The sequence below is a fragment of the Pseudoalteromonas sp. MTN2-4 genome, assembly GCF_042848605.1.
In the GTDB taxonomy this organism is placed as follows: Bacteria; Pseudomonadota; Gammaproteobacteria; order Enterobacterales; family Alteromonadaceae; genus Pseudoalteromonas.
Map to the genome: position 1 here is coordinate 403,699 of NZ_BTGK01000002.1, position 115,343 is coordinate 519,041.

Annotated in this window: 102 protein-coding genes and 4 pseudogenes (1 of these 106 running past the window's edge); 46 read left to right on the forward strand and 60 right to left on the reverse strand. The window is 41.0% G+C overall.

Features of this window, described 5'->3' with window-relative positions; genetic code table 11:
• The first annotated feature begins 197 nt into the window (after nucleotides 1-197).
• Nucleotides 198-515 (forward strand): DUF952 domain-containing protein, encoded by a 318-nt coding sequence (locus ACGHEH_RS06780; RefSeq protein ID WP_390443216.1) that lies wholly within the window; start codon nucleotides 198-200, stop codon nucleotides 513-515.
• A 57-nt stretch (nucleotides 516-572) separates the two neighbouring features.
• Here the strand turns inward: ACGHEH_RS06780 and ACGHEH_RS06785 are convergent, their stop codons facing one another.
• The 10 genes from ACGHEH_RS06785 to ACGHEH_RS06830 all read right to left on the reverse strand — a co-directional run bounded on the left by ACGHEH_RS06785 (nucleotide 573) and on the right by ACGHEH_RS06830 (nucleotide 12,247).
• Nucleotides 573-1,694, reverse strand: a complete 1,122-nt coding sequence (locus ACGHEH_RS06785) for an FAD-dependent monooxygenase (RefSeq protein WP_390443219.1) — start codon at nucleotides 1,692-1,694, stop codon at nucleotides 573-575.
• Nucleotides 1,695-1,786: 92 nt separating this feature from the next.
• A complete protein-coding gene (locus ACGHEH_RS06790; RefSeq protein ID WP_390443222.1) occupies nucleotides 1,787-2,881 on the reverse strand; it encodes a DUF5700 domain-containing putative Zn-dependent protease in 1,095 nt (364 codons plus the stop codon).
• 153 nt (nucleotides 2,882-3,034) lie between these two features.
• On the reverse strand, nucleotides 3,035-3,499 hold the full coding sequence (locus ACGHEH_RS06795; RefSeq protein ID WP_390443225.1) for a nuclear transport factor 2 family protein: 465 nt from the start codon (nucleotides 3,497-3,499) through the stop codon (nucleotides 3,035-3,037).
• A 368-nt stretch (nucleotides 3,500-3,867) separates the two neighbouring features.
• Nucleotides 3,868-4,461: a LysE family translocator gene (locus tag ACGHEH_RS06800; RefSeq protein WP_390443227.1), complete on the reverse strand. Its 594-nt coding sequence runs from the start codon at nucleotides 4,459-4,461 to the stop codon at nucleotides 3,868-3,870.
• 124 nt (nucleotides 4,462-4,585) lie between these two features.
• Nucleotides 4,586-5,758 (reverse strand): 2-methylaconitate cis-trans isomerase PrpF, encoded by a 1,173-nt coding sequence (gene prpF, locus ACGHEH_RS06805; RefSeq protein WP_390443229.1) that lies wholly within the window; start codon nucleotides 5,756-5,758, stop codon nucleotides 4,586-4,588.
• A 47-nt stretch (nucleotides 5,759-5,805) separates the two neighbouring features.
• A complete protein-coding gene (gene acnD / locus ACGHEH_RS06810; RefSeq protein ID WP_390443231.1) occupies nucleotides 5,806-8,397 on the reverse strand; it encodes a Fe/S-dependent 2-methylisocitrate dehydratase AcnD in 2,592 nt (863 codons plus the stop codon).
• Nucleotides 8,398-8,555: 158 nt separating this feature from the next.
• Entirely contained in the window at nucleotides 8,556-9,677 is a 1,122-nt protein-coding gene (gene prpC, locus ACGHEH_RS06815) for a 2-methylcitrate synthase (RefSeq protein ID WP_349287749.1), read from the reverse strand.
• A gap of 84 nt (nucleotides 9,678-9,761) precedes the next feature.
• Nucleotides 9,762-10,640 carry a methylisocitrate lyase gene (gene prpB, locus ACGHEH_RS06820; protein ID WP_058032543.1) on the reverse strand — a complete coding sequence of 293 codons (879 nt, stop codon included), beginning with the start codon at nucleotides 10,638-10,640 and terminating at the stop codon, nucleotides 9,762-9,764.
• 58 nt (nucleotides 10,641-10,698) lie between these two features.
• Entirely contained in the window at nucleotides 10,699-11,358 is a 660-nt protein-coding gene (locus ACGHEH_RS06825; RefSeq protein WP_349287750.1) for a GntR family transcriptional regulator, read from the reverse strand.
• Nucleotides 11,359-12,037: 679 nt separating this feature from the next.
• Nucleotides 12,038-12,247, reverse strand: a complete 210-nt coding sequence (locus tag ACGHEH_RS06830; protein ID WP_058031834.1) for a cold-shock protein — start codon at nucleotides 12,245-12,247, stop codon at nucleotides 12,038-12,040.
• A gap of 473 nt (nucleotides 12,248-12,720) precedes the next feature.
• On the opposite strand from ACGHEH_RS06830, the gene ACGHEH_RS06835 reads away from it, so the two are divergent.
• A complete protein-coding gene (locus ACGHEH_RS06835; RefSeq protein ID WP_390443236.1) occupies nucleotides 12,721-13,848 on the forward strand; it encodes a GNAT family N-acetyltransferase in 1,128 nt (375 codons plus the stop codon).
• Here ACGHEH_RS06835 and ACGHEH_RS06840 read toward each other — a convergent pair.
• The gene (locus ACGHEH_RS06840) at nucleotides 13,828-14,418 is read right to left on the reverse strand and encodes a DUF938 domain-containing protein (RefSeq protein ID WP_390443239.1); all 591 of its coding nucleotides are present in this window, start codon (nucleotides 14,416-14,418) and stop codon (nucleotides 13,828-13,830) included. The two genes, ACGHEH_RS06835 and ACGHEH_RS06840, sit on opposite strands and share 21 nt — an antisense overlap.
• 194 nt (nucleotides 14,419-14,612) lie before the next feature.
• Here ACGHEH_RS06840 and ACGHEH_RS06845 point away from each other — a divergent pair, with 194 nt between their 5' ends.
• On the forward strand, nucleotides 14,613-14,795 hold the full coding sequence (locus tag ACGHEH_RS06845; RefSeq protein WP_390443242.1) for a hypothetical protein: 183 nt from the start codon (nucleotides 14,613-14,615) through the stop codon (nucleotides 14,793-14,795).
• Between the two features lie 72 nt (nucleotides 14,796-14,867).
• Here the strand turns inward: ACGHEH_RS06845 and ACGHEH_RS06850 are convergent, their stop codons facing one another.
• From ACGHEH_RS06850 to ACGHEH_RS06860, 3 genes are read right to left on the reverse strand one after another with little or no spacing between them, the layout of a single operon-like run.
• The gene (locus ACGHEH_RS06850; protein WP_138479187.1) at nucleotides 14,868-15,998 is read right to left on the reverse strand and encodes a sodium ion-translocating decarboxylase subunit beta; all 1,131 of its coding nucleotides are present in this window, start codon (nucleotides 15,996-15,998) and stop codon (nucleotides 14,868-14,870) included.
• Between the two features lie 8 nt (nucleotides 15,999-16,006).
• A complete protein-coding gene (gene oadA, locus ACGHEH_RS06855; RefSeq protein ID WP_390443246.1) occupies nucleotides 16,007-17,788 on the reverse strand; it encodes a sodium-extruding oxaloacetate decarboxylase subunit alpha in 1,782 nt (593 codons plus the stop codon).
• 14 nt (nucleotides 17,789-17,802) lie between these two features.
• Nucleotides 17,803-18,039, reverse strand: a complete 237-nt coding sequence (locus ACGHEH_RS06860; protein WP_138479190.1) for an OadG family transporter subunit — start codon at nucleotides 18,037-18,039, stop codon at nucleotides 17,803-17,805.
• 441 nt (nucleotides 18,040-18,480) lie between these two features.
• On the opposite strand from ACGHEH_RS06860, the gene ACGHEH_RS06865 reads away from it, so the two are divergent.
• A complete protein-coding gene (locus ACGHEH_RS06865; protein WP_390443248.1) occupies nucleotides 18,481-18,954 on the forward strand; it encodes a YcxB family protein in 474 nt (157 codons plus the stop codon).
• A 30-nt stretch (nucleotides 18,955-18,984) separates the two neighbouring features.
• Here ACGHEH_RS06865 and csrA read toward each other — a convergent pair whose 3' ends face one another.
• The 7 genes from csrA to ACGHEH_RS06900 all read right to left on the reverse strand — a co-directional run bounded on the left by csrA (nucleotide 18,985) and on the right by ACGHEH_RS06900 (nucleotide 25,677).
• The gene (csrA, locus tag ACGHEH_RS06870) at nucleotides 18,985-19,176 is read right to left on the reverse strand and encodes a carbon storage regulator CsrA (protein ID WP_058031817.1); all 192 of its coding nucleotides are present in this window, start codon (nucleotides 19,174-19,176) and stop codon (nucleotides 18,985-18,987) included.
• Between the two features lie 91 nt (nucleotides 19,177-19,267).
• Nucleotides 19,268-20,488 (reverse strand): aspartate kinase, encoded by a 1,221-nt coding sequence (locus ACGHEH_RS06875; RefSeq protein WP_349287757.1) that lies wholly within the window; start codon nucleotides 20,486-20,488, stop codon nucleotides 19,268-19,270.
• 14 nt (nucleotides 20,489-20,502) lie between these two features.
• Nucleotides 20,503-23,106, reverse strand: a complete 2,604-nt coding sequence (alaS, locus tag ACGHEH_RS06880; RefSeq protein ID WP_390443251.1) for an alanine--tRNA ligase — start codon at nucleotides 23,104-23,106, stop codon at nucleotides 20,503-20,505.
• Nucleotides 23,107-23,110: 4 nt separating this feature from the next.
• A complete protein-coding gene (locus ACGHEH_RS06885; protein ID WP_058031811.1) occupies nucleotides 23,111-23,572 on the reverse strand; it encodes a regulatory protein RecX in 462 nt (153 codons plus the stop codon).
• Nucleotides 23,572-24,378 carry a BPSS1780 family membrane protein gene (locus tag ACGHEH_RS06890; protein ID WP_349287759.1) on the reverse strand — a complete coding sequence of 269 codons (807 nt, stop codon included), beginning with the start codon at nucleotides 24,376-24,378 and terminating at the stop codon, nucleotides 23,572-23,574. Before ACGHEH_RS06890 ends, ACGHEH_RS06885 begins: the two co-directional genes overlap by 1 nt.
• Nucleotides 24,379-24,483: 105 nt before the next feature.
• Entirely contained in the window at nucleotides 24,484-25,098 is a 615-nt protein-coding gene (gene ribA / locus ACGHEH_RS06895) for a GTP cyclohydrolase II (RefSeq protein ID WP_390443254.1), read from the reverse strand.
• A 72-nt stretch (nucleotides 25,099-25,170) separates the two neighbouring features.
• On the reverse strand, nucleotides 25,171-25,677 hold the full coding sequence (locus ACGHEH_RS06900) for a DUF3087 domain-containing protein (RefSeq protein WP_390443257.1): 507 nt from the start codon (nucleotides 25,675-25,677) through the stop codon (nucleotides 25,171-25,173).
• Between the two features lie 128 nt (nucleotides 25,678-25,805).
• On the opposite strand from ACGHEH_RS06900, the gene ACGHEH_RS06905 reads away from it, so the two are divergent.
• The 3 genes from ACGHEH_RS06905 to ACGHEH_RS06915 all read left to right on the forward strand — a co-directional run bounded on the left by ACGHEH_RS06905 (nucleotide 25,806) and on the right by ACGHEH_RS06915 (nucleotide 27,688).
• Nucleotides 25,806-26,441: an energy transducer TonB gene (locus ACGHEH_RS06905; protein ID WP_390443260.1), complete on the forward strand. Its 636-nt coding sequence runs from the start codon at nucleotides 25,806-25,808 to the stop codon at nucleotides 26,439-26,441.
• Between the two features lie 106 nt (nucleotides 26,442-26,547).
• On the forward strand, nucleotides 26,548-27,099 hold the full coding sequence (locus tag ACGHEH_RS06910; protein WP_390443263.1) for an RNA polymerase sigma factor: 552 nt from the start codon (nucleotides 26,548-26,550) through the stop codon (nucleotides 27,097-27,099).
• Nucleotides 27,089-27,688 carry a hypothetical protein gene (locus tag ACGHEH_RS06915; protein WP_390443266.1) on the forward strand — a complete coding sequence of 200 codons (600 nt, stop codon included), beginning with the start codon at nucleotides 27,089-27,091 and terminating at the stop codon, nucleotides 27,686-27,688. Before ACGHEH_RS06910 ends, ACGHEH_RS06915 begins: the two co-directional genes overlap by 11 nt.
• A 10-nt stretch (nucleotides 27,689-27,698) precedes the next feature.
• Here ACGHEH_RS06915 and ACGHEH_RS06920 read toward each other — a convergent pair whose 3' ends face one another.
• Entirely contained in the window at nucleotides 27,699-29,072 is a 1,374-nt protein-coding gene (locus ACGHEH_RS06920) for a Na+/H+ antiporter NhaC family protein (protein ID WP_390443268.1), read from the reverse strand.
• 252 nt (nucleotides 29,073-29,324) lie between these two features.
• Between ACGHEH_RS06920 and ACGHEH_RS06925 the strand changes: the two genes are divergently transcribed.
• Entirely contained in the window at nucleotides 29,325-30,179 is an 855-nt protein-coding gene (locus tag ACGHEH_RS06925) for a MurR/RpiR family transcriptional regulator (RefSeq protein WP_390443271.1), read from the forward strand.
• Here ACGHEH_RS06925 and ACGHEH_RS06930 read toward each other — a convergent pair.
• The gene (locus ACGHEH_RS06930; protein ID WP_390443274.1) at nucleotides 30,176-31,324 is read right to left on the reverse strand and encodes an exo-beta-N-acetylmuramidase NamZ domain-containing protein; all 1,149 of its coding nucleotides are present in this window, start codon (nucleotides 31,322-31,324) and stop codon (nucleotides 30,176-30,178) included. The two genes, ACGHEH_RS06925 and ACGHEH_RS06930, sit on opposite strands and share 4 nt — an antisense overlap.
• Nucleotides 31,325-31,379: 55 nt before the next feature.
• Here ACGHEH_RS06930 and ACGHEH_RS06935 point away from each other — a divergent pair, with 55 nt between their 5' ends.
• Nucleotides 31,380-31,655: a SelT/SelW/SelH family protein gene (locus tag ACGHEH_RS06935; protein ID WP_390443276.1), complete on the forward strand. Its 276-nt coding sequence runs from the start codon at nucleotides 31,380-31,382 to the stop codon at nucleotides 31,653-31,655.
• A 222-nt stretch (nucleotides 31,656-31,877) separates the two neighbouring features.
• Here ACGHEH_RS06935 and ACGHEH_RS06940 read toward each other — a convergent pair whose 3' ends face one another.
• Entirely contained in the window at nucleotides 31,878-34,781 is a 2,904-nt protein-coding gene (locus ACGHEH_RS06940) for an EAL domain-containing protein (RefSeq protein ID WP_390443278.1), read from the reverse strand.
• A gap of 124 nt (nucleotides 34,782-34,905) precedes the next feature.
• Between ACGHEH_RS06940 and ACGHEH_RS06945 the strand changes: the two genes are divergently transcribed.
• Nucleotides 34,906-35,523, forward strand: coding sequence for a chemotaxis protein (locus tag ACGHEH_RS06945; RefSeq protein ID WP_390443281.1), 618 nt, complete (start codon nucleotides 34,906-34,908; stop codon nucleotides 35,521-35,523).
• Nucleotides 35,520-36,251 (forward strand): MBL fold metallo-hydrolase, encoded by a 732-nt coding sequence (locus ACGHEH_RS06950; protein WP_390443284.1) that lies wholly within the window; start codon nucleotides 35,520-35,522, stop codon nucleotides 36,249-36,251. Before ACGHEH_RS06945 ends, ACGHEH_RS06950 begins: the two co-directional genes overlap by 4 nt.
• Nucleotides 36,252-36,347: 96 nt before the next feature.
• Here the strand turns inward: ACGHEH_RS06950 and ACGHEH_RS06955 are convergent, their stop codons facing one another.
• From ACGHEH_RS06955 to ACGHEH_RS06965, 3 genes are read right to left on the reverse strand one after another with little or no spacing between them, the layout of a single operon-like run.
• Nucleotides 36,348-36,698 (reverse strand): VOC family protein, encoded by a 351-nt coding sequence (locus ACGHEH_RS06955; protein ID WP_390443287.1) that lies wholly within the window; start codon nucleotides 36,696-36,698, stop codon nucleotides 36,348-36,350.
• 36 nt (nucleotides 36,699-36,734) lie between these two features.
• Entirely contained in the window at nucleotides 36,735-39,236 is a 2,502-nt protein-coding gene (locus ACGHEH_RS06960) for an ABC transporter permease (RefSeq protein WP_130255050.1), read from the reverse strand.
• On the reverse strand, nucleotides 39,226-39,939 hold the full coding sequence (locus ACGHEH_RS06965; protein WP_130255049.1) for an ABC transporter ATP-binding protein: 714 nt from the start codon (nucleotides 39,937-39,939) through the stop codon (nucleotides 39,226-39,228). Before ACGHEH_RS06965 ends, ACGHEH_RS06960 begins: the two co-directional genes overlap by 11 nt.
• On the opposite strand from ACGHEH_RS06965, the gene ACGHEH_RS06970 reads away from it, so the two are divergent.
• The 8 genes and pseudogenes from ACGHEH_RS06970 (at nucleotide 39,938) to ACGHEH_RS07005 (ending at nucleotide 45,018) form a co-directional block, all read left to right on the forward strand.
• A complete protein-coding gene (locus ACGHEH_RS06970; RefSeq protein WP_390443291.1) occupies nucleotides 39,938-40,558 on the forward strand; it encodes an arylesterase in 621 nt (206 codons plus the stop codon). The genes ACGHEH_RS06965 and ACGHEH_RS06970 overlap by 2 nt on opposite strands.
• A gap of 459 nt (nucleotides 40,559-41,017) precedes the next feature.
• Entirely contained in the window at nucleotides 41,018-41,506 is a 489-nt protein-coding gene (locus ACGHEH_RS06975) for a cytochrome-c peroxidase (RefSeq protein WP_390444163.1), read from the forward strand.
• 65 nt (nucleotides 41,507-41,571) lie between these two features.
• Nucleotides 41,572-41,814 (forward strand): hypothetical protein, encoded by a 243-nt coding sequence (locus ACGHEH_RS06980; protein WP_390443294.1) that lies wholly within the window; start codon nucleotides 41,572-41,574, stop codon nucleotides 41,812-41,814.
• A 141-nt stretch (nucleotides 41,815-41,955) separates the two neighbouring features.
• Nucleotides 41,956-42,213 (forward strand): DAHL domain-containing protein, encoded by a 258-nt coding sequence (locus ACGHEH_RS06985; RefSeq protein ID WP_390444166.1) that lies wholly within the window; start codon nucleotides 41,956-41,958, stop codon nucleotides 42,211-42,213.
• 26 nt (nucleotides 42,214-42,239) lie between these two features.
• Nucleotides 42,240-42,515: pseudogene (locus ACGHEH_RS06990) on the forward strand (DAHL domain-containing protein); the annotation flags it as partial.
• Nucleotides 42,516-42,887: 372 nt separating this feature from the next.
• On the forward strand, nucleotides 42,888-43,136 hold the full coding sequence (locus ACGHEH_RS06995) for a PAS domain S-box protein (protein ID WP_390444169.1): 249 nt from the start codon (nucleotides 42,888-42,890) through the stop codon (nucleotides 43,134-43,136).
• Between the two features lie 82 nt (nucleotides 43,137-43,218).
• A pseudogene (locus ACGHEH_RS07000) lies at nucleotides 43,219-43,605 on the forward strand (PAS domain S-box protein); the annotation flags it as partial.
• An 18-nt stretch (nucleotides 43,606-43,623) separates the two neighbouring features.
• Nucleotides 43,624-45,018 (forward strand): putative bifunctional diguanylate cyclase/phosphodiesterase, encoded by a 1,395-nt coding sequence (locus tag ACGHEH_RS07005; protein WP_390444172.1) that lies wholly within the window; start codon nucleotides 43,624-43,626, stop codon nucleotides 45,016-45,018.
• Nucleotides 45,019-45,040: 22 nt separating this feature from the next.
• Here the strand turns inward: ACGHEH_RS07005 and ACGHEH_RS07010 are convergent, their stop codons facing one another.
• Nucleotides 45,041-45,466: a DUF3293 domain-containing protein gene (locus ACGHEH_RS07010; RefSeq protein WP_390443297.1), complete on the reverse strand. Its 426-nt coding sequence runs from the start codon at nucleotides 45,464-45,466 to the stop codon at nucleotides 45,041-45,043.
• A gap of 209 nt (nucleotides 45,467-45,675) precedes the next feature.
• On the opposite strand from ACGHEH_RS07010, the gene ACGHEH_RS07015 reads away from it, so the two are divergent.
• Together ACGHEH_RS07015 and ACGHEH_RS07020 are read left to right on the forward strand one after the other, a co-directional pair.
• Nucleotides 45,676-46,386: a hypothetical protein gene (locus ACGHEH_RS07015; protein WP_390443300.1), complete on the forward strand. Its 711-nt coding sequence runs from the start codon at nucleotides 45,676-45,678 to the stop codon at nucleotides 46,384-46,386.
• Nucleotides 46,387-46,521: 135 nt separating this feature from the next.
• On the forward strand, nucleotides 46,522-46,848 hold the full coding sequence (locus tag ACGHEH_RS07020; protein WP_390443302.1) for a hypothetical protein: 327 nt from the start codon (nucleotides 46,522-46,524) through the stop codon (nucleotides 46,846-46,848).
• A 32-nt stretch (nucleotides 46,849-46,880) separates the two neighbouring features.
• Here the strand turns inward: ACGHEH_RS07020 and ACGHEH_RS07025 are convergent, their stop codons facing one another.
• The 5 genes from ACGHEH_RS07025 to ACGHEH_RS07045 all read right to left on the reverse strand — a co-directional run bounded on the left by ACGHEH_RS07025 (nucleotide 46,881) and on the right by ACGHEH_RS07045 (nucleotide 54,040).
• Nucleotides 46,881-48,329: a phosphomannomutase gene (locus ACGHEH_RS07025; RefSeq protein WP_390443305.1), complete on the reverse strand. Its 1,449-nt coding sequence runs from the start codon at nucleotides 48,327-48,329 to the stop codon at nucleotides 46,881-46,883.
• A gap of 45 nt (nucleotides 48,330-48,374) precedes the next feature.
• Nucleotides 48,375-49,793, reverse strand: a complete 1,419-nt coding sequence (locus tag ACGHEH_RS07030) for a mannose-1-phosphate guanylyltransferase/mannose-6-phosphate isomerase (RefSeq protein WP_390443307.1) — start codon at nucleotides 49,791-49,793, stop codon at nucleotides 48,375-48,377.
• Nucleotides 49,794-50,172: 379 nt separating this feature from the next.
• Entirely contained in the window at nucleotides 50,173-50,964 is a 792-nt protein-coding gene (locus tag ACGHEH_RS07035; protein WP_390443310.1) for a hypothetical protein, read from the reverse strand.
• 532 nt (nucleotides 50,965-51,496) lie between these two features.
• Nucleotides 51,497-52,360, reverse strand: a complete 864-nt coding sequence (locus ACGHEH_RS07040; RefSeq protein WP_390443312.1) for a GyrI-like domain-containing protein — start codon at nucleotides 52,358-52,360, stop codon at nucleotides 51,497-51,499.
• A gap of 258 nt (nucleotides 52,361-52,618) precedes the next feature.
• Nucleotides 52,619-54,040, reverse strand: a complete 1,422-nt coding sequence (locus tag ACGHEH_RS07045; protein ID WP_390443315.1) for a PQQ-dependent sugar dehydrogenase — start codon at nucleotides 54,038-54,040, stop codon at nucleotides 52,619-52,621.
• A gap of 250 nt (nucleotides 54,041-54,290) precedes the next feature.
• On the opposite strand from ACGHEH_RS07045, the gene ACGHEH_RS07050 reads away from it, so the two are divergent.
• Nucleotides 54,291-56,375 (forward strand): TonB-dependent receptor, encoded by a 2,085-nt coding sequence (locus ACGHEH_RS07050; protein WP_390443317.1) that lies wholly within the window; start codon nucleotides 54,291-54,293, stop codon nucleotides 56,373-56,375.
• Between the two features lie 385 nt (nucleotides 56,376-56,760).
• Nucleotides 56,761-59,328, forward strand: a complete 2,568-nt coding sequence (locus tag ACGHEH_RS07055; protein ID WP_390443319.1) for a serine hydrolase — start codon at nucleotides 56,761-56,763, stop codon at nucleotides 59,326-59,328.
• Nucleotides 59,329-59,401: 73 nt separating this feature from the next.
• Here the strand turns inward: ACGHEH_RS07055 and ACGHEH_RS07060 are convergent, their stop codons facing one another.
• Nucleotides 59,402-60,163, reverse strand: a complete 762-nt coding sequence (locus ACGHEH_RS07060; RefSeq protein ID WP_390443322.1) for a helix-turn-helix domain-containing protein — start codon at nucleotides 60,161-60,163, stop codon at nucleotides 59,402-59,404.
• Nucleotides 60,164-60,276: 113 nt separating this feature from the next.
• Between ACGHEH_RS07060 and ACGHEH_RS07065 the strand changes: the two genes are divergently transcribed.
• Nucleotides 60,277-61,296, forward strand: a complete 1,020-nt coding sequence (locus tag ACGHEH_RS07065) for a M23 family metallopeptidase (protein WP_390443325.1) — start codon at nucleotides 60,277-60,279, stop codon at nucleotides 61,294-61,296.
• Between the two features lie 649 nt (nucleotides 61,297-61,945).
• Here ACGHEH_RS07065 and ACGHEH_RS07070 read toward each other — a convergent pair.
• The 7 genes from ACGHEH_RS07070 to ACGHEH_RS07100 all read right to left on the reverse strand — a co-directional run bounded on the left by ACGHEH_RS07070 (nucleotide 61,946) and on the right by ACGHEH_RS07100 (nucleotide 66,768).
• The gene (locus tag ACGHEH_RS07070; RefSeq protein WP_390443328.1) at nucleotides 61,946-62,302 is read right to left on the reverse strand and encodes a hypothetical protein; all 357 of its coding nucleotides are present in this window, start codon (nucleotides 62,300-62,302) and stop codon (nucleotides 61,946-61,948) included.
• 118 nt (nucleotides 62,303-62,420) lie between these two features.
• Nucleotides 62,421-62,612 (reverse strand): hypothetical protein, encoded by a 192-nt coding sequence (locus tag ACGHEH_RS07075; RefSeq protein ID WP_390443331.1) that lies wholly within the window; start codon nucleotides 62,610-62,612, stop codon nucleotides 62,421-62,423.
• 364 nt (nucleotides 62,613-62,976) lie between these two features.
• Entirely contained in the window at nucleotides 62,977-63,435 is a 459-nt protein-coding gene (locus ACGHEH_RS07080; RefSeq protein ID WP_390443334.1) for a winged helix-turn-helix domain-containing protein, read from the reverse strand.
• A 189-nt stretch (nucleotides 63,436-63,624) separates the two neighbouring features.
• A complete protein-coding gene (locus tag ACGHEH_RS07085) occupies nucleotides 63,625-64,362 on the reverse strand; it encodes an ABC transporter permease (RefSeq protein WP_390443336.1) in 738 nt (245 codons plus the stop codon).
• A complete protein-coding gene (locus tag ACGHEH_RS07090; RefSeq protein ID WP_390443338.1) occupies nucleotides 64,359-65,309 on the reverse strand; it encodes an ABC transporter ATP-binding protein in 951 nt (316 codons plus the stop codon). The genes ACGHEH_RS07085 and ACGHEH_RS07090 overlap by 4 nt, the downstream gene beginning before the upstream one ends.
• Entirely contained in the window at nucleotides 65,302-65,433 is a 132-nt protein-coding gene (locus ACGHEH_RS07095; RefSeq protein WP_349287089.1) for a hypothetical protein, read from the reverse strand. Before ACGHEH_RS07095 ends, ACGHEH_RS07090 begins: the two co-directional genes overlap by 8 nt.
• A gap of 228 nt (nucleotides 65,434-65,661) precedes the next feature.
• Nucleotides 65,662-66,768 carry a serine hydrolase domain-containing protein gene (locus tag ACGHEH_RS07100; protein ID WP_390443341.1) on the reverse strand — a complete coding sequence of 369 codons (1,107 nt, stop codon included), beginning with the start codon at nucleotides 66,766-66,768 and terminating at the stop codon, nucleotides 65,662-65,664.
• 294 nt (nucleotides 66,769-67,062) lie between these two features.
• Here ACGHEH_RS07100 and ACGHEH_RS07105 point away from each other — a divergent pair, with 294 nt between their 5' ends.
• Both ACGHEH_RS07105 and ACGHEH_RS07110 read left to right on the forward strand, forming a co-directional pair.
• Nucleotides 67,063-68,859, forward strand: coding sequence for a glycoside hydrolase family 3 protein (locus ACGHEH_RS07105; RefSeq protein WP_390444175.1), 1,797 nt, complete (start codon nucleotides 67,063-67,065; stop codon nucleotides 68,857-68,859).
• A gap of 11 nt (nucleotides 68,860-68,870) precedes the next feature.
• Nucleotides 68,871-69,611, forward strand: a complete 741-nt coding sequence (locus tag ACGHEH_RS07110; RefSeq protein WP_390443344.1) for a 5-oxoprolinase subunit PxpA — start codon at nucleotides 68,871-68,873, stop codon at nucleotides 69,609-69,611.
• Between the two features lie 79 nt (nucleotides 69,612-69,690).
• Here the strand turns inward: ACGHEH_RS07110 and ACGHEH_RS07115 are convergent, their stop codons facing one another.
• The 7 genes from ACGHEH_RS07115 to ACGHEH_RS07145 form a co-directional block, all read right to left on the reverse strand.
• Entirely contained in the window at nucleotides 69,691-70,899 is a 1,209-nt protein-coding gene (locus tag ACGHEH_RS07115) for an ABC transporter permease (RefSeq protein WP_390443345.1), read from the reverse strand.
• A 9-nt stretch (nucleotides 70,900-70,908) separates the two neighbouring features.
• Complete coding sequence (locus tag ACGHEH_RS07120) at nucleotides 70,909-72,228, reverse strand: ABC transporter permease (RefSeq protein WP_390443348.1); 1,320 nt, start codon at nucleotides 72,226-72,228, stop codon at nucleotides 70,909-70,911.
• Between the two features lie 9 nt (nucleotides 72,229-72,237).
• The gene (locus ACGHEH_RS07125) at nucleotides 72,238-72,930 is read right to left on the reverse strand and encodes an ABC transporter ATP-binding protein (RefSeq protein ID WP_390443351.1); all 693 of its coding nucleotides are present in this window, start codon (nucleotides 72,928-72,930) and stop codon (nucleotides 72,238-72,240) included.
• Between the two features lie 78 nt (nucleotides 72,931-73,008).
• Nucleotides 73,009-74,289 (reverse strand): efflux RND transporter periplasmic adaptor subunit, encoded by a 1,281-nt coding sequence (locus ACGHEH_RS07130; RefSeq protein ID WP_390443353.1) that lies wholly within the window; start codon nucleotides 74,287-74,289, stop codon nucleotides 73,009-73,011.
• A 180-nt stretch (nucleotides 74,290-74,469) separates the two neighbouring features.
• Nucleotides 74,470-75,042, reverse strand: a complete 573-nt coding sequence (gene yeiP, locus ACGHEH_RS07135) for an elongation factor P-like protein YeiP (RefSeq protein WP_058031736.1) — start codon at nucleotides 75,040-75,042, stop codon at nucleotides 74,470-74,472.
• Nucleotides 75,043-75,204: 162 nt separating this feature from the next.
• Nucleotides 75,205-75,558 (reverse strand): hypothetical protein, encoded by a 354-nt coding sequence (locus tag ACGHEH_RS07140; RefSeq protein ID WP_390443356.1) that lies wholly within the window; start codon nucleotides 75,556-75,558, stop codon nucleotides 75,205-75,207.
• Nucleotides 75,559-75,664: 106 nt separating this feature from the next.
• Nucleotides 75,665-76,231 carry a uracil-DNA glycosylase family protein gene (locus tag ACGHEH_RS07145; protein ID WP_390443359.1) on the reverse strand — a complete coding sequence of 189 codons (567 nt, stop codon included), beginning with the start codon at nucleotides 76,229-76,231 and terminating at the stop codon, nucleotides 75,665-75,667.
• A gap of 771 nt (nucleotides 76,232-77,002) precedes the next feature.
• On the opposite strand from ACGHEH_RS07145, the gene ACGHEH_RS07150 reads away from it, so the two are divergent.
• Both ACGHEH_RS07150 and ACGHEH_RS07155 read left to right on the forward strand, forming a co-directional pair.
• Complete coding sequence (locus ACGHEH_RS07150) at nucleotides 77,003-77,455, forward strand: YaiI/YqxD family protein (protein WP_390443362.1); 453 nt, start codon at nucleotides 77,003-77,005, stop codon at nucleotides 77,453-77,455.
• On the forward strand, nucleotides 77,452-77,991 hold the full coding sequence (locus ACGHEH_RS07155) for a DUF6942 family protein (protein ID WP_390443364.1): 540 nt from the start codon (nucleotides 77,452-77,454) through the stop codon (nucleotides 77,989-77,991). The genes ACGHEH_RS07150 and ACGHEH_RS07155 overlap by 4 nt, the downstream gene beginning before the upstream one ends.
• Nucleotides 77,992-78,223: 232 nt before the next feature.
• On the opposite strand, the gene ACGHEH_RS07160 is transcribed toward ACGHEH_RS07155, so the two are convergent.
• The 4 genes from ACGHEH_RS07160 to ACGHEH_RS07175 are packed head-to-tail and all read right to left on the reverse strand — an operon-like array spanning nucleotide 78,224 to nucleotide 84,070.
• Complete coding sequence (locus ACGHEH_RS07160; RefSeq protein ID WP_390443367.1) at nucleotides 78,224-78,907, reverse strand: class I SAM-dependent methyltransferase; 684 nt, start codon at nucleotides 78,905-78,907, stop codon at nucleotides 78,224-78,226.
• 1 nt (nucleotide 78,908) lies between these two features.
• The gene (locus tag ACGHEH_RS07165; protein WP_390443370.1) at nucleotides 78,909-82,565 is read right to left on the reverse strand and encodes an AAA family ATPase; all 3,657 of its coding nucleotides are present in this window, start codon (nucleotides 82,563-82,565) and stop codon (nucleotides 78,909-78,911) included.
• A complete protein-coding gene (gene sbcD / locus ACGHEH_RS07170) occupies nucleotides 82,562-83,776 on the reverse strand; it encodes an exonuclease subunit SbcD (RefSeq protein WP_390443373.1) in 1,215 nt (404 codons plus the stop codon). The genes ACGHEH_RS07165 and sbcD overlap by 4 nt, the downstream gene beginning before the upstream one ends.
• Nucleotides 83,777-83,830: 54 nt before the next feature.
• Nucleotides 83,831-84,070 (reverse strand): hypothetical protein, encoded by a 240-nt coding sequence (locus ACGHEH_RS07175; RefSeq protein ID WP_058031728.1) that lies wholly within the window; start codon nucleotides 84,068-84,070, stop codon nucleotides 83,831-83,833.
• Nucleotides 84,071-84,530: 460 nt separating this feature from the next.
• On the opposite strand from ACGHEH_RS07175, the gene ACGHEH_RS07180 reads away from it, so the two are divergent.
• The 14 genes and pseudogenes from ACGHEH_RS07180 (at nucleotide 84,531) to ACGHEH_RS07245 (ending at nucleotide 104,911) form a co-directional block, all read left to right on the forward strand.
• Nucleotides 84,531-86,963 (forward strand): M1 family metallopeptidase, encoded by a 2,433-nt coding sequence (locus tag ACGHEH_RS07180; RefSeq protein ID WP_390443375.1) that lies wholly within the window; start codon nucleotides 84,531-84,533, stop codon nucleotides 86,961-86,963.
• A 3-nt stretch (nucleotides 86,964-86,966) separates the two neighbouring features.
• A complete protein-coding gene (locus tag ACGHEH_RS07185; RefSeq protein ID WP_390443378.1) occupies nucleotides 86,967-87,461 on the forward strand; it encodes a DUF6702 family protein in 495 nt (164 codons plus the stop codon).
• A gap of 294 nt (nucleotides 87,462-87,755) precedes the next feature.
• Nucleotides 87,756-88,352, forward strand: a complete 597-nt coding sequence (locus tag ACGHEH_RS07190) for an HAD family hydrolase (protein ID WP_390443380.1) — start codon at nucleotides 87,756-87,758, stop codon at nucleotides 88,350-88,352.
• Between the two features lie 107 nt (nucleotides 88,353-88,459).
• On the forward strand, nucleotides 88,460-89,185 hold the full coding sequence (locus ACGHEH_RS07195; RefSeq protein WP_390443383.1) for a YebC/PmpR family DNA-binding transcriptional regulator: 726 nt from the start codon (nucleotides 88,460-88,462) through the stop codon (nucleotides 89,183-89,185).
• A gap of 152 nt (nucleotides 89,186-89,337) precedes the next feature.
• Complete coding sequence (locus ACGHEH_RS07200; RefSeq protein ID WP_390443386.1) at nucleotides 89,338-90,573, forward strand: hypothetical protein; 1,236 nt, start codon at nucleotides 89,338-89,340, stop codon at nucleotides 90,571-90,573.
• A gap of 50 nt (nucleotides 90,574-90,623) precedes the next feature.
• Nucleotides 90,624-91,019 carry a hypothetical protein gene (locus tag ACGHEH_RS07205; RefSeq protein WP_390443389.1) on the forward strand — a complete coding sequence of 132 codons (396 nt, stop codon included), beginning with the start codon at nucleotides 90,624-90,626 and terminating at the stop codon, nucleotides 91,017-91,019.
• Nucleotides 91,012-92,607 (forward strand): diguanylate cyclase domain-containing protein, encoded by a 1,596-nt coding sequence (locus ACGHEH_RS07210; RefSeq protein WP_390443393.1) that lies wholly within the window; start codon nucleotides 91,012-91,014, stop codon nucleotides 92,605-92,607. Before ACGHEH_RS07205 ends, ACGHEH_RS07210 begins: the two co-directional genes overlap by 8 nt.
• A complete protein-coding gene (locus tag ACGHEH_RS07215; RefSeq protein WP_390443395.1) occupies nucleotides 92,600-94,507 on the forward strand; it encodes a putative bifunctional diguanylate cyclase/phosphodiesterase in 1,908 nt (635 codons plus the stop codon). The genes ACGHEH_RS07210 and ACGHEH_RS07215 overlap by 8 nt, the downstream gene beginning before the upstream one ends.
• 278 nt (nucleotides 94,508-94,785) lie before the next feature.
• Nucleotides 94,786-97,074: pseudogene (katG, locus tag ACGHEH_RS07220) on the forward strand (catalase/peroxidase HPI).
• 188 nt (nucleotides 97,075-97,262) lie between these two features.
• A complete protein-coding gene (locus ACGHEH_RS07225; RefSeq protein WP_390443398.1) occupies nucleotides 97,263-97,964 on the forward strand; it encodes a transporter substrate-binding domain-containing protein in 702 nt (233 codons plus the stop codon).
• 281 nt (nucleotides 97,965-98,245) lie between these two features.
• Complete coding sequence (locus ACGHEH_RS07230) at nucleotides 98,246-100,522, forward strand: aminotransferase class V-fold PLP-dependent enzyme (RefSeq protein WP_390443400.1); 2,277 nt, start codon at nucleotides 98,246-98,248, stop codon at nucleotides 100,520-100,522.
• 415 nt (nucleotides 100,523-100,937) lie between these two features.
• A complete protein-coding gene (locus ACGHEH_RS07235; protein ID WP_390443402.1) occupies nucleotides 100,938-103,085 on the forward strand; it encodes a prolyl oligopeptidase family protein in 2,148 nt (715 codons plus the stop codon).
• 200 nt (nucleotides 103,086-103,285) lie between these two features.
• Nucleotides 103,286-104,095: an alpha/beta hydrolase gene (locus tag ACGHEH_RS07240; RefSeq protein WP_390443404.1), complete on the forward strand. Its 810-nt coding sequence runs from the start codon at nucleotides 103,286-103,288 to the stop codon at nucleotides 104,093-104,095.
• A 9-nt stretch (nucleotides 104,096-104,104) separates the two neighbouring features.
• The gene (locus tag ACGHEH_RS07245; RefSeq protein WP_390443406.1) at nucleotides 104,105-104,911 is read left to right on the forward strand and encodes an alpha/beta hydrolase family protein; all 807 of its coding nucleotides are present in this window, start codon (nucleotides 104,105-104,107) and stop codon (nucleotides 104,909-104,911) included.
• Between the two features lie 56 nt (nucleotides 104,912-104,967).
• Here ACGHEH_RS07245 and ACGHEH_RS07250 read toward each other — a convergent pair whose 3' ends face one another.
• The 4 genes and pseudogenes from ACGHEH_RS07250 to nhaR form a co-directional block, all read right to left on the reverse strand.
• Nucleotides 104,968-105,336 carry a response regulator gene (locus tag ACGHEH_RS07250; protein WP_390443408.1) on the reverse strand — a complete coding sequence of 123 codons (369 nt, stop codon included), beginning with the start codon at nucleotides 105,334-105,336 and terminating at the stop codon, nucleotides 104,968-104,970.
• Nucleotides 105,337-105,460: 124 nt separating this feature from the next.
• Entirely contained in the window at nucleotides 105,461-105,925 is a 465-nt protein-coding gene (locus ACGHEH_RS07255) for a GNAT family N-acetyltransferase (protein WP_390443411.1), read from the reverse strand.
• Between the two features lie 462 nt (nucleotides 105,926-106,387).
• A pseudogene (locus ACGHEH_RS07260) lies at nucleotides 106,388-107,242 on the reverse strand (class I SAM-dependent methyltransferase); the annotation flags it as partial.
• 154 nt (nucleotides 107,243-107,396) lie between these two features.
• Nucleotides 107,397-108,290, reverse strand: coding sequence for a transcriptional activator NhaR (gene nhaR, locus ACGHEH_RS07265; RefSeq protein WP_390443414.1), 894 nt, complete (start codon nucleotides 108,288-108,290; stop codon nucleotides 107,397-107,399).
• 123 nt (nucleotides 108,291-108,413) lie between these two features.
• On the opposite strand from nhaR, the gene ACGHEH_RS07270 reads away from it, so the two are divergent.
• The 3 genes from ACGHEH_RS07270 to ACGHEH_RS07280 all read left to right on the forward strand — a co-directional run bounded on the left by ACGHEH_RS07270 (nucleotide 108,414) and on the right by ACGHEH_RS07280 (nucleotide 110,141).
• Complete coding sequence (locus ACGHEH_RS07270) at nucleotides 108,414-108,716, forward strand: hypothetical protein (RefSeq protein ID WP_390443416.1); 303 nt, start codon at nucleotides 108,414-108,416, stop codon at nucleotides 108,714-108,716.
• 138 nt (nucleotides 108,717-108,854) lie between these two features.
• Nucleotides 108,855-109,268 (forward strand): alternative ribosome rescue aminoacyl-tRNA hydrolase ArfB, encoded by a 414-nt coding sequence (arfB, locus tag ACGHEH_RS07275; protein ID WP_390443419.1) that lies wholly within the window; start codon nucleotides 108,855-108,857, stop codon nucleotides 109,266-109,268.
• Nucleotides 109,269-109,601: 333 nt separating this feature from the next.
• Nucleotides 109,602-110,141: a hypothetical protein gene (locus ACGHEH_RS07280; protein ID WP_390443422.1), complete on the forward strand. Its 540-nt coding sequence runs from the start codon at nucleotides 109,602-109,604 to the stop codon at nucleotides 110,139-110,141.
• A gap of 92 nt (nucleotides 110,142-110,233) precedes the next feature.
• Here the strand turns inward: ACGHEH_RS07280 and ACGHEH_RS07285 are convergent, their stop codons facing one another.
• From ACGHEH_RS07285 to ACGHEH_RS07300, 4 genes are read right to left on the reverse strand one after another with little or no spacing between them, the layout of a single operon-like run.
• Complete coding sequence (locus ACGHEH_RS07285; protein WP_390443423.1) at nucleotides 110,234-111,454, reverse strand: ATP-binding protein; 1,221 nt, start codon at nucleotides 111,452-111,454, stop codon at nucleotides 110,234-110,236.
• A gap of 6 nt (nucleotides 111,455-111,460) precedes the next feature.
• The gene (locus ACGHEH_RS07290; protein ID WP_390443425.1) at nucleotides 111,461-112,150 is read right to left on the reverse strand and encodes a response regulator; all 690 of its coding nucleotides are present in this window, start codon (nucleotides 112,148-112,150) and stop codon (nucleotides 111,461-111,463) included.
• Nucleotides 112,150-112,560, reverse strand: coding sequence for a DUF3019 domain-containing protein (locus tag ACGHEH_RS07295; protein ID WP_390443428.1), 411 nt, complete (start codon nucleotides 112,558-112,560; stop codon nucleotides 112,150-112,152). The genes ACGHEH_RS07290 and ACGHEH_RS07295 overlap by 1 nt, the downstream gene beginning before the upstream one ends.
• On the reverse strand, nucleotides 112,550-113,497 hold the full coding sequence (locus tag ACGHEH_RS07300; protein ID WP_390443431.1) for a MipA/OmpV family protein: 948 nt from the start codon (nucleotides 113,495-113,497) through the stop codon (nucleotides 112,550-112,552). Before ACGHEH_RS07300 ends, ACGHEH_RS07295 begins: the two co-directional genes overlap by 11 nt.
• Before the next feature lie 162 nt (nucleotides 113,498-113,659).
• On the opposite strand from ACGHEH_RS07300, the gene ACGHEH_RS07305 reads away from it, so the two are divergent.
• On the forward strand, nucleotides 113,660-115,343 hold the 5' portion of the coding sequence (locus ACGHEH_RS07305) for a beta-propeller domain-containing protein (protein WP_390443434.1). 362 nt of this gene lie beyond the right edge of the window; only the first 1,684 of its 2,046 coding nucleotides appear in the window; the start codon lies at nucleotides 113,660-113,662; the stop codon falls past the right edge of the window.

Genomic DNA, 115,343 nt, shown 5'->3' on the forward strand with positions numbered 1-115,343 from the left:
CAATCATCTTAATCGAGTTTTAATATCGAATTAGAACACTGTAAAACCCCTTTACAGTTCCCTTGCCCTTAAAGAAACATCTAAGCAAGTGAATACATAAAAGTACTCAATAAAAACTGCAATCTGTAAAAGTTTTTAATTAACGCTTTTGAAGCGCTTATTTATAATACTCAATACAAAGTTTGTTGGACTCTATTATGAAAAGTGCCATTTATTTAATTTTACCTCGAACACAAGTTGCTGATGTACTTGCTCAACCTTTTTATATCACCCCTTCAATTGAGTCTGAGGGATTTATTCACGCGTGTAGTGAATTACAAATAGACTATGTAGTTGCACGATTTTATAAGGATAAAGGGCCGCTTGCTCTTTTAAAAGTTGACCCTGATTTGATCACTGCTGAAGTGAAGTATGAAGGTGCCACGAACAACCCTGAATTGGGTCTATTTCCACATATTTATGGCCCGCTGAATACCAATGCTGTTGTTGAAGTCAGTGAGTTAAAATATCAGTAAAGCAAATAAAAAACGCGGTGTAACTTTAACCGCGTTTTTCAAAGTTAATCTATAGCTTTAATCAAGTTCATTTAACAGTTTTCGCCAACCCACAACATTTGCTGGGCCTTTCAATCGAATAATACTATTGCGAATAAATCGACCGATTGGTGAACGCCCTAACCCTGCTAGCTTAATGATTTTATTAGACTCAGATACCGTCCAAGCGACCCGTTCCGCTCTGGCTATTTTATAGGCCTCTAGGGCTTCATCTACAGCCTTATTACTTAAATTATCTACAAGACAGTTTATATCTTCTAAAGACATACCTGCACCTTGCTGCAAACTTGGTGGGCAGCCATGTAGCGCATCTCCAACTAAAACCACACGATCAAATACTGATTTTGTTTGCTCTACACTCTTAAGTTGCCCCAGCACTATATGCTGTTGTTCGGTTAAGTCTTTTACGCATTGCGCAACAGGCACATCATACTCTGAGAAGATATCTTGCAGTGCTTTATCACTCGGTAATGCAGCATACTGACCTTGCTCATCCATAATTTGACCATAACAATACACCTCACTGTCACTGATTGGGTAAATCATAAATGCAGAGTCATTACCCACATAGTAAGTCGGCTGTATATTGGCTTTAGGCTTTTTAGTGATAAAACGCCAGTTAGTGACTTGATGAGTCAGCAGTGATGCATTTGGTTGAACCATACCTCTTGTGGCTGAGTTAATTCCATCAGCCGCAACGACAAGGTCATACGTTTTACAAGCGCCAGTATTGAAAGTCACCGACACTTCTTTATTTTCTTGTCTGAGTGCTGTTGGCCAAGTGTTTAACTGCACATCAGTTGCCATACCGTCTCTTAAAACAGACATCAGCGCATCGCGCTTCAAAGCGACAAAAGGCGCTTTATTTAAAGGCGCTTCATGTAATGAAGCAGAGGCTAAGGTCTTGCCCGAAGAGAGTGCATATTCGATTTTATCAACTTGAAAAGCAAGCTGTTTAACCTGCTCGGCCAAATCTAGTTGCTCTAGCGCTAGCATGGCATTGGCAGGTAAACAAATCGCAGCGCCTTCAGAAGCCAACTCTGATGACTTTTCAATAATATCAATCTCATGACCGAGTGGCTCTAAGCGACGATACAAAGCACAACCCGCAATGCCCGCTCCAACAATTAATATGCGCATTAAATTATTCTCATAACATGTGAATTTAAGCGCAATATAACATTAGATTAGCCTGAAAAGTCATCTTATCAGCATGATTTTATGTTTACTTTTTAAAACGATGCACGTTGACGATACGCATCTACGACGGCCTGCGAAAACTGAGGTTGCTGCGTACCAAGTCGTTCGACAGCTTGATTGTAAAGATGCGGAAACGATCTTGGCGCCACCATAGATTCAACAAGTTGTTCCTTCATGCCTGCTTTAACTATGGTTTGTGTCATATACCAGCCGACAACGTGACCCCATAGAGGTAAACCTACTTTTTGAAAAGCCATAAAGTCAGCATTTTCATGATCACTTGCCGCTTCGCTCATGACTTTATTTAACGCGATTACATAATTGGGCGCTTTTTTTAATTCACTCGCAAAGTAATTTTTAATTTCATCAGAAAATGGTGATCGCGCTTCTAGAAAACGTGATTTGTCTATCAGGTTAGCGACCCCTTCGTGCTGTAGGTGGTCAATGGCTCTATCGAAGCCATTTTCTCTATCTAGTGGCTTTGCCAATTTGATTTTTGCACGTAGATTATGGTGCAACTCATGGGCGCCTAGTTCAAAAGGTGCATGTAAGTCTGACAAATACCCGAGGTAAGGGTCGAGTACTACACCCACAGCACTCGCATGGGCGTTTTGTCCAAAGAAACCAAATACATATTGTGTGGCTTGCTTTGATTGAAAAGCCTTTGGGATCCATTGATTGGCGAGTGCTAACGAGCGTTCAACGGCATCAGAGCCAGTCAGCATATTTTTGTATTCATTGATCCAATCTAAGTTATATAAAGCTGTCCTTAAATGTTTCACCTCTTGCTTTTCGAAAGCATTTAATGCGTCAAAGTGCACAGCTTTCATTGGCAGGAAAGCGATTTCGAAACGGTTTTTTAATTTTTCTTGAGTCAGATCCGAAATACTAAACACCAACTGATAGGCGTTATGAGAAAAAAGTTGCTGCCATGCTTGTTCAGATGGACTTATACCCATTTTGAGCTGATTCACGATGCGAATACCATCAGCTAATGACGAAAAATCGTATTGGCTATGTGAAGATATGTGCGTGTTTACAGTTGATGAAGCGTAAACTTTACTTGGTAAAGCTGCATTGGTTAATGCCACCGTAGATAATATGGCAGCCGAGATAAGTGATTTCATTTTTGTTCCCCAGACGTTGACGCTAGGTAACTTAAACAAGTTTAAAAATGAAACAAGTTTAGCACGCTAAAAAGCCCATGTTTTGAGATAAACTGCGAGTGGTCTTTATGACTACTCGCTCAACTAAGTCTATTATAAACAAGCTTTTTATTTTTAAGTTTTAGGTTTAGCCACAAACGTCTTATTCACGATACGCCAAGCGTCATTAAATTTATATAACACTAAGTAATCTATGTAATGGGTTTTTGATGTTTCGAAATTCAACTTAACCATGGCCATTTGCTCGTCAACAACATCTATCGAGAGGATATGGGCTTGCCAGTGATCTTTGGTTGGCTGCTTAAATATCTTGGCAAAGTCACCCAGCTTTTGACTGCGAATACTTTGTTTGCCAGTTTCTTTATCTGTCACGATAGACTTTATATGACCATTTTCTAGCTCAAAAGCTTGCGCTATTAAAGCTTCATCTGACTCTGCGATACCTTTAAAGTAACTGTTTACCGTTTTAACAATATCATTATGCTCAGCATTAAAGGTGGCTTTTGCACTGCTTGCGCCAGAGAAAGACACAACGGCTGCAAACGCAATGACTTGTAGACTAGATTTTAAATTCAACATAGGTGTTCCTTGACAGTTCTGCTCTTATACCAGTCCGCTTAACTAAGTAGCCTATTTTGAGGCAAGAAAACCTTGTTGGTAGCACCGCTCACGCGTCCTGCTATCGCTGAGGTACCTACATCCATGTAGGCAAGGCAAATATTTCGTTATTTAGTTGTTCTCGGCAATTGCTCCTGCATTGCCCTACCTTCTGCATCCATGCAGTCGTAAATGAGAAACCTTTAACGCAGCTATCATCAGGTTTAATCCCTCAAAATAATTAAGTGTTATTGCGGATTGGTATTAGCCTCTCTCACCCTGCTTACTATGTAAACGGCTAATAAGTAACAATTTGTGTGTTTCTTTCAACAAAAGCTTGGTGTGAAAACTTAAAGAAAATAAGACGCGCCAATGCTCGATAATAACAGCAATGCAAACGCAATCCTCAGCCATTTTGCTTGATCGGGTTTTGCAAAAAAGGGTCTGAGTTTACTGCCAATTGCCATCCATAATCCATCAACGATGACGGCTACAATAAAGCTTACCGTAGCAGTTAACATGGCACTGTAAACAGGAGAACTTGTTGGGATCATAAAGTTCGCGAAAATGGCTAGAAACGCGGCGTAAGCTTTTGGGTTGATTAAATTTAATATAAAGCCATCTTTAAAGCTTGGCGCTGCCCCTGCTCTTTGCTCTATACCACTGGTATTACTCGCGATCTTATACGCCACATAAATTAAGTAGGCGGTTGCGATACCTTGGCAAATGAGTTTAACCGTTGGGAATTGCTCAAACAAACTGCCTAACCCCAACGCTAACAAGCTTATTGCCACCAGCAAGCCAAGCAGAATACCAGCAAGAAACCCTAAACCTTGCTTAAAACCAAAACTGGCACCGACACCAGCGAGGGCAAGCGGTGCAGGGCCGGGCGAGCCTAATAAAAGTGCGGTAGTGAGTGCGAGGGTGATCATTGCTTCTATCATTTATTCCAATCCCTTTACTTTGAAAATATAAATACGGAGTGATTCAGCCATTAAAAAAGGCCCTCTCGGGCCTTGGGAGTATCACAACTCATGAACAATTTGCTTAACTTTTTCCTAGGTTAACCTAGTCTTGCGGAACGCGTACTGAGCCTTCCATTAATATTCGCGCGCTGCGGCTCATGACCGCTTTTTCAGCCAGCCATTTACCATCAACAAGTTTTGCAGCAGCACCCACTTTTAATGTGCCTGATGGGTGACCAAAGGTAACGCTTTCGCGCTCAGTGCCACCAGCAGCCAAGTTCACTATGGTGCCAGGAATTGCAGCAGCGGTTGCAATAGCAACAGCCGCTGTGCCCATCATGGCGTGGTGAAGCTTGCCCATCGAAAGTGCACGGACACACACATCGATGTCAGACTCGGCAATCGCTTTACCACTTGAGGCGGTGTAAGCCTGAGCAGGTGCAGCAAACGCAATTTTAGGCGTATGCTGGCGTACTTTTGCTTCTTCTATATCTTTGATCAAGCCCATTTTCACTGCACCATGGGCGCGAATGGTTTCAAAACGCTCAAGCACGGCTGCATCACTGTTAATAGCTTCTTGTAGCTCTGTGCCTGTGTACCCTAAATCTTCTGCATTAAAGAATAGGGTCGGAATACCTGCGTTGATCATGGTCACAGGGAAAGTGCCAATACCCGGCACTTCAAGACTATCAATCAAGTTACCTGATGGGAACATATCGCCTTCGCCGTCAGCTGGATCCATAAACTCAACCACCACTTCGGCAGCAGGGAAAGTCACGCCATCTAACTCAAATTCACCGGTTTCTTGCACTTCTCCATTAGTCATAGGGATATGCGCGATGATGGTTTTTTTGATGTTTGCTTGCCAAATGCGCACAACCGCAATGCCGTTTTCAGGCACACATTCAGCTTCAACTAGGCCACTACTGATCGCAAATGCGCCTACCGCAGCGGTTAAGTTTCCGCAGTTTCCGCTCCAATCGATAAAAGGTTTATCAATCGCAACCTGACCAAATAGGTAATCTACATCGTGATCAGGCACATCACTTTTTGCCAGAATCACGGTTTTACTGGTGCTTGACGTTGCACCGCCCATACCATCGGTGTGTTTTGCGTATGGATCAGGGCTGCCAATCACACGTAGCAATAGATTGTCACGTGCTTCGCCTGCAACTTGTGCTGCAGCGGGTAAATCAGCAAGGTTAAAAAAGACCCCCTTACTGGTGCCGCCACGCATATAAGTTGCTGGTACTTTAATTTGTGGTTTGAAAGCCATTTAAAAATCCTTCAAAAGCGAATGAGAAAGCCTCATTCGCTTATTTATTAATTATTAGCTTCTAAAAAGTCTTGTGCGAATCTTTGAAGAACACCGCCAGCCGCGTAGATTGATACTTCTTCTGCAGTATCAAGACGACATAGCATAGGCACTTCTACACGCTCGCCGTTTTGACGATTAATCAATAAGGTTAACGTTGCGCCCGGGCTTGGCTCACCAATAACGTCATAGGTTTCAGTACCATCAAGACCGAGTGTTTTACGGGTTGTACCGGCTTCAAATTGCAGAGGTAATACACCCATACCGATTAAGTTTGTGCGGTGAATACGCTCAAAACCTTCTGCCGCAATCACTTCAACACCCGCTAAACGCACACCTTTGGCCGCCCAGTCACGTGATGAACCCTGACCATAGTCCGCACCAGCCACAATAATCAACGGCTGCTTGCGTTCCATGTAGGTTTCGATGGCTTCCCACATGCGAGTTACTTTACCTTCTGGCTCAATACGCGCTAATGAACCCTGTTTTACCTCACCGTTTTCGTCTAACACCATTTCGTTAAACAATTTCGGGTTCGCAAAGGTTGCACGCTGCGCGGTTAAGTGGTCACCACGGTGGGTTGCATATGAGTTAAAGTCTTCTTCTGGCAGACCCATCTTCGCCAAATACTCACCGGCAGCACTGCTTGCTAAAATTGCATTTGATGGTGATAGGTGGTCGGTAGTGATATTGTCACCTAATACAGCAAGTGGACGCATGCCTTTCATGGTGCGCTCAGCTGCTAGTGCGCCTTCCCAATATGGTGGGCGGCGAATGTAGGTACTCATTTCTCGCCAGTCGTAAAGCGGATCGTTCTTCTCGCCATAATCGACGTTTAAGTCAAACATTGGCTCGTATACTTGGCGAAATTGCTCAGGCTTCACGCTTTTTGCGATAACTGCGTCGATCTCTTCATCCGTTGGCCACAAGTCTTTCAGGGTAACAGGGTTACCGTCTTGGTCATGTCCAAGGACATCTTTTTCGATGTCAAAACGAATAGTTCCTGCGATCGCGTATGCCACAACCAATGGTGGAGACGCTAAGAAAGCTTGCTTTGCATAAGGGTGAATACGGCCATCAAAGTTACGGTTACCCGACAGTACCGCTGTAGAATATAAATCGCGGTCGATGATCTCTTGTTGGATTTTCGGGTCTAACGCACCACTCATACCGTTACAAGTTGTACATGCAAATGCCACAACACCAAAACCTAATTGCTCTAACTCTGGTAATAACTCGGCATCTTCAAGATACATTTTTACCGTCTTAGAACCCGGTGCCAGAGATGACTTAACCCAAGGCTTACGAGTTAACCCTTTTGCGTTGGCATTACGTGCGAGTAGACCTGCTGCAATCACGTTGCGCGGGTTAGAAGTATTGGTGCAGCTGGTGATAGCAGCGATGATCACCGCGCCATCTGGCATTTTGCCTTCTTCGTTTTCAACTGTGCCAGCAATACCCGCTTGTGCAAGTTCTGAAGTAGATACTCGGCGGTGTGGATTTGAAGGACCTGCGATATTACGACCAACCGTTGATAAATCAAAAGTAAGAACGCGCTCGTATTCTGCAGTTTCTAGGCTGTCGGCCCAAAGGCCTGTTTCTTTTGCGTAGTTTTCAACAAGCTGCACTTGCTCGTCGTCACGACCTGTGATCTTTAAATAATCGATGGTGTGTTGGTCGATATAGAACATCGCAGCCGTTGCACCATACTCTGGTGTCATGTTTGAGATGGTTGCACGGTCACCAAGCGTTAAGCTTGCTGCACCTTCACCGTAAAACTCTAAGTAAGCGCCGACTACTTTTTCAGCTCTTAAGAATTCAGTGATTGCGAGTACGATATCAGTTGCGGTAATGCCCGGTTGTGCTTTGCCTGTCAGTTCAACACCAACAATATCTGGTAGGCGCATATAAGAAGCACGACCTAACATGACGCTTTCGGCTTCAAGGCCACCAACACCCACTGCAATGACACCCAGTGCGTCAACGTGTGGCGTGTGACTATCGGTACCAACCAATGTGTCCGGGAATGCTACACCGTCACGGGCATGGATAACTGGCGACATTTTCTCTAGGTTGATTTGGTGCATGATGCCGTTACCCGGTTGGATAACGTCAACGTTTTTAAATGCGGTTTTTGTCCAGTTAATAAAATGGAAGCGGTCGTCGTTGCGACGGTCTTCAATGGCACGGTTTTTCTCGAACGCATCTTTTTCAAAACCAGCGTGCTCAACCGCAAGCGAGTGATCAACAATAAGCTGAGTCGGAACAACTGGATTTACTTTAGACGGATCGCCGCCTTTTGCAGCAATCGCATCACGTAAGCCAGCCAGGTCAACAAGAGCGGTTTGGCCCAAAATATCGTGACACACAACACGTGCAGGGAACCAAGGAAAATCTAAGTCGCGTTTGCGGTCAATTAACTGCGATAAGCTAGCATCTAGCTTATCAGGCTCACAACGGCGAACTAGATTCTCTGCAAGTACACGCGATGTGTAAGGGAGTGTGGCATACGCGCCTGGTTTAATAGCATCAACGGCTTCACTGGTATCGTAATAAGCAAGTTGAGAGTTAGGTAAGATTTTACGGTATTTGGTATTCATAACTTTCTGACTTATTTATCCCATCGTCTTTCAAATTACATAGGTTTTAGCTGCCTACGTGAAATATGAAATCCATAGGGTAAAAACTTAAGCACTTGTCTTAAGTTGGAGTGACGGTAGTGAGTGACAAAGTCAACCTCTGTCACTCAAACTTCAAATTAACGCTCTGAAATTGGCGTTACAGGACGTAGCTCTTCACCTGTATATTCCGCTGAAGGGCGAATAATACGGTTGTCAGCACGTTGTTCCATCACGTGTGCAGCCCAGCCCGTTAGACGAGACATTACGAAGATAGGCGTGAATAGCTTAGTCGGAATACCCATGAAGTTATAAGCTGATGCATGGAAGAAGTCAGCGTTACAGAAAAGCTTCTTCTCGCGCCACATTACCTCTTCACAACGTACTGATACAGGGTAAAGTACGTCGTCACCCACATCTGCCGCTAGCTTTTCAGACCAGCCTTTGATGATTTCGTTACGAGGATCTGATTCTGAATAAATCGCGTGACCGAAGCCCATGATCTTCTCTTTACGCTCAAGTTTACCCATCATTTCAGCTTCAGCATGATCTGGTGAAGTAAAGCCTTCGATCAGTTCCATCGCTGCTTCGTTAGCACCACCGTGTAGTGGACCACGAAGTGAACCAATCGCCCCCGTTACACATGAGTGCATGTCAGAAAGCGTTGATGCACAAACACGCGCTGTGAAGGTAGACGCATTAAACTCATGCTCTGCATAAAGAATTAAAGACACATGCATAACTTGCTCGTGTAATTCTTTTGCTTTTTCGCCATGTAGCATTGTAAGGAAGTGACCACCAATTGAATCATCATCTGTTTCAACGTCAACACGCACACCATCATGACTAAAACGGTACCAGTAACAAATGATACTTGGGAAAACGGCTAGCATGCGGTCAGTTACTTGGTCTTGCTCATCAAATGTCGCTTCACCTTCAAGGTTACCTAACATTGAACAACCCGTACGTAATACATCCATTGGGTGTGCGTCTGCTGGAATACGCTCTAGTACATCTTTAAGGGCCTGAGGCAGACCGCGCATTGCACGTAATTTGTCTTTATAAGCATCTAGCTCTGCTTGCGTTGGTAGGTGACCTTTTAAAATTAGGTGCGCCACTTCTTCAAACTGACAGTTTGCTGCCAGATCTTTTACGTCGTAACCACGGTAAGTTAGGCCAGAACCCGATTTACCTACTGTTGATAATGCTGTTTTACCCGCTACTTGTCCGCGTAGGCCTGCACCGCTTAGTACTTTTGCCATGATGTTGTCTCCTGAATTATTTTTACCTGCTGGGTATTGATATGTGCTGAGTGCAGGTTCATTGCCTGCACTTCAAAATTACTATTACTTATTTTTGCCTTCGGCAAACAACGCATCAAGCTTCTGCTCGTAGTCGTGATAGCCAAGGTAATCATAAAGATCCATACGAGTTTGCATGGTATCTATGACAGCTTTTTGATCGCCGTTTTGTAAAATGCTTTGATAAACCAGTTCAGCGGCTTTGTTCATTGCACGGAATGCACTTAGTGGATAAAGCACCATATCTACGCCCCACTCACCAAGTTCTTCTTTGTTCCAAAGCTCTGTTTTACCAAATTCTGTGATGTTCGCTAAAATTGGCACATCTAGCGCTTCGCTAAATGCACGGTAGTGCTCTTCAGTTTGTACGGCTTCTGCAAAAATGCCATCAGCACCCGCAGCAACATAAGCTTTTGCACGCTCAATCGCCGCTTCTAGGCCTTCTTGTGCGAATGAATCTGTACGCGCCATGATGAAGAAATCAGGATCGGTACGCGCATCGACTGCCGCTTTAATACGATCAACCATTTCTTCGGTTGAAACGATCTCTTTGTTTGGGCGGTGACCACAGCGTTTTTGCGCAACTTGGTCTTCCATATGCACAGCTGCTGCACCGGCTTTTTCCATATCACGAACTGTTTTTGCGATATTGAAAGCACCGCCCCAACCTGTGTCAATATCAACCATCAAAGGTAGGTCGCATGCTGAAGTAATACGTTGTACATCAGCAATAACGTCGTTTAGAGAAGTCATGCCTAAATCAGGAAGACCATAAGAGGCATTTGCAACACCGCCACCTGATAAATAAATTGCTTGGTGGCCGATTTTCTTCGCCATCATTGCGCTGTAGGCATTAATTGTGCCCACGATCTGCAGAGGTTGATTGGCTTTTAATGCATCGCGGAATTTCTTACCCGCACTGATAGTTCCTGTTGTCATCTTGATGATCTCTCTAGTTATCCTGAAAATATGTATAAGAAGCTCACTGGTTTAGCTTGGCTTCGATATTATTTTTTGAATACATAATGTGTCTGCGCATCAACATTTCAGCCAACTCAGGGTCGCGATTACTGATGGCTTGTACTATATGTTTATGCTCGTCAAAAGCGGTACTCACACGAGGGCCCGCCATGCCTAACTGCACGCGATACATACGCACCAAGTGATATAGGCCATTGACCAACATATTAATTAAATGATTATTTTTGCTGCCGAGAATAATGCGGTAATGAAAATCTAAATCGCCCGCTTCTTGATAATAGCGCTCAGTGGTTTTGATATTTTCTGACTGGCTATTCAAGAGCATTTTCAGCTCTGTGACTTCGTCATCAGACATATTAGTTGCAGCAAGACGCGCCGCCATGCCTTCTAGTGACTCACGAACTTGGTAAAGTTCGATTAACCCCTCAGGGCTTAATGCCACCACACGTGCACCCACATTTGGCTTGCGTTCAACCAAGTTACAGCTTTCTAAACGGTTAATAGCTTCTCGGACTACTGCACGGCTTACTTCATACTTTGTCGACAACTCAGTTTCACTAAGTTTTGCTGATGCTGGGATTTCACCCTCTACAATCTCTTTTCTTAAACGAAAAAACGCTTTATCGGAGGCTGTTACAGCATTTTCATGAAAAATCGACATAGTAAATCTTAAAGCCGTGTTTAGTAAGTTGTAGACAATATAGTAGCGGTTTACGTGAACGTCAACCTAGAAATAACAAGATTGTCGACAATATTTAAATATAGTGTTTATAAGTTTGGTGAATATAGGGATGGTGAGAGTGAATAGATTAGGTTATAGGTAAAGAGGTTTTTGTTGGGGTTTAAGTTAAGAAGCTAAGTTCACTATTGAGAAATGAAATAAGTAAATTTTGTTTTGTATTACATCCATGTAGCTTCGCCCATCGGGTATCCATTCCCTCACCTCCTCGTGCTACGAAACTTTGTCTCGATCTTAATAAGAATTGAGTTGTAATACTTCCATGTAGCTTGGGTCCGGTTCGGCCATCCAAGGCCTCACACTCAACGCTAGTCTTGCTGCGCGCACTATAAACGAAAAATTTTGGATGCTGTGTTGTTTTACGTCCATGTAGCATTGCCCATCGGGTATCCATACCCTCACCTCCTCGCGCTGCGAAACTTCGTTTCGGTCACTCGTCGCCCTTGCGCAAAACTAATCTTGCTTCGATAGGATGTATGGTTCTAATGTGGTTAATCTTGCTCTTTTCACCTTGCGCAAACAGCGCGAACTGCGTTCACTAGTTTGCACCACATATAAAAAAAGCAAGCGAGTGCTTGCTTTCTTGTTAAGTGATTAACACTTAAAGTACAGTGATGTTCTCAGCTTGTGGACCTTTTTGACCTGTAGCTAATGTGAACTCTACTTTCTGACCTTCAACTAGAGTGCGGAAACCGTCACCTTTGATAGCGCTGAAGTGTGCGAAAACATCTGGACCATTTTCTTGTGCAATGAAACCAAAACCTTTTGACTCGTTAAACCACTTAACGGTACCAGTAACTGTATTAGACATAATATGCATATCCTGATCTTTAAAATTAACTATGCCCTTGTGGGCGCATAGAGCAAAAACTAGACGGTACTTAAAAACTTCAGGACGGTACTACAAGTATGACTCATACAATAACGTGGTGGAAATTTATAAACACTGACAAATTTTTGTCTGTCTTCATAGTAAAGCCCTCTCATGCTAAGTCAAACGATTTTAGGTCAAAAATTGATTAATTTTTAATTACAGGTAGATCTCTCACACACCATAAGGAATACAATCACAAGTTACATTATTGTATATAAATCAACATAGTTATGATCAACCAACTAAATCGGCGGATAAATTGGCTTATGTCACAGGAGTTTCAAAGCTGAATACTTATTAAGCATACAAAGTTCTAACCTTGCTTTTTTATTTAGTGAATAAGGGCAGTTTAAGGCAAAATTAAATCTGATATCATACCATTTAAATTAGCCTTAATTTCTGTACACCCCATGACCTATCAGCACGAGTTTATAGACTCTATTTCAAATATCTCGGAGCATACTTGGAACTCACTTACAAATGAGCACGTATTTTCCAGTTATACTTGGCTCGGCGCATTGGAAATCAGTGAATGTGTAAATAAACAAACTGGCTGGCAGCCTCAGCACCTTGTCATTAAGCAAAACGATCATATAGTGGCTATCTTGCCAGGCTATTTAAAAAACCACTCTTATGGTGAGTACGTCTTTGATTGGGCATTTGCTGAAGCCTATGAAAGATATGGGCTAGAGTATTACCCTAAATGGCTATGTGGTGTACCTTTTACCCCAGTGCAAGGTCCTCGCATTCTTTGCCAGCACATCACGCCTGAATTAATAAGTTATATAGAAGCGACTTTGTTTGAGTTAAGTGAGAAAGGCTTCAGTGGTATTCATCTTAACTTTTTATCTGAACACGCACATTTTGCCAACACCACATTAACCCCAAGACGCAATGTGCAATTTCACTGGCAAAATAAAGGCTATCAAAGCTTCAGTGACTTTCTATCAGCGCTTAATGCTCGAAAGCGAAAGATGATCAGTAAAGAGCGATTAAAAGTACAACAACAGAGTTTAACCATTCGCTGGTTTTCTGGTGATGAGATTAATGGCGCCTTACTTGATGCCTTTTATTTAAGTTACCGTCTGACTTATTTAAAGCGCTCGGGCCATAATGGCTATTTAAATCGCGAATTTTTCGCCCTGATAATAAAAAACTTACCTCATGCTGTTCGTTTATGCTGCGCGTTCAAAGATGATGCTATTGTTGCCACTAGCCTTTATTTTGTTTCAGGCGATACCCTATACGGCCGCTATTGGGGGGCTATTGAATCCCAATATGATTCGCTTCACTTTGAGCTATGTTATTACCAAGGTATTGAACTTGCGATAAAAGAAGGCATCACCACTTTTGATGCCGGCGCGCAAGGCGAGCATAAACTCGCCCGTGGCTTTGAACCCGTTTGGCGCCACTCTTACCACACCTTGTTTAGACCTGAGTTTAAAATCGCGCTACAAGACTATTGCGAAAGAGAAGCCCAAGCCTTACAGCAGTACTTTATTGAATGTGAAGCTAAATTACCGTTTAAACACCAATAGTCGGTTATTCGCTGGCATTTCATGGTCTTGAACTAACTCAAAGCCTTGTTTCTTCACCAAAGAAACAACCCACTCTTGATCCCGAATACCACTTTGTGGGTCTCTTGCCCTTAACATGGCATCGAAGCCTTGGTTACTTTCACTGGTAAACTGTCCATTGTAGTTAAACGGGCCATAAATGAATAAATGACTTTGCGAATGACTGTGTTTAGCGGCACCAATGATTAGCTTTTCAACCAAAGACTCAGACACAATATGAAGTGTGTTCGCGGTGTAAATTGCATTGTACTTTTCATTCACAGGCCAATCATGATTTAAATCTAGGGTAATAGGCGCAATTAAATTACCCAGCTTAGCTTCGTCTAACCAAGCGTTGATCCCTTCATGATGCATGGCTTGATCTGCCGTTTGCCAAGTTATATTCGGAAGATGCTTTGCAAAATGCACAGCATGCTGCCCGGTGCCGCTTCCTATTTCTAAAATTTTTTCTTTATCTGTTAGATATGTTTGTATCTTATTCAGAATTGGAGCTTTATTGTTTGCACACGCTTGAGAATATGGCTTTGTCATGGTCTTTTTGCACTAAATTGAGGAGTTACTGCCCGTTATTGATGCAATTAATTTAAGAAATAGCAAGCGAGATCAATAAATCTTTTCTATAACTACTTAAAGTGTCTACATAAGTTTTTCTTGGTACAACTTCTGCAAAACAAACTACACAGAGATACCAATACTTCAAAGCGTGCAACTCGAGGAGAGATAAGATGAAGATTTCAGAGATCACCCAAATGCCATCTGAATTAAAGAGCCAAGGCGTCATCAAAGAGAATAACGAAGAAGATTTAAAGAAAAGTAAGTCTTACAAACAAGAAGTCGCAAATCTTATGCAGCTCGAAGAACAAGAGAAAGAACATACAGAGCAAAGCTTTTTGTATGGTTATAACTAATACAATTACGCCAAATCAAAAAAAAGCGCAGCCAGCGGCTGCGCATTTAGGTTGGAAGAAATTTATTTCTAACTAGCCAACAAGTGCTAACAAAATACCTGCAGCAACGGCACTTCCGAGTACACCTGCTACGTTTGGTCCCATAGCATGCATTAACAAGAAGTTATGCGGGTTATTCTCTAGGCCCACTTTGTTCACTACGCGTGCCGCCATTGGTACCGCTGATACCCCTGCCGCGCCGACGAGTGGATTAATTGGGTGTTTCGAGAACTTATTCATAATTTTCGCCATAAATACGCCAGAAGCTGTACCAATTGAGAAAGCCAAAGCACCAAGCACTAAAATACCTAACGTCTCAACCGTTAAGAATTCAGTCGCTGATAACTTAGAGCCCACCGCTAAGCCTAAGAAAATAGTCACGATATTAATAAGCTCATTCTGTGCTGTGTTGCTTAATCTGTCGACAACACCACACTCACGCATTAAGTTACCTAAACAGAACATACCAACCAGCGGCGATGCTGACGGTAAGAACATAATCGCTAAGCCAAGTACCGCCAGAGGGAAAATAATTTTCTCACGCTTTGTCACATGGCGTAGTTGTGGCATTTCAATCTTTCTGTCCTCTTCAGATGTCAGTGCACGCATGATCGGCGGCTGGATGATTGGTACTAAGGCCATATAAGAATATGCTGCTACCGCAATCGCGCCCAAAAGTTCTGGTGCAAGCTTTGAGGCTAAGAAAATAGCTGTTGGGCCATCTGCACCACCAATGATGGCAATTGCTGAAGCATCCTGTAGGGTAAACTCAAAGCCCGGCACAAAGTTCAGCGCAATAGCCCCAAATAATGTCGCGAAAATACCAAACTGTGCTGCAGCACCCAGTAGTAACATACGCGGGTTTGCAATCAGTGCACTAAAGTCTGTCATCGCGCCCACGCCCATAAATATCAACAGCGGAAAAACACCACTATCAATACCGATATAGTAAACGTAGTACAACAAGCCGCCTGGCTCTGCTAAGCCAGCAACTGGAATATTCGTTAATATTGCACCAAAACCAATTGGTACAAGGAGTAAAGGTTCAAACCCTTTTGCTATAGCAAGGTAGAGTAAACCACAGCCCACCGCCATCATGACTAGAGCTGGCACGGTAAAGTTGGCAAGGCCCGTTGCTTGCCATAAATTTAACAACCCGTCCATGTGACCTCCTATGCAAGCTCAATCATGGCATCGCCTGTTGCGACAGAGTCACCTTCAGAGACTAAGACATTTGCAACCGTACCGCTGTGCGTCGCGCGCACTTCTGTTTCCATCTTCATGGCTTCCATGATCATGACTACATCGCCTTCAGCTACAGCGTCACCTGCACGCACCAATAACTTAAAGATGTTACCAGCAAGCGGAGCATTCAGTGTTTCGCTCGTACTGACCGATGCTGACTGCGGAATAAGCTCACTGTCTTTCACTTGCACTTCTTTAAGTTCACCACCTGGTGCCACAACAACGTCATATACTTTGCCATCAACTTGCACACTGTAACGCTCTGTTGATTGTGTTTGTGGAGAAGCCGGTTTTGCTGCAGGCGCAGGCTTTTCAGTGGTAACTAAAGTAGGTTTCGGCTCAAATGCATCTGGGTTATTACGATTCTTAAGGAACTTAAGACCGATCTGCGGGAATAACGCATAAGTTAACACGTCATCGACTTGTTCTTCAACCAACTCAATGTTGTCTTCTTTGGCTTTCGCAACTAGCTCAGCCTCAAGGCTATCAAGTTCTGCATCGATTAAATCTGCTGGGCGACACGTGATCGCTTCTGCACCATCTAATACGCGTTGTTGTAATTGTGAGTCAACTTCAGCTGGTGTTGAGCCATACTCACCTTTTAACACACCTGCAGTTTCTTTTGTGATGGTCTTATAACGCTCACCAGTTAGAACGTTTAGTACCGCCTGAGTACCAACAATTTGTGATGTTGGAGTCACCAGCGGAATAAAGCCAAGGTCTTTACGAACAGCCGGGATCTCTTTTAGAACATCATCTAGCTTATCGCCAGCACCTTGTTCTTTAAGCTGGTTTTCCATGTTAGTTAACATACCGCCAGGCACTTGAGCGAGTAAGATACGGCCATCAACGCCTTTTAAGCTACCTTCAAATGCCGCATATTTCTTTCGAACTTCGCGGAAGTAACTCGCAATCTCTTCAAGCTCACCAAGGTTTAAACCTGTATCACGTGCTGTGCCTTCGGTAATTGCCACCATAGTCTCTGTGGCACTATGACCATAAGTCATACTCATAGACGAAATAGCGGTATCAAGCATATCAATACCCGCATCGATTGCTTTTTGGTATGTCGCTGTACTTAAACCCGTTGTCGCGTGACACTGCATGGCAATTGGCACTGACACGGTATTTTTAAGTTCAGTGATCAGTTCTTCTGCATCATAAGGCTTTAATAAGCCAGCCATATCTTTAATACAGATTGAATGACAGCCCATGGCTTCTAGTTTTTTCGCCTGTTCTAGCCACATGTCTAAAGTGTGAACCGGACTCACAGTATAAGAAATGGTACCTTGCGCATGCGCTCCGACTTTAATCGCGGCTTTAATCGCTGTTTCGAGGTTTCGGACATCATTCATGGCATCGAAAATACGGAAAACATCAACGCCATTATGATGTGCACGTTCTACAAATTTTTCGACCACGTCATCGGCATAATGGCGATAACCTAGTAAGTTTTGACCACGTAAAAGCATCTGCTGCTTGGTATTTGGCATGGCTTCTTTTAAAGCGCGAATGCGATGCCAAGGATCTTCGCCCAAATAACGGATACAAGAATCAAAGGTTGCACCACCCCAAGATTCAACAGACCAATAACCGGCTTTATCTAGTTTCTCTGCGATTGGTAGCATATCTTCTAGGCGCATTCGCGTAGCAAGCAATGATTGGTGTGCGTCTCTTAAAACCAATTCAGTTAATTTTAACTTTGACATAGTGGACCCCTTTATTATTTTGATCTGTACTGAGCGATAGCTGCACTGATTGCAGCAATGTGCGCGTTAGATACGCCTGTTGATGCTGGGCGTTTAGTAGGTTGACGTTGTGGCTTTGCTGGTTCATCACCACCTGCGATAAGTGATAACTTGCTTACAGCAAAAATTAAGATAGATAAGAAGGCAAAAACCCCAACCATGCCGGTAAGCATTAAGCTGGCTGCCTCTAGCAACAATGCGCCTATATCCATGTTCTCCCCCTTTTTCACAACGCGCCTTGCGTCATTAATCATTTTTTATAAATATTTATTCAACATCATAACAAACGAGCTCAACTTGTAAACAATATTGTAAATTGGTAATACCAATATTAAAAGTTAAACAATAGCAACAACTTAACTGTAAAATACTGATTAAACGAATGAATTACTGAGATAAATATGAAAAATATTCAAAATAGCGCAGGTTTATTTAAATACTTTTAAATAAAAGTGATAAATAGGTTACATAGATAAGTTTTAAAAACGGAAACAAAAAATGGTAAGACCAAGAAGCCACTAAACAAAATACCGTTATGACTGAATAAAAAATGTATACTCATACTTAATGCAAGTCGCATTAAAAAATTTCAAATACGCATACACCATTCTTTTTTGATAAAATTGGCAGCAAATAAAGATTAATGAGTTGCTATGTATAAACACGAATTTACCCTTGATAAGCCTTACTATCAGGAGTGCTTTGATGAGTCCGAAAAATTTGGCAAAGCTAACAAACCTAAATATGCGTTAGTCGGTTTTCTAACCCTGCTCGGTTTAGTGTCTATTTATGGTTTAGAGAATGGCTACCTGGGGAATTTCTTAATCATTTTGGCAGTCATTGAATGCATTTCATATTACTATCGCCGTCCTTGGTGGGTTGCCAGACAGATGATCAGCAGAGCAAGTGGCTCCAATGTGATTGTTGAGATTGACGAAGAAAAAATTAAAGCAGCTAACCCATATAAATCGTTTGTATTTAATTGGCAAGACATCACCAAAGTTATAAAAACAGACAGAGGTCTACTGATCTATTCACTAAGAGGTGCACAATATTTATCTTTAAGTGCATTGGATGACGAGACGGTTGACTTTATCTTAGCGCAAAAAAAAGCCACTAATGAATAGTGGCTCCTTAAATTATTCGCTAAAAGCTGATCAGATGTTACCTGTTGCAGGACCAGACTTTTCAGCCTGAATTCGCATGTAAATCTCTTCACGGTGAACTGAAACATCTTTAGGTGCATTAACACCAATACGTACCTGGTTACCTTTAACACCTAGTACAGTTACAGTTACTTCATCACCAATCATTAGGGTTTCACCCACTCGACGAGTTAGTATTAGCATTCTATTGCTCCTGTTATTCCAAAAATTAGAAGATTCCGCGTCAATTTCATTTTAATGAAAAGTATTCATAAAAGTAAGCAAAAAAACCATTTTACTCAATACTTTCCAATAAAAATGTGCTGTGCAATGCTCTAACAGCCAATTCTAGGTACTTTTGCGGCAGCAAAGCCGAAATTTTCATTTCGGATGTTGTCACTAAGTCAGCTCGAATATTCTCGTGAGACATTGCCGTATAGAACTGTGCGATAACTTCTACATGAGACTTCAGGCCAATGCCTATTACAGACACTTTAGCCACTTCCTTATCACACGCCAATTCAACAAAACCGAGACTTTCTTGCTGGTGTGTCAAAAGCTCAATAACTTGATGATGATCATTACTGTGCACAGTAAAAGCATAGTCTATTTTATCAAGTTGGTGATTTAATTGGCTCAACATATCTACCGCAATGCCCGCATCAGCCAATACGGTGAGTAGACTTGCAAAGATCTGTGGCTGATTTGGTAACTGCTTAAGGGTAATTAACACCTCATCTTTACTGGCAGCCACACCTGAAACTGGGGCTTTGTTCATATCTGGCTCCTCGTAAGTAATTAATGTCCCCTTTGAGTGGCAAAAGCTCGATAACACTCTAAGTGGTAATCGATAGTGACCAGCAGCTTCAACCGAACGCAAGTGCAAGACTTTCGCTCCAAGGCTCGCCATCTCTAACATTTCATCAAAGGTAATTTGCTCAAGACGACGCGCATTCGGCTCAATACGAGGATCTGTGGTGTAAACCCCATCTACGTCTGTGAATATCTGACATTCAGCCGCTTTTAATGCACCCGCTAACTCAACCGCCGTAGTATCTGTGCCACCACGGCCTAGCGTTGTTATATTGCCTTCTCTATCTCGCCCCTGAAAACCCGCCACAATCACGATGCGATTATGTTCCATTTCTTGGTTTAAGCGGTCGGTACAGATTGACTCAATTCTCGCTTTACCAAACATGTTATCGGTTTGAATACCAATTTGATCAGCAAGTAAACTTATTGCAGGATGTCCACGGCGAATGATGGCCATAGCCAAAAGCGACGCAGTCACTTGTTCGCCAGTAGTCACCAAAACATCAAGTTCACGGCTGCTAGGACGGCTGTCAATTTCGTGTGCGAGAGAGATTAAACGATTGGTTTCACCAGACATTGCAGAGACAACAGCAACGACTTGATGACCCTGTTGTTGGGTTTTTATGATGATATCGGCGACAGCCTCGATACGCTCAATCGAGCCTACCGAGGTGCCACCAAATTTTTGAACAATTAATGCCACGAGTTACATCGCAATTATTGCGTCTTTTCGCTCACCCATGCATTAACGCTTTGCAGCGCAGCGTCAAGGTTTTCAGGCTGTGAACCACCCGCTTGAGCCATGTCTGGACGACCACCGCCTTTACCGCCAACTTGTGCAGCCATGTGATTTACTAGTTCGCCTGCTTTTACTTTGCCAACTAAATCTTTCGTCACACCTGCAATTAGACTTACTTTATCGCCATTCGCAACACCTAGCGCGATAACACCAGAACCCATCTTGTTCTTAAGGTCATCAACCATGCCGCGAAGCGCTTTCGATTCAGTACCAGCTACATTAGCAACTAATAATTTCACGCCATTTACGTCAACGGCAGATTCAATTAATGAGGCACCGGCTGCACTTGCAAGCTTGTCGTTAAGCTGAGTAACTTGCTTTTCAAGGCCTTTAGATTTCTCAATTAGGGCTGCCACTTTTTCAAGTACGTTACTTGCATCACCTTTCACAAGCGCTGCAATCTCGCTTAGCTGTGCTTCTTGCTCAGACACATAGTTAACCGCATCTTCACCGGTTACCGCTTCGATACGACGAACGCCTGCTGCGATACCACCTTCAGACACAATCTTGAATAGACCGATGTCACCAGCGCGCGATACGTGTGTACCACCACATAATTCGATAGAGTAATCACCGATTGACACAACGCGTACTTCATCATCATACTTCTCACCGAATAACGCCATCGCACCTTTTGCTTTCGCCTCGTCGATGTCCATTAATTCAGTTTGTAGTGCGAAGTTCTTACGGATCTCAGCGTTCACTAAGTCTTCCACTTCACGAAGCTGTGCTTTAGTCACGCCTTCAAAGTGTGAGAAGTCAAAACGTAAGCGATCTGGCATCACTAATGAGCCTTTCTGTGCTACATGCTCACCAACGACTTGGCGTAATGCTTCGTGTACTAAGTGAGTCGCCGTGTGGTTTTTCTTGATGTTTTCGCGACGCTCAGCATCAATGTGTGCATCGGCTTTATCGTTTACACCAATGCGACCAACTACTTTACCATGGTGTGCAAATGCATTGCCTAGTTTCGTCGTGTCAGTAACAACAAACTCGCCACCAGCTACTTTCAATGAACCGGTATCACCAACCTGACCACCAGACTCTGCGTAGAATGGAGTGCGGTCTAATACAACAATACCTTCTTGACCATCTTCTAATACATTAACAGCTTCACCTTGGCTGAATAGTTCAACCACAGTACCGCTATAATGAGTTGCATCGTACCCTTTAAAGTCAGTCGACTTTTCAGACTTAAGCTGCTCATTGTAATCAGCACCAAACTTACCGGCTTGCTGCGCTTTCTTACGCTGAACTTCCATACACTCTTGGAAGCCACGCTCGTCAATTGTCATGAAACGCTCACGCGCAACATCGGCAGTTAAGTCAGCTGGGAAACCGTATGTGTCGTAAAGTTTGAATACTACATCACCTGGGATCACATCACCTTTAAGGTCTGCTAGGTTTTCTTCAAGAATCGCCAAACCACGGTCTAGTGTTTTACCGAACTGCTCTTCTTCAATACGTAGCACTTTTTCGATGATCTCTTGTTGCTTAGCAAGCTCTGGATACGCTTCACCCATTTCTTGAACAAGTGCTGCAACAAGCTTAAAGAAGAATGCGCCTTCTGCGCCTAGCTTGTTACCGTGGCGAACCGCACGACGAATGATACGACGCAGAACATAACCACGACCTTCGTTTGATGGCATCACCCCATCGGCAACTAAGAACGCACAAGAACGAATGTGATCGGCAACCACGCGAAGTGACTTATCTTCTAAGTCTTGCGCATTAGTTACTGCCGCAGCGGCTTTGATTAGGTTTTGGAATAAGTCGATTTCATAGTTTGAGTGAACACCTTGCAAAATTGCAGCGATACGCTCAAGGCCCATACCTGTATCAACTGATTGCTTAGGTAATGGCTCCATCGTGCCGTCAGCATGACGGTTGTATTGCATAAATACGAGGTTCCAGATTTCGATGAAACGGTCACCGTCTTCTTCAGGAGAACCTGGAGGGCCACCCCAAATGTGTTCACCGTGATCATAGAAAATTTCAGAACATGGACCACAAGGACCTGTATCACCCATAGACCAGAAGTTATCAGACGTATCGATTTTGATGATACGGTCTTCAGGCACGCCCACTTCTTTTGCCCAAATGTCGAACGCTTCATCATCAGTGTGATAAACCGTTACCATTAACTTTTCTTTTGGTAACTGAACAACTTCAGTTAAGAACTGCCATGCAAACTTGATGGCATCTTGCTTAAAATAATCACCAAAGCTGAAGTTACCAAGCATTTCAAAGAAAGTATGGTGACGTGCAGTGTAACCTACATTTTCAAGGTCATTGTGCTTACCACCAGCACGAACACAACGCTGTGAGCTAGTCGCTCGCGTGTAAGGGCGCTTTTCGCCACCTAAAAATACGTCTTTAAATTGCACCATACCCGCGTTAGTGAAAAGTAACGTTGCGTCGTTACCCGGCACTAGTGAGCTTGAAGGTACAACTTGGTGTTGTTGTTTGGCAAAGTAATCTAAAAACGATTGCCTTAACTGTGCGGTAGTCATTTGCTGCATTTGATCAGTCACCTATTGTTGCTTGCATTGCAAAATTAATTTCTTCATAGCCAAATCCACGGTACATCATGTATCTCACCCGTTTGGCTTTTTCTTTATAATCGAGTTGTTTATCGCCTAAGCCATATTTTCTTTGGTAGGTCTCTAACGCTAATTCAAACCAATCTATTTCTTGTTCTTCGATTAGCGTCATCAGTTGGGCCCGATCAACCCCTTTATTTGTCGCTTCGGCCAAAACGCGTTTTTGACCTAAGCCTTTATTTATTTGTCTGCGTAAAAAGCTCTCGCAGTAGCGTTTTTCATCAATATACCCTAAGGACTCACACCAGCTTAACAGCTGTTCTATGTAGTCTTCACTCGCATCTTTCATTCTCAGTTTTTGTGCGAGTTCTTTTTTTGAGTATTCTTGACGACCTAATAGCCACAACACGTAGTTTTTAAGTTTTTGCTTTGTTTGCTCATCCATTAAGCGTCAAATCGACCTGTGTTGATTGCGCTTGATTGCGACGCTTGTTTTTCGCCCTGCCCGTTATTGTCACTGGTATCATCAGCAGGAAATATCGCCTGATATGAACAGAAAAAGCCAATATAAGCCACTGGCATGATAACCAGTAAAGGCACTAAACTTAGTGGCATTGCTGCCAGTATTAATACACCGATCACCAAGCTAAATACAATAAGCGGTGCCATATTCGCTTGAAACACTTTTAATGATTGGCCAAGCGCATTGAAAATACGGTTTTCACCTTTGAAAAAGACCAAAGGTAGCGCAAAGGCAAACGCCATTAAATTCACAGCATGGGCTAATAAAAATACGCCAAGGTTGCCAATCGACAAGGTACTCATCACTTCAGCCAGTAATTGCTCATGATTATGGTTTTCTGCTGCCTGCTGCATCAGCGCGAAAGTTTCAGAAAATAAACTGTCAGCTAATAATGTCAGTAAAATCACTGCGCCCATTTGATATAAGCCAAGCCTAAATAAGTTTAAGCGACGGCCTTTGATCGAAAACGGTTTAAGTATATCGGCAAGACTGATGGTTTTACCTTGCTGCTTGCTAATGACGGCCAAATAAAAGCCGATCGTTAGAAAAGGCGCCGTAAATGCTGCAACTAATTGCAATGGAGGAAGCACCAAGGGGATCAATGCAACAACAATCATAAAAATGTACATAAACATAAAAGTCATCGGCTGGGTTTTAAAGATATTCCAACCTTGCTTTAACCACTGCAAACCCGCAGAAGCACTAAAAACATTTATCTTTGAAGACATAAAGACCTAAAAATAATCAAAACACTGGAATTATACCTATCAAAACACAAAATGCGACCATAGTAGGTCGCATTGTGTTCTCGAATACAAAAGAGGATGAAAAAGCTACTTTTTCTCAGGTACTTTTTCCATATCTAACATGTGTGAACCATGCTTCACTTTCGCTTCTAAATAATGACGGTTACCGTCTTTTATGTGTGCGTGAGTGCCGACAACTTTATCAACTTCAATGCCTGCATTTTTTAGCGCATTAAGTTTACGTGGATTATTCGTCATCAGTTTAACGTGATTTAAGCCCATCGCCTGAAGCATCAAAACAGCGTCTGAGAAATCACGCAAGTCGTCATCAAAACCTAAGTGGTTATTCGCTTCGTAGGTATTCATACCTTGCGACTGTAGAACATACGCATCGATTTTGTTGTAAAGGCCTATGCCACGACCTTCTTGGCGCAAATATAAAATGATGCCACCTTGCTCATGCATGGTTTCGATACATTCATTTAACTGTTCACCACAGTCACAACGTGAAGAATGGAAGACATCTCCCGTTAAACACTCTGAGTGCATACGAATAAGAGGTACTTCATTCTTATCAGCTTCATTAAAGATTAGAGCAACGTGCTCTTCACCATCTTGTAAACCATTAAACGATACAATTTCTGCAGGAATATGACTGTGCTGTCCTACATTCAGCTTCACTCTCGCTCTTACTTCTGCCACGACTTTTGCGAACCTAATAATTTTAAAATGTTATACTATCACAAATTTGATAGCTTGAAATTTAGGAGCCCATTAAAACTTAGCTAAAATGCGCTCGTTGTATTTAGTAATATCCAATTCAACTTGATATTCACGCGCCAATGCATCTAATTCAGCTTGCCACATACTCAAATCTTCCATAGTGATGGTGTTGTCATCTAGCGTCCAAAGTTGTTTAGACCCAGAATAACTGAACTGCATAGCCAACATTGCATCAACATCGCCTTCTTTGGCGGCTTTTTTAATTGCCATCATCTTACGTGTGGCGCGATTAAGTGCTTGTTTTAGATCCCACACATACGCAACTTCATACATAAATGGGTGCGACTTAACCTTTTTTAAAGTCAAACCTATAACAATTGAAGTCACAACCACGCCAAGTAAATTCCAATGAAAGTGACTACCATCTGCATCAGGGAACAATAAAATCAGCAACTGTGCTATGCCTAAACTTCCCACTGTGAGCGCGGCAATACAGGCAAAAATCACTTTATTCAGATGTTTTCTGTAACGCGTTTTATCAATTTTTTGTAACTGCATATGACTTCCTCGGCAAACCTATACGTATTGTACTGTGGAACGGTTGATAAAAAAATTTAAAATTTTTTCACCCCTTTTTTCATGCTGTGTCGTTTTACGGATAAGCAAACAAAAAAGAGGCGCTTATTATGATGACTTACACCATGCCAACTCCGGCTCAAACCATGACTAAAGTATCTGCATCAATTGTAATCGGTGCCATAGTAACCCTGACTGCTTTTGCCTTTATGGATTATTTAATCAGCAGTGAAGAAAGAGCCCCAGTTGAAGTTAAAACCCCCTTTGAATTAGAGATCATGCAAGACAGACCTGACTCCGAGGTGCAAACTAAAACAAAGCCTTTACCACCACCGCCGCAACCTAAAGCACAACCGCCAAGACCACAAACATCGGTACCGTCTGAGGTAGCAGGGCCACAAATTGGTATAGGTGGCCCAGTGATAGAATTAGATAGAACGCCAATCAACACGCAAATATTTGCACCACAAGATGGCGATGCAACCCCGATTGTCAGGGTGGACCCTAAATATCCAGCAGCTGCCGCTCGTGATGGCAAAGAGGGCTGGGTTGAAATGGCATTTTCAATCGATAAAGCAGGCAATGTAATTGATGCACAAGTTATTAATGCTGAGCCGAAACGTATTTTTAATCGAGAAGCATTAAAAGCACTTAAAGGCTGGAAGTACCGTCCTAAGATAGAAAACGGTCAAGCGATAGTGCAAACCGGTTTACAAGTTGTGTTAGAGTTCAAATTACAGCAATAAGCTAAATACCACTCCTCTTAATTAGGGAAGTGGTATAAGTTAAGTTGATTGGCTTGTAAGCGAGAAAAGCCAATCAATAGGGAAAAGAACAATCGGGAAAGTGCCTATGCTAATAGCATTAAAAACATGGTTACATAAGGTTTCGCCCAGCAGAGATCCACTAGAGGCGTATAAACAGACTGGCGAAGATATTTATATAGAGATTTTAATAAATACCTATAGCCAAGACCTGTTTCATTTTTTGAGTGGACAAAGCGATCGTGAACTGGCAAAAGATATTTGCCAAAAAACGTGGCTCACCGTTGTAGAAAAAAGCCATCTATACCGTGATCTGCAAACACCAAAAGCATGGCTATTCTCAATCGCTCGAAATGCTCTACTAGACGAATTTAAGAAACAGAACCGTCTATCTTCACTCGATGAGCAACACCATGAAGCTGTGAGTAACGAAACTGAAGCAGATGAAAAAAACGCACTCTACGATGCACTTCTTACTCTGCCTTTTTTGCAAAGAGAAGCGCTCAGTCTGCAATTAGAAGGTTTCAGCTTACAAGAAATCGCAACGATCACACACAGCGAAGCAGAAACCATAAAAACCAGATTACGCTACGCCAAACAAGCTTTAAAACAGCGTTTAGGAGATTCCCATGGCGAATGATGATGATTTTGATAAGACCTTGAAACAAGCTTACCAACAGCGTAAGCAACAGCAGGGTTTAACCAAACAAGAGCTTGAGCTGATGAAAGCCAAATGTCGCCAGCCAAAACAAAACAAATTTTGGCAACAGGCACAATGGGCAATGGCTTGCGCTGGTTTGCTATTTTTAGGTGCGTTATGGATACAACCTGAAAATGAAACCACTCAGATGTACGTGCTTGACTTGACCCAGTATGAGCATATAGAGCACCACGGCAAAGAAGATGGTCAATATAAAGTTTATATTACTCGAAATCACACATTACAAAGTCCTGAAAGTATTCAAGCAAAACATTCAGAGTTACTCGCACAAGCGCGTTCATTCCATGGCCGTATCATTGATAACAACAGTGAGTTTTTACTAATTGCTGACTGTAAGGAAAACACTTTACTGGAGATTGAGAAATCATTGATCAAGGATTTATCAGATATCAACCTCGAGGGGCAGCTTCGTCAAGGTGAACTGTTAGCCCTTACTAGCAATAAAAAAGGGCTGTTAGTAAACCTAACAACCCCTAGTCAAAATCAGGGCATCTATAGTTGCCCTTAATCTATCTTGCTTAAATCATGATAAGACTTGCAACAAAGAAGCTTAACAATGCAAGTAACCCACCGACAAGCGCATAAGGTAATTGTGTTTTAACATGCGTCAATAAGTCACATCCTGATGCCAGTGCTGAAACCGCACTGGTGTCAGAAATAGGCGAGCAGTGATCACCAAAAATACCACCACTTAAAATCGCGCCCACCACCAGTGGTGCAGGCAAGCCTAATGCTTGAATTAACGGCACTCCAATTGGGATAAGAATGGCGAATGTGCCCCAAGAAGTCCCCGTAGTAAACGACATTACCGCACCAGTTAAAAATAGGACTGGCACAATTAAATAGATAGGTAAGTAGTCACCAACCAATGAGGCAACGAATTGTCCTGTACCCAGTTCTTTTAAACTCGCGCCTAAAGTCAAAGACAATAAAACAATGCTGACTAGCGGTAATAGCTCACCCATACCTTTGAAGCCAATATCAACAAGCTGGTGATGGGTAAACTGCTTGTGCGCAATTAACTGTAAATAGGCAACCATAGAGGCTAAAACCGTTGCATAAAGTACCGACTTAGAGCCACTTCCACTGGCAAGCTCGCCATTGCCGGTCCAAAACATAAAACCAATCATGCTAACAATTAGAGTCAGTAAAGGGATTAACATAAACCGTGCTTTACTCGCAGCAGGACCCGCATCAATTTCTAAGTTTTGCTTTTCAAGTTGTTGTTCGGCTTCTTTCATTGGGCCGTGCACTTTATCGAATACAATGGTGTAAAGCACAATTAATAAAGCAATAATGGCGTAAAAGTTAAAGGCCACAGAGCTCCAAAGAATACTCACTGCCGACTGCTCAAGCTCATAGTTACTTAATAGTCCGAGTACATAAGCCCCCCAGCCGTTAAGTAAAATCAAGATGCAAACGGGCGCACTGGTACTATCTATGATATAGGCCAAACGAGCTCGACTCATTTTAAATTTATCGAACAAACCTCGTGAAACAATACCTGACGTCAACACACTCATATTTGATTCGATAAATACCGACGTGCCAGTAAACATGGTAAGTAACCCAACTTGCCGTTTGCTTTTGGCAACCCCTAGATTCATCAATTTATTGACCGTCGCAGCGACTCCACCCGACTCTCGAATATAAGCAAGCAGCGCTCCAATCACGATACTGAATATCAGAATTCGACTATTTCCTGCTAACGTTGCCACTGAAATGACACGTTCAACACTGTTAACAAATGTCAGTAGTCCAGGCTGTCCTTGCGTATATAGCAACAAAAACTCAGAACTAATCACTGCTAATAGCAAAGCCATAATGACTTCTTTACGCCAAAAAACCACCAAAATGGCTATGAGCGGTGGTAAAATTGCATACCAAGACATAAATATCCTTAAGTGCAGTTATTATTTTCTACAAATTACTGTAATGAAGTGTAATTCGCTAAGCACGATTAAACACGTAAGCTTAATGAGTAATGTTTGAAAAACCAAGCTTTTGCGTTTTTAAGAAAAAACACGTATGTAACACTTTCACTAAAAATGGTACACTGTGTCGAAAATAACAATAATAAACGTACTACCTTTTTCAATATAAAACCCTATAATAGGTACAACGTTATCTAAGAAGTAAACATCATGTCATCATTTTCGAAAATTAAAGCCTTATTGCCTCAGCTTTCTACCAGCGAAGCAAAGCTAGCAAATTTTGTTCTAGACAACGCACAGCAGATCAGAACACTATCATCTATCGAGCTTGCTCAAGCTGCGGGCGTGAGTCAATCAAGTGTCATCAAGTTTTCGCAAAAACTAGGCTATAAGGGTTTTCCTGCTTTTAAACTGGCTATCGTCGATGACCTAAACTTACAAAGCTTAAAACAGCTTAATACGAATGAGCGACTACCTACAAACAGCGACGATCCTATTGCTGATTTAGCAGCTAAACTGATCCAACGTCAAACCACAGTGTTAGAAGAAACATTACAATTAAACCACAGCGAAGATCTTAATCAGGTTATTGCAAAAATCAAAAGTGCACGCAAAATTTTGATTTGTGGTATTGGTAGCAGCAATCTAGTTGCAAATGACTTTGCTCTAAAACTACAGCAAATTGGCTTACCGGCGCTATCACAAGTGGATGAGATCAGTGCATCGGCTTATTTAGCAACCATGCATAAAGACGACTTGTTTATTGCGATTAGCACATCTGGCGATAGTAAGAGTATAGTGACATTAGCAGTGCAAGCTGCAAAGAATGAATGCTGTGTAGTCTCAATCTCTAAATACGGAAACAATGCATTAACTGAGCAAGCTGAATTAAACCTGTTTACTGCTTTCGAAAAAGAATCTGTAGAACATGCCGGTATTCTCACTCGTACCGCAAGCACACTGATCACCGATGTGTTATTTTTGGGCTTAACCCAGTCTCACAGTCGTTGGCAAAAGCGCGCTAGCCTTGCCACAGACAATATGCGTGCGATTCGTCACAGCTAACGCTCATAAATCAAATAAGGTTGGCGGCGCAACTTAAAGTGTTTAAGTTTAGGCTGCCAGCTTTTTTCAATCTCAGTCAAAGACTGTCCTGACAACATCGCTCTTCTTAATTTATCGGTGCCAGCTAACTTATCCATAAACTTTGGATATTTAAAGAACACTTTATTTTCTGACCTAAATTTATTGTAAGCGCCCACAAACCAAGCTAAGTCAAACCCAGTGTCTTGATGAGCTCTTAGGTCTTTACCATAAGCGACTGTGTCTTTTAGTTTTGGATTTAGTGCAGCACCCAGCGTCGAGACGGGCGTAAATTGAAACTTGCCCAGCTTCACGTCATTGTGACCGAATACTTGAAATGGAAAATCGGTACCACGGCCAACTGACACGGGCGTCGCTTCAAAAAAGCACAACGAGGGATAAAGCGCTATAGATTGACTATTCGGCAAATTCGGACTTGGCTTGATGGGTAGCTCAAACGGCTTTGATAAGTCGTAATCAGATACTGCGACCACGGTTAATTCAGGTTGCTTTTCAGTGTTTAGCCATCCCTCTCCCACTATCATCTTTGCCAGCTCTCCTACTGTCATGCCGTGCAATACTGGGATTGGGTGCATACCAACAAATGATTGAAACTCAGGCTCTAAAACTGGCCCATCAATTAAGTTGATATTAGGGTTTGGTCTATCTAATACTATGACTTTTTTACCGGCTTCAGCGGCAGCTTCAAGTACATAATGCATGGTGCTGATATAAGTGTAAAAGCGAACGCCCACATCTTGAATATCAAAAATAATGATATCCACATCTGCTAAATCTGTTAACTTTGGTTTTTTCGATTTCCCGTATAAAGAAATAATCGGCAAACCCGTTTTACTGTCTACTTGGTCATTGATCTTTGCACCTGCATCCTTCTTTCCGCGAAAGCCATGCTCCGGAGAAAATACTTTTTTTACATCAATTCGCTTCTCTAATAACACATCAAGCAAGTGCTGTTCTTTTATCTGCGCTGATTGATTCACAACTAAGGCAACACGTTTGTCTTTAATTAATGGTAAATATGTTTGTACTTGCTCAGCACCGACTTCTAGTGCTTTTAATAAGGGAGTAAATAACAAAATGAAGATCAATAATAGCTTGGCTTTCACAACAAAACCCTTTCAGACATAATATGTGCATCATACCAATTTGCGCTAAAAAACAATGAAAAAACCGACCATTACCATTCATTACTGTGTTTTATGCCAGTGGCTTCTGCGAAGCGGGTGGCTTGCCCAAGAGCTACTCTCAACATTTACTGATGACTTACAACAGGTAGCACTAGCACCAGCTTCAAAAGGCGTGTTTGAAATTTACTACAATGACGAGTTAATTTGGTGTAGAAAACAAGATGGCGGTTTTCCTGAGGCAAAAGAGCTAAAACGCCGTGTACGAGACAAACTCGATCCAAGTAGAGACTTAGGACATATAGATAAATAGCATGGCTTAAACTCAGCCTAATTAACCTGAGCTTTGGTTAAGAGATTTACTAAAGTATTGATATTGAAATGATAAGAACTTTTTCAAGTCTGCAGCCGGAGACTTTTAGCGATAACAAGGCGAATTTACGCATCAATAGCCGGCCTATTGTAAGTAAATTCAACGCTGTTAGCGCTGAAAGTAGCCGCTGGAGATAGATTTATTATCCAAAGCTCAGGTTAATTAAGTCATCTTTCTGTGAATTTGGCTCATCACTGTGCCCAGCTCGACCATATTACTAATGGCATCTATGGGCATAGGCTTGGCAAAACAATACCCTTGGAGTTGGGAACAGCCCGCATCTGCTAATCGCTTTGCTTGACCGCAATACTCAACACCTTCAGCAACCGTGTTTACCCCTAAACTTTTCGCCATGTTGATGATCACCACAGCCAAATCATCATCTTCGCTTTCAAAATTAAGATCATCGACAAACTTTTTATCAATTTTAAGGGTGTTAAATTTCAAATGTTTAAGATAAGTAAGACTAGAATAACCTGTGCCAAAATCATCAATGGCGATACTAAATCCCTTGTCCTGAAGCACTTCTAGTGAATGCCTCATATCTTCTAAATTCGCTATCAGTGAAGTTTCAGTGATTTCTAATTCAATATTTTTAGGGGGTATTTGGTATTTATCTAGTAAAAACTCAAAGTCACGCAAAAAATCATTATCTAATAGCTGATCCGCCGTTAGATTAATACTGAGCTGTAAACTCACCGATGTTGTTATCCAGCGCACTAACGACGTCATGGCTTTTTCTAGTAATTGCAAAGTCACCTTATTCATCAAACCGGCTTCTTCGGCAATATTTATAAATTCATGTGGGCCTTTCAACTTCTCCTGTGTTTTCCAACGAGCGAGCATTTCGAGCTTCTCCAGAGCAAAACTCTTCGCATTGACGATGGCTTGAAAATAAGGTTCAAACTGTCGATGCTTTAAACCCTGAACCAACTCAGCTTCACGCTCTATGCGCTGCTCGACCTCTTTGTCTAGTTGGGAATTGTAAAACTGATAGTTACTTTTATTGATTTTTTTAGCTCTGTACATGGCTGTATCAGCATGCTTCATCAACATTTCAGAGTTAGTACCATCATCAGGGTAAACAGCAATCCCTGCACTCAAGGTCACATTCAGTTGAATACCTTTTAACTCGTACTCCCCGCTACAAGTTAGCAGTACTTTATCAATCACTGTATGGATATGCGCGTGCTCTTTAATACTGTCGACCAAAATAACAAACTCATCACCACCCATACGCGCCACGGTATCACAACTTCTTAAACCCCGGTTTAATCGGTGCGCGACTTCTTGTAAAAGCAAGTCGCCAGCATCATGACCTAAAGAGTCATTAATATTTTTGAATTTATCAAGATCAATAAAAATAACAGCAAAAGCATGTTGATTTCTATCTGCTCGCTTACAAGCTTGCGCGAGCCTATCTTGTAATAACAAGCGATTGGGTAAGCCTGTTAAAGCATCATGATGAGCCAGATGATTCATTTTTCGAGTCATCATTCGAGATTCAGTGACATCTTGAAACACCATGACAGAGCCGATGATTTCACCTGATTTACTATAAATTGGTGAGATCGAGTCTTGAATAGCAAACACCAAGCCCAGATGATTCTTGATACAAGTGAGCTCAGGCAGCCCTAAAGTCGCACGTTGCCTCATACAATGATCCGTCACTTGATCTATGGGCTCCAAGGTTTCTTCATTGAATAAAGGCATGACCTCAGAAAATGGCTTACCCTTCACTTCTTTAGTTAATCTAGCCAAAACCGCCTCTGCAACAGGGTTCATATAGGTAATGCGGCTGGCTTTGTCAGTACAGATAACACCATCACCAATGGAACTTAAGGTGACTTCTAAAAGCTCTTTTTCTTCAGACAGCGCTTGGGTTAGCATCAACTTGTCAGAGATATCCTGAAATGAAATGATGGTTTGCGTATGTTTGTCTTTGTCATCTATTACATCAGCAAATAGGCTCAATGACAGTTTTCTTTGAGAGAAAGTCGTTAGTTTCACTTCTGGTAAATAAAAATGAGACTGTCCTTGTGCCCCACATTTGAGTAAATCACTGGTATTTTCTTCGCTCAGATACTCGCTCAAATAACGCCCATGTAAGTCTTCAAAGTCACATTGCATGGCATCTAAAAACCCCTTGCTAGCATGAACAATTTGCCCTTGTTCATCAATGGTGACTAACATTACCTGACTGTACTCGAAACTATGCTGAAAACGCGCATGCTCCAATAAAACAGTTAACAAAAATAAAGATGTACAGACTGCAAAAAGCAACTCAACACTGCCATTTATACCTAAAGGCGAGATTTGCTGGGCGTGTTTCGATAGAACTATCATCGAAGAAAACAGCATCGCCAACACCACATTTAGCGAAGCAAACTGTTTGCCGTTTAACAGCAAACGACTAGCAATAAAGAGCAGCAAATTCACCAAGAAAAAACTACTTAAAGAAAATAAGGCTATCGGCATTGTCGCTAAACATACTGCACATGCTAGCAGCCAAGACCTAGAAAATACTTGGCCCTCTTGCTCTTCATCATGAGACAAAATGTATGAAGAAAATAGCAATATTGAGAAGGCTTGTAGTAAATGTTCTACCTCTGGTTCCGTACCGATAAAATAAGCGCTTCCCTTAGATAAAGCTAACGCTATACTGACAAACGACACCACACCTATAAGGTATGCAAGCGCAAGCCGCTTTAGTCCAACACTCTTTATTTTATAGTGGCGAATTTTTCCAGCTAGGAAATAAACTTGTCCCACGATCAAGAGATGAAATGCCACATTAATAATGAGTGACTGAGGCAAAGACAATAGCCACATACAAACGCTAAGCAAAGTCGCTAATGCTGGAAAAATGAAACGGTTTAAGCCTTGCCAAAAACGATGAGCAATTAACAAGCAAACAACATCTGCCAAGATGATTAAGCTTGGAGAGGTAGGATCAGCTAGAGCAAAGGTTTCACCCAATAAAGCTGAACTAAAATAAACAATAAACACAATAAGAACTGTTAAAACCATGTTGTTGCGATGCATCCATTCTTCCCAAATCAACATTGACCAACTTTAAGTGTTTATGATGAAGCTCAAATAATCAAGGTGACTTAGCAACTATAATAAAATCTAGCAACTTCTGAATTTATTATCTATGCTCAATAAAAATATTCATCAGAGCGAAATAATGCTTAAAGCTGCTCAATCAACTGATGCTGTTGGAAATTTTATCAGGGTTGCCAATATCATTGCCAACTTAGATATCATCTTGACCGAGGCAAAAAACCTATCACTCACCGCTAAGAATGCGCGCGTTGTTGCGCTACGTGCTGGCGACTCGGCCTTTGGCTTTAAGCCCATCACGAATTTTATTGATGAGTTTTCAGATCAAACCATCAAAACGACAGCCGAGATCTCTACCTTATCTAATCAGCTTTTTACCTTGGCACTTGCCGTGGTTCGATGCAGTAACTTCATAAACCATATTCAAAAAGCAGAGAACGCCTCTCGCGATAAAACCTTAGATTCACTGCTCTCGACAGGCTGCGATGATCTAATAGTGAAATCTAAAGCCTTAGAGCACGCAATTTTTAATCTAGAAAGCTACTTTGAAGACATACAAAAACAAATGCGAAGTGCCGAATACATTGCTGTTACGAGCCGTGTAGAAGCATCAAATGCAGGGGATTTCAGCGAAAGCCTGCAAGGGGTTTCTGACTTTATAGCCAGTGCTGCCAAAAGAATTAAAGCAGCTGTGACTGACAACCTCAGTGAAATTTCAAAATTAAGAGGAGTGATGCGTTGAAATCAACCGAACTACACTCAAGTGCGAGTCATACATGGATAGTCATGGGGCGAGATGAAAGCAAACCTGAAAAAATCATAGATACCAACCAATACCTAATAAAAAGCGCACAAGAAGCCATCATTCTTGATCCCGGCGGCGTAGAGCTTTTTTCTCCTATGCTGGCAAGCGTACTCAAGCATGTTGACCTTGAACACGTCACCACCTTGTTTGCCTCTCACCAAGATCCTGACATTATCTCGTCACTGGGGCTTTGGGATAAAACCGTTCCCAATGCCAAGCTTCATGCCCCTTGGTTATGGGAAGGCTTTATACGCCACTTTGGTATGGAAAACATTGAATACGTGCCAATTAAAGATGAAGGCGGCGAAGTCAGGGTTGGCTCTGCAACATTAAAATTTGTGCCCGCTCACTACTTGCATTCATCAGGTAACTTCAACGTTTATGACCCGCAAGCAAAAATACTGATGAGCGGTGATATTGGCGCCTCTTTAGAGCATGGTGAAATCCCTATGTTTGTCGAAGATTTTGCTGCACATGTAAAACATATGGAGTACTTCCATCGTCGTTGGATGCCATCGAATAGCGCCAAAAACAATTGGATTGCGCGAGTAAAAGAACTCGATATCGAAATGATGGCACCGCAGCATGGTCGCATTTTTAAAGGTGAAGCTGTACAAGAGTTTTTAGAGTGGTTTGCCAAACTAGATGTGGGTATCGCTTCTTAGACGACTCAGTCACTCAGCACTTTAAAAGACAAAAAACCCAAACATCACGTTTGGGTTTTTTAATTATAACGATTAATGGAATCGAGAGTGGTTTAGTTACTTATCAGACCAAATTGCCAACTCATTGCCACTGGGCTCTAAAAAATGAAAACGTCGGCCACCGGGAAAAGCAAAAATGTCTTGGCAAATTGTCCCACCCGCTTTTTGCACGTCCTCCAAGCTGCGCTCTAGGTCTTCACTGTATATCACCACCAGTGCACTACCAGAATTAACATTCGCCATCTTTTCAGCTTGATAGAAACCGCCCTCTAAACCTGAACCACTAAAAGCAATATATTCAGGACCATAAGGGGTAAAATCCCAACCAAACACACGATGAAAAAACGCCTCTGTACTACCTAAATCTTTCGCTGCAAATTCGACATAATTAATAGCATGATGTTTCATATTTAACTCCATTTAGTAATTCTGACTACAAGCCTACTAAGCCAATGAACGTAGCAGTTTTTGGGTATTCTGGCGCATGGTTTTTGCTACCATAAAATAACCAATGAATGCCACAAAGCTCGCACCTGCTAACGGCCCTAAAATCCAAATATAAGGGTGTAAACGGCCATCAACACCAAATAGCTGTTGCTGAATAACTAACAGAGCAATATCACTCACCAGTGCAGCAACCACGCCAGCTATCGCACCAAGCAATAAAAACTCATACAGTGTCGCAAGTTTAATTAAACTGCCTTTAGCCCCTAGAGTTCTTAATATCACCACTTCTTGCATACGCTCAGCAAGACTTGCTTGTACTTGAGAGATAAGCACAAGCGCACCACTAAACAATACAATCATAAGCACAAAGCCAATCGCTAATGACACTTGAGATATCATCGATTGTGCCTGTTGAATACGGTTTTTGATATCAATCATGCTGATTGTTGGGTACTGCTGTAACAGCTTGCTAATACCTTTGGTATGTTGCGCTTCAAGCTTCGCAGCACTGAAGTAAGTAACCGGTATTTTACCTGCAAAATTAGGACTTAAGATCATCACAAAGTTTGGCTTGAGCGTGCCCCAATCTACGGTTCTGAAACTGGTCACCGTTGCTGTGAATTTTTGTTCATTAATTAAAAACTCAATTTCATCACCCAGTTTTAAATCAAGGCGCTCTTTCCAGCCATCGAACACAGAGACCTCTAAACGCTCTGAGTCGCCAAACCACTCACCCTCTACGATTTCATTACCTTCAGGCACTTCGTCTAACCACGTTAAGTTAGGCTCACGATTTACCCCTTGACGGGCATTATCGTCTTGCTCTTCACCTTCTTGCTTAGATACACGACGGGCAAACTCTTCACCATTCACCGCGTTCACACGCGCATTAAATACCGGGAAAAATGCTTCATGCGTGATTTGGTTCTCGTCGAAGTATTGCTTAATCGGCGAGATTTCATCTTCAGCAATGTTGATTAAGAACATATTTGGCGCATCTTCTGGCACCTGCATTTGCCAATCTGAGATCATGTCGTTTTTCAGTACCACTAAAAACAGCATCAACTTGATAGCAAGTGCAAAGGTGATCAACTGCACCGCATTGGTGTTTGCTCGTTTTTGCAGTGTTGCAATTGCAAGCGACCAGCTTGAACCTGGGCGAAGACCGAGTTTACGACCTGCTGCGAAGATTAGGCGAGAAATAACAAACAGCACGCCAATCACCAGTAAGGTAGATGCAAACAGCACAAGTGTTGTGATGATTTGCCCGCTAAACAGCCACATTAAGACGAAAATCGTCAAAATCGACACACCGATATGCACTTTACTCAACGCAAGGCTATCGCCTAAATTACGGCGTAAAACACGCAGTGGCGGAATATCGAATAAGTCTAATAACGGCTTTAACGAGAACATCAGAGCACATACAAGACCTATAAATACCGCTAATAACCAAGGCTTAGCCCCTGCTTCTGGCAATGTGGTGTCCATAAAATTGGCCAGATAATCTGCAGCAACACTTTGCAGCACAGAGCCAATAATTAGACCTATCACAATTGAAAATAACGTCACCAAAGTTAAATGAGTAAGAAAGATTTTGCGTACTGTTGCGCGGCTACCACCTAAGGTTTTCATCATCGCTACCGGGTCGTATTGGCGCTCACAATAACGCTTGGCTGAAACCGCCATAGCCACTGCTGCTAGCATTATCCCAAATAAACCAGCCAATAATAAGAAACGCTCAGCACGGGCTAAATTCTCGCCAAGTGGCGATTGCCTATCTTTGATCCCCTGCCAACTTTGATTCGGTTTTAGTTGTGGTTTTAACCAGGCATAGTAATCAGTTAAAGCTTGCTCAGAGCCCGAAAATAATAAACGGTGGAATACACGGCTGCCCGGCTGTACAGCTTGCGTTCTTTCAATATCAACATAGTTCAGCAAGACTCGTTTGTTACCCGCCAGAGAAAACAAAGGTGCATCAGGTTCACTCATGAGCACTTTAGCCACGGTAAACACTCCCGCACCAAGCTCAACGGTATCACCCACTTTTAATCCCATGCTGTAAAACAGGCCTTCACTTAACCATAAAGTGCCTGGCTCTGGCGCGCCGCGAATTGGGTAGCTTTGCCCCTCGAGGTTATCTTTTAACTCAACTTGGCCTTTTAACGGATAGGCACTAGATACCGCTTTTACAGAGCCTAGCACCAGCTCATCGTTGGCAAACAACATGGAATCGAAAAACAACATCTGTGCTGTTTCTAAGCCAAATTCCTCTGCGGTTTTTTGTACGATTGGTTCAAACTCATGATTGCTTGAAAGACGGCGATCAGCGGCAATAAAATCTGCGGTTTTTTGCTCTATGTTTAACCCGATACGCTCCGTCACCGATGCCAAACTAAACACTGTCAGCACTGCAAGCGCAATCGCCGCAAAAATAATGCTCAGTTCACCGCGTCGAAATTCTCGAGAGAATAACTTAAACGCTAATTTAACCCACATTCGCAGTCACTCCCTCTCGAATTTGCTCCAACATACCGCCCTCGATATGAATGATACGATCACATTGATGAGCCAATTGCTCATCATGCGTGACAAGAATAAGCGTTGTGCCATTTTGTTTATTTAAATCGAACAAAAGATTTTCAATAATATGACCGTTCTTAGTATCTAAATTGGCCGATGGTTCATCTGCAAACAGAATTTTTGGCGTGCCAATGAAGGCTCTTGCTATGGCGACACGCTGTTGCTCACCACCGGACAACTGCGATGGATAATGGCCTAGCCGGTGCTCTAACCCTACTTTTTTAAGTAATTCAACGGCTTGATCTTTAGCACTATGATCGCCTGCAAGCTCAGCGGGTAACATAACATTCTCAAGCGCTGTTAGGCTCTGAACTAACATAAAAGATTGAAATACAAAGCCAACTTTTTCAGCCCGAATTCTCGCTCTTTGCTCTTCGTCTAGTTTACTCAACGCTTCTCCGTCTAGATGCACATCACCGCTACTGGCAACATCTAGACCGGCCAACAAACTGAGTAAAGTAGACTTACCTGAACCCGACGCGCCGACAATCGCAACTGACTCACCGGGCTTGACAGCAAAATTGATATCACTAAGGATAGTAAGCTCACCTTCAAGGGTGTTTACGCGTTTGCTAAGTCCCTCGACATTTATAATATTCAACTGAGAAAGTACCGACATGTTACGAGAATTCCTTAAGTTAGCTGTATTTCTTGCATTTTTACTTATTTCTTCTACGAGTTTTGCAAAAGGCAAGATCATGATCATTGGAGATAGCTTAAGCGCTGGCTACGGGCTTGAACAAGAGCAAGCATGGGTTTATTTGTTACAAAATAAATATAAACAAGAACAAAGCGATATCGAAATCATCAACACCGCCATTAGCGGCCAAACAACCGACAATGCGATTTTAAAAATTGATGCGTGGTTACAGGCCCACAAGCCGACCCATGTGTTAGTTGAACTAGGCGGGAACGATGGTATTCGCGGCTTTCCAGTGAAAATTCTTCGTAAAAACCTCACCACCCTCGTTGAAAAAAGCCAAGCGGCGGGTGCCAAAGTCGCGGTGATGGCCATTCAAATTCCGCCAAACCTTGGTCCAAGATATACCAAGATGTTTTCAGACACTTATAAAAAGGTCACTGACGCAACAGACAGCTATCTAATGCCGTATTTTATGGTTGAAATAGCAACAGATAAGTTATTGATGATGCAAGATAACCTTCACCCGAACGCCGAAGCACAGCCGATTATTCGTGATTTTATGTATCGTGAATTCAATACTTGGCTTGGTAAGTAGTCAAATATAACCAACCCTCTTAAGCGATCAATTTTAAGGGTTGGTATATTAGCTGTTGCACAATGAAATAGCATATATTTAGCCTCCTATTTCCTGCTCAGTGCAACAGCTTAAAAATTCACATTCAGAACCACTCACTATGAAAATACTTGAAATTAATACTAAACCATTAATTTAATCCAATTTCAGCGCTGTACCTCATCATTTTTCATTTTTATTAACCCACATCAAAAACCCGCTGCCCAACCAGTGCTAATTTTCACTTAGATTATTATGAGAAATAGCTCGTTATGACTTTAACTCGGTCGTTTGTAGTTTTAATGTCTGTTTTATTTTTTAACCTGTCATTTGCCAAAGAGCCAATTACACCCATTATGACGCCTTCCCATTTAAATAAAGAAAAAATAGCTTTGGATAAAGCCCTGTTTTTTTGACGAACGCCTCTCTAGAAATAATGAAATTAGCTGTGCAAGCTGCCACCAGCTTGCAACTAATGGCGCTGATAACAAGGCGTTGTCTGATGGCGTAGATGGCCAGAAAACCGCAGCTAAAACGCCTACTGTGTACAATGCAGTCTTTAATATTCGACAGACTTTAGGTGGCGCGCGAATTGATTTATTTGATCAAGTCGATGCACCAATTACGAATCCGAAGGAGCATGGCACCACTTGGGCTAAAGTCATCGCAAAGCTGTCGGCAGATAAAGCGATCGCGGCAAAGTTCAAGCGAATTTATCACTCCCCCATTAGTCAACAAAACATTCAACATGCCATTGCTGAGTTTGAACAATCTTTAGTGACGACTAATTCACCTTTTGATCGTTGGTTACAAGGCGATCAGAACGCCATTGATAGTAAAAAGAAGCAAGGTTATCAACTTTTTAAGCGCTATGGCTGCGTTAGCTGCCACCAAGATAGAAATGTCGGTGGCAACATGTTTCAAAAATAGGCCATTTTGGCGATTACTTTCAAGACCGTGGCGGAGAAATCACAGAAACCGATTTAGGTCGCTATATGGTGACAAAGAATCCTTATGATAAACATGTTTTTAAAGTGCCTAGCCTCAGATTAAACAGTTTACAAACACACTTTTTCCACGATGGCAGTCAAAATGATCTCAGTGATGCCATTCGAGTAATGGCTAAGTATCAATTGGGCCGTGCTATTCCTGGGCAAGATATTCAATCAATTCGTGCTTTTTTAACTAGCCTAGTCGGTCAGCATCCGGAATTAACGAGTCCTTATGAAGCAGAGTAATTTTTTAAGTAAGATAATTAACTCAGCCATATTTTTTATGCTGATTTGGGTCGCTTATGCACTAATCAGTAGTGCGTAGGATGACAATAAAGCGCATCAAAACAGGGTTCAGTTTTTATTCTCAAGTAATGCCGTTGATGCATAGCTCATCAGTTTGCGTTAAAAATCATTGCCGCAGATATGCCGGAATATAATGAACTTGTCACGCTGACACAAAAACTGGATAGCCTTCAGTCTCTTGTTAACTCTCAGCACTCGCCTTTTGCAGCGACAACATCAGACTTGCAGCAAAAAATATCTCATTACTTTGCACTCATTGATGACAAAATGCTGCAACTAGAGCGCATAAAAACGGCTGCCTCTTTGATGCGCAACACCTTACTTTACTTACCTCAGTAGAGTTACAACTCCAAGGCAGCAAAGACGCAGTAATTGCCCAGCAGTTATATAGCGACGTGTTGTCGTATAACTTTTATGCTGATGAAGTAAAGCTGGCCGAAATACAAGGCAAACTAGAAGTTATTGGCGATAGAGAGCAAAGCCCATTAATTAAAAACTTAAAACAACACTTACAGGTTCAGTTAGTACAACAACACAATTTAAAAAACCTGTACAACGCCTTTGTCGCAACCCCCAGTAAACCGGCTTTTAACACGCTCAATAGTAGCTACAATCAGTATCACTTAGAGAAACTTCAAAGCAGCAAAGAAAATCGTCAACTGACTTTAATACTCAGTGCTGCACTGTTGCTCGCTCTGATCATTATTTACAGGCGTTTAAACCATGCTCGATTTAGTGCCTTTCGATCTGGCAAGTTACTCAAAGAGGCGCTCACGTCCATTGAAGAAGGGTTTGCGCTGTTTGATAAAAATAACCAGTTGGTGCCTTCTAACACCAGTTGGTTTAATCATCATGAAATAGACCCAGATAATGCCCCAAAAACACTTGAGCAATGGCAAACATTACAAAGCAACCAACTGATCAATCAAATTGAATCGCATAATCAAACTCTACATTACAGATTAGCTGGCAAATGGATCAGAACCACATTAAACCAAGCGCATGATGGTGCGATGGCGTGTGTCAGTGTCGATGTCACCTCATTTAAACACGCTGAAGCGACCTTAAAAAAGTGGGGTCATGCCATAGAGCAAAGCCCAGTATCTATCGTTATTACCGATACCCGTGGCAAAATTGAATATGTGAACCCGAAATTTGAGCGCATTACGGGTTATCAATTAGAAGAGGTTCAAGGCAAAACCCCAAGGTTCTTAAGATCACAAGTAACCACCACTGACTACAGAGCGCTTTGGCTAGAATAAAAGAAAAAGGGCAATGGCGCGGTGAATTCCATAACCAGAAAAAAATGGTGAACACTATTGGGAGCAAGCACGGATCTCAGCGATAAGAGACCAACAAGGCGAAGTCAAACACTTTATTGCTGTGAAAGAAGACGTCACCGAGCAAAAGCGCGCCCATGCCAAATTAAAAACCGCAGCCGCTGTGTTTAATGCCACTCAAGAAGGGATAATGACCGCCAATAGCGAGCTAGAGATCACTGCCATTAACCCAGCTTTTACACGCATCACGGGTTACAGTGCAGCCGATGTATTAGGCAAAAAACCGTCAATACTCAGCTCAGGTAAACACGATAAAACTTTTTACGAGAAAATGTGGCAAACCCTCAACGAGCAAGATCAATGAGCCTCAGAGGTTTGGAATAGGCGAAAAGATGGGTCGTTGTATCCAGAGTGGCTTTCGATCAGCGCAGTGCGTGATGAATACGGTCATATTCAACAATACGTGGCGGTGATTTCTGATATTACTGAGCGCAAAACACAAGAAGAAAAAGTCCAGTACCAAGCCTACTACGATGCCTTAACAGCCCTGCCTAATCGTAGCTTACTGCTAGAGCGTATTTCACAGAGTTTGCTGTATAGCGAACGCTATAAACAACTGAGCGCGCTATTATTTATTGATTTAGACCGCTTCAAACGTATCAACGATACCATTGGCCATGAAGCAGGTGATGCACTATTAATTGAGGTGTCAGCACGATTAACTCAAATCGTACGTAAAAGCGATACAGTGTCACGATTTGGTGGCGACGAGTTTGTGATATTACTCAATAACATCGCATCGATAGAACACTGTACGGCCATTGCTCAGAAGATTATCAATGAGCTTTCTAAACCTTTTATGATCCATAGCTTTGAAATTTTCTCAGGAGCTAGCATAGGGATCACTTTGTTGCCTGAAGACGCTGACAATGCCAAAGAATTACTCAGACTGGCTGATTTAGCCATGTACAAAGCCAAAGAAAACGGCCGTAATCAGTTCCACTTTTTCGCTAAAAGCATACAACAGCAAGTTAATCGTCGTGTTGAATTAGAACACAAACTCCGTAATGCCATTAAGAATCAAGAGTTAAGCCTTTTTTTTCAACCAATTGTCGACACCCAAAGTGCATCTTTATATGGTGTTAAAGCGCTGATGCGCTGGCAACTCAGTGATGGTAGCTTTATTTCACCGGCAGAATTTATTCCCGTAGCTCAAGAAAGCGGGCTCATCAGTGAAATGGGCGAATGGCTCATAAAGCAAGCTTGCTCAGATATTCAATCACTGAATTTAAATTGCAACTGCCAGTCTATGCTGTCGGTTAATGTCTCTAGTCAACAATATCGCTTAGGGTTTAATGCAGAAATACTCTCAACGATTCTCAAAGATACGCAATTTAATGCCAACTCATTAAATTTAGAAATAACCGAAAGTATCTTACTGGATAACGACCAAGCTGTGATGAATTGGCTTCAGGATTTAAGAGCCACAGGGGCGCAGCTTGCTATTGACGACTTTGGTACAGGTTATTCATCGCTTAGCTATCTTCGCCGCTTCCCGATAAACACCATTAAAATCGACCGCAGTTTCATTTCAGATCTGACTGCCAGTGAAGACTCCGCAGTACTGGTTAAAGCGATTGTCTCAATGGCTGACAGTTTAAACCTTAAAGTCATTGCTGAAGGTGTCGAAAACAAGGTGCAATTGAAGAACCTTAACGACTTAGGCGGGCAATACGTAAAGGATTACTTTTACGCTAAGCCGCTGCCGATAGAAGCGCTACAAACTTGGGTAAATGAACATATTTGTCGTTTTTGCTGCAAGAAAAGTAAGTTGATAGATAGCCAATGTGATTTTATGATTTAGCCCTGCTTATATTTGAGTTAATTTATTTTGTAAGCCAGCGCTTTTTTAGGCGTTTGCTTACCAAGCACATAGGCTTAGTTTGCTTCGAGCAATGCAAACTTACTCGTCCTCGAGCACTGACATAATAAAATGCTAGTTGCTTAAAATGGGCTGATAAATGCTGTGCTTGCTGCAATGAGTAGGGTATAAATATGCTCAACTCACGATAGCTCATATCCTCATTACCGCCCCACAATCTTTTGTAAGCAATGCCTTGCGCTCGAAGATAACGCATCGCCGCTCTTTCGAGCCGTTTATTATGCGCCAAAGTTAAATTCTGCCCATGAGGGTTCCATACGCTGATAATCGCGCCAGCTCTATGACTTGTTACTGTCTGATAAGGCATAACTCGACAAGTACTTTGGAAGTAACTGTGCTGATAAATTTGCCAGAGTGTTTCTTCTATCATGCAGTCTCCTTAAATGAGTTAACTTGAGTCCTAGTTAACTATTCAGTTTAGCTAACTGACTAATATAGTGAGGAAAAAAGCTAACTTTTCGTTAAATTGAAAAACACGCTTTACACGAAAACTTACAATTCATTACAAATCAGACACTTGCAAATTGGTCACTTTATTGCTTTAACTATAATAACAAAAAAGCACATGTAGGAATCAAGATGCTAAAAACCCTTTTACCTTTAAGCGCAGCAATTTTATTAAGTGGTTGTATTATTCATGTTAAAAATGGCCCAGGCAGCGCACCTAAGTATTTTGATAATCAACAACTCACTCTAAGTGCCGTAGACCTAAAACTATTAGAAACAGAAGCAGGCGCTGGTAATTTATCAATTGTTGGTAGCGACAGCGCCACTGACATTACCGTAGATGCAGAGATTTTTGCTTACAGCGCTGATGACTTCACACTCACACTAGAAGACAAAGGCAGCAGAGCCGAGCTGGTTGCAAGAGCAAGTAATTCAAATAATTGGCAAGTAAATAGTCCTGGACCTAAAATCAACCTAACAATTACAGTTCCAAGTAACTTGGGTCTGATCATTGACGACGGCTCTGGCAGTATTGATATCAAACAAGTGAATGGTGACATTGAAATCGACGATGGTTCTGGCAGCATTGAAATCTCAGGTGGTAAACACATTGAGATTGAAGATGGCTCAGGCAGCATTACCGTAAACAACACTCAGGGTGACCTAAAAGTTGATGATGGCAGCGGCGATATTTATGCTAATGAAGTGTTAGGCACAGTCACCATTGACGACGGCTCAGGCAGTATCAGTGTAAATGGTGCTGGTGCTCTAGTCATTGAAGACTCAGGTTCAGGCGGTTTGCAAATCAAGAACATCAAGGGCAAAGTTGAGATTGACGAGTAATCTTAAAACTTAACACTAACCCTCTTAATTAAGTAAGCTGTTTTGAGGGGTGGTATGAATAGTCTAGCCATCAGTCACATTGACTGATGGCGTAATAACAAACAATTAAATATATTAGCGATACAAGGAGCAAGCATGGAAGTTATGATTGAAGTACGTCAAAAGTCAGTGTCAATAAAACAAATCATAATGGTGGTTGTATCTATTATTTGTATGGCATTAACCGCTTACATTACGTCATTGTTTATGGCTGACTTTGATAGATTTAACCTACAAGCAAATGAAAAGCTCGCATTTGTGATCGGCTGCACCCTTGCACTACCATTAGCAAGTTTAATTATCTCGCAATTATTAATTGAATATCGTGGCCTAAAAAATGCGATTAAAGCTGTATTTTATTCTTCGATACTGGTTTTAGCAGCTCAAACCCCAATTGTATTTCAACTTATCAGTAAGGTTTAGCACTTTTTATAGACAGTGTAGCAAAGTGAATGTCACTTCGTTGTTGCTGCCTGTTCAGTCAAATAGCTCAATTTGTTTTTTAAGCAATACAATAATGTTTCGGCTCTTTTTCCAGAGTCAGACTCAACATAACAGCGCATTTCAGGTGCATTACCTGAACAACGAAAATGCATTATGTCTTTGTTACTCAGAATCAATCGAGTACCGTCAGTATTATCGAGCTCAATGACACGATATTTAATATCCAATTCGGCAAGTAAACGTTCTGTATCGCTTTGTAGCGCCTTTAAGAAAGCAAGCCCAACATAAGAAGGCACATGTTCTACTTTGCCACTGGCAGTATAGCGTTTTGGTAAACCCGGCATCATTTTAGATATTGGCTGCTTAGCTAATTGAGCTAAAACAACTAAAATAGGTAATAAGGCATCTCGGGTTGGCAGCGCAGATAATAACTTACCGTCTTCATCAATATCGCTTGCAAGTAAATACCCGCCGTTTGCTTCAAATCCAGCGACTTTTTTGTGCTGTTTTTGTAATTGTACAAATGCCTCAATAACAAACGGAGAGCCTATTTTTGTTCTCGCCACTTGCTGAAAACAACCACTCAACTCAATCGCTGAAGTGCAATTAATGGGCACGCTTAGAGCTTCTATTTTTAAAAATTGACTAACAATTAAACCGAGTACATCGCCTCTAAGCCAATTACCACATTCATCCGCCACAAGAGGTCTGTCGCCATCACCATCAGTAGAAATAATGACATCTAGATTGAGTTCATTAGCCCAAATTTTGGCTGTTTGCTGATCTTCTTTACTTACCGCTTCGGTGTCGATTGGCACAAAGGTGTCGCTTCTGCCAAGCTCAACAACGATTGCACCCACTTGCTGGAGTAGTCTGAGGTATAGATCTCGACCTGCACTTGAATGGGTATAAACGCCTATTCGCTTATCTGTTAAATTCAGCTCAGAAAAGTAATTTAAATAACGATTGATATAGGTATTTGTCGCTGACTCACACTCAATTAACTCTGGAACACTCAGTTCATCAGGAAGCTCGATGTATTGACTTAAAATACCTTGCTCATCAAACTTGCTGATCTCGCCTTCTGGGTAATAAAACTTCAAACCATTTCGATCAAACGGAATATGACTGCCTGTTACCATGATACAAGCCTCTCCTCTCTGCATTGCGGCATAGGCTAAGGCAGGTGTAGGTAAGACACCATGAAACTTATAATCCAGACCCAATGCTATTAGACCCATAGCAACACCTTGGGCCATCTCGTAGCTACTAGGGCGATTATCAATACCAATGGCGACACACAGGTTGTCATCGCTTAATTTATCGCAACGTTTACCATGTTCAATAAAAGCCATTGCGAACGCAACACAGATATTTTGCGAAAAATTTTCGACTAAACCACGCGCCCCACTGGTACCAAACTTAATGGAAGTATTTTGAATTAGCTTTGAGACATTCACTTTTTATGGTGCCTATTAATAATTTTTCTATTGAGAAATAGCGCCTTATTCACGCCCATAATCATCTTCAAAACGAACAATATCACTCTCATCTAAATAGCTACCCGACTGAACCTCTATCAGCTCTAAAGCAGTTTGACCTGGGTTTTCAAGGCTATGAACAGCTGTAATAGGTATATATACAGACTGGTTTTCGGTCACATACTGAACTTTGTTATCTACAGTCACTTTGGCTGTGCCACTTACCACAACCCAATGCTCTGCCCTATGGTGATGCATTTGCATTGATAAACGTGCACCTGGATTTACTGTGATCCGCTTCACTAAAAAACGCTCGCCTTCATCAATGGCATCAAATTTTCCCCAAGGACGGAAGACTTCACGGTGTTGATGAATTTCAGCACGAGATTTTTGTTCTAGCTGAGCAACCACTTGTTTTATCGCTTGAGTATTATTCTTATCTGCAATTAACACTGCATCTTTGGTTTGTACTACCACCACGCCTTTTACACCAACCGTGGCTAATAGTTTATTTTCACTCAGTAACAGGCTGCCTTGCGTGTCGATTGCGATCACATCACCAGCAATTGCATTTTGCTCATCATCTTTATCAAGTAACTGCCAAAGCGCATCGAAACTGCCTACATCGCTCCATGTAGCTGCCATGGGGATCATCACCACAGCATCATTTTGTTGTGCTGTTAAAGGCTCCATGATCGCATAATCTATTGAATCACTTGGGCAAGCTAGAAAGGCTGAGGCATCTACACGCGTAAAATCTAAATCATCTTGTTGCATTTGCATGGCGTTAAAACAAGCTTCAAATATGTCATTGTTAAAACGCTTTAGCATGTCTAAATATACTTGAGCTTTAAACATGAAAATACCGCTATTCCATACAAACTGCCCTGATTCAACATACTCCTTTGCGGTTACTTCATCGGGCTTTTCAGCAAATTGGTTAACTGTAAAGCCCCTTTCCAAAGGCTTGCCTTTATGGATATAACCATAGCCAGTATGCGCAGAGGTAGGTTCGATACCAAAGGTGACTAACTTACCCTCTCCCGCACTCTCTGTAGCCTGTGTTATCGCATTTAAAAACAGTTCAACATCGCCAATATCATGATCGGCAGGCATCACTAACAAAGTTGCATCGGGATTCGTCTCTAATGCTTTAAATGCTGCCAATGCAATCGCGGGCGCTGTATTGCGGCCCTCAGGCTCTAGGATAATAGGAAAGTGTGGCATCTCACTTAATCGAACTTGCTCTGCGGTTAAAAATCTATGTGCTTCGTTACAAATAATAATCGCGGGGTCATGTTCGAGGCCTTTTAATCTCAGCAAAGTTTGTTGTAACAAAGACTGCTCGCCTGTCAAAGAGAGAAATTGCTTTGGGTAGTGAGTACGAGACAGGGGCCATAAGCGGGTACCTGAGCCACCAGCTATAACAACGGGAACTAACATACTTGATTAGCTCTAATTATAATTAATCATGCTATTTTATGAGCCTTTTCCTAAAATCGCAAAGTCTCAATAAATTTTACAATTTAAAAAACATGCTCAACAAGAAATTAAAATGATTTTTATCACCACTTATTATATCCAATCACTGCACCTATCCCTTCCATCACTTTAAATAATTACAAAAACAATTAATTTATTTTTTAAATAAAAATAAGCAAATGAAAATTCAAAATAAAATAGAAAAATAAAAAACCACAAACAAAGAATATATAATTAAATTAAAAGTTAACAATAAAAAACTTTAATTAAAAATATGAAATATTTAAATTGGCCCATCTTTTTAAATAATTAAGCAATGGGCCAGATTTTTTAGTAAAAGTTACTTATATTCGACTTCATCATAAAGCAACTCAATCGCATCTTTATTAGTTAAATCATATACTTTTCTTGCAACAGTTTTACCTGCCGAGTTCTGACACTCTATAGACTGCATTAATACTGGTTTAGGGTTTACAAGATTGTTCACAATCTTGTTGCTTAAGAATACATTTGAATTAAACTTATCAGCTCCTACCTCACCGTTAAATAAACCCAAAGCAGGGCTATATTGCGATGTTGTTTGACAGAAAGAGTCTGTTGTTTGGTTTTCCACGCGAAGTGAACTACTCACTTTATATTCACTATGATAACCAAAAGAACGACTAGGCTGGATATACTCACTGCTCTCAGTTAGTTCAACGGTAACATCCCAGTGAATTTTAGGGGCGCTAGGAATTTTTACGTGTATTTTATACTCATCACCTGCATCATCATCACAAGTAACTACTAATTTTTTATTAACTGATACGTACTCATCAGGTATAGTCGAATAAGCTTGGTGAATACGGCCATGTTGATCAACCGTTCTTATATTCGCTGAAGCTATAAACTCCCCTGTATTTTCAGTTTTAACTTCAGCAGAGTAACATGCATTTGCAGTTGCGCTAGGGTGTAGATACACATCCATATAATGCGCATAGTCGCTTGCAATAACTGATGCTGACACAGGACCTTGAGCATACTCTGTATAACGATCATAACCATCAATATCGAATATATTTTGCGAGTTTGCAAAACTATATGTACTTGTCACCAACGAAAAAGCCACAACAGCAAAATTACGTATTTTCATTTATAGTTCCTTATAAAATAATAGAAAATTAGTATCAACTAAACAGAATCAAGTTGATAACCGCCACTCTAAGCCTGCATGACAGCGCTGTCAATTTGATTTTTATTATGTGAACAAACATTTGTTATACTAAGTTAAAGCAGATGTAAAAATAAATTTATTGGTAAATAGATTACAGCTTTAACATTGACAAACAAGCAACACAATTTAGATAATCAGCAACCAAAAAAAATACAGAATATTGAATAAGACAATATAAAAACTTAATAAAAATAAGAAAACCTAACCAATTATCTTGGAAAATATAGTTTTTTGCATGAATTCAAGGTGAGTGATGTAAGATTTCATTATTAACCATTTGGGTTTATTCGAATTTAATTAAATTTTTTTATAACAATGACTAATAGAACAAAAATCAGACAAAAATTCATTCTATTAATCATTGTTTGGTATAAAAAACACAAATTTAAATTATTGTTCATCATACCAATGACCCAAAGCAATCGACTCGGCAAAGCAAACTTATTACTCATCAACTTTGCAGCGGCAAATAGATATCAGTGATGAGGTCACACTCATCGACTTGATGCACAAAATTATGATATTCGAAAAAACAGCAATGGTCGCTTGGTAGTTCACCACTTTGAGGAAGCCACTGCTGGTAAAGCCAACGTATCGTTTGCTCCATGTTATCGTGACTGCCTAAGTGCCTGACTTTAGCGCAGCGCATGTGTGGAATAATCCCATTTTCGACACCAAATACGTTATCAGGTACGACAGCATTTACTGAACAACACAGCTTAAATCGAAATGCATCTTCAGCCATAGTTTCAGGGTCACCATTTGGCATACCAAATGTTCGACTCGAATTGAGTGGCGATAACCCGCTATTTTTTCGCCACGCAATGAATTGGCCAGCTGTTTCGAAGATGCGATTTGCTGCGCCTTTATGCTCTAAAAACGCGATGTTAGTTTGTTCAAAGTTGATAATGTCTACTTGCATGATTTGTTGCTCTATTGGTTGCGGTGAAAAATCAAATACGTCATACCAACTAGGCCAATTTGCAGCTTGTCTAAAGTTTGAAGGACTTTGCTCAAACGTACGCTTAAAGGCGCGAGAAAACGCTTCAGCACTGTCAAACTTCGCTTCTAGTGCAATATCAATAATTTTAATATCGCGCTCAAACGCCAAACGAAAAGACGCCCGCTTTAATCGCGCCAGCAAAATATACTTGCCTACATTTACACCCATAAACACCATAAATACGCGATGAAAATGAAATTTAGATAAAGCAGCAACATCGCTAAGCACACTCACCGTTAATTCATCATCTAAGTGTTGATTGATGTAATCGCAAACCAGCGAAATACGTTGCTGTAATAGATTGCTTTGCATAAAGCGCCTATGTGTTAGTAAAACTGCAGACAAGCTTAATCATACAGCAAACGCTTTACTTGACCGAAATTGCTGTATGTTCAATGTTTTAAATCAAAGCAAGAAATTTAAGATGATGTCGTGAGGTTTGGATCTGAATAAAAGAGCATGTAAAGGGGCTTTACGGTGATGAACGTGTTGAGAGCAACTCGACGTAAAGTCGGTGCTACCGGGTAAAAATACCAATAGCACCGACTTTATTTCGCGTCCGGTTAATCGTTATTTAGGCGCGATTGCAATGATCTTACTTTGATTCGCATTACGGTCATTAATGGTTAAATAAATCTCACCATTAGGTGCAGTCACGACATCGCGAATACGACCTAGACCTTTTAAGATGATTTCATCTTCTGTGACTTTGCCGTTTTCAATTCGCAAGCGGTGCAATTGCTTCTTAGCCAAACTGCCGACAAATAAGTCGCCCTGCCAATGTTTAAACTTGTTGCCCGTATAAAAATTCATACCTGCAACAGCAATAGATGGCGTCCATTGATGCACAGGTAGTTGCATACCAGGTAAATCAGTATGTGGTGTGATAGGCGTACCATTATAGTTCATACCATACGTCACTTTTGGCCAGCCATAGTTAGTGCCTTTGGTGATCAGGTTTAATTCGTCACCACCACGCGGACCGTGCTCTGTAGACCACAGCGCTCCAGTTTTAGGGTGTAACGTTAAGCCTTGCGGGTTACGGTTGCCGTAGGTCCAAATAGTTTGTTGCGCACCTTTTTCGTTATAAAACGGGTTATCTTTTGGCACGCGACCATCTTTGAAAATACGGTGAACTTTACCGTTTTGCGTGGTGATGTCTTGCGCACCATCTTGTAACCCTTCGTCACCATTGGTAAAAAATAAGTAATCGCCTTTAATGGCAAAACGAGATCCAAAATGCCAACCGCGATTTTGATGATTTTCTGGTTTGGCTTCAAATAAGGTTTGCTGCGCTACCCACTCACCATTTTTAATTTTTCCGCGCACAATGGCAGTAAATGCCACCTCTTGGCCTTGGCTGTTTTTACCTGCATCTTTACTATACGACAAATAAATCCAACCATTTTTTTTATAATCTGGATCAGGATACACATCTAACAGCCCACCTTGACGCTTATGCCATACTTTAGGCGTGCCCTTAATATGCGTTTTTTTACCGCCCTTCGTCATGTGCCAAAGCTCGCCTTCGCGTAAGGTATAAAGCAAACTGCCGTCAGGTAAAAAATCCATAGCCCAGATGATGCCATCACTGTTGGTCACTTCTTTGGTTGTCACCTTGTGATAATCCGTATTAAACGACTTGCCCATCTGAGATTCGGGCTGTTTCGCTTGCTTTGCTCTTGCACCTGCTTCACGAATGTATACAACCAGAGTACGAATTTGTTCTTCATTTAACGTCGCGCCAAATGCTGGCATCCCCGCCGAAACAATACCGTTCTTAATGGCATTAGCCAACGCAGTATCTGTGCCTTCAGTCATCCACTGGTTATCAATTAAAGAACCAGCCATGCCACCTGTTAACTCTTGACCATGGCACGACGCACAGGTTGTTTTAAATAGCTGTTCAACGTTCTGGTTATTAGCATGCGAGGCCACGCTCAAGATACAAGCTGCACTTAACAGCGTGGTTTTAAACACTTTTTGATACATAATTTTGCTCGACGGTAGATCGTGTTTTGAATTTATTCAGTATAATGAGGCACTTTTGTAATACCAATACTCTTAATTAAGTGATCTATTTTGAGGCAAGGAAAACGTATCGATAGCTAGGCGAAAATTTTGCTGTTTAGTTATTCTAAATAAGAAATTTTTAACGACGCTAGCGTTAGTTTTAATCCCTCAAAATGATTCAAGTATTATTGAGGATTGGTAAAATACCGTCAAGTTGCGATAAAGGAACATGTCTGTGCGAGAAACGTTTAAATTTTCTATTTTTTCTTTGGCTCTTTTAAGTTGCGCGAGCATCAGCTTTCAGGCCTTATCAAACGCCAATGATAAAGACATTGAAACCCTAGTCACCACCGCCAACCGCACACAAACCCAGCATTTAGACTTGATAGGTAACACCAATAAAATTACCAAACAAAGCATTGAGCAAAGCAACGCAGAGCATTTAAACCAATTGCTAAGCCAAGCATCTAGCACTTGGTTAAGTCGTGGTAACGGACAAGAATCTTTGTTATCGGTGCGTTCACCTGTTTTAACCGGCGCAGGCTCGTGTGCTGAGTTTTTAACGCTTGAAAATGGTATCAGCTTACGCGCGCCAGGCTTTTGTAACGTAAACCAATTATTCGACACCCACTTTGAACTTGCAGATAACATCGAGGTTGTGAAAGGCGCGAATTCATCCCGCTACGGCTCAAATGCTATTCACGGCACTATCAATGTGTTCAGCCCAAGTTTATATGCAACGCCTATGGTGAGCTTTGAATTAGGTGAAGGTAGCTTTTACAGAGTAAACGGTCTTTTCAGTCAGCAAACAGATACTCTTGATACCCTAGTGGGCTTAACACTCACCTCAGATGGCGGCTTTCAAGACAGCTCTGGCTACGAGCAACAAAAACTCTCATTGGCAGCTTCACACAGTTTAGGTGATTGGCAAACTACCCACAGAGTAACACTAACCAACTTAGAGCAAGATACAGCGGGCTATTTACAGCGAGGCGAAAACGCTTACCAAGATAAATCATTACTGCGTATTAATGACTTTCCAGATGCATATCGAAACAGTTTGTCGATGCGCTATGCCATGTTTAACACCTTAAATACGCCAAATTCAGTCTGGCAGGTTAATCCATATTTACGCCATACCGACATGGACTTTTTAATGCACTTTTTACCGGGCACGCCTGTCGAAGAAAACGGCCATTCGAGTATAGGTTTACAAGTACGTCGCGCAAGTCAGCTGTCTGATATGTTCAGTTTAACGCTTGGCTCTGACATCGACATCACTCGCGGCTTTTTAAAACAAAACCAAGCCAACGACACCGAATCAAACTCTGCATTTTTACGCGGCGTATTACCGCAAGGAAAGCACTATGATTATGACGTTGATGCGCTAAATTTTGCCACTTACGCTCAGCTCGACGCAAAAATCACAGACGAACACAACGCCTTTGCCGCACTGCGTTACGATAACACCGACTACGATTATCAAAACAATTTAAGCACTGGTAATTTAAAAGACGATGGCACAGCCTGTGGCTTCGGGGGATGTCGTTATACTCGCCCTGCAAGCCAAAGTAATCAATTTGACGATATCAGTTATGCACTTGGCTATAGCTATAAAATTGATAAACAAACACGACTATTCGCCAAACATGATCAAAGCTTCAGAGCCCCCCATAACAGCGAATTATACCGCCTACAAAACGGTCAGCTCACCAGCGATGTAAAAAGTGTTAAAGCCATACAAACCGAAGTTGGTGTTCGATATGTAGATAAAGATCTCTTTGCTGAGCTCTCGGTTTATCATTTGAAGAAAAAAGACGGCATTTACCAAGACGCCGACCGTCAATATTTAAACGGCCTAGACACCGAACACCAAGGCATCGAGTTTGCACTTAACCGCCAAGTAACGCGTACTATTAGTACAAAACTGGCCTTTAGCTACAGCGAGCACACTTATTTAAATAACCCAACTAATGGTGCGCAAATCAAGGGCAACGACATAGATACCGCGCCAAAACTACTACTTAACCTGCAGATCAATTGGCAAGTTACACGAACTATCATGGCTCAGTTAGAACGCCAGCAAATAGACGACTACTTTTTAGATGCTGCCAATACACAAAGCTATGCAGGCCATAAAATTTATAATCTGCGAGCCGACTGGCAAATTAACCCACAGTTAAGCGCGTCATTTGCGATGATGAACCTCACAGACGAGCGCTACGCAGAGCGTGCAGATTTTGCCTTTGGTAATCATCGCTACTTTGTTGGTGAACCGAGAAACATGAGCTTAAAATTAAAGTACGCTTTTTAATTTGTGTGAATAATTGTCTGAACTGACATTGCTGCCTATTGATAGACAACAAAAATAGGTAGCAACAGCTATAAGTTAGTTTTTTGGATAAACACAATTTTAATATAACAATAGCAACCACTAGAGTTGATAAAGTCCCTGCTCAGACTAAGCTTAATTATGTTAAAAGATAAAGACAGTATTTTAGTCAACTAGAAGCCACACCCCACAATGTGGCTTTTTTAACAAGTACATATCGCCTACCCGCTAGTCGAAATACTCAAAAAGAATGTTGAAAAGTGTTTAAAGCTGTACCTTAAAACACACATTTTCGCGCAACTTAACAACAGTTTATTACCCCTCATCCCTCTAAGCTAAACGCTCATTTCATCAAGGGATATAAAAAATGTCAGTCAAATTGTTTTCTCGTACACCCATTGCAACCGCACTTTTCGCCACCCTAGTACTAAGCGGATGTTCTAGTGACAAAGATACGCGCACCGAACTGCAAAAAGCCGAAGGCGTATGGAATAAAACCGCTTACGGCGCCGTGTTAGACATTCAAGATAACAAGGTAAGTGCTTATGAATACAATACTTTTGGTTGCATAAAAGTGAACCAATTAAGTCATGAACAAGCCAATAAAGACTTCATCGCTGAACTTAAATCAACCGATACCACATTAAGCTTGCGAGAAAAAGGCGAAATTCATGCCCAAACCTATACCACAAATAAAACCCTACCAGCGCTGTGTAATACACCAATTAATGTCACTGAGAGCGCAAGTCCAAACCAAGTTTTTGAGTATTTTTGGCATGCCTTTAACGACTACTATGCCTTCTTTGAGTTAAGAGGCGTTGATTGGTCACAGCAATATGTAAAATTTAAACCGCAAATTAGTGACGACATGACTGACGAAGCACTATTTAGCACACTCGCAGCAATGGTTGCCCCATTAAAAGACGGACACGTGAATATCTGGGCCAAAGATGCCAACTTTTATGTCGGTAAAGACAGCCCTTTTATGAAAGCCGCGGTCGGTATTCAAGGAAACTTTTTAAGAGCAGGCGAGCAAACCAGTTTAGATGACGTATTTAATACCATGCTTGGCCATTATACTGAAATTAGCAAAGCTTACTTACAACCTGACAGCATGTCGCAATTTCCTGCGCAGAGTGATTTTCCGACCTTACTTTGGGGCAAAACCGCTGACAATGTCGGGATTATTGTGCTCAATAACTTAGAGAGTTTTAGCGACACCGATGATGCCACCGCCGAAGTACAACTGGCAGCTGCAGAAACATTACTCGATAAAGTTATGGCACAATTAAAAGATACTGATGGCCTCATTTTAGATATACGTAATAATCAAGGTGGACACGATGCCATCGCCTTAGAAGTTGCCAACTATTTTGCAAATAAAACCGTACTCGCAGTTAATAAACAAGCAGTGACACCTGCTGGCATGGGCGTACCAGTTAGGTATCAAGTGCTTAAAAATGACAGCGCTTATACGAACCCAGTTTACTTGCTAACCAGTCAAATGACTATAAGTGCAGGCGAAGTGCTGGCTATGACTTTAGAACAGTTCGACCATATTCATACTGTTGGCGAACCAACCTCAGGCGCACTGTCTGACATATTAACGTTTACGCTGCCAAATGGCTGGGAGATCGGCCTTTCAAACGAGGTGTATCGCAACGCTCAAGGTAAAGCATTTGAGTTAACAGGTATTGTGCCAAAGCACGCACAGAGCGCCTTCTCAGTTCATTCATTCGACGAAGCACGCTTTTCAAGTTATGACTTTGCGCTTGAGCAACTGAACAAACACACTCACCCAACACTTGCAGTAGATGAATTCGAAGCCTCACTTGAGCAATTACAAACCAAAGGCAATATTCCCAGCATCGCAGTGGGCGTAATTCATGACGGCAAAGTGGTTTATCAAAATGGTTTTGGGATCGCAGATGAAAGCGGAACCCCAGTGACAGCAGATAGTCGCTTTTACCTCGCTTCAGTCAGTAAGACTCTGCTGGGTGCCACACTGGCTCATGCAGAAGGTCAAGGGCAGATCAAATTAGATAAAAACATCGCGCCACTGCTGCCGTTTTCAATTGATAACCCGACATCTGATAAACCCATTACCCTAAGACATTTGATCACCCACAGCAGTGGTATTCTCGACAATAACGCCGTCTATTTGTGTAGCTACTATTTACGTGACAACCACAGCAGTTTAATGAACTTATTGGCACAGAATAACAACTGCCCGCAAGAAATTGACCCAGATATGCCACGCTTTTTCGAAAATTATTTGTCAGCACAAGGTGACTATTATTTTAATGAAAATTTTAGCAGCCAATTTGGACTAACGCCGGGTGAAGCGTCTATTTATTCTAATGTTGGCGCAGCACTGGCCGGCTTCGTACTTGAACAAGATAGTCAGCAAAGCCTACCTAGCTTGAGCCAAAAAACGGTGTTTGGTCCACTCAATATGCACAACACAGAATGGGCCATCGACAAACCTCAAAAGCCCATTGTTCAGCGAGCGGGATTTAGCCCACAAACCGGCGAATTATTCACTCTGCCAGATTACGGCTCTGTCACATACAGCGATGGTAATGCAGTCTCTAGCGTGAAAGACTTGAGTCAATTTTTGCTTGCCAGTATCCATGAAGGCAAAATCGGTGATGAACAAGTACTTGATCAAAACGCCGTTAAAAACATGCTATCGATACAATATGAGCCTACACAAACCGTGCTCCACCATGGCTACTTTTGGAATATCGACCAGCAGTTTATTTCTCATGGCGGCACCGACTTTGGCGTACGCAATAAAATATTTGCCGACCTAAAACGTAAAAACGGCTTTGTTTTGTTGACCAACGCCGATGCGTTTAATGAAAACAGTGAACAAACATTTACTGAAATAGAAGCGTTAGTAAGAACCTTTGCTAATGGTTATGAAGAATAAGCTAAAGTCTAAATCGCCCTGAGTTGTTCAGGGCGACTTAGATTGTTATTCGACTTTAAGATAAGCTTACTTCTTACATTTTAGGCACAGGCTTTAACGCCAACTCAGGCTCAGGGACATCTAAGTAATTCATAATGAGCACTTCTCTGGTGACAGCGTCACCTTCATGCCCAAAAACCTCAGACATTTGCGCATATTTATCAACAATCTGACTAAGTTCTTCCAGCATTTTTATATGCACATTTGTAGGTAAATGCAGAGGCTTAACCAGCGCAAAATCCTCACTCTCTGGCTCAGAGAAAAATGTTTCCAGACTGCGATTCACTTTATCAATTAAAGTTCTCTTGAGTACTAAACTAGTAGGGGAAAAACCAATAGGCAAGTTAAATAAAAACTGCACTTTATCGTCTTTTAATAATTTGATGAGGCCAATATTCTCCAACGCGCGAAGGTATAAGTAACACTCAGAGGGCGATAAATCATAGGTATGAGCGATGTCATCAGGCGATTGCTTTTCAAATGCAAGTAATGAGAAAAATGCCAATAATTGAGGATAGTTCGCAAAAGCCGCGTCTTGTGCGTCGGTAAAATAACTATGGCTAGCAGGTTTTTCTTCGGCCTGTGCCATTAACTCCGCCATGGAAAGCTTGGCTAAATTACACAAGGTTAATAACCTATCAAAACGGATCGAATCATCGTGCAGCATACGCTTAATGGTTGCTTCTGATACTCCCATTACTTCGGCAACTTGTGCATAGCTTAAACCTTGCATCTTTAACCCTTTACGAACAGCATTCAAGCAAAAAGAAATAGTTTGTTTGGTGTGAAGTCGCATATTTTGCACTGCTCCGTCTCAATAATTGATACTGAACAATATAGTGTTTTCCTCATGCTATCAATTACATACTTCACTGTTATACGCTGAAAAAAAATCACCGAGGAAAAATTATGAACTATGTGAATATCATTATTGCAATTCTGTTAGCTGGCTTTTTAATTGCCAGCCAAAAAGCGGGCGTTTTATATAATGCGCTGTTTTTATTTTTAGCAGTAAGTGTGCTGACTCACTTGGGATTGTTGATATATCAGTTAATGAAAGGTCAATTTGGCATAGATTATTGGCAACAAAACCTTATTCAGCTTGGACATAGTTATTGGATAAAACTATTGATTATTGGCGCGTTTTACGCCTTTATCGCCTTTTATAACACCAGCAGACTGCCAGAATTTCAAATGGGTGAAGGCTTGTATAATGGCTTTAAGTATTTTGTTATTGCCAGCTGCATCTTTTCAATTGCATATGCCATATTACCTAGCAAACAAGTCAATTGGCCTATACTTGCCGTAATGGGCTGCTTTTGTTTATTTATGGGCAAAGAGTTTATTCAGTATCAGAAAACCACTTTCGACAACGCCATTACTTTAAACAACCCATTCAAATCACTCGCAGTCGTTGGACAAGGTGGCAACAGTGTTTTATATAACCACCACTACCCGGCTATATCACAACGCTATGCCGTTGATTTTATTTTACCAAACTCAACACTCGATGCTGACGGAATGCCCTCTAAAAAACTCACTGACTACACATGCTTTGGCGCACCTTTATATTCGCCAATTGATGGGGAAGTGGTATCTGCTGAGAGCGGTCTGCCCGATGTTGCCATTGGCGACAGTGATAAAGCCAACCCCGTAGGCAATTTTGTTACCATCAAACATAGCAATAACGTTTATGTGCTACTCGCTCATATGAAACAAAACTCCATCGCCTTGAAGGTGGGTGATAAGGTTAAGCAAGGCGAAACTTTACTCGGTGAATGTGGTAACTCTGGTAATACTTCTGAACCTCATCTGCATATACAGGCGCAAGACCATGCCGATTTTAGAAAAGTTACCCAAACTTACCCTATTTACTTTAAACAAAATGACAAAGATACCTTTGTTAGATCGAATGATACACTTCAATAATACACAAAGGCCAAATAGAGTTCACAAGCTGGAGAGGTAAGAAGTAAGTTTAAAGCTTGCTAGCTCGCCGGTTTGTGAAAGCATACGTAATGCAGCTTGATTAATAGATATACCATCATCTCAGAAAATTATTTTTGCATTACTAGACAATATTCTAAGTAGAACAAATTGGCGCGTTTGGAGTGCAATATTGCTTTTAAATCGCTAGGGCTAAAATCTTCCATGTCATATCTCCTTGATGATGACTTCGAGTAACCTTACCCAAGTAGCGTTCAATTGTTGATCTAGTGACAGTAAAGCAGATTACAGTGTTAGTTTGTAAAGGGGCTTTACGGTTTTGAGTAAAGCGATATTTGAGTGCTGAGCTACGTTGCGCGATATAAAATCGCGCCTACAGGGTTTGCTCTGGTGCGGGGTAAATTTCGCGATATAAAATCGCGCCTAATGGGTTTGCTTTGGTGTGGGGTAGATTGCGCGATGTAAAATCACGCCTACAGGGTTTGCTTCTATGAGAAGGTCAATTATAAGATGTAAAATTTAAACTTATAGCTTAGACCTGAAAAATAACACCAAATGTGTTGTCGCCGTAAACGACGACCTACAAGGGTATAAGTTTCGGATTGAATATAGTGTTCAGAAAATATTAAAGTTAATTAATCGGCTCGTATCTAGTTGGTAAAGCACTAAATTGCAGCCAAGTGTCGCTTTGCATCCAGCGTTTCTTTTTTGGAATTTCAATCACAAACTCATCGCCTGTTTTGTATGTTTTGGTTTTGCCTTTGCTGTCTTTTACAGTAATGGTTGCGGGGGCATCAAAGGTGAATTTGATTTCGTCCATGCTAGGAATGAAAATAGAAAATCCACCTGCCATCTGCTCGGTGAAACCGTTAATATCATCAAGCAAAACAAATACGTCGTAATATTTAAGCAAATCACTATCAAGTGGGGTCACATCCGTATATAAGCTAATACCCACATCATCTTTATTTTTATTTGTGTGTAACATAGTCTTCTCTGCTTCGTCTTGAGGCAGAATAGGTAGACTGATATTTCCTTCTTTATCAATGACTGCATTGGCAATTAACTGGCCCTCTCGCTCAAGCCAAACTTTTACATCACTAAACTTAATGTCGGGGGTTATTAATTGTCAGTTTAAATGCAGTTTTGAAATACTTTGATTTTGTCTGATTAGTGGCGATGTCGCGCACTTGATTCATCTCGCCATATTCAATACTGCGCCCTTCGGCGTAACTAAAGTGACTAAAAAGAGAGCTGCTAATTAATAAGCTTACTGCAAATACTGTTGATAATTTCATTATTATGCTTCCTTGGTAGTAGTTGTATAAAATACCCCCCCTCAATAATACTCTATCATTTTTAGGGACTAAAACTGACGCTAGCTTCGTTAAAAATTTCTTATTTACGACTGCATGGATGCTGAAGGTAGAGCAATGCAGGATCAATTGCCGAGAACAACTAGACATCAAAATTTTCGCCTCAATATCTACAAGTTTTTCTTGCCTCAAAATAGCTCGTTTAATTAAGAGGGTTGGTATAGCTGACCAAGATGCGTACAGAAAAGTTCAAAAGAGTTTTTAAGGTTATGACTTTTATAGAAAAAGTAGAGGGCAATAAAGCGATGTTTACCATCGCTTTATAAAAGAAAGAGAGAGAAATAGATTAAGACTTAACAGCCATCCAAATTGCTGTTGCTACAACTAATGATGCGGCGCCTAAGATGCCTAGCCAAGCTGTCGACTTGCTCTCTTTTGCAGGCTGCTCAGGTGAACTTTCAGAAGCAGGCGCAGCATTTTGCTGAGCACTGTCTGAGCTTTCATTATTTTTTGACTCACTCACAGCTTTGCTTTCTTCTGCAACAGGTGCTGTGCTAGTAGCCGCTTGTGACGCTGGGGCCGCGACAACTTCTTCAGCTTGCTCTGTGACTTCAGTAAGCTCTAATTGCCATTGGTAACCTCTTTTTGAAAAGGTTTTGATGGCATCGTTACCAAAAATAGCACGTAAGTGACTGATATTCTGAAAGACGACTTGTTCAGACACGGTTTTTTCTGGCCAAACCGTTTCTAATAGCTCTGCTTTAGACAGAATTCTATCGTTATTCAAAATAAAGAACTTGAGCATATTCGCAGCTCTGTCTTTTAGCTTAATAACCTTTCCGTGGCGGGTAAGGATTTTGTGTTCACAATCGAACTGGAAAATCTGAAAACTAAACTTCATGTTTTTTAAGAAATAATTAACAACAGGTTAAGAGTAAAGGAATGAAGCCCAGAGGTAAAGCCCCTCTCTGTAAAGGGGCGTTACAATATGATTTTATTTCATGGCGTTGTACTTTTTTGCTGCTAGATATCCACACGGCAATGTAAATAATGCAACGCCTAATAAATGCCACACTAAATTAAAGCCTTGGTGCATCTCTAAAATACTCAGCCCTAATTGAGATAAGTGATAGCTTGGCAATACCCATGCAAACCACTGTAGTGCTTCAGGAAACATAGTAATAGGTAACCATAAACCTGACAGCATCGAAATGGGTAAATAAATTAGATTAACAAGCGCGGGAGCCGATTTGGCTGAAAAACTTAAGCCCATCACTAAGCCAAGCATGCAAAATGGTAAAGTGCCTAACAGCGCTAATGCATATACCTGACCCCACTTAAGTAGCGACATACTTACGCCTGCGAATAACACAGCAAAACTAGAAAGAAGAATAAATATCAAGGTCGAAAACACTAAGGCCGTAAAAGTTTTACCCATTAAGTACTGACTAGCAGGCATAGGCGATAGTTGTTTCAACGCCAATAAGCCTTGCTCTCTATCGGTTGCGACATTGACCCCAAAATTGAATAAAGCTGGGCCCATCACCCCAAAAATGATGTAGTTTATTAGCAAATAGCTACTGGTTTTTTCATCTCCCATAGCGACACCAAAAAACAAGTAAAAGGCGCATGGAAACGCCAAAGTCGGGATCACAAAGCCTAAGTTTCTAAATACACTTTTAGAGTCGCACCACGCTTCTTGTTTAAGACTATATAAACTTATGTTACTCATGCTGCTTGCTCCTTGGCTGATTTGTCTGATGCTGAATTTACTGGTGTTTCATTTTCGTGTTCAGCGGTTTCTGTGAGTGAAATAAAGGTTTGCTCTAACGATGAAGGTTTAACGCTGAGTAAGTCGCAGCTAAGCCCATTTGCAAATGCTTGCTTTAAAAGTGTGTTTGGTGATTTACATCGAGTTGTTGCCTTACCCTCATTTACCAGCCACGACCACTCAGGTAATAATGTCGAAAGTTCAGACTCATTTAGTTCACAAGCAAAGCTCACTTCACTTAACTGCATATTGTGACTTAACTCACTTGGCGAGCCCTGTGCGATGATCTTTCCCTCATTTAAAATGAATAGCTCATCGCTTAGGGCTTCAGCTTCTTCCATATAATGCGTGGTTAAAATCACCGTTTTACCCTGTGCTTTTAATTGTCGAATGGTTTGCCACATTTGTTGACGGGCATTTACGTCCATTGCCAAGCTAGGCTCATCTAAAAATACCAGTTGTGGGTCGCCAATAATGGCAATGGCAAACAACAAGCGTTGCTTTAGACCACCGGATAATTTGCTAAATGCTGTGTTTTCATGGGCATTTAAGTCACTCAAACGCAGTGCTTTAGATACAGACATTGGGGACTGATAGTAGCTCGCGAATAGATTGAGTTGTTCAAGTACAGTCAAATTCGCAGGTAAACTGCCGATTTGTAGCATAGCGCCTACTTTAGCTTTCGCAGCACCAGAACCCGCTGTACTACTCAGTATTTCAACGCTACCTTGTGACGCTTTTAATCGGCCGAGTAGCAAGTTAATTAACGTTGTTTTACCTGCGCCATTGGCACCTAAAAACCCGTAAACTCGGCCCGCTTGTAGCGAGAAGTCTAAGCCCTTAAGCACGGCTTTGTTACCATAGCTATGGTGTAAGTTTTTAACTGAAACTACTGCTGAATTAGTCATAGTTCACCTCGGTGTTTCTTGATTTACCATTAAACGGCTTACCGCGATTGTATTTATAAGAGCTTAATGCGAATGCGATTAAACTATATGCCATACCTAAAACTGCCCACATGATGCTTTCCATAACCAATTCCTCAGTGCGAGATTAACTTTGATGGGTTTAGTATGGCGAAAGGCGAAAAAGAGTTTCAGTGAGCTTTGTCATTGATTGATATGACAAGTGTCATAAAGGAGGAGCAAGCAAACAGTTTTGAGCTTCGACAAATAATTGCCGAAACCCACAAAAGTTAACTCTATGAGCCTACAGCGCTGTTAGCTGACTTTAACTTTAACAAAATTTAAAGTTCATGATTTAGTTGCTAAAGTTTCTTTCTCTTAATAGTTCTAACGCTGCGAAAAGGGCTTTTGCCGCATTCTCCGTATCACCATTGACAGCAATAAAGTAAGCACTGTTTTCATTTGGATATAAAAAGCTACTAACAGAAAAAGACCCTGTGAAACCATCATGTCGAAATGCCGTATTATCTAGCTTTGCAAACCAACCCATCGCATAGCCTACTCCTGGCTCTTGAGCTTCACTATAAATCGTATGTAAGGTTTTATAACTCTCTTTACTAAGTATATTGTCACCACCTTTCATACCCTCTAATACCTTAGATAAATATAAGGCGAGCTCTGACAAACTAATATTAACAGTACCCGCAGGGCCATATACTTTTGGAATGATCTCTTTGCCAGCAGTGATAGCTTGCCATTTTCCATTTTTATAAGTATGCCCTTTGGGTTGATCACTTTGTTCAAAGCTCGGCTCACCAAAACCAAAGTTTGTAATGCCTAATTGCGAAAATAATTCCTCGCTTATCAGTTGCTCCCAAGTTTGGTTTGTCACCCGCTCAAGCATATGTCCGGCAATAGTATAGCCTACATTACTATATTCATATTGCCCCCGCTTTTGCACAGGTGCGGTATTAAGCACCTCTTTTGTCAACATACTTCGCAACATAAGTGTTGTCTTCGAGATATCGAACCAGCGCCTATCTTTTATATCGATATCTTTTTTTAACCCCGATGTCATATTTAATAACTGCTTTAACGAGATTGATTCATGCTCGGCCCTTATTTGGCCTTTAAGTTCGGGAAAAATATCGGCAATAGTGCTGTCAAAAGAAATTACCTCTTGCTCTACTAATCGCGCAGCGACCATTGCCGTCATAGACTTTGTTAGTGAACCAATAGCCCAACGATCATTATCAGTTACTAAAGTTTGGGTATGTATATCGCGATAGCCTGTACTGGCTATTTCAAACACAAGTCCGTCTTTTACTGTTAAGGCTGTGATCGCCGGCAAGTTATAAGCCAACCTTATATTCTCTAAATGCAGCTGTAGCTCGCCGTCTTGGCCTATACCGACCTGCTCTGAAAGTTTGGTTTTATCAATTGGTGGGACCTCTGGCGCCACGTCGGACCCACAACCTGTGAGTGTAAAACTTATTAAAGCAATATTAGCCAGCTTAAACGCTGAGAAAGAAGTGAGTCTAATCAAAACATAATCCTTATTTCCTTGTATAAATGCTCTCCTATAGACTTGAGAGTTTATAAATTACTCAACATTAAATTGTTAAAAACTGTATGTTTAGTCGTTCGGGTTATCAATCTATTGCTGCAAATGCTAAATTAACCCATTCAGTTTAAGGCCAGATAATTTAGGTAGCCTGTGACGCAATTTTTAAAAAATATCGGGATGGTGATCGCCATGACAATCAGTGCCAGCGGTGCAGCGAAATCGCTCAATCATGCCTCTGAACTACCTTTAGAAGCACAACTTGGTCAAAAGTTGATGCTAGATTTTCGTTATTACTGCGAAAGTGGCGAGTCAAAAGCCTGTAGACAAGGTATGACCGAGTTGCCTAAACCACTTGCCGAGTTGATTGCTAAACACCATATTGGTGGCGTGATCTTATTCGCCGAAAACGTGCCAGATACTGCGCAAATCGTAAAACTCACCAATGAGTTACAATCGGCTGCTCAGCAAGCTAAACATCCACAACCCTTGTTTATATCGATTGACCAAGAAGGTGGCCGTGTAGCTCGAATCAACCGTGCTGAGGCGACTTCTTTCACGGGTAATATGAGCATAGGAGCCACCTATCATAAACACGGTACTCACTATGCAAGTGAAGTGGCCACCGCCATTGGTAAAGAACTAAATAGCCTTGGTATTAATGTAAACTTTGCGCCAACCGTGGATGTGAATAACAACGCAGATAATCCTGTGATCAACGTTCGCGCTTTCTCAGAGAACCCACTCGAAGTTGCCAAAATGGGCGCCGCACAAGTTGAAGCATTTGAAGCGCAAAATGTTATTTCAGCGCTAAAACATTTTCCGGGTCATGGTGATACCTCGGTCGATAGCCACACTGGTTTGCCGCTTGTTAAACACGATTTAAAACGCATTGAACAAGTAGAGCTGGCGCCTTTTAAGTACATTATTGATAAGCACGCGCCGGGTATGATCATGACGGCGCATATTCAATACCCTGCACTCGATAACAGCACCTTTGTGAATAAGCAAGGTGAGGTCATGGTTAAACCGGCTACATTGTCGCGTAAAATTATGCATGACTTGCTACGAGAAAAGCTCAACTACCAAGGCGTAACAGTCACAGATGCACTTGATATGGCGGGGATCAGCCATTTCTTTACCCCAACATCCGCAGTGATTGAAACCTTTAAAGCCGGGGTTGATATAGCTCTGATGCCGATTGCCATTCGTACCCCTGACGATATAAAAAAGCTTGATGAACTAATGAGTGCACTGAATGCGGCAGTTGCTCTAGGTGAGCTAGATAAAACTGAAATAGCACAATCGGCACAGCGTATTATTTCACTCAAGCAACAGTTTTTAGCAAGCCAAGCACACCGCTCTGCCGCCATTGCTAAAGCGACATTAGGTAACCCGAGTCACCGTCAACTTGAAAGTGAACTCGCTGTTGCGGCCATCACTCAAGTAAAAAACCAAGGCCTACTGCCAATTCAAGCTAAACATAAGCGCATTCATTTGGTCATGCCTGATACACAAAAATGCCATGCTCTTGAGCAAGCTCTGCTCTCTTTAAGCAAGCAAGAGTTAAATATTACGTGCAGTAGCTTGCAAGGATTTGATCCAAAACAGGCAGATCAAAATATTACTAACTCAGACCTGATCATAGCCGCCCATGCCAGCCCACAACAAAGTGCAGTGGAGATTGGTGGTATGGATGATGTAAAGGCCCTTGACAGTTTTAAGCTCAAACGTAATGAACAGCCAAAAGCATTACTAGCGCTGCTTAAGCAGGCAAAATTTGCTGAAAAGCCAACGCTATTTATTAGCCTGCGCGCCCCTTATGAGATCCCGACTTATGCACCATACGCAGAAGCAGTTTTGGCCAGTTACGCCTACAATGTCGATGTAGTTAGTAAAAATATGATCTCTGGTCCTGCGTTTACTGCGCTCGCTAAAGTGATTTTGGGTTTAGAAAAGCCTGAAGGCCAACTCCCTGTCAGTATTTAAAGGAAGCAAACATGTTATTAAATTGCGATTTAGGTGAAAGCTTTGGTGCGTGGCAAATGGGTTTAGATAGCCACGCTATGCAAGTAATTGATTTGGCAAATATTGCTTGTGGCTTTCACGCTGGTGACCCGGATGTGATGGCTCAAACCCTCACGCTTGCTAAACAGCATAATGTGCAAATTGGTGCTCACCCAAGCTATCCCGACAAGCAAGGTTTTGGTCGCCGCTCTATGAAGCTCAGTCATGATGAGTTAGTAAATTGTTTGCACTATCAAATTGCAGCTTTAGATGGCATGTCACAAGTTCATGGTTTATCAATTAGCTATGTAAAGCCACATGGTGCACTGTATAACGATATGATGGCCGATAACGGCATTTTGGAGACGGTTATGCAGGCAGTGAGTAGCTATGCCAAGCCACTAAAATTGATGTTACTGGCGACCAACGAGCAAGCGTCGCACTTGGCTATGGCTGAAAAATATAACCTACCATTGTTGTTTGAAGCATTTGCGGATCGCTTATATACCAACGAAGGGCGTTTAACCCCAAGAAGTGAACCTAATGCAGTGCATGACAAGCCTGCCTTAATGGCACAAGTCCAGCAGTTGTTGACTCAAGGCACAGTCACAACGGGCTCAGGAAGCATGCTCACACTGAAGGCAGATACTTTGTGTGTACACGGCGATAATGAGGCCAGTATTGCTTTAGTGAAAGAGATTAAGCAATTGATCAATAAAGAGATGCTGAAATAACTGTTCAGACACAATAAAGCCAGATCAAAATTTTACCTAGTAAAAACATGATCTGGCTTTTTCAATTAAGCGAAAGTATTTAAGCACTGCGCGTTGCGATAGCAGGCTCCACTCTTGACGCTTGCAGTGCAGGATAACTCACTGATAGCTGCCCTAACACAAACAGTGCAACCATACCCGATAATAAATACGGCAACGGCACTGGTGTTAAACCAAAATGTTGAGCAAATTGTTCACTAAGAGATAATGCTGCAATAAAGCCAATAACAAGTCCCGTAAGGCTGACCACGGCATTTTCAAGCATAAAGAATCGAATAACCTGACCTTTACTTGCCCCTAATGCTCTGCGCGTGCCTATCTGCCTTTTACGACGATTAACCGAAAAGCGAGCTTGCCCGTAAATGCCTAAGCTTGTCGCAAGTAATAATCCAATACAGACTGATATAAGTAGCTTGCTACTCGCATTATCATCTTTATACGCCCTTAGTCTCACCTCTTCCATCGTCTGCATTTTTTCAATGACGCGCCCAGGTGTGTTTAGCAGTACTTTGTTAACTTCTTCCATTACATTATCAAGCTGATCGGGTTTAGCACGCACAAAATAACGAATTGTGTTGTATACATCGATCACTGGCGAAATAATTGTGCCGTCAACACCATACCACCTTGGCCAAGCACCTTGCAGTGCCTCAACGACGCCTTTAATCCTATGAGGTGTATTAGTGATATAGATTGTTTTTCCCACTGCTTGCTGCCAATCCTCAGGGCTCACTAGCTCAGCAAAGGCTTTGGTAATTAATATATTCGCAGAGATATTATGACTACCCGTCGCGGTAATGGTCGTGTCACTTAGAGTCAGGTTTTCTCCGGCGATTAAATTAAGGCCTAAGTTTTCAACAATATGCTCATCAGAACCATAATAACCGGCATTATCTATTGCATATTCATCGCCAAGATTTCGATAAACTGTAACATGACTCCCCCAAAATCCTAGAGGTACACCATTGAGTGGGGAGACCGCTTCAACCCCCTCAATTGCGCGTAAGCTTGCCAAATCATGGCTCAAGTTTGCGATATAATTCTCAGCAGGTCCCTGCAAATTCGTCAAAACATAAAAAGCATTTTCTTCATCAACACCAGTGGGCCTAGACATCAACTTCTCGCGCTCACTGATCATATTTACAGCATTCACCATCACCATAAAAGTAACTGCTATCTGTAAAATCAGCAGAAAAGGTACCAGTTTCTCTTTAAATAAAGCTTTAATTATCGGGGCTAAATCTCTCATAATTAACTCCTATAAGCTTTTTAGCTGACTTGAAAGTTGAATTCGGCTGGCTTTTAGAATCGGTATCAAACCAAAAATGCAGCTGATCACTACAGCTAAAGCCAAAGTAATAACCACAATCAGGGTATTCATTTGCATTAGCGAACTATGCAAGTGACTGTATAAATTCGTCATAGCAACTAAGCCAAGTTGTGCTAAAAGCAGACCTAAAACGCCCCCAATAAAGCCTACAACCGCTAGTTCCACTGAAAATTGTGCAATTAAATGTTGTCGACTCGCCCCGACAGCTCGGCGCAATCCTGCTTCTCCGGCTTTACCATGGAATTTCGCCATCATCAGCCCCATGCAATTAAGTAAGCAAACAATCAAAAATAATGCGGCAAGCGACACTGCTATTTTGCTATCTTCAGGGACAATCTTTTGTTCGCTAAGATATTGTTTAACTGATACAAGTTTATTCAAAATGCGGTTAGCAAAGCGCCCTTGTGCTTGCTGCTGTTGCGCATAGTTATCTAAAAACAGTTGGAATTGCTGCTTTTTTTCATCATTTTCTAGCTCAGCCCAAATTTTGATCCAAGTACATTCAGAAGCAAGAAAAGCAGCTGTACTTTCATCTTCAGCCGGTTTCCAACACGCGAGATTAATTAGAGATGTGGTAAAAATTTCTTTGCTTACCTGTGTGCTAAATGGCATGAAAATATCGAAAGGTTGTGAATACATAGTATTATTTTGGCCATAGAACTTAGGAACTATTAACCAATCATCAAGCACGCCCACTACTTGATATAAATCCTCACCTAACTGCAGTGTTTGGCCAATTGAGTTTTCTCCGTCAAAAAAGCGCATATTTGCTTGCTTAGTTAATACAACAACTTGCTCTGCGTTGTTATCCGCCGTTTCATCCCAGCCTCTGCCATATAAGAATGGCACTTCAAGCATAGGAAAAAAGTCAGCACTGGTTGTACGTACTTCTCTTGTTACTGCAGTGCCATGCTTTGCTGGATTTTTTACGGTCGTACGGATTGCACTAATCACAGCTTGATATTTGGGAATATCAGATTTGAGGATGCTCATTGCATCCTGATAAGTCATTTCTGGTGGGATAGTATCGAGGTAACTATAATCTACGCCATCACCTCGACTATCAATTTGTACTGAGTATAAGTTATCGCTTTTTGAAGGTATGGGGTCTTGGCTCATCATATAGTTGACGGTATAGGTCGTCATTGTTGCGCCAATGCCCATAGCAATAAGCATGACCATTAAAAAACTAAGTAATGGTGTTCGCTTAAAGCTAATCATCGCTAATTTCACATAATATGAAAACATTTTGACTCCTTAAGCGATAGCTTGAGTCAAAATAGGCGACTCTTCACTTAGCACACCATCTTTTATTTGCACAATTCGCTGCGCAAGTTGTGCCTGCTCATTATCATGGGTCACCATAATAATCGTCGTGCCTGACGCATTAATGTCTTGCAGCAATGTCATAATACCTTGAGCCATTTTTGAGTCTAAATTACCTGTAGGCTCATCGGCAAAAATAACACTTGGCGAACCTGCAATCGCACGGGCAATAGCAACACGTTGCTGCTGACCACCCGATAATTGTGTTGGATAATGATTTTTACGACCAGCAAGGCCAACTTGCTCTAACGCTTTCATGATGCGCTCATCACGCTCTTTTGCATTGAATTTTCGATAGCGCAGAGGCATATCAATATTGTCGTATAAATTAAGTTCTGGGATCAGGTTAAAGCTCTGGAAAACAAAGCCAATTTTTTCATTTCTATAAGCCGACTTTTGCTTATCAGACATCTTAGAAACATCTTTCCCATCGAGTTCGTATACGCCATCGCTGTGATTTTCGAGTAGCCCAGCAATATTCAAAAAAGTGGTTTTACCCGAACCAGAAGGACCGATGACAGAAACAAACTCTCCCTGCCCTATAGCTAAATCAAATGGCTGGAGCGCCTGTGTTTTAATATCAGAAGTTATGTAGGCTTTTGCAAGCCCAGTCATTTTCAACATTTCCTTTCCTTATTTTTTTATTCTTCCAAAACGATGAGATAAGTTGCTACTCCGTTGAGCAAACTTAATTAATATATTTTATTGAAGGACTCTGACGCTTGAAGCCTTCTCAAAAATTCGATAATCAGAAATAACTACAGTATCGCCAAGCGCGAGGCCTGAAATCACCTCGACTTTAGATAAACTTTTCGTACCGAGCTTTGCTGGCACTTTTACCGCTTCGTTATCACGTAGTACATAGATGTGCATACCATCATAGCTTTGTAAAAATCGGCCTCTTGGTAGATAATTTACTTGCGATCTTTGTTCTAGTATCAAGCGTGTCGTGAGCCGCTGATTCTGTCTTAAATTATCAGGCGCTGTGCCCGTGAATCTCACTTTCCCCTGAACACTCCCCTTGGTTATTTCAGGAGACATGGCAACTAGGTTTCCCATGAAGCTTTGCTCGTTAAAATTGATCTCGGCTTCTATGCCTAGGGCTAAATCATCGGCATAAGTTTCTGGAATTAACACTTCGACTTCATATTCACTGAGGTCAACGACACTCATTAATGGCTGGTTTTTACTGACTGTATTTTTTTGTTCTAGATTTAAATTGCCTACCAAACCAGCAACCGGAGAACGTACTTCAAGGCCTAACACTTGCCTTTGTAATTCAGCGACTTTTACCTTTTGTGCATTAAATTCAAATTCATAGGTTTGAATTTCAAATTGCTGACTTTCTTTTAGTAGCGCCACTTCTTTATTCACATGTTCAAACTCGCGCAGTGCATTTTCAAGATCATCTTTGGCTTTTTGAAAATCGATATCACTGATGATTTGATTTTCTTTTGCTTCTTCAGAACGGCGCATTTCTCTTTTCGCGGCGTTAAGTGCAACTCTTGCTTGGCCAATGCGGTTTTCTTGCTGCAGCTGGATATGTTTAGCCTGGATTTTTTCTCTCGCTAGTTGCGTTCTCAGCCTTGAGAGTTGAGTATTTTCTTGATCAAACAAGCTCTGAAGCTCTGGGCTTTCTACTTGCGCTAGCGCTTGACCCATCTCTACACGATCGCCCGCATCTACTAAATAAGTAACGGTACCTTGTGCGGGGCTGTATAAAACAGGGCGGCGAGCTGCTATCACTTTACCTTGTACAGAAAAGTCTCGGATAAAATCGCCTTGTGTGACTTGTGCCAGCTTAAGTTTATCGAGAGAAATCGCTGATTTACCCCCAACCCAGCCTTCAACTAGGGGAAGAATAAAAGCATAACAAAACGTTAAAAATGCAAATAATGAAGCAGTATAAATAACCCACTTTTTGGTTTGTTTAGATGTGGCGACTTGTGAGTCCTGTGCACTTGTATCTGGAATATAACTCATTAAAAACCCTTGCTAATCCGTAGCAAAAATAGAATAAAAATATCTATTTAATGTCACTAAAAAAGACAAATAATAAAATAGGAACGGATTCTATCAGGAAAGACACAAAGGTTAAAGTTTTGTTAAATCGAAGTGGGCAAAATTATTGGCTACGGTTAATAAAAACCGCAGCCGAAGGGGTTAGCTATCTGCACGACCCATGAATTTTTTCTCGTCAGTGTTAATTTTGATTTTGTCACCTGTAGAAATATGCTCTGGTACTTGAACAATTAAACCTGTCGTTAATGTTGCTGGCTTTGTACGTGCACTTGCTGAAGCGCCTTTAATTGAAGGTGATGTGTCTTCAATAACTAGCTCTACGCTCGATGGTAAGTCGATAGAAACCGGCGAACCTTCAACTAAAACAGCCTGCAAGCCTTTTGTTTCTTCGTTAATAAATAGTACTTGCTCAGCAATTGAAGACGTATTGATGTTATATGGTGTGTAATCTTCTTCATCCATAAATACGTGTTCTTCACCGTCGATATAAGAAAGCATAACCGGGCGACGAACTAAATCAGCCAGATTTAGCATTTCTTCAGCTTTAAAGGTTTCATCAACTTTGCCACCAGTAACAACATCGTACATACGCATACGGTATAAACTTCCGCCAGCACGACCCTGAGGTACTGAACGTTCGATATCACGCACAATCATTACGCGACCGTTGTAATCAATGGCATTATGTTTTTTTATTTCACTTGCCTTAGGCATGGCTTTTGTCTCTTTGAAAATAAATTTGCCAAAAACTACCATGAAGTCACTAAAACGCCAAGTACAGAAGGCAAGAGATATATAAAAGGAAGAGGGGAGGGAAGTAAGTTGGCTAATTGAATAACCAACTTATTAAAGTAGACTAATTAACCTAAGCTCAGGTTAATTAACTGCATCTAGTTGCGCTAGCAGTGTTTCTTTTCTGAGCAGACCAAAACAAACAACACTCACGACTGCAAAAATACCGTACATAGATAAAACATAAACCCAGTCATTTTGCTGTGAGAACAAAAATACATTCGTTCCATCATTGATAACGAAGATATTGATCAGTGAAAAAAGAAAAACCAAGTAAAAGTAAATATATTTGCCAAAACTACTTGCATAGGCACCAATAAACATTGCGAACAAGCTTATATAGAAGCCAATACACGACAAACCACCTGTCATATTACTAGGGTAAAAGGCCATCAGTGATAATAAAACAGCACACCAGCCAGTAACCTTGTTGAGCATATTCTATCCTTGAGAATGTACTTGTTAATATTTGTAATCATGTGTAATGCAAAGCAAGTATGTATTGACTTATCTAAAAAAACAATGCCTTTTCGTTAAAATAACTTTAACCGGTGATTAACTTTTTTATTTGTTCTTTTAGCTCAGGTATTAACGCTTGTTCGAACCAGGGGTTTTTCGCATGCCATGGCTGGTTCCTCGGACTAGGATGAGGCAAAGCAATACGCTCAGGTAGCATAGAAGGCCATTGCTGCACCAGCTGGGTCACTGATTTAAAATTGTTACAATAATAACGCTGTGAATACTGACCAACTAATATGTGCAATTGTATTTGTTTAAAGTAATCTCGTAGTGGCTGCTGCCAAGTTTGTGCACATATCTTCGGTGGGGGTATATCTCCACTTTTTCCTCTACCCGGATAACAAAATGCCATCGGCACAATAGCGAACAAGTCAGTATCATAAAACTGTGCTTCGGTTACTCCCAGCCAATCTCTAAGGGTTTCGCCACTTTGATCGTTGAATAACTTTCCTGTTTGATGAACTTTCAAACTAGGGGCTTGCCCTGAGATCAGAATTTTAGCAACCGGTGAGGCTTGAATAACAGGTCGAGCACCGCAAGGAAGTTCATCGTCACAAAGTCGACACGTCGTAATTTGGTCAATTAAGTTCATATTCTCATACTAGCAGTTCATGTTCAGATCGTTATTTTACTAAGTTAATCTGAATTAAGGGCAATAAAGTTTACTTAAATAAACAGCTCCACGAACTAGCATTACTAACACACTCTCTGAAGGACTGTTAATGATTAATACCTTCAAGCTTTTTCCATTACCAATCTAGTAGCTTTAATCCCACTTATAATAATTGGCTATTTTATTGGGTCATACAGATCATGATTTTATCAACTGAAGTGTTAGTCTTATTACAATGACCGCCTATTAGTGAAAAAACATCTTCTATATGGAAAAGTTATTAGCATTTGAATATTGATAACTCTTTTAGGATCACTATTTTACTAAGCCTGTTAGTAAAATAATGATCTTTTAAGAACTAATTGGTCATCTAGTTAGTAAAAACATGATCTAGAAGCCTTAAATAAACAATTAAAAAGACCTTTAGTTAGTAAAAATATGATCTTAGAATTAATTAAGGGAATTCAGTAAGTAAAATCGTGATCTGTCACAAAGCCAGTTGGTAAAAAGCTGATCTTTATAAAGTATCATTAAGCTTAACGTCTTTTTAGTTAGTAAAAATATGATCTCAATATCTTTCATGGGCAGAAAGATAGCTCGCTATTTTAAGAGTTTCTATGAAAATAAGATGACACTGAGCCTCATAAGCCATATTCAATTTGAGTGTAAAGGGGCTTTACACTTGCTGATTTAGGTTTTATTGGTATCATCATCACCCACACCAAATTTTTACTAACTCAGAGCTTATTTATGCATATTTGGGTCGATGCGGACGCGTGTCCAGCAGTTATCAAAGAAATACTTTTCCGCGCAGCTGAGCGCACTAAAACACACACAACATTGGTCGCAAATCATAGTATGCGCGTCCCTGTCACACAATATGTGAACTTGCTCCAAGTGAGCAAAGGCTTTGATATTGCTGATAATGAGATTGTAAAAAGAGTTAAGAAGGACGATTTGGTTATCACTTCTGATATTCCACTTGCTGCAGAAGTACTAGAGGAGGGCGCTTTTGCATTGAGCCCAAGAGGCGAAAAGTTTACTGAGAACAATATCAAGCAAATCCTTAATATGCGGGATTTTATGGATACTATGCGAAGCAGTGGTGTAGAAATGTCAGGGGGACCAGCAAAATTAAACAGCACCGATAAGCAAACCTTCGCCAACGCCCTTGATAGCCTGCTAGCACAACACAGATCATGAAATTATCAACTCAAGGATTAGGAGTAGAAGAGGGCTTAATCGCAATCTATGTTGAAAACCCGCCCAGCATGTCTGAATACCACAATCTTCAATCAGTACAAGAACTTAGCACAGGTGAGATCAATGCTATAAACCAAGCTTGTGGTAATGGCTGGCGTAAAGTTTTCAATATTTATGCAAAAATCTTGGCTGAGTGGCAGCACCGAGATCATCATTTTACTAACTTTAAGCGTTGGCAAGACTACCGAGATAAAGTACTGCTACAAAGGCATAGCCAAGAAGCACTGCTCTTTAGTCCACCAAACTTCTCTGAAAAAAATTATAAATTTCATGTTATTGCAGGCAGAACATATGCCAAGAAATTACTCAGAGATCACATTTTTACTAACTCTTTGGTATGGATAGATGAGGAGTTCGCAATCGACAAAGTTAGTAATTTAGTGATCTGTCCGTATTTAGACTACAGGCAATTAAGTAATATAAAGATAACTCGGCTGGTAGAGCTCTTAACTGAGTTAGAACGCACGAGTGCTTAAAACTCATACCAATCCGCTTTTTTTGAGGCAAGAAAACCTTGTTGCTAGCACCGCTCACGCGTCCTGCTATCGCTGAGGTACCTACATCCATGTAGGCAAGGCAAATATTTCGTTATTTAATTGTTCTCGGCAATTGCTCCTGCATTGCCCTACCTTCTGCATCCATGCAGTCGTAAATGAGAAATCTTTAACGCCGCTATCATCAGGTTTAATCCCTCAAAATGATTAAGTGTTATTGCGGATTGGTATCAGTGCGCTTATTACAACTTACCCCAGTAAAACCAAGCGCCTTAAAGAAAGGGTGGGGAGCGTTGAAACCACATTCATCGAGTAGTTCACTTAAACGCATTCGATCAATTGGATAAAACTCATGTACTAAGTTATGCCGCATACGAGTCTGGCCTATTTCAGTTAAACCCAGAGTACGACAAAATACTAACTGCGCCTCTCGTTCAAACTGGGTTTCTGGCTTCATAAGGTCAACAAGAAATAAAGGCGCACTTGGTTTTAAAACACTATTAATCTGATTTAAAAGCGTTTTCTTTGCACCGTTATCTTCTAAGAAGTGTAGAACTAGCAAACATAGGGCACAATCAACACGCTCAGTTAGAGACGTTAACTCACCACATTGTATTTTTACCCTATGACTTATGCCCAAGTTAGTAAAATTTTGATCTGCGATTGCGAGCATATCAGCAGAAACATCTTGCACAATAAAAGACCATGTAGAATTAAGCTTAGCTAACTCTATAACCTCTTTACCCGTACCTGCTCCCACAATTAGGATTGTCGCTTCATCAGGAAACAGCACGTTTAATTGTGCAGCTGTCAAACCATGTAGTAGTTCGTAGCCGGGCACGAGCCGCGTGATCCTTTCATCATAATGAGTGGCTTGCTCACCTTTAAAATCAGGCATATTAAGCACCTTTTATTAATACGTTCGAATAACCGCCGGGCTGTTTTTTAACTTGTACTTGCGTGGCAACGCGTTCTGACATTTCATTTACGTGTGAGATCACGCCCACCTTTCTACCCTGTGCTTGCAGAGCATCTAAAGCATCTAGCGCCACACTCAAGGTTTCAGGATCTAACGTGCCAAAGCCTTCATCAATGAATAGCGAACCAATATTTACTTTGTTTGAAGAAAGTGAAGCAAGCCCTAGCGCCAAAGCCAGAGAAACTAAAAAAGATTCACCACCAGAAAGCGTATTCACGGAGCGCTGCTCATCGGCCATATCTTTATCAATGATAGCAATATTCAAAGAGTGACCAATCACAGTCAGGCGATATCGCTTAGACAAACTCGCTAAATGTTGGTTGGCATATTGCAGTAAAATCTTTAATGTCTGAGTTTGCGCAATATTACGCAGCTTTTTACCTGTGGCATCACCGAGTAATTTATCAAGCAAGTGCCAGTGTTCATACTTAGCCTGAAGCGTATTGAGCTTTTGCTGTTCAGTTGCCAGTTTTTCGACATTTTTGTGATGTTGTTCAAGCTGCGTGTTCACACTCAGCCAGTGTTGTTGCGTTTGTTGAAACTTAGACTCTAAAATTACTAACTGCTCATTAATTTGTTGCTCAGTTAGCTCGGTCAGCGCTTTCGCTAAATGCTTATGCAAGCTCTCTTTTAAATGACTTAACTTGCCTGATAGCTCTACTTTGCCGTGCGATAACTGTTTAAACTCAGACAAGGTTTGCTTAATGTCCGCTACGGGAAGCGTGAGTAAGTAAGAGACTCGCTCTTCATTCAAGTCTGCATAGTTCTGTGACTTTTCATTAAGCCATTGTTCAAAGCGCGACTCAAGCGTGGCTTTTTGAGTTAGTAAAATCTCGATCTGCTCAGCTATATTCGTCAGATCTTTTTCTTTATCTTTTTCAGCTTGCAAGATCTGCTTCAATTGTTCAGAGCAAGTATTTAAATCATGTTGCCTTGCTTTTAATTGTGCCTGACACTTTTCTTGCCATTCATCAGCGCTGATCTCTTGTGGTAAACGCTCAAACCTTGCTTGCTCAAAGCTCAATTTCTCTGAGCGCGCATTTTCAACTGTGCTGTTAATGCCGTTTAACTGCTCTGAAACATTCACAGCTGATTCTTGTAAATGATTCAGCTGCAGCGTTAATGCTTGTTGAGACTGCTGAAACTGAGCTAGTTTCTCTTTATTATTTTTAAACTCATCAACCGCTTTTGTTAAAGAAGCCAAAGCAGCTTGTGGGGCATTTTCAAACTGCGCCCACCATGTTTCATCGGCATAATAATCACACGCTTGTTGTTGCGCACGATTTATTTCTTGCGAAAGTTGAGTAAGTGTATTTTGCTGTTGTTCAATCTGATGAGAAAGCTCAGTGGCTTGCTGTGTGATGGCATTTAACTGCGCTTGTTGTTGCTCAAACAACTTTTGCTGTTCTTGTTGAGTGTGCCACGCTTTTTGCAATTGCGACTGAAGACCTGTGAAGTGCTGTTGCTGCTGTAGAAGCATTTGTTGATGATCTAAACATTGCTGCAGCGACCACCCTTGGTATTCGCTAAACTGTTCAAGTTGTCCTTGAAGCTCAGATGCTTTGCTCGTTAAACGCTGATGCTGTAGTTTGCTTTCTTGATATCTAGCGTTCACTTTTTCAAATTCAGTTAAATGAACTTGGCTACGTTGCATTGCTTGTTCGTAAGCTTGTTCAGCCTGTTTGTGTTGAGTGGAAAAGTCATTTAGTAAGTTTGCCCAATGGCTATCAATATGATCAACCGCGTAGGGATGCTCTTTTGAGCCACAGACCATACATTCATGACCAGGCTTTAGATCTACACGTAATGCGCTGATGCTCTCGCTAGCACGAAGTTGAACTTGCGTTAAGTTATCCCGAGTCACTTGTACCCGTTGCTTACTTAGCTCTTTTTGCTGCTCTGTATCTGCCATTTGCACTTCAATGGCTTGTTTCTTTTGGAAGTTACTTGCCATTGAAGATTGTTGTTGTAACTGCTCCGCACTGATATCTGAAATGTGCTGCATCAAAGCAATCACGTGTTGCAGCCGCTGAGCCGCTGATTGCAAATCATCGATGTTTAACTGTTCAACTTGCTGCTGGAGTACATCAATTGACGATTGCCCCGAAATCAATTGTGATTGTAATTGTGATAACCCAGACTTGAGCGGCTCTGCTTGTTGGGCGTTTTCTTGATGCTGCTTTTGCGCATGTTGCAATGAAGCGCGCGCACACTGAGACTGAGACTGTTTATCTATGATGTCATCTAACAAGCCTTTGAGGTGAGACCAGTTTTCAACTGTACTTTGTAAGCTGTTATTGGCAGTTAATAACGACTCTAATTCGTGACTTTGTTGCTGTACTTGTTGTAATTGCGTATTGGTATTTTGCTGTTCTATTGAAAGCTTAGCCTGCTGTTGCTCAACCTCACTCTGCTGCTTTAAGACCTGCTGTAATACTGAATCAGCATTCGCGATTTTCGTATCAAGTTGCCTAACTTCAAACAGAACACTTTGCTGCTCTGTCACATAGACTTCGGTTTGTTGTAGCGCATCAGACGCCTTGTTCGACGCATCTTGTGCTTGCTGGATTTGCTCAGCAAAGTTTTTTGTTTTGAGCTCGCTTTGCTTTAACTCTAGTGCACTTAAATTGTTTTTTGTCACCGTCCATTGTTGGCGATTATCGGCAATCTCAAAAGCGGCTTGTGCTTGCTCTGCTTCATTAAATGTGTGTGCTTTTTCTGTCAGTTTGGCGTCTGTTTCTTGAATAGCCTGCTCTGTTTGCACTAATTGAGTTCGCAATTGGGCTGACTCTGCTAGCCATTGCAATGACGACTTGTGCTGAGCTTGCTGCGCTCTTAATTCATCTAACTGCTGTTGGTGATTTTGCGCCTCAAGGGTTAATTGCTCAAGTTGCTCATCGGTTAATAACACATAGGCACTTAAGCTATCTTTTAATCGCTCGAGTTCTGCTTTCTTTTCTTTATGTTTTTCAAAGATCAGCTGACCAATACGACTGAATTTATCAGTCGCAGTCAAACACTCTAAAAGTTGTGCGCGCTCATCGCTACTGGCTTTTAAAAATGCGGCAAACTCATGTTGAGCAAGTAACACAGTACGGGTAAATTGATCAAAGCTAAGACCGATTAATTGCTCGACCGTTTTAACCGCCGCGCTTTTATGGGCCAACAAGGTTTCGTCACTAAGACGGATAATCTCGTGCTCTGGTGTTTTGAGTTTACCTGAGACTTTTTTACGCGCTCGGGCAACAGACCATTTTGCTAAATAACACTCCCCATCTTGACCTAAAAAAGTCACCTCTGCAGAGCCCTCTGCACAACCTCGGCGAAGCAGGTTTCTTGGGTCGTTTAACTTAATGTCGTCACCATTGAACGACACTGTGTTCTTTAAATCATTTTTTAAACGGGCTGTTTTTGCATAAAGGGCTAAACAGATCGCATCTAACAGGGTGCTTTTACCTGCGCCTGTGTCGCCAGTAATTGCAAATAATCCGGCTTGCTCTAAGGGCGCTTTTTCAAAATCAATATCAGCGTGGGTGATAGAGGCTAAATTTGTGATTGTTATTTTAAGTAATTTCACGCATTTTGCTCCTCTTCCATGGCATTTAAAACTTCGGCTAAGCAGTCAGCTAATTTTGTAGGTAAGTCCTGCTCTGAATCGACCTGCTGCTTAAAAACCATATCTAGCAAATCAAGTGGGTTTAATTTTTCGACTTGACCTAAATCTTGGAAAATTACTTCATCGTCATGCTTTTGCACATCTTGAACACGCTCAATGCCACAAAATAAAATGTCTTTATCTTTTAGGCTTAATGAAATCTTCTCCCTAAACTGGCTATCGGTCTCGCTGGCATTAAGTCGTAAGCGAAGATAAGGGCTCGCTTCGTGCGATGTTAAATCTAGCTGTTCGATTTCATCGCACAGTGCATCAATATCCGCCCCTCCTTTTTCAGGCAGCACTATCAGCTCTCTAAGCCTTGGTGTGTAAAGGGGGTTTACGCTCACGCATGCTTTGCCATTAAATTCACACACGAGTACTTGGTGTTGATAGTTTTTTTCTGAAAATGACATCGGCATCGGCGTACCGCAATATCGCTTTGCGTCGCATTTTGCTACCACTTGGGCTTTGTGAAGATGGCCGAGCGCAACATAATCGGCCTTATCGGTAAACACTTCTGCTGTTACGGCATCAAAACCGCCTATGCTGATATTCCGTTCTGAATCTTCACTAATGGTGCCGCCTTTGGCGTGCAGGTGGCCCATAACAATAATAGGGGCGGTGCTCTCTTCGCACAGTTCAACCACCGATTGGTAAGCTTGCGCCACACCTTGTTGGTAAGCTTTATCATTTTGTGTATCTAGTGTGACATCAGCAGGGCGCAAAAAGGGCATAGCAACCACTTGTGCCTTACCCTTTTCAGTTTCAATATTCACTAGACAAGTTGCTGGGGCTGCTTTGTCATATCGGCCAATAACATGAGTATCAAATTGTTTTAAAAGAGGTTTAGCGGTCTCAATGCGATTCGCAGAGTCGTGGTTACCTGCAATAATAACGATATGCAATTCAGGACATGCCTGTTTGGCTTGCTTTATAAATTGGTAAAGTTGTTGTTCGGCAGAAGAGGGAGGGGTTGCTGTATGATAAATATCACCGGCAACAAGCAATAAATCAATCGCCTGTTGTTGTAACGTTGTCACCAACCAATCAAGAAAATGCTGATGCTCTTGAACACGGTGATGTTCGTAAAACTGTTGACCTAAGTGCCAATCAGAAGTGTGTAATACTTTCATGTAGCGCTCCCTTTCGCATTGAAACGCTACTATAACACCGCTTTAAGTATTTGTTTAACGAGTAATTTGCCACCAAATAAAGGCAACGACAGGCAAAGCCAGTAAAAATAACAAAACTGGAGTTTTAAACACTTTCGTTTGCTTATTCTGCAACACTTCAAGTGCGGACTTTTCATTACAAGCGGCAACTTTATCAACATAAAAGTAGCCATCTTCTAAATATTGTTTGCAGTTTTGTTCATCAGCCGGAATAGCCACCAGCTTGTCTTGCTTTTTCAGGATGTAGAAATCCATATTGCTCACCACATTTTACTGTAAACGGGTACACTATACAGAGCAAAACTAACGCCAACTTTTTAACGTAACTATTTGCTCAAAAATCAAAGAGCGCGAATTTAAAAATAATTCGCAGTAAATATCAACAGTCAAACTAAGGTTTTTTGATCAAATTTGTTAATACCCAGCATAAACCACCAAAATAAACGTAAGATGAATTAGCTGCTGTTGTTTTCTGCTTATATTTTCGTTGATATCGATGAATTTCGAACTTGTACTTTAGTGGAACAAAACGTCCAAAAAGTCACTAAAAAACATTAAAACGTTACTTTATCTCAATTTAATTGCATTTTCTTGATGCTTTTGCGACGCTCAATGCGTTATGCAACTATTAAAGTGCAAAACATTCTCTCGTTCACAAACTTACAAAGAATAGATAAGTGCTGAACAACAATATCTTGGGTAGCTAGGAAAACATATGAAAAAAATAACCAGTGCCTTATCACTGTGTATACCGCTTATGGCATCGAGCTTAGCGGTTGCTAGTGCTGTTGAGCAAACAAAAGGCAACTTTGTAGATAAGTTTCGTCAATTAGACGAAGTACTGCCAACACCAAACGTCTACCGTAACGCAGCAGGTGAGCCAGGTGAACGTTACTGGCAACAAAAAGTCGATTACGACATAGACGTTGTATTAGACGAAAAGCAGCGCCGTTTAACCGCTGAGCAAAGTATCGAGTACAAAAACAATTCACCTTACACGCTAAAATATCTTTGGATGCAACTAGACCAAAATATTTTTAAGCAAGACTCACTTGCTGAGCGAAGTGCTACATTTAAAAATAGCCTGCAAAGCAATCCTGCAGCAAAACCAGCAAAGATCAGCTTAAACCAGCTTCGTCGCCAACAATTTATGGATGACACTGAGCTGGGTTTTGTGATCAGTGATGTCAAAGACGAAGACGGCAAGCCACTAAAAGTTACGATTGTCGATACTATGATGCGTATCGATTTAAACGAGCCATTAAAGCCTGGCAAGTCGACAGAGTTCAGCCTTGATTTTGCCTTTAACATTGTTGAAGAAGATGCCGTTGGCGCGCGCTCGGGCTATGAACACTTTGAAGAAGATGGCAACGATATTTTCTTACTGGCGCAGTGGTTCCCGCGTCTTACCGCTTTTACTGACTATGAAGCTTGGACAAACAAAGCGTTTTTAGGTCGTGGTGAGTTTACACTGGAATTTGGTGATTATGATGTAGAGATCACCGTACCTGCAGACCACATTGTTTCATCAACAGGTGAACTGAAAAACGCCAAAAAGGTACTCACAAAAACACAATTAAAGCGTTTAAAAGAAGCAGAAACTGCAAAACGCCCTGTTTTTGTTGTGACTGAAGAAGAAGCGATTGAAAACGAAAAGGCAGGCACAGACAAAACCAAAACTTGGCGCTTCGAAGCTGAAAATGTGCGAGATTTTGCTTGGGCGTCTTCTCGTAAGTTTATGTGGGATGCCAAAGGCTATCAACAAGGTGGTAAAGAGCAACCACTTGTTATGGCGATGTCTTTCTTCCCGAAAGAGGGCGGTGATCTTTGGAAAAAATACTCAACTGAGTCAGTGATCCACACCATGGAAGTGTACTCGCGCTTCTCATTTGATTACCCATATCCAGTCGCACAGTCAGTGAACGGCCCTGTAGGCGGTATGGAATACCCAATGATCACCTTCAATGGTCCGCGTACAGAGCTGAGAGATGATGGCTCACGCACATACTCACAAGCCGAGAAGCGTTTCTTGATTGGCGTTGTGATCCACGAAATTGGTCATATTTACTTCCCGATGATCGTTAACTCAGATGAGCGCCAATGGACTTGGATGGATGAAGGCCTTAACAGCTTCTTAGATGGCGTCGCTGGCCGTGAATGGGATCCAAACATTCCTTGGGGCGTAGAGCCGCGCGATATCGTGCCTTACATGAAGTCTCAAAACCAAGTGCCGATTATGACGCAGTCTGACAGCGTATTGAATCTTGGTCCGAATGCCTATACCAAACCAGCAGCTGCACTGAATATTCTTCGTGAGGTGATTTTAGGCCGTGAACTATTCGACTTCGCATTTAAAGAATACTCGCAGCGCTGGAAATACAAACGTCCAACCCCAGCTGACTTCTTTAGAACCATGGAAGAGGCTTCAGGCGTCGATTTAGATTGGTTCTGGCGTGGCTGGTTCTATACCACAGATCATGTTGATATCTCGCTAGACAAAGTTTATCAATTACGTATTGATACTAAGAACCCAGATATCGACTATGCACGTTTGCGTGAGTTTGAACAAAGCAAACCTATGTCACTGTTCAACAAACGTAACCAAGAAGAAGGCAAAGCGCTTTGGATTGATAGAAACAAAGACGTGTCAGACTTCTACGATGACAATGATCGCTTTACTGTGACCAACAAAGAGCGAAATGCGTATCAGAGCTTCTTGAAAAAGCTTAAACCTTGGGAGCGTAAAGCCCTAGATAGAGCGGTTGAAGAAGACAAAAACTATTATGTCATGGAGTTTAGCAACCTAGGTGGCTTGGTAATGCCAATCATTCTAGAGCTGACGTATCAAGACGGTTCGACGGAAGAGCGTATGCTACCAGCTGAGATTTGGCGTCGTAGCCCGAATAAAGTGAGTAAGTTAATCATCACAGATAAAGACAAGCCATTAAAATCTGTTGTAGTTGACCCTCGCTGGGAAACTGCTGATGTCGACATTGAGAACAACCATTACCCTCGTCAAATCATTCCTTCTCGTTTAGAAGTATACAAACGTAAGAAGAGCTCAGCAAAAGTTCGTCGTGATATCATGCATGACATCAAAACTGAGTTGAAAAAAGATGACAAAGACGAAAAAGAGAAGAAGGATTAATCCATGAGAGCTTGGCTTGCTGCCAGCTTACTTTTACTGTTGAGCGGTCAAGTCGCCGCTCACCAGTTAAAAGCAGCAATGACAACCATATTAATCAATGAGCGTACAGGTAATCTTGAGCTCATGCATCGCTTTTATTTGCATGATACAGAGCACGCTGTAGAAACCTTGATTGGCGGTCATGCCGATCTGTTTAAGCACGCTAAAGATAGAGCAGAATTTGCACAATATGTAAATCGTAAAGTGGCTTTACAGTTAGCAGATAAAACACCTCTCAAGCTTTCTTTAGTCGGTCAGGAAGTTGATGGAAAGTTTTTTTGGGTATACCAAGAAACGCAAATTCCTGCAGATTTTAGCGCGTTGCGAATGCAACACGGTGCACTAAGAGACGTTTGGGCAGATCAAGTCAACATGGTCAACTTCGAAGGTAAAGGCAAAGTAAAAACCTTACATTTTGACGGTGAAGACAACTGGCTCACCGTGCATTTTGATAAGTAACCGCTTTTTGCTTTATACCAATCCGCTTAACTAAGTGGTCTATTTTGAGGCGAGAAAACCTTGTTGGTAGCAAGGCAAATATTTCGTTGTTTAGTTGTTCTAAATGAGAAATCTTTAACGCAGCTATCATCAGGTTTAATCCCTCAAAATGATTAAGTGTTATTGCGGATTGGTATTATTTTGAAGCAGAGCTCAGGCTCTGCTTATTTATTAGCCCTTATCTTTCCCCCCTAATCCAACCTTTTAATCTTTTCGTATATATTACGATTACGCTCAAAAAGACCACTCACTTTTATGACTCAAACTGCAGTAAATGCTAACTACCAAGGTGTTATCTTTGATTTAGACAACACGTTAGTCAGCTCCTCTTTAAACTTTAAACATATTCGCGCTGAAATCGGATGTACTGAACACACAGATTTATTGACCTATATTGAACAGCTGCCAGAGATTGAAGCTCAAGCTGCCATGGATATTGTCTTAAGCCATGAATACCAAGATGCTGAATCAGCAGTATTAATGCCGGGTGTTGTAGAGTGTCTTGCAGCGCTGGCAAGGCAAAACATCAAAATGGCGGTTGTAACGCGTAACTGCCAATACGCGGCACAACTGAAGCTGGCAAAAACCGGTCTAGAGTTTGATATTGTACTCACCCGGGACGATGCCCCCGCAAAACCTGATCCAACCGCATTACTGCAAGTTGCAGATAATTGGCAAGTAAACCCTTCGCAGTGTATTTACGTTGGCGATTTTTTGTTTGATATTCAGGCTGCAGACAATGCGCAAATGGACAGTTGTTTGTATATTCTTGATGGGCACCCTGACTACGCAGATGCAGCGACGCATACAATCGAGCACTTTTCACAATTGACTAAATTAGTGCTCTCGTAAAGTTTGGTTTTCAAAAATATGCTGCTAATCTCGCTGCCCTCTAGCTCAAAGCCTTGAGTCTTGCTAGAATCTGGGCAATTTTTTAAATTCATAACACGAGAATTAAGATGGGCAGAGCATTTGAAGTCCGCAAAAACGCCATGGCAAAAACGGCGGCGGCAAAAACCAAAGTTAACTCTAAATACGGTAAGGAAATCTACGTTGTAGCTAAAAACGGCGGTGCAGATCCTGAAACAAACCTATCTTTACGTCGTCTAATCGAAAAAGCGAAAAAAGACCAAGTACCAGCACACGTTATCGATAAAGCCGTTGAGAAAGCAGCGGGTGGTGCAGGTGAAGACTATTCTCCAGCACGTTACGAAGGTTACGGTCCTGGTAACTGTATGGTTATCGTTGACTGTTTAACAGATAACCCGAATCGTACTATCAAAGATGTACGTCTGCCATTCACAAAAACAGATTCGAAAATCGGCAGCCCGGGTTGTGTAGCTCACATGTTCGATCACTTAGCTATTTTAGGATTTGATGGCGACGATGATGAAGTGGTGCTTGAAGCATTAATGATGGCTGATGTTGATGTAACTGACGTTGAAGTTGAAGACGGCAAAGTATCTGTATTCGCGCCTCACACTGAATACTTCAAAGCGAAAACAGCATTAACAGAAGCATTCGAAGGCATTAACTTTGAAGTAGATGAAATCACTTTTGTACCGCAAACACATGTTGAGATCACAGGCGAAGACGATCTAGCTAACTTTGAAAAGTTTATGACTATGCTAGAAGATTGTGATGATGTACAAAACATCTATCACAACGCGATTGTGAACAAATAATCATCGCACATTGCATTTAAAAGGAGCCAATTGGCTCCTTTTTTGATATTAACCATACAAGGCGCTGAAAACTTACTCATTTCATTTCGAAAAGCCAAACATCCGCTATAATTTATTTACTGCGTTTATATAAATTATCGGTGAGATGTTAGATGTTGCGATTTCTGTACGCTTTATTATGTCTATCAAGCTTTTTTGGTATTTGTGCTGAGCGTGCAACCATTAGTGGCTTTGGCAACATAGGAGCCGTCCATTCCAATTCTGACACCTATCGCTTTAGAACTGATATCTCACGAGATAATGACAACTTTGAAGATACTTTGGACTTTAGTGCCATTAGTTCTCTAGGCATTCAAGCTGACATATCTTTATTACATGATTTCGACCTCGTCACCCAGTTAATTTATCGCGGGCAAAAAAAAGTCACCTTAGACAACGCTCTCAGCTTGGCTTTTTTAAGATATAAACCTGCCCCTAATTGGGAACTAAGAGTTGGCCGCACGCAACTCGACCTGTACTTACTCACAGAATTCAGAGATATTGGATTTGCTTACCCGTGGGCAAAAGTGCCTACAGAAGTCTATGGTTTGTTGCCATATCGCTACTTAGATGGCGCTGACTTTACCTATTTCAAAAGTCATAACTACTTAGACTACCGTGTTAAATTATTCACTGGTCGCTCTTCTAGTCATATCGCGCTTGATAGTGCTAATGTAAAACTAGACATAGATAATGTCATTGGCCTCTCATTTGAGCTCAGTCAGTTCGACTGGACTTTATCGCTCAAACACACCCAGGCACGAACAATAAATAACATTTCTCAAATGGATGAAATTATTGGTGGCTTACAACAGATACCTGACGTAATTTGGCTCGATAAAGCTGCTTTTATTAACGACTTTTCGTTAATAAATAAAAAAGCATATTTTAGCTCTGCAGGACTCAAATATAACGTGGGGCCAATGACTTTTTTGACCGAGTTTGCTCACCTCCACAGCGATTCATCAGTGGTTTCGGCTGTAAGTAGCGGCTATATCAGTACGACCTACAATTTAAATAAAGGGCAACTATTTTATACCTTTGCGATCACAGAATCCGATCCGAGTGAGTTTAACGATGCGGTCAATATTCAGCGATTTTTACCTAACCAAGTTGAGGAGATTATTCTAGCGGTTAATGAATCATTTCGTGTATTCAGCCCTAATCAACAAACCCATTCTCTCGGTGTCAGATACGACGTGAAAGACAATATTGCCCTCAAGTTACAAATTGATCACACTAATATTGATGCTCAAGGGGGGGCGCTGTGGTCATATCAAGGTATGAATACCTTGGCACCAAAAGAGTCTTTTACCACCCTGTTTTTTAGCGTGAGTTTTACTTTTTAGCTATGAAAAAGTTAATTATCTTCCTCACCCTAATACTCGCTTGCTGCATAATGAATAAAGCAACGGCTAAGCCTATTTCTATCATTGTGCATGCCGACAATGCTACAGACTCACTGTCTAAAAAGCAGTTAATTGACTTATATATGGGCCGATATGTTGCTTTCCCTGACAATCAATCTGCTCAACCATTAGATACACTCACACCTGAGGGATTGAAATCAACTTTCTACAAAAGGCTCGTGAATATGCCTTTATCGAGAGTAAATGCGTATTGGTCTAGAGTTCGTTTTACCGGTAGAGCTACCCCTCCAGAAACATATTCTGACGAGCAGATGGTTTTAAACTTTATAGCCGAAAACCCCAATGCCATTGGTTATGTATTTAGCGACGCTTTAACTAAACAACAAAAACAAAAAGTAAAAGTCATCTTGGAGTTATATGAATAAGAGTGGCTTATTACTCAGGCTCGCAATATCAATTAGCTTTGCTGCCGTGTTTGTGGGTTTTATTTCGTCGCAGGTATTTTTTAAACTGGCGTATCAAAAAAACCTAGATAAAACTCAGGCCAGTATTGAGCAGCTTTATGAGGTCGTTGCACCAACGGCCAATATTGCGGCCTATTTAGGTGATCAAGAACTAGCAAAAGAGGTGATTAATGGCCTTAGTAACAACCAAGCTATCTTAGCTGCATCGTTTAAATCGGAGCTATTTTCAATTCAAAGTGAGACCTTTAAATCTGAACCTGCAAAACAAACAGAATTCATGGTTTACTCTCCTTTTGTACCCTCAGAGTCGTTAGGTTCAATCAAAGTTCAGCACAATTTAGCCTATATAGAAGAAGACTCACAAAATGCGGCAAGTTTCTTATCTAACTCTTTGCTAATACAAGCATTCGTTGTTACTGTCATTGCTATTTTTATTGCATTTTACTTCATAACTAAGCCCATTCTTATTATCGCAAATAGTCTGCATTCACTGAATCCAGGTACAGCAAGACGTTTAAAAAAGCCTGTTTTTCACGACAAAAGCGAGCTAGGTAATTTAGTTGAAGACATCAACCTACTATTAGAAAAAGCAGAAGAACAAATCTCTCAAGAGCGATTATTACGATCTGAAATAGAACTTTTAGAAAAACGCTTCAGGTTACTATTCGAAAACTCCGTCGCCCCCATCATTTTAATGGAGCCTAGAGGCAATATACTTCTCACTAATAAAGCCTTTAAATCTTTAATAGAACGAATAGAGCAACCCATAAAGAAAAACTATGGGCCGATACTCAGTGAACTATTTGAAACACCTGAATTAGTGACTCGCTCTGTCAATAGTGCATTTTTGAATGATGAAATCGCCATAGGTGAGCATCGACTAAAATTTAAGGAGCAAGGTAAAACCATCTGGTTACAAGTGGTTGTTTCTAGCATCATTACTGATGATTTAAAATCGTATTATCAAATCACACTCAATGATGTATCTAAAAAACGTGACGAACTCGATAAGTTAAGCCGACGAGCCGATTATGACGCCCTAACCAATATGACTAACCGCCATGCTGGTGAGAAAAGAATTGATCAACTCATAAAAGATAAAACACCTTTCGTATTTGCCTTGATGGATCTCAATGGCTTTAAACAGGTTAATGATATCTATGGTCATGATGCCGGTGACGAAGTGCTGATATTCGTGGCAAATCAGTTAAAACAGCTCACCCCGAGCAATGGGATAGCGTGTCGATGGGGAGGCGATGAATTTGTGGTCGTATTAGAAAATACTAACAAAGCTGATTTTGAATTGTTCTGTGAGCAACTCACGACACGGATCGTTAAACCTTATACACTTATCTCACACCAAGCTAATGTGCAGGTAGGTCTTTGTATTGGTGCTGCTTTTTACCCATATGACACAAGCCACAAGCCAGAGCTTATTCACTTAGCCGATAAAGCCATGTATGCCATTAAACCTGAATCTAAAACAAGGGGAGGAAGAACGCTGGCATTTGCGATCCCCACTAAGACTTTAGAGCGCAAATATGAATAAAAGAGAAAGTGTTGACTACAGCAGTATTCTTGGTCAAATAGCAACGGATAAGGTGAAGCGTTTAAAGTCATTTATTCTTCTGATCAGCATTTCTTTGGCCTTGTTCTTTATTCTCAACATATTAATTTATCAACAAGGCTACGCTTACACCCTTGTCGTCGCAATCGGAATCTTTATATTTTTGCACTGGTTTGTCTGTGAAGATACCTTACCTGTGGTGTCTGGTATTTTTATATGGACTTTGACCTTGCTGGCATTCTTTTTTGCATGGAATATTGAAGGACTCTACGACACCAGCTTACTTGCCTACCCATGCATTCTTGTATTTTGTGCCATGCTTAACAGTCGGCTACTAATCATCTCTACAACCGCATTTATGGTGATCAGCATATATTGTTTAGCCTATGCAGAATATACAGGATTATTAGCCTCACCACTTGCTGAATTCGCCGATTGGCGCAAAGCCCACAACATGGCCCTAGTGATGTTAATATTCGCCTCTGTGGTTTACTTATTAACGAAAGACATTGATAAGTTGCTCGAAACACTCATCAAAATGCATGTTAATTCACTTAGAAATAAAACTCGAACTCAGCGAAAAGCACTGACTAATAGATTAACTCTATTGCCTAATGAAATAGCCTGTACGCAATATGTCCAAGGGCGTATCTACCGCCATCATCAAACAGAGCAACTCAGTGCATTAATGGTGCTTACCTTAAATAACTTAAACTCCATTAATGCCTCTTTGGGGTTTGATATAGGTGACAAGTTAATCAACATGATTGCACAACGACTAAATACATTGTCTGAAGATAACGCCAAAATTTTTCACAGCTCCAACAATCAGTTTTTTATTTTTATTGATGAAACTGATTACCACGATATAGAAGCTTTTGCCCACCAAGCATTGCAAACTACTTTTTTTAGCAATTACGTCGAACAGTACGAAGTAGAAGTATCGGCCTGCATTGGCATTGCAATAGCCCCTCATGATGGTAATCACTATGATGCGCTATTACGCAGAGCACACACTGCGCTAACTAAAGCAGTGCAAATGGGTCATAACCAATACGCATTTTTTGATTTAGAGATGGAACAACAAAGCAAAGCGAGACTGGCTATGCTAGCAGGGTTAAAACGTGCCATTGAACAGCAAGAGTTTGAGCTCTACTATCAACCCAAAATTGAACTGAGTAGCAACTCCATTGCAGGGGTAGAAGCGCTGATCCGCTGGCGTTTACCAGATGATACATTAATTCCTTCTTCCATTTTCATTTCTGTCGCAGAGGCTTCTGGATTAATTAATGAAATAGGGATCTGGGTAGTAAAACAAGCAGCTAAAGATTGTCTTACTTGGCATCAGCTCGGCTTTAATCAGCTTGGAGTGTCAGTCAATGCCTCAGCAGAACAGTTTAAAAAAGGCAATTTTGGCAGTTTAGTATTAAAAACCTTAAAACAACAAAAGCTCGACCCCTCTTATCTAGACATTGAAATCACTGAGTCACTATTCATTGAAGACGAGAAAAACATACAGGCACAAATTCACCAAATGGTTTCCCAGGGTATTTCGATTTCTATTGATGATTTTGGTACTGGTTATTCAAACTTAAATTACTTAACTAAATTTAATGCTTCGACCCTAAAGATTGATCAATCCTTTATCAAAAATATGATGCATGAAAGAAATCAATACCACTTAGTTGATGCCATATTGAAGATGAGCCACGCAATTGGGATCGAGAACATTGCTGAGGGTATAGAAGATAAGAGCACTGCCAATATCTTAATGCAACTGGGCTGTAGATACGGTCAAGGCTACTACTGGTCAAAGCCCATTCCTCAACCAGCTTTTTGCCAATTTTTGATAGATTGGCTTAAACACAGTAAAGCCAGTTGAGCGTATTTCTTATGCCAATTATGACATCACTTCTTCATTGTTTTTTTTGAACATATAAATCTAATTAATCAATTTATAATAAATTAGATCACCTTCTATACTCAATTCTGGTGTAAACAAGCCGGACACTTGAGTGCAAAGTTTTGATACATGAAAGAACAAAACGTGATTTAAAAACTTACCTATTAAGTTAGATATTAAAGTGGTTTTACGTTTCATTCATGTTGTCACTTAACACCAATCAAGTTGAACGTAATTTAACGCACAGGATGAACATAATGAAGGTCCACACTCAGTTTCGTAAGTCGGTACTTTCCACCTTTGTAGGTCTCGGTATTTTAAGTTTAGGCGCATGCGCCAGCTCGCCACAAATGAGTAAACCAAAAGGGGCGACGGGGACTGGTAATGTTGCAGTTGGTACGCCTAAATCAAATCAATTTTGGTGGCCTGAACAATTAGATTTATCGCCACTTAGAGATCATGACAGCCGTTCAAATCCACTTGGTAGTGACTTCAACTATGCAGACGCATTCAATAAGCTAGACATGGCGGCACTCAAAAAAGACATGAATGAGTTGCTTACCACATCTCAAGATTGGAGGCCTGCAGACAGGGGTAGCTACGGCCCATTGTTCATCCGCTTAGCGTGGCATAGCGCAGGAACATATCGCACACTAGATGGCCGTGGCGGTGGTGATGGTGGTCAAATGCGTTTTGACCCACTGAATAGCTGACCTGACAACGGTAACCTCGATAAAGCCAAAAGATTACTTTGGCCATTAAAGCAAAAGTATGGAGAAAGCATCTCTTGGGGTGACTTAATGATACTGGCAGGTACAGTTGGCCTTGAAAATATGGGGTTTAAAACATATGGTTTTGCCGGCGGCCGTACTGATGACTTGGAGCCTGATCTTGTTTATTGGGGCCCTGAAGTAGAAGTGCTTGCCAGTGACCGTGAGGAACGTGACGGTAAACTACAACGTCCTCTTGGGGCGACGCATATGGGTCTAATTTACGTTAATCCTGAAGGTCCAAAAGGAAAGCCAGATCCACTTGGTTCAGCTAAGAATATTCGTATTGCCTTCGGCCGTATGGCTATGAGCGATGAAGAAACCGTTGCACTAATCGCTGGCGGTCATATCTTTGGTAAAATGCACGGTGTGCACAAAGCAGGCCAATGTGTGGGTAAAGAACCCGGCGGTGCAGCTATTGAAGAGCAAGGATTAGGCTGGAAAAATAAATGTGGTAAAGGTCACTCAGAAGACACTGTGACCAGTGGCCTTGAAGGCGCGTGGACGCAAGCAACGACTCGCTGGACGACACTTTATTTACAAAACTTACTTAACCTTGAATGGCAACAGACACGCAGCCCAGCAGGTGCAATTCAGTGGATCCCAACCGATGAATCGCTACATACTTCAGTCCCAGACGCACATGTGAAAGGTAAGTTTAATTCACCGGTTATGACTACCGCTGATTTAGCCCTTAAGTACGATCCTGAATATCGCAAAATAGCAGAGCGTTTCTTAGCAAATCCAGAAGAATATCGCCGCGCATTTGCAAAAGCTTGGTATAAGTTAACACATAGAGATATGGGACCAAAAGCTCGCTACCTTGGTGATAATGTGCCGAGTGAAGCGTTAATTTGGCAGGACCCTGTACCAGCTGTCGACCATACGCTTGTCAATGCAAAAGATATTGCAAACTTAAAGCGCGATATTCTGGGTACAGGTTTAACCATCCCTCAGCTTATAAGAACGGCATGGGGCTCAGCTGCAAGCTTTAGAGCGTCAGATATGCGAGGTGGGGCAAATGGTGCACGTATTATGTTAGCACCACAAAAAGACTGGGCAGTAAATAACCCAGATGAACTAAGCATGGTGTTCAGTAAACTTAAAACTGTACAAAGCAATTTCAACAGAAAAGCATATGGTAATAAAAAAGTCTCTATGGCAGACATCATCGTATTAGGTGGTGCAGTTGCTGTTGAAAAGGCGGCCGACAATGCTGGCGTAACAGTGTCAATCCCCTTTACACCGGGCCGAACTGACGCCGCACAAGCACAAACAGATGTAAAGTCATTCTCACTACTTGAACTAAAAGCAGATGCCTTTAGAAACTATTTCAATACTAAAGAAAGCTATCGCTCTCCAGCCGAAATGTTAGTCGATAAAGCAGAACAGCTTAATTTAACAGTGCCAGAGATGACAGCACTTGTAGATGGCTTGCGTGTCTTAGGTGCAAACAGTAATGGTAGTAGCCATGGCGTATTCACTGATAATATAGGCGTTTTGAGCAACGACTTCTTCGTTAATCTATTGGATATGTCGACGGTTTGGAAAAAGTCAGCTCAAGAAGTCTTATATGAAGGCTTTAGCCGTAAGAGTGGACAGAAACAATATACTGCGACCACGGTAGATCTTGTGTTCGGTTCAAACTCTGAACTCAGAGCCATTGCGGAAGTTTATGCCTATGATAATGCAAAGCAAAAGTTTGCGGATGATTTTGCCAAGGCTTGGCACAAAGTTATGCAACTTGACCGCTTTGATTTAAGACACAACCTTTAAGACTCTCACAGAGCAAGAGGTTCACTCTTGCTCTTTCTTCATCAAAAAGCCGCTAACTTGTAGAGTTAATATACAAAACCAACTATATTCTGTATAAAATAACCACAAAAAACACCTCATTAATGATAGCGACTGGCTTCTCCAGAATAAACTTAAAACATGCCCTGTACTTAAGTGCAGTAATTTGCATGTGTTTTACTTCGTCAAACAGCTATGCTCGTACAACGCTTAAAATTTGTCATGAAGCCAGCAATTTCCCGCCATACATTTATCAAGAAGAAAATCAAACTAAGGGGCTATTAAACGATATCATAAAAACTGCCGCTGAAAATGCCAAAGTGATCGTGCAACTCGATGCCAAACCTTGGAATCGCTGTCAAAAAGATGTCAAGGCAGGTAACAGCCATGCTTTATTTGCCATGATAAAAACTCCGCAAAGAGACAAAGAGTACGCTTTTCCGGATTACAAAAACGGTCATCTCTGGACGGCAACTTATCCTGTTTTTATAAAACAAACGTTAACATTCTCGCTGACTGACTATTTACCAGATAAAGGACTTGGTGCACCATTGGGGTATGTTGTTTGGCAAGAGTTGAGTCAGAGAAATTGGTTAAGCCCATTTCAATATGACCCTGAGTTAGGTCTCAAAATGGTGGCGCAAGGAAAATTAGATGGGTATGTGGTAGAGCGCTTAATTGGACTTCATCTACTTTATGAAAATCAACTCACTGATGTTATAAAACCCTCCAAAGAACAATTATTAGATGCTGTTTGGTATTTACCATTTAACAAACATTTTTATAAACAAAACCCCGAGCTTATTCAGCAAATTTGGCTAGAAATAGACAGAGCAAGAGAGCAGCTTAAGAACAAATACAATAAACCTTAGTCCTGTTTTATTTGCAGGCATACTTCAATATCTGGAATTAACTGCCTGCTTTTAGGGCTTAGCTATCTCCTCAATATCGTGTTTTTACTCATTCACAAACCAAACACATAGGCATGAACTTCTGTTCAAAATACTAACTCACTACACGACTGCGAAATAATACCAAATCCTTAAAAACTTTATGGTTGAATAAGCATCAAAAACCCCTTAATATTCCTTTAAGTAATTAGATATAACAAAATGCAATATGGGCGCATTTTTATATAAATAAAGGCTATGTCATGACTGAGCAGCAGCAATTGAGTCAAATCTATCTTGATGCCAACGCAACCACTCCTGTATTACCTGCGGCCGCGCAAGCTGCGCTTGAAACCATGCAGACCCAATTTGGCAACCCGAGCAGTAGCCACATTACAGGGCTTCAAGCTAAGCAAATAATGGAACAAACTCGTAGTAAAGCACGCAAAGTAATTGGTGCTAGTAGCGGGCAAGTTATCTTTACCAGTGGCGCAACCGAAGGGATCCAAACGGCCATTTTGTCTGCGCTTTATCAAGCGAAGCAGATCTACAGCTCTGATAAAAAACCTTGTATTTTATATGGTGCAACTGAGCATAAAGCTGTACCTGAATCTCTAAAGCACTGGAATCATATTCTTGATATTCATGCTGAAATTAAAGCCATCCCAGTTAATAAAGATGGTTTGTTAGATTTAGATTTTATCGCCAAAGAAGTACCAAATGCTTTGATGATCTGCACCATGGCCGTCAATAACGAGACCGGTGCAGAGCAAGACTTAAACAAACTAGAAACCGTGATCAGAAGTAATAACCCCAATACATACTGGATGGTTGACTGCGTTCAGGCACTCGGTAAAGTTGAACTGGATATCGCGAATACGAGTATTGATTACGCGCCATTTAGCGGTCATAAACTCTATGCAATGAAAGGCATCGGCTTTGTCTACATTCGTGAGCAAGCCCCTTTTACACCATTTATCGCAGGGGGTGGGCAAGAAAGTGGGTTACGCTCAGGAACTGAAAACTTACCCGGTTTAGCTTCACTGAATGTGATTTTCGATGAGTTGCTTGGGCAGGGTACGGGTGTATTTGCCACCAAAGAAACACTACGCGGTTACCGCGACCAACTTGCTGAAGCGTTAACAACAGCATTCCCTACCATTGTATTTAATAATAACTTTGCGTGTAGTGTCCCAACTACACTGAACTTCGCTATCCCAGGGTTTAGTGCCAAAGAGATCTTAGATTTATTCGATGCAGCTAATATTCGTGTCAGCTCTGGTTCAGCGTGCAGTTCGAAAGTAACAGGCAGTTTTGTGCTTGATGCAATGGGACTGCCTCAAGTACAAAGTGAAGCCGCAATTCGTCTATCTTTTGGTCCTGCAGCCACACAAGCTGAGATAGATACAGCCTGTGAACGCATTGCTTATTGTGCGAAAGCGCTTGGCCATAGTTGCTTAGTAAACATGGGTGACTTAGATAATAAGTCAAAACTCGATGGATTAGTGCAATTCAAAGTCGGCGGTAGTTGCTGTTGGTTATTTGTCGATGGTGAGAGCCAAGAGGCAATCATTATAGAGCCACTTGAAGAACTCACTCAGCGTTTATTAACCGTTTTAGAATGCCAAGGCCTTACTTTAAAAGCAGTTATAGACACACATGGTCATGCTGATCACGCTTCAGCCAGAACACAACTGTTAAATAATGAATTAAGAGACCAAGTGACTGATCATCTAGGCTGGCCTACCCAGTGTCACGTTGTAACAGTCGATGCACTGACTTTGCCGTTTATCGATGTAGGGAAATTCGCTTTAGTCAAAATTGCCACGCCAGGACATACACAAGACAGTATCTCATTGGCGGTTTGCCACAAAGCTGAGTTAAAGGCGGGTAAGTTCAATAGTCTTTATACTTTCTGCGGTGATTTAATTTTAATGGGCACACTAGGTAGAACAAACTTTGAAAGCAGTGATGCGTCTCAAATGTATCAATCAATAAAGTTACTAAGCAGCTTATTAGAACTAGATAGCTTGCTTTGCCCAAGCCATGACTATAACAATGAGTTTATCACAACTCTAAATGCAGAAACGCAGCGTAATCAGTTATTAGCAGACGTTGTAAGTCGACGTATTTCAGTTACAGAGTTTATGAGTAAAAAGACTGAACTCGATAGCCACATTCATGACCAGGCCAACCAAGAAATTATGTGTGGTGCGCTGACTAATTGCTCACAAAAGTACAGCTTCCTAGAGTTAAATAACGGTGCCTTACAAGCTCATTTAGACAGCACTAAAGACGTGCAACTGATTGATATTCGAGAACCACATGAATATGCACTCAACCATGCGCAACAATTTGATAAAAACGTACCATTAACCAGACTTGCAAACTTCATTGGCCAACAACGACTAAACAAAAACCAACCCTTGGTGCTTGTATGTCGTAGTGGTAGTCGCTCTTCTGTTGCTGCGCAAGCGCTAGTCAGACTTGGGTTTGAGCATGTAGCCCATCTAAAAGGTGGCTACGCTTTAGCGCAATAACACCCTATATTCCCCTAAAGTGATGAGCTATAAAGCGCTCATCACTTTGTTAACCCCCTTTACAGTGCTCTGTATATTCGTAAACCAATGTTAATAGAAAAATAAACCATTGATTTGTATGTGGTAATTTTATCTCATCTTGCTTCTCAGTATTTATTCCTAGTGATAATATCACTCAAATCTAGCCTTCTAGCGCTCTTTAGAGTGATTACTAAGCTGGCGAAAATGAAGATTTCGATTTTTCAAATCTTTGCATAATTCATCATGTTATTAAAAGACATGTGCTTAGAGAGGTTAAAACACTGGTTTTGTTTCAATAACAACCTAGCCAAAACCCTTGCTTATCGCTCAGATGAATACTTGCATCCAAAGATAAAATATCGAGATGAATTATTAAACAAATAAGGGATAAACTATGCTAAAGCAAGCACTAGCACTGTCTGTGGCAATCGCACTGACAGGCTGTAATAGCTCAAACGAACAAGTTGATTCAAACGTGGCAGCTCAAAATAAAACACAGGTTTCTTACCCTGATACACGTAAAGATAACGTAGTAGATACTTATTTCGGCCAACAAGTTGCTGATCCATACCGTTGGTTAGAAGATGATATGAGTACAGAAACGGCAGAGTGGGTAAAAGCGCAAAATAACACAACGTTTGATTACCTAGCTAATATCCCTTACCGCGACCAAATCAAAGAAACCTTAACCGAGTTAATGGATTTCGAAAAAATCGGCACACCATTTAAAAAAGGCAAATATACTTATTTCTACAAAAATGATGGCCTACAAAATCAATATGTACTTTATCGCCAACTTGAAGATGGCGAGCCAGAAGTATTTTTAGATCCAAATACGTTTAGTGAAGATGGTACAACCTCTTTAGCAGGCATTAGCTTTACAGAGGACGGATCACTGGTTGCTTACCAAATTTCTGAAGGTGGTAGTGACTGGCGTAAAGTCATTGTATTAGACACTGAAACCAAAAAACAAATTGGTGAAACTTTAGTTGATGTGAAGTTCAGTGGTATTTCTTGGTACGGTAATGAGGGTTTTTATTACTCAAGCTATGACAAACCAAAAGGCAGTGAGTTATCAGCAAAAACTGATCAGCACAAAGTATATTACCACCAACTAAATACACCTCAGTCTGCAGATACAGTGATTTATGGCGCAAAAGCAAGCGAAAAACATCGTTATGTTGGCGCGAGCGTTACCAAAGATAAACGTTATCTTATTATTTCTGCCAGCATTTCAACTTCAGGCAACAAGTTATTCATCAAAGACTTAACTAAGCCAAACAGTAAGCTAGTTACTATCCTTGATCACACCAATTCAGACACATATGTGATGGATAGCGAAGGCAGTAAACTAACCTTAGTTACTAACCTTAACGCACCGAATAAGCGCATTGTTACTGTTGATGCGAGCAATCCTACACCTACTAACTGGCAAGATCTTATCCCAGAAACTGAAAATGTGCTAAGCCCGAGCATGGGTGGTGGCTATATCTTTGCAAGATACATGGTTGATGCCGTATCTAAAGTAAAGCAGTTTGATAAAAAAGGTAATTTAGTTCGTACCGTTGAGCTACCTGGTGTAGGCACAGCTTATGGTTTTGGTGCTGAGAAAGATGACGAAGTTTTATATTATGCTTTCAGTAACTACAAAACACCAACAACGTCTTATAAGTTAGATATCAAATCAGGTAAGTCTGAAGTTTATCAAAAGCCTGAGATTAACTTTAACCCTGACAACTATGAGTCAAAACAAGTATTCTACACCTCAAAAGACGGCACTAAAGTGCCTATGATTATCACCTACAAGAAAGGTTTAGAACTTGATGGTTCAAACCCAACGATCCTGTATGGTTACGGTGGTTTTAACGTCAGCCTTACGCCTTCATTCAGCTCTTCTCGAGCTGCATGGCTGAAAATGGGTGGTGTTTACGCGGTAGCAAATATTCGTGGTGGTGGTGAATATGGTAAAAACTGGCACAAAGCAGGTACGCAGCTTCAGAAGCAAAATGTATTTGATGACTTTATTGCCGCAGCTGAATACCTAATCGATAAAGATTATACGTCAAGTAAGAAGCTTGCTCTAAATGGTGGTTCAAATGGTGGCCTATTAGTCGGTGCTGTAATGACACAACGTCCAGAGCTATTTAAAGTTGCACTGCCAGCTGTTGGTGTACTTGATATGTTGAGATATCACACTTTCACAGCAGGTGCAGGTTGGGCATACGACTACGGCACAGCAGATCAAAGTAAAGAAATGTTCAAGTACCTTAAAAACTACTCGCCAGTGCATAATGTAAAGGCGGGTGTGCAGTACCCTGCGACACTTGTAACGACAGGCGATCATGATGACCGTGTTGTACCTGCTCACTCTTATAAGTTTGTAGCAGAACTGCAAGACAAGCAAACGGGTTCAAATCCAACGCTTATTCGTATTGAAACGAATGCTGGCCATGGTGCAGGTACACCGACGAGCAAGATCATCGACCAATACGCCGATATCTTTGGATTCACATTACATAATATGGGTGTGACTAAGCTTTAACACAGCTAATTACCTTTTATCCTTTTCAAAACCCGGTATGTCTCAATACCGGGTTTTTTATTTATAAGACCTTAAAAGTTATTGTAAGAACTTTAATAATCATAAAAACTTACAACTGTTTGCTCGAAGAATATACATACTCCTTGTAATATTTGCTTCTGAAATACGTTCACTGAATCATGCGTGTAAGGAGCACCGCTGTGAAACCAATCTTTACCTCCCTGATTGTTACTTCATTGATAACATCACTTAGCACTCTCGCAAAACAAACATGTACAGATATTGAAAATGAAGTTTGGTCCAATAACCAATGCACAAAATTCGAAACTTATAAAAGTACCCAATTAACGTCTTCCCCTGCATTGGCCATTGTACTGCATGGTGACGCACATAATTATCAGCCAGCCGAGCAGTATCGAATTGCACAAAAACTCGCATCTCAACAGAAAAATGTTATTGCTGTTGGCATGTTAAGACCTGGTTATACCGATGATTGGGGAAGAACATCTGATGGACGTCTTGGAGACACTGTTGGTGACAATTATGATGATGAAACCATTAAACAGATTGCTTTAGCAATCCAAGCTTTAAAACAGCAGCATAATGCTAGCAAAGTTGTGGTGCTTGGCCATTATGGCGGTGCAACAATACTAGGAAGACTCTTAGGCATATATCCAAACTTAGTAGACAGTGCAGTACTGGCATCCTGTAATTGCAATATAAATGATTGGCGAGCAACGCTTTATGAAAGGCTGAAGTTAGATGTCTTAAAAGATGATTTAGACACTAAAACCCCCATGGAGTTGGCTAAACAAGTTTCAGATAAAACCACAATTTCTTTAATTGTTGGTAAAGATGATGAGCGCACAGGTCCTCGTTATTCTCGAGAATACTATGATTCTCTTAAAAAAAATGGCAAGCAGGTATCCCTGCAACTTATTGATGGCAACCATTACATTTTCAATAACGAGATTGTTCTAGACACTGTTAGTAACGCTTTAAAGTTATAAGGAATAATCATGAAATATATCTTTTTTATCACAAGTATATTATTTAGCCTGTTACCTACACAAGAAGCGCTCGCAAAATCAGCATGTAGTAACATTGAACGTGAAGTTTTGGTTGCTGAGCTGTGTACCAAGATTGAAACTTATAAGAGTCAAAAAAATTCAGATAACCCAACTCTAGCCATTGTTCTACATGGCGACAGTGCATTTATCCGACCTTTTGTTCAGAACCGTGTTGCGCAAAAAATTGCTGAGAATAACGACAATGTGATTGCAGTCGGCATGCTACGACCTGGCTACAAAGATGATTTTGGAAGAAAGTCAGATGGAGAAATGGGTTTAACGGTAGGTGATAATTATGATGATGAGCGAGTAAAGCAGATCACTGACGCGATTAAGTCCTTAAAACATATTCATAAAGCTGGAAAACTAGTCCTAATTGGGCATTCCGGTGGCGCAGCAATTACAACCCGAATAATCGGGCTTTATCCAAACTTAATTGATCATGCGGTAGCCATTTCATGTCCTTGTAATATTAATGCCTGGCGAAAAGACATGCTGCTTCGTAACGAATATGAGCCTTTTAGGGGAGACTTGCCAATCTCTTCTCCAATTGAACTCGCAACAAACGTTTCGGATAAAACCAGGATCAGCTTAATGGTTGCAGAAAAGGATGATGTAACTAAACCGTATTTGACCAAACAGTATTACTGGGAATTAAAGAAGCAAGGAAAACATGTAGAAATGAAGATTATCAAAGGCGGCCATAATATTTTTCAAACGAATGCTGCAATGGAGCTAATCAGTAAAGCCTTATGAAATTAGTGCAAAAAACACAGGGTATCTCTTTTAAAAGTGATACCTCTTTATATTTTTTAAACCGTTTCTCTTAGCCTTGAAAGTTGTTTTTCAAGTGTCTGTAAGTTGAAAGGCTTCAAAATAAAACCGCTAACTTTTTCTAATAAAGCTTGCTGTACTTTTTTCTTGTCGTTTTCACAAGTCACCATGATCACAGGCGTGTCTTTTAATTTTTGATCATTGCGGATCGATTTAAGTAATTGCTGACCATCCATTTTGGGCATATTAAGATCGGTGATCACAAGATCGTAAGAGGCATTTTTTAGCATCCCTAACGCCTGAAAACCATCGATAGCTTCATCTAAATGTTCAAAACCGACATGCCTTAACATATTCATCATTACATGTCGCATCGCGGCCATGTCATCAACAACGAGCACTTTCATCGTCAAAAGTCTCCTTACTTAAAATCAAACAACCAAAAATAAATATAGAACACGAGGAAGGAAATTACTGCAAAAAGTGCGTTCAAGCCATTACAGTTGCTTACAGACTACTGCGTTGTGCGACTTAAGCCTTACTTAGCGGGAGCTCCATAAATACACTCAGCGGATTATCTCGATAAAGACCAAAACGCTCACATCGCTTAAAACCTAAACTTTCGTATAAGCTGATTGCTTCAGCCTGTTTACTACCTGTTTCAAGGCGCATAAGAGGGATTTGCGCTTCTCCAGCATAATGAAGCAGGGTTTGCATTATACGCTTAGATAACCCCTTACCTCGATAAGCGGGTTTTACGTATAAACGTTTCAATTCACCATAAAGCGTTTTATCAAACTGTTTCACAATCGCACCACAAGCAACAATGCCATCTTCATTTAATAAACCGATAGCACGCACATTGGGTTGGCGTAATTCAGAAAGCGCAAGAGACTGATCACTGGCAATAGGATAGAGTGTATTCATCAGCCGATCGATCTCCGCAAATAACTCAATCACATTGGGATCTTCTGGGTTTAAATCGACTAATTGCATGTTATGTCAAATCCTATTTGATATCTTAAAGCAGCCATAAACTATACCTGCTTGATTAAAATGAACAAGTTAATTTAACCGATATAAACAACTATTTAACTTAAAAGTTAATGCAGATCAGAAAGCACGACGCTTAAGCCATTTAACTGCATCGTAAAAACGACGCTGCAGTTAGTAAAAATTTGATCTATACATAAAATAAGTTCGTTAAAGTTAGTAAAATTTCGGTTTATAGCTGAGGTTTGACCCTCGATTGTTTAAATAAATTCAATTTAATTCTAAAAAATAATGTGAATTTTCTTTTCTCAGAAAAAATTGAGAGTCAGTACCTATAAATCACCTTGAATAACTTCAAATAAGGCTGAAAAATCGACCCACTTAATATCCATAACCTGAGTTAGAATAATCGTGATCTAATCCTCAAATTTGAAGTGTAAAGGGGCTTTACACTTACATTAAAATTTACTTTGAGTTGCCATCTAAAATAAATAATAAGCTTTTTAAACTGGCTTCTGGGTCGCTATCAATGAACTCAGACTGGTTTTCTAAACGGTGCTGATAACGCATTGAAGGTGCATGCTCTGCCATTTCGTCAATTAGAAATTGAGAAGTCAGATCAGGGTCGTTCACGCAAGCAAGTACTTGTCCGTTTTCGCTGAGTAACTCATGTAAACGGCGTAAAATCTTTTTATAATCTTTGGTCAGTGCAAAACTGCCTTTTTGGAAACTAGGTGGGTCAATGATAATTAAATCGTAAGGTCCGAACTTTTTGACTTTCCCCCAAGATTTAAATAAGTCATAACCTAAAAATCAGACTTTCCTCAAGTCATGTTCATTTAATTGATGGTTTACCCAGCCTTTTGACAATGCCGCTTTGGCCATATCAAGATTCACAACACTTTGAGCATCACCAGCAATGGCTGCAACTGAAAAACCGCAGGTATAGGCAAAAAAGTTTAAAACACGCTTATTTTTACTGTTTTCTAATACCCACTTACGACCATAGCGCATGTCTAAAAATAAGCCGTTATTTAGCTTTTGACCCAAATCGAGCTGAAACTTCAATCCGTTTTCAATGACATTTTGCTGATCTGTTAATTCACCAAAAGCCACTTCTATCGGTGAATTCATTTTAAATCGATACTGCAACAATACACTTTTGACTTGCGCCTGCCATGTATCCATCTGCAACCATGCAGTAATATGCTGTTTTAACACGGACAGAAAATCTTCATCGACTTCTTTGAAAATTGAAATCAAGATTTGTCCATCAAGCCAGTCAATTGTTAATTGCTCAAGCCCTTCAAAAGCTTTGCCTCGGCCGTGAACGGCAACGGAGAAAGATTTGCAAGATGAGAATCAAGGAATGAGATTGCTGAGGGCTGCATAACGGGCTCAAAAAAGTAAATAGGGGCGTATTGTACTCACAAAAGCACGAAGCCCCTAACTTCTTTAACCAAAGCTTATTTGATCAGTAACTTTGTGCGTTTTTCACAAACTCTGAATAAATAGAATCTTTAATGAGTCTATCAGGTGTAAATGCATAATAATGCTGATAAACATTTTCAATTGCCCCCAAATAAGTCACATCGAGCGCTTTTTCGATTTCCTGCTTAATTGACAATGGCGCAGGGAAAATACCAAATCCTTGTTCGCCTAATGCTTTCATTAATGCACTGTCATCAACGTGACCCGCTACAGATACCTCTAACTCTAGGTCTTCTAACCAAAACTTAATCGCGCTTGTCACCGGACTGGTTTTAGCTGGTAAAATGACAGGTAGCTCACTTAGTAAGTTAGGGAATTGCGTTTGTACACTGCTTTGTAAGCTGGCTTTACCAAAAAAGCCCAGTTGGCTCTTGCCTATCTCATGGCAAAAAGCCTTAAACGGCAGGCTGCTATCTAATGGCTTATCGGCTAATACCAAATCAAGCTTGTGCGTGGCCATTTGCGCCAGTAGCTCAGCTTGTTGGCCATCAATACAATGTAAATTCGAAATACGTTCGTTTTCAATCAAAGGCGCTAACCATTTAGATACCAAAGATTTAGGTAAGGAATCTGAGATACCTACCCTTAGCGTTTTAGAAACATTGCTCATATCACCCTGAGTCGTCTCCAGCCACTCTTCGGCAATGGCAAACATATCATCGGCATACTGTTTAGTGACTTGACCAAACTCAGTAAGTCGTAAACCTCGCCCTTCACGTAAAAATAATGGTTTACCAAGTCGATGTTCAAGACTGGTAATTTGCGCACTGACTGTTTGTGGTGTCAGATGTAATACTTTACTGGCTGCCGCGATGCTGCCATGGCGGCTTACTTGCCAAAAGTAATAGAGGTGGTTGTAATTTATGTTGGTAATCATTCGATTTCACCGAACCCTAAGTAAGATTTAATCAGCTTTTTTCTTTTCGATTACATTAGTAGATTAATTCCGTCGCTGCAATATATCGCGATAAAACTTTATAAACTGATTGGAATTTACACGATGAAACTGATTTTGACGCTACAAGACAAATTACAAAATGCTGCGACAAAAATGCAAATTTCACGACTGGTGAATAGCAAGCTGTCTAAGTACAGTGAAAACATCCGTAAAATTACTATCAATGTAAAAGACATACATCAAGATCAAGCCACCAGCATGAAGCAATGCAACATTGAATTATTATTGCCAGGCTTGCCAAGTATGCAGATCAGAGCCAAGGGTAAAGACTTATTACAAGCAACAAAACGCGCTCTTCAGTATTCACAACAACAATTAGCGCATAAATACCAACTAGGCCACTAATTCCCAAGCACTTGCCATGGCAAGGATGCCGTGATTTTTCTGAAACAATTGCTTGGACATGGCATATCTTTAAAACTGCAAACATCTACAGCCAACATGTTAAACTCTCATTATTAAGTAAAAACCACGAGACGTGACATGCTAGTTTTATCCAACAATGTTGAAATTCCAGCTTGGCAATTTGAATTCAGCGCAATCCGCGCCCAAGGCGCAGGCGGTCAAAACGTCAATAAAGTATCAACCGCCATTCATTTAAAGTTCGACATTAAACGTTCATCGTTGCCACAATTTTATAAAGAAAGACTACTTGCGCTAAAAGACTCTAGGATCACAAAAGAGGGTGTCATCGTCATCAAAGCACAGTCTCACCGAAGCCAAGAAATGAACAAAGAGGAGTCATTGGAGCGCTTAAAAGCCCTTATTTTAGATGCGATTAAAGTTCAAAAAACACGAAAAGATACAAAACCTACTCGCAGCTCACAACGTAAACGCGTCGATAGCAAAGTCAAAAAAGGCCAAACTAAACAATTGAGAAAACGTGTTGATTACTAATACCCCCCCCAATAAAACTTAATCATTTTTAGGGACTAAAGTTGCCGCTAACGGCGTTAAAAATTTCTTATATACAACTGCATGGATGCAGAAGGCAGAGCAATGCAGGAGCAATCACCGAGGACAACTAAATAGCAAATTTTTTGCCTTATTAGCAAAAAACTTTCATACCCTCAAAATAGCCCACTTAATTAAGTGGATTGGTTTAAAACACCCCTAGCCCCCATTTTAGATATTATTTATTGCAGATAACGGGTAAATTGTTTAATAATAACACGTTCAAAAGTCTGTACTTTTGAACTTTAAGGTAAGCCAAAACGACTAGGACGAAATATGAAAACTCAACTCGCGTTATTATTCACCGCTATTACGGCACTATCAGGCTGTTCAACAACGACTGTTGAACGCACAGTTAAAGACGGCGTTAACGGTGCAATAAAAGGTATCCTTGGCTCTACAAGCCCATCATCTCCTGTAACAAACACACCAAATCAATCTGGTAATTACTCAGTAAAGCGTGAAAATATTTCCATTATCACAGCTGAAAAAACGTCGCGAGATTATGGGCAAACAACCATAACTAAAGCCGAGCGTAATCCAAATGATAAAACGAGCCTTCAAATAGGGCGTTCTTTTCACCCTCGTATCGGTAATGTCGCATTCGAAGCTTACTTATATGAGTACTCACCTGAAGGCTGGTTAATCAAAACAAGAACTAAATTTGATACAACCTTTAATGAGAATATCACACTGCCAGCTGGTAAGTATTACATCAAAGCGCAAACCCGAGGTGTTGACAGAAAATCCTATGCAACAGGTACAATTACTATTGACCCGTTCGTCACTAATTACATCACCTTAGAGTTTGAATAATTTGTAAAAACAATAAAGGCCTTATTTAAGGCCTTTATTGTTTTTGAAACAGTTTTTCATTTTAAACTTAAATTTTTCTATCCTAATAAAACTCATTTTGGCAGTGTGATCACGAAACTCGCGCCGCCAAGTTTACTTTTTGCCACCACACATTGCCCTTTGTGCCAACTCACTATTTTTTTCACTATGGCCAAACCAAGCCCATAACCACCAAGGTGCTTGTTGCGGCTCTTTTCTAATCGAACAAAAGGCATAAACACGCTCTCGTACTGGTCTTCTGCTATCCCTTCACCATCATCTTCAACCACAATAATAACCTGCTGTTCAACCTCTCTCAGAGATACATCAATTTGGCTAGCACCATATTTATCAGCATTTTGTAGCAAATTTTGTAATACACGGGCAAGGTAATGCGCATTGGCATTGACTAGTACACCTGATGAAATAGACGTGGTAATTTCTTTACTACTGAGCCCTTGCAGCTTATCAAGTTGCGCCAGGAATAACTCTGATAGATTAAACCATTCACAACTTATCTGCTCTCCAGCGATTTCTAAACGTGCGTAACTGAGCATCTCGTCTATTAATGACTCCATTTCCTGTACGTCTTGTTGCATGCCTGAGATTTGCTCAGGCTGCGCGCTTTGTAACATAGCAAGAGCAAATTTTAGTCTAGCAAGTGGAGTACGCAACTCATGAGAAACAGCATTAACGAGCTGCTTTTGATCAGTCATCAAATTAGCCACTTTATGCGCCATAATATGAAATTGCTCGGTGAGATCTGAAATCGCAGAAAAACGTGACGCTTTACGTTCTACGTTTAAGTTGCCTTGTGCTAATTGTTCAGTGACCCGTTTAAACTGCATCAAATCTAGCCATAGCGGTCGTAACCAAACAATCAACAATAACCCTAACACTAAAAAAGAAATGAATTTGAACAGGTATAGTTTATTTGAGGCTGGTTCTGAAGGTAAAAATGGTCCAAGTTGAACTAAGGTATAATTATCAATAAGCAAAAAACTCAATAATGCCTGACCCTGTGCATTATAGGTTGTCAGCACTTCACCATTTAATAATTGAGTACGCTGCTCGTCTAACCATGCAATGCTATCAATATCTAGCCCTTGATAACTCATCTGAAGCTGTTCAGGCGCAGTAATGTGTGCTTGCATCACATGCGCTATTTGTTTGGCATGACGAAGCTCATCTGGAGCGTGTGTTACCCAATTTTGCCAAACATAGTCACTGGCTTGATTAATAACAACAATACTGGTGAACACTACTAAATAAAGACTAATTAGAAGGCGAACCACGCTTGTTTAACCCCAAGCCGACTTGGAGCATAAATAACCTTTTCCCCATACTGTGATAAGTCTAAATGGTTGCTCTAAGTTATCTCCCAACTTCTTGCGAAGACGTGAAATACGTACATCGACACTACGATCAAGTCCATCATATTCTCTGCCTACAACATGTTTATAGATAAACTCTCTGCTTTGAGTTTCACCCGCGTTGCTTGCTAGAGTCCACAATAAATCGAACTCATAACTAGTAAGCTCAATCTCTTTGCTATCAAGGTACACTCGACGATCGGCTTTATCTATTTGTAATGCACCTAGGGTTAGAGAATCTTGGTTTACAGACTTATTCTGACAACGACGGAGTAGGGCATTCAAACGCGCCAATAACACAAAAGGCTCAACTGGCTTAATGACATAATCGTCCGCCCCAATCTCGAGCCCTTTTACTTGATCAAAATCGCTGTCTTTGGCACTTAAAAATAATACGGGTCCAGAATACTCGTCTTTGATAGCACGGCAAATACTAAACCCATCTTGATTCGGTAGCATAATATCTAAAATAACAATATCGGGTTGCATAGCAATAATCTGCTTCGCAGCGTCAGACCCATCATGGATCATCTCGACATAAAAACCATTTGCTTTTAAAAATTGTGCAGTCAAAGTGGCTAAACGAACATCGTCTTCAACTAAAATAACTTTAGACATTAAAATAAACTCCAATCAGACTTTAACTTTCGGCGGTACTTTCGACTACTCAATGCATGGACCTTAATAGTTTGTTCTACCAATGTACGCTGTTTAGAGTCACGCAAACTAAATACCATCGTTTTATCGAGTGTCACATCAAACATTTCAGAAGCTTGATTTTGCCTAGCCCAACACTTCAGTTGCTGCTTATTTTGAAACAAACACACACTCTGTGGCATTGGTGACTGCCAAGTTACGTTTGCTTTCATTTGGCATACTTCTCCTAAACTTTTTACGACGCAGGTGATAGGTTTAATAGCAAGAGAAGGCACATGCTGATTACCATGTTCAAAAGCGTTTTGGGCATTTGCATGAGAGGAGAATAAACAACTCGCAACCAATATGAATAATGGGCGACTAAAACTCATAAAGTCCCCCGATAAATATATAATCTTGATGCTTATCATTCACCAATGGGCTATCAGTTATCGCACTCGATAGGAAAGTACGCTTAGCACTGAACTTAAACTGCCACCGCTTATTAACTCGATAGTTAAATACGGTCCCGAGAAAAGGCGATACACCTTGCTTACCCTGATAATAGTACGTTTGCTCTACATTATCTTTACTATTTATCCCATAGTAATAGTCAATAAGTTCAGCACTTTGCCAGTCAAACCCAGCTGAGAGCTGCAGTTTCGCTGGCCAATCAAAAACAGGAAGTTGGTATTTATAGCTGGCTTTAATATGTTGGCCTTTATAAACGCCACTGAAATCATGTGACCACTGAGCGGTTACTTTATGTTGTTTACCTATATACCAATGCGTAAGTATACCGGCATCTATAGCCCAATCACGCTTGGCAATATCATCTAAAGTGGGAAGCCGTTTTGGTTCAACAGGTTTATCGGTATCAGGGAAAAGGTCTTTAGAACCGTTCGAATCTGGAGAAGTTGGTACTTCAGAATTACTACCCCCACTAAATGCGCCATCAACGCCAATAAGATTACCGGCATGCAGCCGATTAAAATGTTTTTGCTCACCATTAAGTTCTAGAATAGCACTAATATCAAAGTGCTCAGCTTCTTTAAATGTATAACCAAGTGTAGTGCTTTCTAGAAAGAAGCGTTCATTGTAGTAACTGACGTAAGGCACAACAATGAGAGGAATATTTTCGCCACCTTGCAAAGGGTTTGTTAGTATGCCCCCCCCAACAGCTAACGACACCTGCCATTGACCAATTTCAATACACTCCTCATTGGCTTCTGAGCAAGTTGATGACTCAGCAGCTAAACCTAATCTTGACGTCGTTAACGCAGCCAACAACAATAAATACTTTAAAGAAGCTTTCAAAATCAAACCCATTAATTTCCCTGATGCTAATTTACCACTCCTAAGTTATTTTTCTATGCTCGGTAACATTAAATAACAATTCGTTTGGCTAAAATAACAGATATTCTAGACAGGCTGATTAAGATTAAAAAACACACAAAGACTTTTAACTTAATCACTTTCAAGGAGCCCAAAGTGAAACGTTCTCTTTTACTCAGTTCACTGGCACTAGGTATTTTAATCGGCTGTGGGGGTAGTAATAACACTGATACACCTCCATTAGATGAACAAAAAATTCCAAAGTTAAATGATATAAAAGTATCGGCAGCACCACTTATCAAAGCATCTGAGTTTCAATTTTCTCAAAACCTTAAGAACGGATTGTTCAAACGTTATCAAGCGCGCCTTTCTAATTATAAGGCTCCAGAAAACGATGCAACCGCTTCGCCATCAACATCAAAAGACTTCTCTCAAACAAATCAACAAGAACAAAATGTTGATGAAGCTGACAGAATTAAATATGACGGTGAGTTTTTATTCATTGCGGCTGATTCATTCAACGATATAGATCATGATTCAAATGAAGGTGAAAACTATATTCGTATCATGCGACGCAATGAACTGGGTGAAATGAACCCAATACAAAACCTGCCTTATTCTGAAGTGCATAGTTCAGATCAACACCTCTACCTTCATGAAAATACACTCGCTATTTTAAATTATTCACCAAGTTATTTTTCATTCCCTATAGCAAATGACATTGCTGCGACTGTAGAGCCATACTTCTATTATGGTGATAATGAATTTGAGTTAAGCCTGGTTGATGTCAGTCAACCCAGTCAAGCCGCCATCAAGCACCAATTTAAAATTGAAGGGGGACTAATCGATAGCAGAGTTATTGATGGGTCCCTTTATCTAGTGAGCAACTATCACCCTAATTTTACTGGATTTGATACGAGTAATAATGATGAAACGACTTTGCTGACAAACTATCAAAACCTCAGTAAAGTGCAACTCGCTGAACTGACACCTAACATTATTAATACGGCCACTCAGAGTAGTGAGGAGTTGGTCACACCAGATAACTGTTATATTTCATCTGATGCATCAGATAAAGATGGATTCGACAGTATTATTACTATCACTAAAGTTAATTTAAGTAACCCTGAACAAAGAGAGTCACTTTGTATCAACACGAATATCTATGGGATATATGCTTCAGAAAAGGCACTCTATACACACGGTACTGTATTTCAAGATGATACAGTAAAAACCGTTATTCATAAGTTTGACCTGGCTGGCGATACTCTTGAATACACAGCAACAGGCGCAGTCGAAGGGCATTTAGGCAGAGGACCTGATAACTTAAGATTCAGCGAATTTAATAACGATTTACGTATTGTCACTACAACTAATTTACCGTTTGACGAGTCTGCTGGTTTCTCGCCATTTAAACATCAGTTATTTGTTTTACAACAACAAGAAAACTTATTGGCGCCCATTGCAAAATTACCTAACGATACGCATCCCACTCCTATCGGCAAAACCAATGAGCAGGGCTTAGTTGATGAGAATATTTACGCGGTTCGTTTTTCTGAAGATAGAGCGTTTATCGTGACGTTTAGACAAATAGACCCTCTTTATGTTGTCGATTTAGCTGATAAAACAAAGCCTAAAATTGCAGGCGCATTAGAAATTCCTGGGTATTCAGCCTACTTACACCCTGTCAGTGAAAACTTACTGCTTGGTATCGGACAAAATATTCAAGATTGGCAGGCTCCAGATGCGCAAGAGATTGAAAGTGGTGCCAAAGTCACACTCTTTGATATTTCAGATATTACAAACCCGAAAGTCGTTAATGAGAAAGTATTTGCAAATG

What these genes read in the sequence shown, in the direction of transcription:
- sbcD (WP_390443373.1), bottom strand. Translation starts at nt 83,776, where the DNA reads ATGAAAGTATTACACACTTCTGATTGGCACTTAGGTCAACAGTTTTAC.
- prpF (WP_390443229.1), bottom strand. Translation starts at nt 5,758, where the DNA reads ATGGCTTTCAAACCACAAATTAAAGTACCAGCAACTTATATGCGTGGC.
- ACGHEH_RS06915 (WP_390443266.1), top strand. Translation starts at nt 27,089, where the DNA reads ATGGCGAATGATGATGATTTTGATAAGACCTTGAAACAAGCTTACCAA.
- ACGHEH_RS07095 (WP_349287089.1), bottom strand. Translation starts at nt 65,433, where the DNA reads ATGGAAAGCATCATGTGGGCAGTTTTAGGTATGGCATATAGTTTAATC.
- ACGHEH_RS07035 (WP_390443310.1), bottom strand. Translation starts at nt 50,964, where the DNA reads ATGAAAATACGTAATTTTGCTGTTGTGGCTTTTTCGTTGGTGACAAGT.
- ACGHEH_RS07200 (WP_390443386.1), top strand. Translation starts at nt 89,338, where the DNA reads ATGTTGCGATTTCTGTACGCTTTATTATGTCTATCAAGCTTTTTTGGT.
- ACGHEH_RS06865 (WP_390443248.1), top strand. Translation starts at nt 18,481, where the DNA reads ATGTATAAACACGAATTTACCCTTGATAAGCCTTACTATCAGGAGTGC.
- ACGHEH_RS07160 (WP_390443367.1), bottom strand. Translation starts at nt 78,907, where the DNA reads ATGCCTGATTTTAAAGGTGAGCAAGCCACTCATTATGATGAAAGGATC.
- ACGHEH_RS06920 (WP_390443268.1), bottom strand. Translation starts at nt 29,072, where the DNA reads ATGTCTTGGTATGCAATTTTACCACCGCTCATAGCCATTTTGGTGGTT.
- ACGHEH_RS06905 (WP_390443260.1), top strand. Translation starts at nt 25,806, where the DNA reads ATGATGACTTACACCATGCCAACTCCGGCTCAAACCATGACTAAAGTA.
- ACGHEH_RS07125 (WP_390443351.1), bottom strand. Translation starts at nt 72,930, where the DNA reads ATGTTGAAAATGACTGGGCTTGCAAAAGCCTACATAACTTCTGATATT.
- ACGHEH_RS07145 (WP_390443359.1), bottom strand. Translation starts at nt 76,231, where the DNA reads ATGAACTTAATTGACCAAATTACGACGTGTCGACTTTGTGACGATGAA.
- ACGHEH_RS07225 (WP_390443398.1), top strand. Translation starts at nt 97,263, where the DNA reads ATGTGTTTTACTTCGTCAAACAGCTATGCTCGTACAACGCTTAAAATT.
- ACGHEH_RS07180 (WP_390443375.1), top strand. Translation starts at nt 84,531, where the DNA reads ATGAAAAAAATAACCAGTGCCTTATCACTGTGTATACCGCTTATGGCA.
- nhaR (WP_390443414.1), bottom strand. Translation starts at nt 108,290, where the DNA reads ATGATTACCAACATAAATTACAACCACCTCTATTACTTTTGGCAAGTA.
- ACGHEH_RS06965 (WP_130255049.1), bottom strand. Translation starts at nt 39,939, where the DNA reads ATGTCGGTACTTTCTCAGTTGAATATTATAAATGTCGAGGGACTTAGC.
- ACGHEH_RS06850 (WP_138479187.1), bottom strand. Translation starts at nt 15,998, where the DNA reads ATGGACGGGTTGTTAAATTTATGGCAAGCAACGGGCCTTGCCAACTTT.
- ACGHEH_RS07060 (WP_390443322.1), bottom strand. Translation starts at nt 60,163, where the DNA reads ATGCGACTTCACACCAAACAAACTATTTCTTTTTGCTTGAATGCTGTT.
- arfB (WP_390443419.1), top strand. Translation starts at nt 108,855, where the DNA reads ATGCTAGTTTTATCCAACAATGTTGAAATTCCAGCTTGGCAATTTGAA.
- ACGHEH_RS06910 (WP_390443263.1), top strand. Translation starts at nt 26,548, where the DNA reads ATGCTAATAGCATTAAAAACATGGTTACATAAGGTTTCGCCCAGCAGA.
- ACGHEH_RS07175 (WP_058031728.1), bottom strand. Translation starts at nt 84,070, where the DNA reads ATGGATTTCTACATCCTGAAAAAGCAAGACAAGCTGGTGGCTATTCCG.
- ACGHEH_RS07020 (WP_390443302.1), top strand. Translation starts at nt 46,522, where the DNA reads ATGGAAGTTATGATTGAAGTACGTCAAAAGTCAGTGTCAATAAAACAA.
- acnD (WP_390443231.1), bottom strand. Translation starts at nt 8,397, where the DNA reads ATGAATACCAAATACCGTAAAATCTTACCTAACTCTCAACTTGCTTAT.
- ACGHEH_RS07205 (WP_390443389.1), top strand. Translation starts at nt 90,624, where the DNA reads ATGAATAAAGCAACGGCTAAGCCTATTTCTATCATTGTGCATGCCGAC.
- ACGHEH_RS06890 (WP_349287759.1), bottom strand. Translation starts at nt 24,378, where the DNA reads ATGTCTTCAAAGATAAATGTTTTTAGTGCTTCTGCGGGTTTGCAGTGG.
- ACGHEH_RS07210 (WP_390443393.1), top strand. Translation starts at nt 91,012, where the DNA reads ATGAATAAGAGTGGCTTATTACTCAGGCTCGCAATATCAATTAGCTTT.
- ACGHEH_RS06980 (WP_390443294.1), top strand. Translation starts at nt 41,572, where the DNA reads ATGGTGACAAAGAATCCTTATGATAAACATGTTTTTAAAGTGCCTAGC.
- ACGHEH_RS06900 (WP_390443257.1), bottom strand. Translation starts at nt 25,677, where the DNA reads ATGCAGTTACAAAAAATTGATAAAACGCGTTACAGAAAACATCTGAAT.
- ACGHEH_RS07295 (WP_390443428.1), bottom strand. Translation starts at nt 112,560, where the DNA reads ATGAGTTTTAGTCGCCCATTATTCATATTGGTTGCGAGTTGTTTATTC.
- ACGHEH_RS07075 (WP_390443331.1), bottom strand. Translation starts at nt 62,612, where the DNA reads ATGAAATTATCAACAGTATTTGCAGTAAGCTTATTAATTAGCAGCTCT.
- ACGHEH_RS07050 (WP_390443317.1), top strand. Translation starts at nt 54,291, where the DNA reads ATGTCTGTGCGAGAAACGTTTAAATTTTCTATTTTTTCTTTGGCTCTT.
- ACGHEH_RS06960 (WP_130255050.1), bottom strand. Translation starts at nt 39,236, where the DNA reads ATGTGGGTTAAATTAGCGTTTAAGTTATTCTCTCGAGAATTTCGACGC.
- ACGHEH_RS07030 (WP_390443307.1), bottom strand. Translation starts at nt 49,793, where the DNA reads ATGTTAGTTCCCGTTGTTATAGCTGGTGGCTCAGGTACCCGCTTATGG.
- oadA (WP_390443246.1), bottom strand. Translation starts at nt 17,788, where the DNA reads ATGTCAAAGTTAAAATTAACTGAATTGGTTTTAAGAGACGCACACCAA.
- ACGHEH_RS07190 (WP_390443380.1), top strand. Translation starts at nt 87,756, where the DNA reads ATGACTCAAACTGCAGTAAATGCTAACTACCAAGGTGTTATCTTTGAT.
- ACGHEH_RS07105 (WP_390444175.1), top strand. Translation starts at nt 67,063, where the DNA reads ATGACAATCAGTGCCAGCGGTGCAGCGAAATCGCTCAATCATGCCTCT.
- ACGHEH_RS06860 (WP_138479190.1), bottom strand. Translation starts at nt 18,039, where the DNA reads ATGGATATAGGCGCATTGTTGCTAGAGGCAGCCAGCTTAATGCTTACC.
- ACGHEH_RS07255 (WP_390443411.1), bottom strand. Translation starts at nt 105,925, where the DNA reads ATGCAATTAGTCGATTTAAACCCAGAAGATCCCAATGTGATTGAGTTA.
- ACGHEH_RS07010 (WP_390443297.1), bottom strand. Translation starts at nt 45,466, where the DNA reads ATGATAGAAGAAACACTCTGGCAAATTTATCAGCACAGTTACTTCCAA.
- ACGHEH_RS06845 (WP_390443242.1), top strand. Translation starts at nt 14,613, where the DNA reads ATGAAGATTTCAGAGATCACCCAAATGCCATCTGAATTAAAGAGCCAA.
- ACGHEH_RS06995 (WP_390444169.1), top strand. Translation starts at nt 42,888, where the DNA reads ATGGCGTGTGTCAGTGTCGATGTCACCTCATTTAAACACGCTGAAGCG.
- ACGHEH_RS07110 (WP_390443344.1), top strand. Translation starts at nt 68,871, where the DNA reads ATGTTATTAAATTGCGATTTAGGTGAAAGCTTTGGTGCGTGGCAAATG.
- ACGHEH_RS07090 (WP_390443338.1), bottom strand. Translation starts at nt 65,309, where the DNA reads ATGACTAATTCAGCAGTAGTTTCAGTTAAAAACTTACACCATAGCTAT.
- ACGHEH_RS07065 (WP_390443325.1), top strand. Translation starts at nt 60,277, where the DNA reads ATGAACTATGTGAATATCATTATTGCAATTCTGTTAGCTGGCTTTTTA.
- prpC (WP_349287749.1), bottom strand. Translation starts at nt 9,677, where the DNA reads ATGGCAAAAGTACTAAGCGGTGCAGGCCTACGCGGACAAGTAGCGGGT.
- ACGHEH_RS07155 (WP_390443364.1), top strand. Translation starts at nt 77,452, where the DNA reads ATGAAATTATCAACTCAAGGATTAGGAGTAGAAGAGGGCTTAATCGCA.
- ACGHEH_RS06940 (WP_390443278.1), bottom strand. Translation starts at nt 34,781, where the DNA reads ATGTTGATTTGGGAAGAATGGATGCATCGCAACAACATGGTTTTAACA.
- ACGHEH_RS07040 (WP_390443312.1), bottom strand. Translation starts at nt 52,360, where the DNA reads ATGCAAAGCAATCTATTACAGCAACGTATTTCGCTGGTTTGCGATTAC.
- ACGHEH_RS07270 (WP_390443416.1), top strand. Translation starts at nt 108,414, where the DNA reads ATGAAACTGATTTTGACGCTACAAGACAAATTACAAAATGCTGCGACA.
- ACGHEH_RS07120 (WP_390443348.1), bottom strand. Translation starts at nt 72,228, where the DNA reads ATGTTTTCATATTATGTGAAATTAGCGATGATTAGCTTTAAGCGAACA.
- ACGHEH_RS06785 (WP_390443219.1), bottom strand. Translation starts at nt 1,694, where the DNA reads ATGCGCATATTAATTGTTGGAGCGGGCATTGCGGGTTGTGCTTTGTAT.
- ACGHEH_RS07070 (WP_390443328.1), bottom strand. Translation starts at nt 62,302, where the DNA reads ATGTTACACACAAATAAAAATAAAGATGATGTGGGTATTAGCTTATAT.
- ACGHEH_RS06795 (WP_390443225.1), bottom strand. Translation starts at nt 3,499, where the DNA reads ATGTTGAATTTAAAATCTAGTCTACAAGTCATTGCGTTTGCAGCCGTT.
- ACGHEH_RS06925 (WP_390443271.1), top strand. Translation starts at nt 29,325, where the DNA reads ATGTCATCATTTTCGAAAATTAAAGCCTTATTGCCTCAGCTTTCTACC.
- ACGHEH_RS06830 (WP_058031834.1), bottom strand. Translation starts at nt 12,247, where the DNA reads ATGTCTAATACAGTTACTGGTACCGTTAAGTGGTTTAACGAGTCAAAA.
- ACGHEH_RS07045 (WP_390443315.1), bottom strand. Translation starts at nt 54,040, where the DNA reads ATGTATCAAAAAGTGTTTAAAACCACGCTGTTAAGTGCAGCTTGTATC.
- yeiP (WP_058031736.1), bottom strand. Translation starts at nt 75,042, where the DNA reads ATGCCTAAGGCAAGTGAAATAAAAAAACATAATGCCATTGATTACAAC.
- ACGHEH_RS07300 (WP_390443431.1), bottom strand. Translation starts at nt 113,497, where the DNA reads ATGGGTTTGATTTTGAAAGCTTCTTTAAAGTATTTATTGTTGTTGGCT.
- ACGHEH_RS07195 (WP_390443383.1), top strand. Translation starts at nt 88,460, where the DNA reads ATGGGCAGAGCATTTGAAGTCCGCAAAAACGCCATGGCAAAAACGGCG.
- ACGHEH_RS06840 (WP_390443239.1), bottom strand. Translation starts at nt 14,418, where the DNA reads ATGACAAAGCCATATTCTCAAGCGTGTGCAAACAATAAAGCTCCAATT.
- ACGHEH_RS06935 (WP_390443276.1), top strand. Translation starts at nt 31,380, where the DNA reads ATGAAAAAACCGACCATTACCATTCATTACTGTGTTTTATGCCAGTGG.
- ACGHEH_RS07230 (WP_390443400.1), top strand. Translation starts at nt 98,246, where the DNA reads ATGACTGAGCAGCAGCAATTGAGTCAAATCTATCTTGATGCCAACGCA.
- ACGHEH_RS07080 (WP_390443334.1), bottom strand. Translation starts at nt 63,435, where the DNA reads ATGCTCAAGTTCTTTATTTTGAATAACGATAGAATTCTGTCTAAAGCA.
- ACGHEH_RS07290 (WP_390443425.1), bottom strand. Translation starts at nt 112,150, where the DNA reads ATGTCTAAAGTTATTTTAGTTGAAGACGATGTTCGTTTAGCCACTTTG.
- ACGHEH_RS07250 (WP_390443408.1), bottom strand. Translation starts at nt 105,336, where the DNA reads ATGAAAGTGCTCGTTGTTGATGACATGGCCGCGATGCGACATGTAATG.
- ACGHEH_RS07130 (WP_390443353.1), bottom strand. Translation starts at nt 74,289, where the DNA reads ATGAGTTATATTCCAGATACAAGTGCACAGGACTCACAAGTCGCCACA.
- csrA (WP_058031817.1), bottom strand. Translation starts at nt 19,176, where the DNA reads ATGCTAATACTAACTCGTCGAGTGGGTGAAACCCTAATGATTGGTGAT.
- ACGHEH_RS06835 (WP_390443236.1), top strand. Translation starts at nt 12,721, where the DNA reads ATGACCTATCAGCACGAGTTTATAGACTCTATTTCAAATATCTCGGAG.
- ACGHEH_RS07215 (WP_390443395.1), top strand. Translation starts at nt 92,600, where the DNA reads ATGAATAAAAGAGAAAGTGTTGACTACAGCAGTATTCTTGGTCAAATA.
- ACGHEH_RS06825 (WP_349287750.1), bottom strand. Translation starts at nt 11,358, where the DNA reads ATGTCGATTTTTCATGAAAATGCTGTAACAGCCTCCGATAAAGCGTTT.
- ACGHEH_RS07140 (WP_390443356.1), bottom strand. Translation starts at nt 75,558, where the DNA reads ATGCTCAACAAGGTTACTGGCTGGTGTGCTGTTTTATTATCACTGATG.
- ACGHEH_RS07015 (WP_390443300.1), top strand. Translation starts at nt 45,676, where the DNA reads ATGCTAAAAACCCTTTTACCTTTAAGCGCAGCAATTTTATTAAGTGGT.
- ACGHEH_RS06955 (WP_390443287.1), bottom strand. Translation starts at nt 36,698, where the DNA reads ATGAAACATCATGCTATTAATTATGTCGAATTTGCAGCGAAAGATTTA.
- ACGHEH_RS07245 (WP_390443406.1), top strand. Translation starts at nt 104,105, where the DNA reads ATGAAATATATCTTTTTTATCACAAGTATATTATTTAGCCTGTTACCT.
- ACGHEH_RS06790 (WP_390443222.1), bottom strand. Translation starts at nt 2,881, where the DNA reads ATGAAATCACTTATCTCGGCTGCCATATTATCTACGGTGGCATTAACC.
- ACGHEH_RS07280 (WP_390443422.1), top strand. Translation starts at nt 109,602, where the DNA reads ATGAAAACTCAACTCGCGTTATTATTCACCGCTATTACGGCACTATCA.
- alaS (WP_390443251.1), bottom strand. Translation starts at nt 23,106, where the DNA reads ATGCAGCAAATGACTACCGCACAGTTAAGGCAATCGTTTTTAGATTAC.
- ACGHEH_RS07055 (WP_390443319.1), top strand. Translation starts at nt 56,761, where the DNA reads ATGTCAGTCAAATTGTTTTCTCGTACACCCATTGCAACCGCACTTTTC.
- ACGHEH_RS06780 (WP_390443216.1), top strand. Translation starts at nt 198, where the DNA reads ATGAAAAGTGCCATTTATTTAATTTTACCTCGAACACAAGTTGCTGAT.
- ACGHEH_RS06970 (WP_390443291.1), top strand. Translation starts at nt 39,938, where the DNA reads ATGTTACGAGAATTCCTTAAGTTAGCTGTATTTCTTGCATTTTTACTT.
- ACGHEH_RS07185 (WP_390443378.1), top strand. Translation starts at nt 86,967, where the DNA reads ATGAGAGCTTGGCTTGCTGCCAGCTTACTTTTACTGTTGAGCGGTCAA.
- ACGHEH_RS06800 (WP_390443227.1), bottom strand. Translation starts at nt 4,461, where the DNA reads ATGATAGAAGCAATGATCACCCTCGCACTCACTACCGCACTTTTATTA.
- ACGHEH_RS06885 (WP_058031811.1), bottom strand. Translation starts at nt 23,572, where the DNA reads ATGGATGAGCAAACAAAGCAAAAACTTAAAAACTACGTGTTGTGGCTA.
- ACGHEH_RS07085 (WP_390443336.1), bottom strand. Translation starts at nt 64,362, where the DNA reads ATGAGTAACATAAGTTTATATAGTCTTAAACAAGAAGCGTGGTGCGAC.
- ACGHEH_RS07150 (WP_390443362.1), top strand. Translation starts at nt 77,003, where the DNA reads ATGCATATTTGGGTCGATGCGGACGCGTGTCCAGCAGTTATCAAAGAA.
- ACGHEH_RS06945 (WP_390443281.1), top strand. Translation starts at nt 34,906, where the DNA reads ATGCTTAAAGCTGCTCAATCAACTGATGCTGTTGGAAATTTTATCAGG.
- ACGHEH_RS07235 (WP_390443402.1), top strand. Translation starts at nt 100,938, where the DNA reads ATGCTAAAGCAAGCACTAGCACTGTCTGTGGCAATCGCACTGACAGGC.
- ACGHEH_RS07115 (WP_390443345.1), bottom strand. Translation starts at nt 70,899, where the DNA reads ATGAGAGATTTAGCCCCGATAATTAAAGCTTTATTTAAAGAGAAACTG.